Source organism: Pontivivens nitratireducens (assembly GCF_014235845.1).
In the GTDB taxonomy this organism is placed as follows: Bacteria; Pseudomonadota; Alphaproteobacteria; order Rhodobacterales; family Rhodobacteraceae; genus Pontivivens; species Pontivivens nitratireducens.
The window spans coordinates 56,523-147,132 of sequence record NZ_JACJUQ010000010.1 but is presented as its reverse complement, the minus strand read 5'-3'; the positions used below and the strand labels follow the sequence as shown (position 1 = coordinate 147,132).

Annotated in this window: 95 protein-coding genes (1 of these 95 running past the window's edge); 45 read left to right on the top strand and 50 right to left on the bottom strand. The window is 61.7% G+C overall.

Going from position 1 to position 90,610, the window contains the following annotated elements; all coding sequences use genetic code 11:
• Window positions 1–286 precede the first annotated feature (286 nt).
• The 7 genes from H1S03_RS12335 (at window position 287) to H1S03_RS12305 (ending at window position 6,259) form a co-directional block, all read left to right on the top strand.
• Window positions 287–1,180 carry a hypothetical protein gene (locus H1S03_RS12335; protein ID WP_185804719.1) on the top strand — a complete coding sequence of 298 codons (894 nt, stop codon included), beginning with the start codon at window positions 287–289 and terminating at the stop codon, window positions 1,178–1,180.
• Between the two features lie 49 nt (window positions 1,181–1,229).
• Window positions 1,230–1,595 carry a hypothetical protein gene (locus tag H1S03_RS12330; RefSeq protein WP_185804718.1) on the top strand — a complete coding sequence of 122 codons (366 nt, stop codon included), beginning with the start codon at window positions 1,230–1,232 and terminating at the stop codon, window positions 1,593–1,595.
• A 368-nt stretch (window positions 1,596–1,963) separates the two neighbouring features.
• Entirely contained in the window at window positions 1,964–3,175 is a 1,212-nt protein-coding gene (locus H1S03_RS12325; RefSeq protein ID WP_185804717.1) for a hypothetical protein, read from the top strand.
• A gap of 81 nt (window positions 3,176–3,256) precedes the next feature.
• The gene (locus H1S03_RS12320; protein WP_221892691.1) at window positions 3,257–3,790 is read left to right on the top strand and encodes a hypothetical protein; all 534 of its coding nucleotides are present in this window, start codon (window positions 3,257–3,259) and stop codon (window positions 3,788–3,790) included.
• 112 nt (window positions 3,791–3,902) lie between these two features.
• On the top strand, window positions 3,903–5,240 hold the full coding sequence (locus tag H1S03_RS12315; RefSeq protein ID WP_185804715.1) for a hypothetical protein: 1,338 nt from the start codon (window positions 3,903–3,905) through the stop codon (window positions 5,238–5,240).
• 211 nt (window positions 5,241–5,451) lie between these two features.
• The gene (locus tag H1S03_RS12310; RefSeq protein ID WP_185804714.1) at window positions 5,452–5,844 is read left to right on the top strand and encodes a hypothetical protein; all 393 of its coding nucleotides are present in this window, start codon (window positions 5,452–5,454) and stop codon (window positions 5,842–5,844) included.
• A gap of 106 nt (window positions 5,845–5,950) precedes the next feature.
• The gene (locus H1S03_RS12305; protein ID WP_185804713.1) at window positions 5,951–6,259 is read left to right on the top strand and encodes a hypothetical protein; all 309 of its coding nucleotides are present in this window, start codon (window positions 5,951–5,953) and stop codon (window positions 6,257–6,259) included.
• Window positions 6,260–6,301: 42 nt separating this feature from the next.
• Here H1S03_RS12305 and H1S03_RS17490 read toward each other — a convergent pair whose 3' ends face one another.
• Complete coding sequence (locus H1S03_RS17490; RefSeq protein ID WP_185804712.1) at window positions 6,302–7,474, bottom strand: tyrosine-type recombinase/integrase; 1,173 nt, start codon at window positions 7,472–7,474, stop codon at window positions 6,302–6,304.
• A 250-nt stretch (window positions 7,475–7,724) separates the two neighbouring features.
• Here H1S03_RS17490 and dusA point away from each other — a divergent pair, with 250 nt between their 5' ends.
• A complete protein-coding gene (gene dusA, locus H1S03_RS12295) occupies window positions 7,725–8,711 on the top strand; it encodes a tRNA dihydrouridine(20/20a) synthase DusA (protein WP_249777901.1) in 987 nt (328 codons plus the stop codon).
• Window positions 8,712–8,736: 25 nt separating this feature from the next.
• Here dusA and purQ read toward each other — a convergent pair whose 3' ends face one another.
• The 4 genes from purQ to purC are packed head-to-tail and all read right to left on the bottom strand — an operon-like array spanning window position 8,737 to window position 10,655.
• On the bottom strand, window positions 8,737–9,402 hold the full coding sequence (gene purQ, locus H1S03_RS12290) for a phosphoribosylformylglycinamidine synthase subunit PurQ (protein WP_185804710.1): 666 nt from the start codon (window positions 9,400–9,402) through the stop codon (window positions 8,737–8,739).
• A gap of 58 nt (window positions 9,403–9,460) precedes the next feature.
• The gene (purS, locus tag H1S03_RS12285; RefSeq protein WP_166191296.1) at window positions 9,461–9,700 is read right to left on the bottom strand and encodes a phosphoribosylformylglycinamidine synthase subunit PurS; all 240 of its coding nucleotides are present in this window, start codon (window positions 9,698–9,700) and stop codon (window positions 9,461–9,463) included.
• Entirely contained in the window at window positions 9,697–9,894 is a 198-nt protein-coding gene (locus H1S03_RS12280) for a hypothetical protein (protein WP_166191298.1), read from the bottom strand. Before H1S03_RS12280 ends, purS begins: the two co-directional genes overlap by 4 nt.
• Window positions 9,894–10,655 carry a phosphoribosylaminoimidazolesuccinocarboxamide synthase gene (purC, locus tag H1S03_RS12275; RefSeq protein ID WP_166191300.1) on the bottom strand — a complete coding sequence of 254 codons (762 nt, stop codon included), beginning with the start codon at window positions 10,653–10,655 and terminating at the stop codon, window positions 9,894–9,896. Before purC ends, H1S03_RS12280 begins: the two co-directional genes overlap by 1 nt.
• A gap of 158 nt (window positions 10,656–10,813) precedes the next feature.
• Here purC and H1S03_RS12270 point away from each other — a divergent pair, with 158 nt between their 5' ends.
• Entirely contained in the window at window positions 10,814–11,128 is a 315-nt protein-coding gene (locus H1S03_RS12270; protein WP_185804709.1) for a DUF1476 domain-containing protein, read from the top strand.
• Window positions 11,129–11,179: 51 nt separating this feature from the next.
• Here H1S03_RS12270 and H1S03_RS12265 read toward each other — a convergent pair whose 3' ends face one another.
• Together H1S03_RS12265 and purB are read right to left on the bottom strand one after the other, a co-directional pair.
• The gene (locus tag H1S03_RS12265) at window positions 11,180–11,476 is read right to left on the bottom strand and encodes a DUF3100 domain-containing protein (RefSeq protein WP_185804708.1); all 297 of its coding nucleotides are present in this window, start codon (window positions 11,474–11,476) and stop codon (window positions 11,180–11,182) included.
• A gap of 183 nt (window positions 11,477–11,659) precedes the next feature.
• Window positions 11,660–12,967 (bottom strand): adenylosuccinate lyase, encoded by a 1,308-nt coding sequence (gene purB, locus H1S03_RS12260; protein ID WP_185804707.1) that lies wholly within the window; start codon window positions 12,965–12,967, stop codon window positions 11,660–11,662.
• A gap of 82 nt (window positions 12,968–13,049) precedes the next feature.
• Here purB and H1S03_RS12255 point away from each other — a divergent pair, with 82 nt between their 5' ends.
• Window positions 13,050–13,463, top strand: a complete 414-nt coding sequence (locus H1S03_RS12255; protein WP_185804725.1) for a DUF6314 family protein — start codon at window positions 13,050–13,052, stop codon at window positions 13,461–13,463.
• Window positions 13,464–13,527: 64 nt separating this feature from the next.
• Here H1S03_RS12255 and eno read toward each other — a convergent pair whose 3' ends face one another.
• Window positions 13,528–14,805 carry a phosphopyruvate hydratase gene (gene eno, locus H1S03_RS12250; protein WP_185804706.1) on the bottom strand — a complete coding sequence of 426 codons (1,278 nt, stop codon included), beginning with the start codon at window positions 14,803–14,805 and terminating at the stop codon, window positions 13,528–13,530.
• Window positions 14,806–14,967: 162 nt separating this feature from the next.
• Between eno and H1S03_RS12245 the strand changes: the two genes are divergently transcribed.
• Entirely contained in the window at window positions 14,968–15,210 is a 243-nt protein-coding gene (locus H1S03_RS12245) for a hypothetical protein (protein ID WP_185804705.1), read from the top strand.
• A 457-nt stretch (window positions 15,211–15,667) separates the two neighbouring features.
• Here H1S03_RS12245 and mazG read toward each other — a convergent pair whose 3' ends face one another.
• Window positions 15,668–16,513, bottom strand: a complete 846-nt coding sequence (mazG, locus tag H1S03_RS12240) for a nucleoside triphosphate pyrophosphohydrolase (RefSeq protein ID WP_185804724.1) — start codon at window positions 16,511–16,513, stop codon at window positions 15,668–15,670.
• A 97-nt stretch (window positions 16,514–16,610) separates the two neighbouring features.
• Here mazG and H1S03_RS12235 point away from each other — a divergent pair, with 97 nt between their 5' ends.
• The gene (locus tag H1S03_RS12235) at window positions 16,611–17,777 is read left to right on the top strand and encodes a M20 aminoacylase family protein (protein ID WP_185804704.1); all 1,167 of its coding nucleotides are present in this window, start codon (window positions 16,611–16,613) and stop codon (window positions 17,775–17,777) included.
• A 49-nt stretch (window positions 17,778–17,826) separates the two neighbouring features.
• Window positions 17,827–18,846 (top strand): sensor histidine kinase, encoded by a 1,020-nt coding sequence (locus H1S03_RS12230; RefSeq protein ID WP_185804703.1) that lies wholly within the window; start codon window positions 17,827–17,829, stop codon window positions 18,844–18,846.
• A 53-nt stretch (window positions 18,847–18,899) separates the two neighbouring features.
• On the opposite strand, the gene H1S03_RS12225 is transcribed toward H1S03_RS12230, so the two are convergent.
• Window positions 18,900–19,553 carry an alpha/beta hydrolase gene (locus H1S03_RS12225; RefSeq protein ID WP_166191336.1) on the bottom strand — a complete coding sequence of 218 codons (654 nt, stop codon included), beginning with the start codon at window positions 19,551–19,553 and terminating at the stop codon, window positions 18,900–18,902.
• Window positions 19,554–19,734: 181 nt separating this feature from the next.
• Between H1S03_RS12225 and H1S03_RS12220 the strand changes: the two genes are divergently transcribed.
• From H1S03_RS12220 to H1S03_RS12175, 10 genes are all read left to right on the top strand, one after another.
• A complete protein-coding gene (locus H1S03_RS12220; protein WP_185804702.1) occupies window positions 19,735–20,193 on the top strand; it encodes an Rrf2 family transcriptional regulator in 459 nt (152 codons plus the stop codon).
• Window positions 20,190–21,233: a cysteine desulfurase family protein gene (locus tag H1S03_RS12215; RefSeq protein WP_185804701.1), complete on the top strand. Its 1,044-nt coding sequence runs from the start codon at window positions 20,190–20,192 to the stop codon at window positions 21,231–21,233. The genes H1S03_RS12220 and H1S03_RS12215 overlap by 4 nt, the downstream gene beginning before the upstream one ends.
• Before the next feature lie 64 nt (window positions 21,234–21,297).
• Entirely contained in the window at window positions 21,298–22,824 is a 1,527-nt protein-coding gene (sufB, locus tag H1S03_RS12210) for a Fe-S cluster assembly protein SufB (protein ID WP_185804700.1), read from the top strand.
• A gap of 21 nt (window positions 22,825–22,845) precedes the next feature.
• Window positions 22,846–23,103 carry a hypothetical protein gene (locus tag H1S03_RS12205; RefSeq protein ID WP_166191344.1) on the top strand — a complete coding sequence of 86 codons (258 nt, stop codon included), beginning with the start codon at window positions 22,846–22,848 and terminating at the stop codon, window positions 23,101–23,103.
• Entirely contained in the window at window positions 23,096–23,851 is a 756-nt protein-coding gene (gene sufC / locus H1S03_RS12200) for a Fe-S cluster assembly ATPase SufC (protein ID WP_185804699.1), read from the top strand. The genes H1S03_RS12205 and sufC overlap by 8 nt, the downstream gene beginning before the upstream one ends.
• A complete protein-coding gene (locus H1S03_RS12195) occupies window positions 23,851–25,146 on the top strand; it encodes a SufB/SufD family protein (protein WP_430700910.1) in 1,296 nt (431 codons plus the stop codon). The genes sufC and H1S03_RS12195 overlap by 1 nt, the downstream gene beginning before the upstream one ends.
• 6 nt (window positions 25,147–25,152) lie before the next feature.
• Window positions 25,153–25,752, top strand: coding sequence for a YIP1 family protein (locus tag H1S03_RS12190; protein WP_185804698.1), 600 nt, complete (start codon window positions 25,153–25,155; stop codon window positions 25,750–25,752).
• Window positions 25,753–25,821: 69 nt separating this feature from the next.
• Window positions 25,822–26,460 carry a hypothetical protein gene (locus tag H1S03_RS12185; protein ID WP_185804697.1) on the top strand — a complete coding sequence of 213 codons (639 nt, stop codon included), beginning with the start codon at window positions 25,822–25,824 and terminating at the stop codon, window positions 26,458–26,460.
• A gap of 72 nt (window positions 26,461–26,532) precedes the next feature.
• Window positions 26,533–27,753, top strand: a complete 1,221-nt coding sequence (locus tag H1S03_RS12180; protein ID WP_185804696.1) for a cysteine desulfurase — start codon at window positions 26,533–26,535, stop codon at window positions 27,751–27,753.
• A gap of 72 nt (window positions 27,754–27,825) precedes the next feature.
• Complete coding sequence (locus H1S03_RS12175; RefSeq protein WP_166191354.1) at window positions 27,826–28,401, top strand: ATP-dependent Clp protease proteolytic subunit; 576 nt, start codon at window positions 27,826–27,828, stop codon at window positions 28,399–28,401.
• Between the two features lie 57 nt (window positions 28,402–28,458).
• On the opposite strand, the gene H1S03_RS12170 is transcribed toward H1S03_RS12175, so the two are convergent.
• Window positions 28,459–30,921: a penicillin acylase family protein gene (locus H1S03_RS12170; RefSeq protein ID WP_185804695.1), complete on the bottom strand. Its 2,463-nt coding sequence runs from the start codon at window positions 30,919–30,921 to the stop codon at window positions 28,459–28,461.
• 114 nt (window positions 30,922–31,035) lie between these two features.
• Between H1S03_RS12170 and H1S03_RS12165 the strand changes: the two genes are divergently transcribed.
• The 3 genes from H1S03_RS12165 to H1S03_RS12155 all read left to right on the top strand — a co-directional run bounded on the left by H1S03_RS12165 (window position 31,036) and on the right by H1S03_RS12155 (window position 33,060).
• Window positions 31,036–31,914, top strand: a complete 879-nt coding sequence (locus tag H1S03_RS12165) for an NAD(P)-dependent oxidoreductase (protein WP_185804694.1) — start codon at window positions 31,036–31,038, stop codon at window positions 31,912–31,914.
• Window positions 31,915–31,987: 73 nt separating this feature from the next.
• Window positions 31,988–32,689 (top strand): ribulose-phosphate 3-epimerase, encoded by a 702-nt coding sequence (gene rpe / locus H1S03_RS12160; RefSeq protein ID WP_185804693.1) that lies wholly within the window; start codon window positions 31,988–31,990, stop codon window positions 32,687–32,689.
• Window positions 32,689–33,060, top strand: coding sequence for a DUF2237 family protein (locus H1S03_RS12155; RefSeq protein WP_185804692.1), 372 nt, complete (start codon window positions 32,689–32,691; stop codon window positions 33,058–33,060). The genes rpe and H1S03_RS12155 overlap by 1 nt, the downstream gene beginning before the upstream one ends.
• Before the next feature lie 20 nt (window positions 33,061–33,080).
• Here H1S03_RS12155 and hemB read toward each other — a convergent pair whose 3' ends face one another.
• On the bottom strand, window positions 33,081–34,088 hold the full coding sequence (gene hemB, locus H1S03_RS12150) for a porphobilinogen synthase (protein WP_185804691.1): 1,008 nt from the start codon (window positions 34,086–34,088) through the stop codon (window positions 33,081–33,083).
• A 148-nt stretch (window positions 34,089–34,236) separates the two neighbouring features.
• Between hemB and H1S03_RS12145 the strand changes: the two genes are divergently transcribed.
• From H1S03_RS12145 to H1S03_RS12135, 3 genes are all read left to right on the top strand, one after another.
• Window positions 34,237–34,761, top strand: a complete 525-nt coding sequence (locus tag H1S03_RS12145; RefSeq protein WP_185804690.1) for a hypothetical protein — start codon at window positions 34,237–34,239, stop codon at window positions 34,759–34,761.
• 45 nt (window positions 34,762–34,806) lie between these two features.
• Window positions 34,807–38,259 (top strand): transcription-repair coupling factor, encoded by a 3,453-nt coding sequence (gene mfd / locus H1S03_RS12140; RefSeq protein WP_185804689.1) that lies wholly within the window; start codon window positions 34,807–34,809, stop codon window positions 38,257–38,259.
• 84 nt (window positions 38,260–38,343) lie between these two features.
• Window positions 38,344–38,580 (top strand): hypothetical protein, encoded by a 237-nt coding sequence (locus H1S03_RS12135; RefSeq protein WP_185804688.1) that lies wholly within the window; start codon window positions 38,344–38,346, stop codon window positions 38,578–38,580.
• A gap of 51 nt (window positions 38,581–38,631) precedes the next feature.
• Here the strand turns inward: H1S03_RS12135 and H1S03_RS12130 are convergent, their stop codons facing one another.
• The 4 genes from H1S03_RS12130 to H1S03_RS12115 all read right to left on the bottom strand — a co-directional run bounded on the left by H1S03_RS12130 (window position 38,632) and on the right by H1S03_RS12115 (window position 42,738).
• On the bottom strand, window positions 38,632–39,273 hold the full coding sequence (locus H1S03_RS12130) for a DsbA family oxidoreductase (RefSeq protein ID WP_185804687.1): 642 nt from the start codon (window positions 39,271–39,273) through the stop codon (window positions 38,632–38,634).
• Window positions 39,270–40,772 (bottom strand): class I adenylate-forming enzyme family protein, encoded by a 1,503-nt coding sequence (locus H1S03_RS12125; protein WP_185804686.1) that lies wholly within the window; start codon window positions 40,770–40,772, stop codon window positions 39,270–39,272. Before H1S03_RS12125 ends, H1S03_RS12130 begins: the two co-directional genes overlap by 4 nt.
• Before the next feature lie 88 nt (window positions 40,773–40,860).
• Window positions 40,861–41,883 (bottom strand): patatin-like phospholipase family protein, encoded by a 1,023-nt coding sequence (locus H1S03_RS12120; protein WP_185804685.1) that lies wholly within the window; start codon window positions 41,881–41,883, stop codon window positions 40,861–40,863.
• Window positions 41,884–41,952: 69 nt separating this feature from the next.
• Complete coding sequence (locus H1S03_RS12115; protein WP_185804684.1) at window positions 41,953–42,738, bottom strand: 3-hydroxybutyrate dehydrogenase; 786 nt, start codon at window positions 42,736–42,738, stop codon at window positions 41,953–41,955.
• 399 nt (window positions 42,739–43,137) lie between these two features.
• Between H1S03_RS12115 and H1S03_RS12110 the strand changes: the two genes are divergently transcribed.
• On the top strand, window positions 43,138–44,871 hold the full coding sequence (locus tag H1S03_RS12110) for an extracellular solute-binding protein (protein WP_249777900.1): 1,734 nt from the start codon (window positions 43,138–43,140) through the stop codon (window positions 44,869–44,871).
• Window positions 44,872–44,889: 18 nt separating this feature from the next.
• Here H1S03_RS12110 and H1S03_RS12105 read toward each other — a convergent pair whose 3' ends face one another.
• The gene (locus H1S03_RS12105) at window positions 44,890–45,618 is read right to left on the bottom strand and encodes a DUF502 domain-containing protein (protein ID WP_430700909.1); all 729 of its coding nucleotides are present in this window, start codon (window positions 45,616–45,618) and stop codon (window positions 44,890–44,892) included.
• Between the two features lie 121 nt (window positions 45,619–45,739).
• Between H1S03_RS12105 and H1S03_RS12100 the strand changes: the two genes are divergently transcribed.
• Complete coding sequence (locus H1S03_RS12100; RefSeq protein WP_185804682.1) at window positions 45,740–46,747, top strand: App1 family protein phosphatidate phosphatase; 1,008 nt, start codon at window positions 45,740–45,742, stop codon at window positions 46,745–46,747.
• A gap of 87 nt (window positions 46,748–46,834) precedes the next feature.
• Here H1S03_RS12100 and hflX read toward each other — a convergent pair whose 3' ends face one another.
• From hflX to dusB, 9 genes are all read right to left on the bottom strand, one after another.
• Window positions 46,835–48,121 carry a GTPase HflX gene (gene hflX / locus H1S03_RS12095; RefSeq protein WP_185804681.1) on the bottom strand — a complete coding sequence of 429 codons (1,287 nt, stop codon included), beginning with the start codon at window positions 48,119–48,121 and terminating at the stop codon, window positions 46,835–46,837.
• A gap of 3 nt (window positions 48,122–48,124) precedes the next feature.
• The gene (gene hfq / locus H1S03_RS12090; RefSeq protein WP_166191392.1) at window positions 48,125–48,361 is read right to left on the bottom strand and encodes an RNA chaperone Hfq; all 237 of its coding nucleotides are present in this window, start codon (window positions 48,359–48,361) and stop codon (window positions 48,125–48,127) included.
• A gap of 139 nt (window positions 48,362–48,500) precedes the next feature.
• Window positions 48,501–50,012 carry a potassium transporter TrkG gene (locus tag H1S03_RS12085; RefSeq protein WP_185804680.1) on the bottom strand — a complete coding sequence of 504 codons (1,512 nt, stop codon included), beginning with the start codon at window positions 50,010–50,012 and terminating at the stop codon, window positions 48,501–48,503.
• A gap of 12 nt (window positions 50,013–50,024) precedes the next feature.
• Window positions 50,025–51,404: a Trk system potassium transporter TrkA gene (trkA, locus tag H1S03_RS12080; RefSeq protein ID WP_185804679.1), complete on the bottom strand. Its 1,380-nt coding sequence runs from the start codon at window positions 51,402–51,404 to the stop codon at window positions 50,025–50,027.
• A 78-nt stretch (window positions 51,405–51,482) separates the two neighbouring features.
• Complete coding sequence (ntrX, locus tag H1S03_RS12075; protein ID WP_185804678.1) at window positions 51,483–52,904, bottom strand: nitrogen assimilation response regulator NtrX; 1,422 nt, start codon at window positions 52,902–52,904, stop codon at window positions 51,483–51,485.
• Window positions 52,897–55,137 (bottom strand): sensor histidine kinase NtrY-like, encoded by a 2,241-nt coding sequence (locus H1S03_RS12070; protein ID WP_185804677.1) that lies wholly within the window; start codon window positions 55,135–55,137, stop codon window positions 52,897–52,899. Before H1S03_RS12070 ends, ntrX begins: the two co-directional genes overlap by 8 nt.
• A gap of 87 nt (window positions 55,138–55,224) precedes the next feature.
• A complete protein-coding gene (gene ntrC / locus H1S03_RS12065) occupies window positions 55,225–56,673 on the bottom strand; it encodes a nitrogen regulation protein NR(I) (protein ID WP_185804676.1) in 1,449 nt (482 codons plus the stop codon).
• Window positions 56,673–57,740: a two-component system sensor histidine kinase NtrB gene (locus H1S03_RS12060; protein WP_185804675.1), complete on the bottom strand. Its 1,068-nt coding sequence runs from the start codon at window positions 57,738–57,740 to the stop codon at window positions 56,673–56,675. The genes ntrC and H1S03_RS12060 overlap by 1 nt, the downstream gene beginning before the upstream one ends.
• The gene (gene dusB, locus H1S03_RS12055) at window positions 57,737–58,720 is read right to left on the bottom strand and encodes a tRNA dihydrouridine synthase DusB (RefSeq protein ID WP_185804674.1); all 984 of its coding nucleotides are present in this window, start codon (window positions 58,718–58,720) and stop codon (window positions 57,737–57,739) included. Before dusB ends, H1S03_RS12060 begins: the two co-directional genes overlap by 4 nt.
• 123 nt (window positions 58,721–58,843) lie before the next feature.
• On the opposite strand from dusB, the gene H1S03_RS12050 reads away from it, so the two are divergent.
• Genes H1S03_RS12050 through H1S03_RS12040 form a run of 3 tightly spaced genes read left to right on the top strand, consistent with a single transcriptional unit; the run spans window position 58,844 to window position 60,929 of the window.
• Entirely contained in the window at window positions 58,844–59,965 is a 1,122-nt protein-coding gene (locus H1S03_RS12050) for a bifunctional 2-C-methyl-D-erythritol 4-phosphate cytidylyltransferase/2-C-methyl-D-erythritol 2,4-cyclodiphosphate synthase (RefSeq protein ID WP_185804673.1), read from the top strand.
• Window positions 59,962–60,456 (top strand): phosphatidylglycerophosphatase A family protein, encoded by a 495-nt coding sequence (locus H1S03_RS12045; RefSeq protein WP_185804672.1) that lies wholly within the window; start codon window positions 59,962–59,964, stop codon window positions 60,454–60,456. The genes H1S03_RS12050 and H1S03_RS12045 overlap by 4 nt, the downstream gene beginning before the upstream one ends.
• Window positions 60,453–60,929, top strand: coding sequence for a CinA family protein (locus H1S03_RS12040; protein WP_185804671.1), 477 nt, complete (start codon window positions 60,453–60,455; stop codon window positions 60,927–60,929). Before H1S03_RS12045 ends, H1S03_RS12040 begins: the two co-directional genes overlap by 4 nt.
• On the opposite strand, the gene H1S03_RS12035 is transcribed toward H1S03_RS12040, so the two are convergent.
• The gene (locus H1S03_RS12035; RefSeq protein ID WP_185804670.1) at window positions 60,907–61,893 is read right to left on the bottom strand and encodes a DNA topoisomerase IB; all 987 of its coding nucleotides are present in this window, start codon (window positions 61,891–61,893) and stop codon (window positions 60,907–60,909) included. The two genes, H1S03_RS12040 and H1S03_RS12035, sit on opposite strands and share 23 nt — an antisense overlap.
• 208 nt (window positions 61,894–62,101) lie before the next feature.
• Window positions 62,102–62,524 (bottom strand): nucleoside-diphosphate kinase, encoded by a 423-nt coding sequence (gene ndk, locus H1S03_RS12030; protein ID WP_166191421.1) that lies wholly within the window; start codon window positions 62,522–62,524, stop codon window positions 62,102–62,104.
• Window positions 62,525–62,704: 180 nt separating this feature from the next.
• On the opposite strand from ndk, the gene H1S03_RS12025 reads away from it, so the two are divergent.
• Genes H1S03_RS12025 through H1S03_RS12015 form a run of 3 tightly spaced genes read left to right on the top strand, consistent with a single transcriptional unit; the run spans window position 62,705 to window position 65,759 of the window.
• Window positions 62,705–64,555 (top strand): ABC-F family ATP-binding cassette domain-containing protein, encoded by a 1,851-nt coding sequence (locus H1S03_RS12025; protein ID WP_185804669.1) that lies wholly within the window; start codon window positions 62,705–62,707, stop codon window positions 64,553–64,555.
• Window positions 64,552–65,175 carry a MarC family protein gene (locus tag H1S03_RS12020; protein WP_166191427.1) on the top strand — a complete coding sequence of 208 codons (624 nt, stop codon included), beginning with the start codon at window positions 64,552–64,554 and terminating at the stop codon, window positions 65,173–65,175. Before H1S03_RS12025 ends, H1S03_RS12020 begins: the two co-directional genes overlap by 4 nt.
• Before the next feature lie 2 nt (window positions 65,176–65,177).
• Window positions 65,178–65,759 carry a retropepsin-like aspartic protease family protein gene (locus H1S03_RS12015; RefSeq protein WP_185804668.1) on the top strand — a complete coding sequence of 194 codons (582 nt, stop codon included), beginning with the start codon at window positions 65,178–65,180 and terminating at the stop codon, window positions 65,757–65,759.
• Here the strand turns inward: H1S03_RS12015 and H1S03_RS12010 are convergent.
• Both H1S03_RS12010 and H1S03_RS12005 read right to left on the bottom strand, forming a co-directional pair.
• Window positions 65,756–66,214: a DNA polymerase III subunit chi gene (locus H1S03_RS12010; RefSeq protein WP_185804667.1), complete on the bottom strand. Its 459-nt coding sequence runs from the start codon at window positions 66,212–66,214 to the stop codon at window positions 65,756–65,758. The two genes, H1S03_RS12015 and H1S03_RS12010, sit on opposite strands and share 4 nt — an antisense overlap.
• On the bottom strand, window positions 66,215–67,723 hold the full coding sequence (locus H1S03_RS12005; RefSeq protein WP_185804666.1) for a leucyl aminopeptidase: 1,509 nt from the start codon (window positions 67,721–67,723) through the stop codon (window positions 66,215–66,217).
• 177 nt (window positions 67,724–67,900) lie between these two features.
• On the opposite strand from H1S03_RS12005, the gene lptF reads away from it, so the two are divergent.
• Genes lptF through rsmA form a run of 6 tightly spaced genes read left to right on the top strand, consistent with a single transcriptional unit; the run spans window position 67,901 to window position 75,238 of the window.
• Window positions 67,901–69,016 carry an LPS export ABC transporter permease LptF gene (lptF, locus tag H1S03_RS12000; protein WP_185804665.1) on the top strand — a complete coding sequence of 372 codons (1,116 nt, stop codon included), beginning with the start codon at window positions 67,901–67,903 and terminating at the stop codon, window positions 69,014–69,016.
• The gene (gene lptG / locus H1S03_RS11995; protein ID WP_185804664.1) at window positions 69,013–70,119 is read left to right on the top strand and encodes an LPS export ABC transporter permease LptG; all 1,107 of its coding nucleotides are present in this window, start codon (window positions 69,013–69,015) and stop codon (window positions 70,117–70,119) included. The genes lptF and lptG overlap by 4 nt, the downstream gene beginning before the upstream one ends.
• On the top strand, window positions 70,112–72,238 hold the full coding sequence (locus tag H1S03_RS11990) for an LPS-assembly protein LptD (protein WP_185804663.1): 2,127 nt from the start codon (window positions 70,112–70,114) through the stop codon (window positions 72,236–72,238). The genes lptG and H1S03_RS11990 overlap by 8 nt, the downstream gene beginning before the upstream one ends.
• A gap of 14 nt (window positions 72,239–72,252) precedes the next feature.
• Window positions 72,253–73,455, top strand: coding sequence for a peptidylprolyl isomerase (locus tag H1S03_RS11985; RefSeq protein ID WP_185804662.1), 1,203 nt, complete (start codon window positions 72,253–72,255; stop codon window positions 73,453–73,455).
• Window positions 73,455–74,405 carry a 4-hydroxythreonine-4-phosphate dehydrogenase PdxA gene (gene pdxA / locus H1S03_RS11980; protein ID WP_185804661.1) on the top strand — a complete coding sequence of 317 codons (951 nt, stop codon included), beginning with the start codon at window positions 73,455–73,457 and terminating at the stop codon, window positions 74,403–74,405. The genes H1S03_RS11985 and pdxA overlap by 1 nt, the downstream gene beginning before the upstream one ends.
• Window positions 74,402–75,238, top strand: coding sequence for a 16S rRNA (adenine(1518)-N(6)/adenine(1519)-N(6))-dimethyltransferase RsmA (rsmA, locus tag H1S03_RS11975; RefSeq protein WP_185804660.1), 837 nt, complete (start codon window positions 74,402–74,404; stop codon window positions 75,236–75,238). The genes pdxA and rsmA overlap by 4 nt, the downstream gene beginning before the upstream one ends.
• Here rsmA and H1S03_RS11970 read toward each other — a convergent pair.
• The 10 genes from H1S03_RS11970 to H1S03_RS11925 all read right to left on the bottom strand — a co-directional run bounded on the left by H1S03_RS11970 (window position 75,235) and on the right by H1S03_RS11925 (window position 83,362).
• Window positions 75,235–75,789: a DUF4167 domain-containing protein gene (locus tag H1S03_RS11970; RefSeq protein WP_185804659.1), complete on the bottom strand. Its 555-nt coding sequence runs from the start codon at window positions 75,787–75,789 to the stop codon at window positions 75,235–75,237. The two genes, rsmA and H1S03_RS11970, sit on opposite strands and share 4 nt — an antisense overlap.
• Before the next feature lie 229 nt (window positions 75,790–76,018).
• Window positions 76,019–76,831: a peptide chain release factor N(5)-glutamine methyltransferase gene (prmC, locus tag H1S03_RS11965; RefSeq protein WP_185804658.1), complete on the bottom strand. Its 813-nt coding sequence runs from the start codon at window positions 76,829–76,831 to the stop codon at window positions 76,019–76,021.
• Window positions 76,824–77,885, bottom strand: coding sequence for a peptide chain release factor 1 (gene prfA / locus H1S03_RS11960; protein WP_185804657.1), 1,062 nt, complete (start codon window positions 77,883–77,885; stop codon window positions 76,824–76,826). The genes prmC and prfA overlap by 8 nt, the downstream gene beginning before the upstream one ends.
• Window positions 77,886–77,923: 38 nt before the next feature.
• Entirely contained in the window at window positions 77,924–78,433 is a 510-nt protein-coding gene (locus H1S03_RS11955; protein ID WP_185804656.1) for a DUF1499 domain-containing protein, read from the bottom strand.
• Window positions 78,430–79,560, bottom strand: a complete 1,131-nt coding sequence (gene ispG, locus H1S03_RS11950; RefSeq protein WP_185804655.1) for a flavodoxin-dependent (E)-4-hydroxy-3-methylbut-2-enyl-diphosphate synthase — start codon at window positions 79,558–79,560, stop codon at window positions 78,430–78,432. Before ispG ends, H1S03_RS11955 begins: the two co-directional genes overlap by 4 nt.
• Window positions 79,561–79,636: 76 nt before the next feature.
• Window positions 79,637–80,902 (bottom strand): helix-turn-helix domain-containing protein, encoded by a 1,266-nt coding sequence (locus tag H1S03_RS11945; protein WP_185804654.1) that lies wholly within the window; start codon window positions 80,900–80,902, stop codon window positions 79,637–79,639.
• 219 nt (window positions 80,903–81,121) lie between these two features.
• Window positions 81,122–81,631: a MarR family winged helix-turn-helix transcriptional regulator gene (locus H1S03_RS11940; protein ID WP_185804653.1), complete on the bottom strand. Its 510-nt coding sequence runs from the start codon at window positions 81,629–81,631 to the stop codon at window positions 81,122–81,124.
• 66 nt (window positions 81,632–81,697) lie between these two features.
• Window positions 81,698–81,958 carry a succinate dehydrogenase assembly factor 2 gene (locus H1S03_RS11935; RefSeq protein ID WP_185804652.1) on the bottom strand — a complete coding sequence of 87 codons (261 nt, stop codon included), beginning with the start codon at window positions 81,956–81,958 and terminating at the stop codon, window positions 81,698–81,700.
• Window positions 81,955–82,875, bottom strand: a complete 921-nt coding sequence (locus tag H1S03_RS11930) for an ROK family protein (RefSeq protein ID WP_185804651.1) — start codon at window positions 82,873–82,875, stop codon at window positions 81,955–81,957. The genes H1S03_RS11935 and H1S03_RS11930 overlap by 4 nt, the downstream gene beginning before the upstream one ends.
• An 88-nt stretch (window positions 82,876–82,963) precedes the next feature.
• Complete coding sequence (locus tag H1S03_RS11925; protein ID WP_185804650.1) at window positions 82,964–83,362, bottom strand: helix-turn-helix domain-containing protein; 399 nt, start codon at window positions 83,360–83,362, stop codon at window positions 82,964–82,966.
• 173 nt (window positions 83,363–83,535) lie between these two features.
• Between H1S03_RS11925 and H1S03_RS11920 the strand changes: the two genes are divergently transcribed.
• Both H1S03_RS11920 and H1S03_RS11915 read left to right on the top strand, forming a co-directional pair.
• The gene (locus tag H1S03_RS11920; protein ID WP_185804649.1) at window positions 83,536–84,738 is read left to right on the top strand and encodes a pyridoxal phosphate-dependent aminotransferase; all 1,203 of its coding nucleotides are present in this window, start codon (window positions 83,536–83,538) and stop codon (window positions 84,736–84,738) included.
• Entirely contained in the window at window positions 84,735–85,130 is a 396-nt protein-coding gene (locus H1S03_RS11915) for a hypothetical protein (protein WP_166191488.1), read from the top strand. Before H1S03_RS11920 ends, H1S03_RS11915 begins: the two co-directional genes overlap by 4 nt.
• Window positions 85,131–85,171: 41 nt before the next feature.
• Here the strand turns inward: H1S03_RS11915 and ureG are convergent, their stop codons facing one another.
• The 10 genes from ureG to H1S03_RS11865 form a co-directional block, all read right to left on the bottom strand.
• The gene (gene ureG, locus H1S03_RS11910; RefSeq protein ID WP_166191491.1) at window positions 85,172–85,783 is read right to left on the bottom strand and encodes an urease accessory protein UreG; all 612 of its coding nucleotides are present in this window, start codon (window positions 85,781–85,783) and stop codon (window positions 85,172–85,174) included.
• Window positions 85,784–85,836: 53 nt separating this feature from the next.
• Window positions 85,837–86,469 carry an urease accessory protein UreF gene (locus H1S03_RS11905; RefSeq protein ID WP_185804721.1) on the bottom strand — a complete coding sequence of 211 codons (633 nt, stop codon included), beginning with the start codon at window positions 86,467–86,469 and terminating at the stop codon, window positions 85,837–85,839.
• Complete coding sequence (locus H1S03_RS11900) at window positions 86,469–86,702, bottom strand: YrhK family protein (RefSeq protein WP_249777899.1); 234 nt, start codon at window positions 86,700–86,702, stop codon at window positions 86,469–86,471. Before H1S03_RS11900 ends, H1S03_RS11905 begins: the two co-directional genes overlap by 1 nt.
• 52 nt (window positions 86,703–86,754) lie before the next feature.
• A complete protein-coding gene (locus H1S03_RS11895; RefSeq protein WP_221892690.1) occupies window positions 86,755–87,198 on the bottom strand; it encodes an urease accessory protein UreE in 444 nt (147 codons plus the stop codon).
• 11 nt (window positions 87,199–87,209) lie between these two features.
• Window positions 87,210–87,806: a trypco2 family protein gene (locus tag H1S03_RS11890; RefSeq protein WP_185804647.1), complete on the bottom strand. Its 597-nt coding sequence runs from the start codon at window positions 87,804–87,806 to the stop codon at window positions 87,210–87,212.
• A 32-nt stretch (window positions 87,807–87,838) separates the two neighbouring features.
• Window positions 87,839–89,539: an urease subunit alpha gene (gene ureC, locus H1S03_RS11885; protein ID WP_185804646.1), complete on the bottom strand. Its 1,701-nt coding sequence runs from the start codon at window positions 89,537–89,539 to the stop codon at window positions 87,839–87,841.
• A gap of 170 nt (window positions 89,540–89,709) precedes the next feature.
• Window positions 89,710–90,015, bottom strand: coding sequence for an urease subunit beta (locus tag H1S03_RS11880; RefSeq protein ID WP_185804645.1), 306 nt, complete (start codon window positions 90,013–90,015; stop codon window positions 89,710–89,712).
• Window positions 90,012–90,167 carry a hypothetical protein gene (locus tag H1S03_RS11875; protein WP_185804644.1) on the bottom strand — a complete coding sequence of 52 codons (156 nt, stop codon included), beginning with the start codon at window positions 90,165–90,167 and terminating at the stop codon, window positions 90,012–90,014. The genes H1S03_RS11880 and H1S03_RS11875 overlap by 4 nt, the downstream gene beginning before the upstream one ends.
• A 45-nt stretch (window positions 90,168–90,212) precedes the next feature.
• Window positions 90,213–90,515, bottom strand: a complete 303-nt coding sequence (locus H1S03_RS11870) for an urease subunit gamma (protein ID WP_166191515.1) — start codon at window positions 90,513–90,515, stop codon at window positions 90,213–90,215.
• Window positions 90,516–90,522: 7 nt separating this feature from the next.
• On the bottom strand, window positions 90,523–90,610 hold the final stretch of the coding sequence (locus H1S03_RS11865) for an urease accessory protein UreD (RefSeq protein ID WP_185804643.1). Its footprint extends 752 nt past the window's final position; the window shows 88 of its 840 coding nt (coding positions 753–840); its start codon lies off the right edge, out of view; its stop codon occupies window positions 90,523–90,525.

The following is a 90,610-nucleotide window of genomic DNA, read 5'->3' as shown; positions in this document are numbered from 1 at the left end:
TTGCTCCTCCTGCGCCAATCGGCGTATCAACCCAAAGGGCTCTGGTTCCGGGTGGATGAAGGTTCAGTGGCAGGTCAGTCTCAGTTCGAAAGATTCTGCGGACCTGCCGCAGAATCTGCGGCGTGGGTGCCAGGGGCTGCGGAGCAAGCCTCGGAGGCGCGGGACTCCTGTAAAATCAGCAGAGGCACCCTGACGGGTAGCGGACTTGGCTACCCATCCACTCGAACTGCTTCTGCATCTCCTTATTCGGTCCGAGATACTGACTGGACCAACACGGAGACCCACGATGACTGCCTCGTTACAGAACAACCGAACCGCCCAAGAGAGCCGCGATCCTCTGGCCCAAGAGACCGGAATAGTTGCAGATGACATGTATAGGATGTCCGGCCTCTTCATGAATGATCTGGCTTGGATATCACTGCCAACAGACGCCCATCGGTTGCTGCACGGACTTCTTCACGCGACGTGCCGAAAATTGCCAAAATGGTCTCCCGATGTGGACCAGCCTGAAGAAGGATATCGTGCGCGCTCGGTGGTCCTGCGGAGCACCGTTGGCCTCCGAGCGCGGAATTGTAATTCAAATCTGCGAGAGGGCATCGCCTGGTTGGCATCAGCGGAAATATTCGATTGGTTGGACTTCAAACACGGCAACGAATTCGTCTGCTGGCGCTTTAAGGACAACGTCCCTTCTGCAATTCTTGACCAGCCAAGCTACGGCCTCTTGGATGCGAGCTGTCTCCCCAGTCTGAAGAACGTCACCGACTATCAGATTTATGGCCTTACCTCCTTGGTGCGGCGGATGAGGAAACCGGAGTTCACTTTTACGGTGGCCCACGCAGCGATCTGGGCGGATCATGAGATCCCTGCGTGGTCTGCGGTCAGTTCGAAGGTGGTGACGGCGATCCGACGCTCATGCGAGCACTATGGCCTCACTGCATTTCTGTTCCAGGAACGCCACGGTGACCTTCGTGGGATTGATGCAGTCACGGTTCGCTTCTGGCGTCCGGGTTGTCTTTGGAAAACGGCCGCTCTCGCTCGTGTGACAGGGCCGACGGTGAAGTGCACCGCTATTGACCATTCTGACGACGTCACAGTTCTCCCAGAAGCGTTTCCGGCTCTTCTGAAACGCCTCCCTGCGGCTCAATGGCGGATCAGAAACCTCGAAAATTCGAAATTTTGAAATGACCGAATTCTTCCCTTTCTCCTGAGCAATCAGCAGGGAGAACAGTATGGAAGAGGCCGGCAGCGCCCGGGTGTCAAGGATCGCAGATCACTGGAACGTCTGCGAGAACACCGCGCGGGAAATCATCGACGAAGGAAATCTTCGTCCAACCAAGGAAAGCGGATGGAAGCGCTATCTTTGGCAAGACATTTGGAGGCTCGAGGGAGAGGTTTTCGTTACACGCAGATACTGGCGCGACTACCGTGAACCTCTTCTCAAGCCCTCGGAGCTTCACAGGGAAGATCCGGAAAAGCGGTCTGCCCGGACGTTTCGACGCTATGTCGAGCGCGGGGCAATTCCAAGCATCGACCTTTCGCCGACCGTCAGGCGCGTGCGTCGATGCGTCTTCGACATCGTTATTCACCATGTTTGAGTTGCAACTTCGCCCTCGGCCGGAATTTACCCGGTTTGGCCGGAAATGATCCGATTTTCCCTCCCATTTACCCAACCGTATGGCGATAGACATCGCCTGTCGTCTGCCGACCAGATGGGTGAATTGACCACAAAAAAGGTGAGATGGCCGCAGGTCCATCAATTGGCGGTCGAGTCCGGGTCAATCGCGATCAGGCGCCTGGCCCCTCTTTTCTGAAGGGGCCAGGCGCCGAGCGCGCTTTGAAAAGTGCAGGCATCGTAGGATGCCCTATCAAAGACGGGGACCTCCCAAAAAAAATAGTTGAAGTCCGGGCGGATTGTAGAGCGAGGCCCCAGCTCCCTCAAGGTCACAGAAGAAAGGAACAGACCATGAACATCAAAACAATGAAAGACCTGCTCGAGAACCTCGAAGGCTTGGGATATTCGAAAAGCACCATCAATCAGATCCGCCCTCGGATCAAGGAGTGCCCCAAATTCTACGGCAACGCGCCGCTCGATCGAATTCCCGCAGATTTGGCGGATTTCGAGAGACGTTGGGGGCGCGGCCGGATCGCTGCAATTGCAGAGGGGTTCAAATCCCATGATCACTTTGTGGAATGGCGAAAGCGCGTGCGCGGGGCACTGGGAAAAGCCGCGGGACCGAAGGCCTCGGCAGCGGTTCTACCGGACTGGACGATACTTGCGGACTATACCGCCGCAATCGGTGGCGTTGGCCAACCAATCGGTCCTCATCGGGCGAGCGGTATTTTAGCAGTCGCAGAAGTCGCATCAGCAGACGGGGTCGGACCGCCGGATGTCGTCCCCGGATGGGTCACCCCCGCTGCCAGCAAACTGAGCGGCAAAAGGCGGCGAACCTTCAAGGGGGGCATCACCACGATGAACGATCTCATTGCAATCCGTGCGGACCACCCCGAGATTGATCACCTGCTGCCGCATATGCCGCTCCCACAACCGGACCGAGGCAAAAGCCCGCCAAGTCCTTGGCGCCGCGGCCACCGTCCGCAGGCATCTGCGCTGTGGTTCGAGTTCGATGAGTTCGTGCTTGCGAAGCGTGGAACTGACGGACTCGGACGGCCCATCCCTGCTGAGAAGAGCGATTTCAGCACGCGCACCGAAGAAACCTACGAGAACGCGCTGAACCTGGCAACGGCTATGCTCGAACGAGGCGGTGACCTGGATGCGTCGATGACGCCCAGCTTGGCAGACGTCTGTAATCCACAGGTCATCGCTCGCGCCGCGAACGTTTGGCGCGCCCGTGAAATTGACGGCGAAGTCAGGGCGGATAGCACCACCCGAAAAAACATGGTCGCGCGCCTGTCACATATCGCCGAATTTCACGTCGGCCTGAAAAAGAAGCAAAAGAAGGAACTTGCAAAGATCAAGAAACAGGTCCGAAAGACGTCCCCCAGGAGCGACGCGATGTCTCCGCCTCGCCTTGAATGGATCAAGGCGTTTTCAAAGTGTCCCGCCCAGCAGCGCGCCGTTCACGCGCAACCGGAAAAGCTCATGGCAGATGCTAACCGGATCATTGCCCGTTGGGACGATCTCAAGCGCCGTAAGCGCCACAAGGAGCGCATGTGAGCTCTCAGCTTTGGTATTGCCGCAGTTCAAAGCGCCATCTTGTTTCGCGGATCGTCAGTCCGGGCGTCGAACCTCCGAGGGTTGCCATTCCGAGGGGATGACGCCCAGCTGTTCCTGTCCAACGATAGTGAAGATGTCGAGATTTCCATCCCGGCTCATCTGGTCAAGAACCGCGTTGCCGTCGAAGCCGAGTTCGATCCCGACGCCCGACCTGTCATCGAATGGTATCTGAAGGAAATTCGCCCCCGGCTGATCAACGATCACCCGTATGGATGCAAGCTTGTCGACTCCGATTTCCTCTTCCCCTCGATGCGGGAAGATCGTCCGATGGAGGAAACGACATTCGCTGGCCACTACGCCGTCGGGGCGGAGGCTGTCGGTCTCGACATGACCCTTCACCAGGCGCGGCAAGTGACCGGCTATTTCATTCTCTCGGTCGACCCGTCCGCGCTCGGACTGGTCGCGGCGGTGCTCTGCAACTCCATCGAGGTTGCCGAAGCCCACTATGCTTGGATGGACGGCGTCAAAGCCAACCGCGAGGCCCGCAAACTGCTGCGCAAGGCCAGGATGGATGCTCGGAAGACCCGGGAAGGCGCGTATGCGGAGGCCGCATGAGCCACGGGCTTCGCTGACGGCACCATCATCCCCCGAGGAACGGCACTCGGCGACCTCGTGTCGCCGAGTGCTCCCCGAAAGACACCGTGCGACATCAAAAGGAACCAGAAAAATGTCAGACAATCTTATAAGGCCAACTGAATCCGACCTGCGCCGGCTGCGCAAATGGCAAGCCCACCTTGAGACCCGTGGAACGGGCGTCCCGGATGAAGAGGACTTCCAGTCCTTTGGGTGCCTTTCGACCCTCGAGCGGCTGCGCGACGTCTTGAGCGTTGAAGCACCGCATCACTGCGCGCCACTTGCGCGTGTGATCTCCCAGCTCAAGCGAGAGAAAAGGCAGCGGGAAAAGCCGCGCCAAACGACGACTTCTCGACCCAGCAAGGGCTCTGATCTTTCGGTCGGGACCGACGAACTGCCGGATGATTGGAAGGTCACGCTGAAAGAGATGCGCCGCCGCCGAAACGACCTGGATGGCGGAATGATCGATCTTGGCGATACATCGCCTCCCGCCCAATCGCAGATCAGGGCGGCCGAATACGTTCTTCGCTGCATCGTGCAAGTCTGCATCGATGCAGATCGGTCCGCCGATCTCGACACCGAAAGTGTTCGACTCTGGCTTGAACGCCAAGAGGCACGTGGACAGGGGGAAATTGGACTCGCGATGCAACTCAGGAAGCTCGCAGAGTTTCTCGTATATCGTGACGAAAAGAGTAAGCTCCGGAAGGCCATCCGTGGTGAAGCTTCCCGATATGCCCGGATCGGGCGTCTCAAGCGCAAACGGAAGCATGCCTGGCTCCTCGCCAACCCGACTGACATCGGCAAGGTATGGTCCCTTGCCGAGGAGCTGCTGGCCGAGAGCCGTGCGACAAAGGCCGGCACTTCGCGTCGATATCTTCTTGCACTTCATGCATCAGCATTGGCACTGGCGGTAGCAGCCCCGCTGAGGATCAGCGATTTATACCGCTTTCGGATCGACGAAGAGATTCGTCGGGATGCAACCGGCTGGTCGATTTCGATAAAGACTCAGAAAACTGGCGGTGACTATGAGCGTTCCGAACTCTGGCCTGAGCTGACCGAATTTCTCGATGAGTTGTTGGTATTGGACGCCCCTGGAGGAGATCTGTGGCTTGGCTACGATCGCCGATCGGGAACCCCTTTGTTCTCCCGCGACGGCGGTGTGACGGCGCTGACGGCCGATTGGATCTCTGACGTCTGGTATGAACACGTGGGAACCGGAGAGCACATCGTGCGCACGCTCTGGCATCAGTTGGCCTACGACAGCGATGTCGATCGGACATGGATGGCGCTTTCACTCTGCGGGCAGCGGGGTGGCGGCCGGACTGCTTCTCAATACCACGACAGGAACCAGCGCGCGCGTGCTGTCAGAGCGGGCCGGCGTTCTCTTTCAGAGCTCCGGCAAGCCGCCATGAATGGTCAGCAGCAATCCTGAAGCCTGGTGACGAATTCAGGACGGTCGGCACCAAGCCTCGAAATTTATAAGTAGGGATCGAGCCCATTCGTTCGCGGCCGCCTCGGTGAGGCCGCGAACGACAGGGTCGATTTGAATAAGGGAGAATAGGGAAGAAGTCTAACGAGTCGAATGCATCCGGATCGACGAACCCTTGAACCGCGCACGACGCGGAAACCATCTGGAGATCATCATGGGACTCGAATCGAAAACCGCATTCCCCCGCAACATAGCGCAAAAGATACCTGCCGATCCGATACTGTCCTTTGTGTCGGAGCACCGTGAGGGCCTCTGGCACGCGGCCCGCCTCCTGGGGGGCTACGAATCCGCCCGCCTTGTCGACCGATGCGTGGAACTCCTCGCGAACGATGGCCGTCTTACGCCGCGCACGTGGACCATGCTTGGCCAGATCTTGGCTCTGCTATCGTTGGATTACGTCGACGACCCGGACCTGCCATACATTGGATACTTCGCCTCCATCGACCCTCGCGATCGGGTGGTTGAAGAAATCTGTCTTCTGACAGATGGCCTGCGCCGCGCGCTCGAAAACGTAGATGTGGGGGCACATTTTCGGTCAGTGGCTTAATCGCAAAGATGAAGCGAACACCGGCGGCAGCTTCTGCCGGCGGTGCTTGACGGCACAGGGTGCAAGTCCGGCCAGACGGCCGGCCCCTCGTGCCAGGAGAACTACAATGAACGAGACGCTTTATGGCGGCGCCGCGCTGCTCAGCGCGCTGGACACCAAGGATTTCCTGCGCCGCAACGGCGATAGTCTTTCGGAGGTGCTGCAACAGGTCGCCGGCGATCGAGGCCTCGACCTCTTCCTCGAGGCAGATCGTCTACTGGACGGGCTCAGTCCCGACCCGGCGCGCGTCGGAAAGGCACTGCGGAAGATTTGCGATCTTCTGTCGGAAGCGGATGTCCCCGAGGATCGGTATGCTGCTGCTCTGCGGTGGCATGGCGCGCGGCTGACTGAGCTCGCAGCCCGTCTGCCGCGGTAACGCAAAGGGCCCCGATCTTGGATCGGGGCCGATAATGAAAATCTATTTCCTGGTAGATTTTTTTGTTTTTGTCGCCTTTGCCGCCTGTTGCGCTTTCCGCCCTGCGACCCTCTTTTTCAGCGCATCAACCCGCTCTGGAGTTTCTGGCTGAAATACAACATCCCACCATTTCCAACCTTCAAGTCGGTCTCCAATTTTCTCGAGATTGGTGTAAATCTCGAGGGATGACCACGAGCGATGACCAGACATCATTCGGACTTTTGCCGCTGACCAGCCCATCTCGAAGGCTCGAGATATCGCTTCGTGGCGAAGATCATGAAAGTGGAGATCTTCAATGTTCTCGAAGAGTTCAACGAGACGAGTAAATGCGGTTGACAGGCTATCAGATGCATAGGGGAAGATTCTGCTGTCGACTTTCGGCATTGACAAGATGATCTGGAGCGCTTCGTCGCTGAGCAGAACCCAAACGTCGTTACCTTTCTTCTGACCCGGATGCTTCATATCGCGAACGAGGACTTTCTTGTCTGCATAGTTCAGGTCATCCCATCGAATTCGCGTGATTTCCGATAGTCGACGTGAAGATGCGATGGCGAAGGCAATGATCTTGTGCAAGGGGGCGGCATTGCTTCGCGCAGATCGAGCAAAAGCCTCCTCCATCAGCTCGTTCAGTTCTTCGAGCTTTGGACGTCTGTCGCGCTTGTTGGCCTTGCTGACGATTTTGAGCTTTCGCAATGTTCTCATTGCGCTTTGCATATCCTCGTATTTCAACGGGATTTTGTAAGCCGTTTCTGCTACGGTGAAGAGGCCATATAGATGCTGCATGTAGTTGTTTACTGTCGCGGCGCACCGGCCCTCTTTTTTCAATGCGCGTGCCAGATCAATGAGAAAAGTTGGATTAACCTCGTGGCAGCCAACGCTTGTTTCATCCATTCCCTCAAGGGTCCGGAGGCACTGAATCATCGTCTTTCCGACTTCTTGCTCGATGTCCATCCGGTAGCGCTTGATCAGCTCGGAAAAGGAGCCGGTTGGAGTGACGAGTGACAACGTCCCGTCGTGCCACGCTTTCTCAGTGCGGATGGCCCACTTTTCCGCCAGCTTACGTTGCGTGAAGGTTTCCGACTTCGAGAAGATCACCTTCCCGCTCCTCTTAATGCGCACCTGGGCTGTGAAGCTCGGTTTGCCGTTCGTTTTGTTTCGTGTCGTGATGGTTGCCATTTTCAGCCCTTTCCTTGTGGGAAGGACGATGGGTTCGACCGATTTTGCTCGGAAATTGGGGAGCGAGAAAATCTTGGTAGCGTCTCCGTCGGTGGGTGCGTGACCTCTGTAAGCACCGGTGCTACAAGACGCCTTCCGAGTGCTACGTTTGTAGCACCGGCTGCGGAAATCGTCGCGAATAGTGGCGAAAGATCGCAAATCGTAGCCGCCATCGACGGAGGGCCAGCCAATGAAACAAGGGATTCGCAGCATGACTGATGCTTCCCGTCTGTCCGTTGCGCCGATGATGGAGTGGACGGATCGTCATTGTCGGCTGTTCCATCGCCAGTTCAGCTCCCGCGCCCTGTTGTACACCGAAATGGTCACCGCCCGCGCGCTAACACATGGCGATCCCGAGCGGTTGATCGGCAAGTCCGAGGCTGAGGGCCACGTCGCGTTGCAATTGGGCGGATCCGAGCCGGAGGTGCTGGCGAAGGCCGTGAAGATTGCGGAGCCGTTCGGCTATTCGGAAATCAATCTGAACTGCGGCTGCCCGTCTGACCGGGTGCAGTCTGGTGCCTTCGGCGCGTGCCTGATGCGCGATCCGGGGCTGGTTGCGGATTGCGTTTCTGCCATGAAGGACGCGGCGCAGTCGGCTGAAATCACGGTTAAATGCCGGATCGGCGTTGATGAACAGGAACCGCGCGAGATTCTGCCGGACTTTCTGTCGCGCGTCTCGGCTGCCGGGGTCGATCACTTCATCATTCATGCTCGCAAGGCGTGGTTGCAGGGGCTCAGCCCCAAGGAAAATCGCGATATTCCGCCGCTGGATCACACTCTGGTGGTCGAAATGAAGGGGCTGTTCCCCGCCTTGGAAATCGTCGTGAACGGCGGGATCATGTCTTTGGAGGAAGCGTTGCCACATCTCGACGCGGGACTGGATGGAGTGATGATCGGACGGGCGGCCTATCACGATCCTTGCGCCGTACTGGCCGATGCGGATGCGAGGGTTTTCGGCATGGACAGTCCACGCACGGATCCGTCAGACGCCGTGCGGGCGATGTATCCGCATATCGAGGCGGAACTGACCCGTGGCACCCGCCTGAATCAGATCACCCGGCATATGCTGGGTGCCTTCACCGGGCAGCCCGGTGCGCGGGCGTGGCGTCGCGTGCTCAGCGAGGGGGCGCACCTGCCGGCTGCCGGTCCCGACCTGATCGAGCAGGCGTTGAGCCATGTGGAGCGCCGCGCCGCCTGACCGAACCCTCACGTTCGAAGGAAGATCAGGCGGTTTCCAGCGAGCTGACCAGTCCGGCGAAGAACGCCGCGCCATCCGTGCCGCCCAATGCGGGATCGTTCAGACGCTCGGGATGCGGCATCATGCCCAGAACACGGCGGTTCTCGCTCAAAATTCCGGCAATATCGTTGAGCGATCCGTTGGGATTTCCCTCATAGGTGAACGCAACGCGATCCTCGCCGGTCAGGCGGTCCAGCGTTTGCGCATCGGCGATGAAGTTGCCGTCGTGGTGGGCGATTGTATAGGTCGCGGTTTCTCCCAAAGCCGCGGTAAAGGCGCTGTCATGGGTTGCGACCCGCAGGGCCTGCGGCTTGCAGATATATTTCAGCCCGGAATTGCGCATCAGCGCCCCTGGCAGCAGGCCCGCCTCGATCAGGATTTGGAAGCCGTTGCACACGCCCAGCACCAGCCCACCGCGCAGCGCGAAATCCACGACCGCGTTCATCACCGGTGCCCGTGCCGCAATGGCCCCACAGCGCAGGTAATCCCCGAAGGAGAAGCCGCCCGGCACGACGACTAGGTCCAGTCCGTCGGGCAGGGTGGTGTCCTTGTGCCAAACGCCGAGTGGTGCCTGACCCGTCGCCCGCTCCAGCGCCACGTGCATGTCACGGTCGCAATTCGATCCGGGAAAGGTGATGACAGCGGCTTTCATGGCAGTTCCTCAACTCGTGAAATCGGTGATGACGGTAGCGGACGTGGCAGTGCGCATCTCAGATCACCGTGACGGTAAAGTTTTCGATGACCTGATTGGACAGCAGCTTCTCCGCCATCTGGGCGGCCTGAGTTTTCGCCAGATCGGCATCTTCAGTGGCCAGATCCAGCTCAATCACCTTGCCCTGCCGCACACCCTGAACTCCGTCGAAGCCCAGAGCACCCAGCGCGTGCCGAACCGCCTCACCCTGAGGGTCCAGAACGCCGGGTTTCAGCGTGATGTCTACGCGAACTTTCATGTGTTTTCAGCCCTGTCCAAGAGTTTCTTGCCCGTTACGATCACGATGCCACCGCCGATCCACAGCAGCGATCCGATCACGACCGGCGCCGGCATCATGCCAAAGAACGTCCAGGCGAAGCTGATGCACATCAGGTACAGCCCGGCCAGAAGGGCCGTTGCCGGATGTGACAGGATCGCCAGGACGCGCGCCATCAATGCACCAATTTCGGCCCCGAGGAGGACCCGTTCTGGCGTGGCATCACGCCCAGACGTTTGGCGACCTCGGTATAGGCTTCGCTCAGATCGCCCAGACCCCGGCGGAACACGTCCTTGTCCAGTTTCTGCCCGGATTCCACATCCCACAGGCGGCACGAATCCGGGCTGATCTCATCAGCGACGATCAGCCGCTGGAAATCCCCCTCGAACACGCGGCCGATCTCGATCTTGAAATCCACCAGCTTGATCCCGACGCCCATCATCATGCCGGACATGAAATCGTTGACCCGCAGGCCCAGCGAAACCATGTCGTCCAGATCCTGTTGCGTGGCCCAGCCGAAGGCGATGATATGTTCCTCTGACACGATCGGATCGTTCAGCTCGTCGTTCTTGAGGTAGAACTCGATGATCGGGCGAGGCAGCTGCGTGCCCTCCTCGATGCCGAGGCGCTTGCTCATGGAGCCTGCGGCGACGTTGCGTACAACGACCTCCAGCGGGATCATTTCGACCGCGCGGACCAGTTGTTCGCGCATGTTCAGCCGCTTGATGAAGTGGGTCGGCACGCCGATGCTCGCCAGACCCGTCATGAAGTGTTCGGACAGGCGGTTGTTCAACACGCCCTTGCCTTCGATCAATTCATGCTTTTCACCGTTTCCGGCAGTTGTATCGTCCTTGAAGAACTGGATCAGGGTCCCCGGCTCCGGTCCTTCGTAGAGGATCTTAGCCTTGCCTTCGTAAATCATTCTGCGGCGCGCCATAACACTCTCCGAACCAGTTTCGAGGCGGTGATCCGCCTATGTCGGCGGGTCTTAGCGCCGTTGGGCGCAATGGGCAAGGATTCGAGCCGAAACCCTTGCCGGATAACCAGCCGATCGCCACCTATCGTGCATACGCAACACATCCCGGAGTCACGAAGATGACAAGTTTCGAAGAGCGCCGCGCCACGTTCGAGGCCAAGTTCGCCCATGACAGCGAAATGAAGTTCAAGGCCGAGATGCGCCGCAATCGTCTGTTGGCTGAGTGGGCCGGGCAAAAGCTGGGCTATGATGCGGAACGAACCGCCGCCTATGTGAAGGAGGTCATCAAAGCCGATTTCACCGAAGCCGGTCATGATGATGTCTATCGCAAGCTGCACGCCGATCTGGGCGACCGCGTCAGTGAGGCGGAGCTACGCGCCCGCATGGTACAGGCGGATGCCGAGGCAAAGGTCCAGTTGCTGGACGAGGCCTGATTCACCGCCGACGAATGAGGGCGTCAGACGGCGATTACCGCCATGGCGCCCTCAGCGGGAGAGGCGTTTCGCATTTGCACTGGTCTTGGCCGCGACGGGTTTCAGGGCGGCCTCCATCATGGCGGAGGGGCCGTGGCCCCGCGCCATTGCCACGGCCGCTTCCTGAAGCCCCGTAACCATCGCGACGGGCTTTTCCATGATCATGGCGGTCGCTTCGACCTGCGTCAGATTTCCCTGCATGAACAAGGCCATGCGGCTTGCGATTGTCTGCGCGGCGGATATGCCGATCTTGTGCTGAAGGTGTGCAAGTCGTGCGTAGCCCCAAGGGTCGAAGGCAGGGGTTCTCATGATCGTAATCCTTATGTTGCAGTGCATGATATATGCTGAGCGTGCAAAGAGTCGATCTTATTGTGCTTCCGGGATCCTGCCCTGGGCGGCGAAAAGCGGATAAGTTGAATCGCCAAATGATCTGATTCCGAGGCGCAAAGTTCGCAGGACAGCCCGGTGGCCGCCCCGCGATGTTGCTAAAGGTTATTCGTCGCCGAAGACGCGCGCGAAGATCGTATCGACATGTTTCGTATGATAGCCGATATCGAATTTCTCTTCGATTTCCTCAGCGCTCAACGCGGCCAGAACGTCCGGGTCGCCCAGCAATTCGGTTTTGAAATCAGCGCCTTGCTCCCAGACTTTCATCGCGTTGCGCTGAACCAGCTTATAGGAATCCTCACGGCTGACCCCGGCCTGCGTCAGGGCCAGCAGCACACGCTGGCTCATCACCAGACCACGGAACTGGTTCATGTTGCGCAGCATATTTTCAGGATATACGACAAGCTTATCAATAACTTGCGTCAAGCGGGCAAGGGCGAAGTCCAGCGTCACCGTGGTGTCTGGCCCGATGTTGCGCTCGACGGAGGAGTGGGAAATATCCCGCTCATGCCACAGGGCGACATTCTCCATCGCGGGGACCACAGCCATGCGAACCAGGCGCGCCAGACCGGTCAGGTTTTCCGTCAGTACCGGATTGCGCTTGTGCGGCATCGCGGAGGAGCCCTTTTGACCGGGGGAGAAATATTCCTCCACCTCAAGCACTTCGGTTCGCTGCAAGTGCCGGATTTCCGTCGCGATCCGCTCGATTGAGGACGCCACAACGCCCAGCGCGGCAAAGAACGCAGCATGACGGTCGCGCGGGATGACCTGCGTCGAAACCGGCTCAGGCCGCAATCCCAGCTTTTCGGTAACGAATTCTTCAACATATGGATCAATATTGGCGAAGGTTCCGACAGCGCCCGAAATAGCGCCGGTCGCGATCTCATCACGGGCCGTCAACAGTCGAATGCGGTTGCGGTCCATTTCCGCATAGGCCTGCGCCATTTTCAGGCCGAAGGTCACAGGCTCGGCATGAATGCCGTGGCTGCGACCGATGCAGACTGTCATCTTGTGCTCCAGCGCCCGGCGCTTGAGCGCTTCGAGCAGTTTTTCCGTTTGCGCGATCAGCAGATCCGCCGCGCGCACCAGTTGCACGTTGAAGCAGGTGTCCAACACGTCCGAGGACGTCATGCCCTGATGCACGAAACGCGCCTGGTCAGCGCCCACATGCTCCGCCAGATGGGTCAGGAACGCGATGACGTCGTGCTTGGTAACGGCCTCGATCTCATCAATGCGGGCAACGTCGAACTCGACGTCCTTCGCCTTCCAGACCGCGTCCGCGTTCTCCTGCGGGATCACGCCCAATTGCGCTTGCGCGTCGCAGGCATAGGCCTCGATCTCGTACCAGATGCGGAATTTTGTCTCCGCAGACCAGATGGCGACCATTTCGGGGCGGGAATAGCGAGAGATCATGCGGCGGGACCCTTGTTTGAAGACGTTGCGCGGGTGATAGACCCATGACGCCCCGCAAACAAGGGAGAGGCCCGTGACCGACATGCCCGATCCGCTCGAACCCTTCATCGGGCGCTGGACGATCCGCCGCGACATCTTCGATCTGGACAGCAACTGGACCGGCAGGTTCGAGGGCGTCGGCCTGTTCGAGCCGCGCGGCACTGGCCTGTCCTATATCGAGGAGGGTGAGTTGCGCTTCGCCGGTCTGCCATCCTTCAAGGCGACCCGCGCCTATCACTGGTACGCCGACGAACCTTACATCATCGTCGAGTTCGAGGACGGCCGGTTCTTTCACCGCTTCGACCCGCGACAAACCACCACGCAAGCCTCGCATTTTTGCGATCCGGATACCTATGACGTCCGCTATGTGTTCGATCTGCCGGAAAGCTGGCGCGCGGAATGGCGGGTCGAGGGGCCGCGCAAGGATTACCGGATGGTCACGAATTACACACGATAAAGGCGCGAGCCGTTTCCGGGTCGCGCCTTCCTGGTCGTTCACATCTGCTCACCAGTGGTGAAGGTCAGCGCTTCAGGATCGCCCGACCGGCATAGCGCGCGGTCGTTCCCAGTTCCTGCTCGATGCGGATCAGCTGGTTGTATTTCGCCAGCCGGTCCGAGCGGGACAGCGAACCGGTCTTGATCTGGCCACAGTTCAGCGCCACGGCGAGGTCCGCGATGGTCGCGTCCTCCGTCTCTCCCGAACGGTGCGACATGACCGAGGTCATGCGCGCCCGGTGCGCCATATCCACCGCGTCGATGGTTTCGCTCAGCGAGCCGATCTGGTTCACCTTGACCAGGATGGAATTGCCGGCCTTGTCCGCGATCCCGCGGCTCAGACGCTTGGAGTTGGTGACGAACAGGTCGTCGCCGACCAGTTGCACCCTGTCACCGATCAGAGCGGTCAGAGCGGTCCAGCCCTCCCAATCATCCTCAGCCATGCCATCCTCGATCGAGATGATCGGATAGGCGTCCGCCAGATCGGACAGGTACTGGGCGTTTTCCTGCGATGTCAGTGATTTGCCTTCGCCCTTCATCTCGTACTTGCCGCCCTCGTAATACTCGGTCGAGGCGCAGTCGAGCGCGAGATAAACATCCTCGCCCGCCTTGTAACCGGCCTTGTCGATGGAGGTCATGATGAAGTCCAGCGCCTCGCGGGTGGATGACAGGGCAGGGGCAAAGCCGCCCTCATCCCCGATACCAGTGTTGTGACCCGCGGCACTCAACTCCTTCTTGAGTGTATGGAAGATCTCGGACCCGATCCGCACGGCATCGGCCAGATTTTCCGCACCCACCGGCATGATCATGAATTCCTGAATGTCGATCGGGTTGTCCGCATGTTCACCGCCATTGATGATATTCATCATCGGCACGGGCAGAACGCGGGCCGAGGTGCCGCCAACATAACGGTAGAGCGGCAGGCCGACGCTTTCCGCCGCCGCCTTGGCCACGGCCAGCGAAACGCCCAGGATCGCGTTTGCACCGATGCGCGATTTGTTTTCGGTCCCATCCAGTTGGCACAGCATGTCGTCGATCATCACCTGCTCGGTCGCGTCCACGCCCAGCAGTTCCTGACAGATCTCGGTGTTCACGGCCTCCACAGCCTTGCGCACGCCCTTGCCCATATAGCGGGCCTTGTCGCCATCGCGCAGTTCGACGGCCTCATGCGCGCCGGTAGATGCGCCCGAGGGAACAGCCGCGCGCCCCATCGCGCCGTCTTCCAGATAGACATCGACCTCGACGGTCGGATTTCCACGACTGTCGAGGATCTCGCGTGCGGTAATGTCGATGATGATGCTCATTTAAGCTCTCCTGAAGGAATTGGCCCGGTTGCGCTCTCCTACAACACGTCGCGCCTTGCGCAAAGCCTGTAAAGTCGTGGCTGAATTCACGCCCTATACACGTAAAGGTTGCATTGTGAAGGCTTGGACGTATCATCGGATGTATTGAGGGAGGCTTTCACGATGGATCCGACCACTTTTGCACTGGCGTTCGCCACCCGACACCTTGATGCCGTGAGCACCTATTTCGGCCTGTCCGATGCCGATGTTCGTTTCGTTGCACTTACCATCGGAGCCCTGAGCCTGTGCGTCGCTTTCCTGCGTCTGCTTCTGGCGCGTCATAAGCGGCAGGAAACGATTGCGGACCCATCAGCAAACGAGTCCTTGCGAAGCTTCAGGCGCCAGAGAATGCCGCGCGATATATAGTATTCTCCTGAGCATTACTTTTCTCTTTTAAGTAGAGGCCATGAAAGAATTTAGGTAAATCCCGAATGCGTGCTAAGATAGCGCCCCATAGCGTTCTCGGAGGACGAAATGGCGGGTCGCGACGATATCGAAACAGTTCGGATCAAGATCCCCACCACCGGCGACAGGAGCGGAACGGAAGTGTTCGGTTTCTCGCAGGACATGCATGGCGTCAGCTTTCTCGCGCCACTACAAGACCTCGACATAACAGCTTCGGTTCTTCTTTTGTCTTCTCTCTTGGCGATACTTGCAGTCGTCTTGCTTTCCTTGCACATGCGTGCGCGAAAGGCTGGAACGCAAAAGGTCTTCACGACTTTTCAGGCGACTGGGCGCCGCAAAGTGGTCCGCAAGAGGGACAGAGCGCAGACGGACTTCCGTGCCCTGCGCAAGAGAAGATGTGAGGTTTGCCGCCCCGATGCTACGAAGGAGATTTACGTTCCTCAGCCTTCGCCAGGTTCCACAACGCATCCATCCGGGCCAGATCCGACTGGTTTACATGACTCCCCTCAGCCGCCAGAGCGTCCTCTATCCATCTGAAACGCCGCTCGAATTTCGCGTTCGCGCCGCGCAATGCTGCTTCGGGGTCGATCTTGAGGTGGCGGGCCAGATTGGCCATGACGAACATCAGGTCTCCGAACTCCTCAACCTGATCGTCATGGGTCAGGGTGTCACGCGCCTCTACCAGTTCGGCGCTTTCCTCTTGCAGTTTGTCGAGGACGTCACCGACCTCGGGCCAGTCGAACCCGACGCGCGCGGCCCGGTTTTGCAATTTCACCGCGCGGGTCAGGGCGGGCAGTCCCAGCGCCACGCCGTCCAGCGTGCGACGCTCCCCCTTGTCCGAGGCGGCGCGCTCCTCGGCCTTGATCCGCTCCCAATCCACGGTCTGTTCGGTGGCATCGCGGCCCGGCGCGTCGGCAAAGACATGCGGGTGTCGCCGGACCATCTTGTCACAAATCGCGCGGATCACGTCGGGCAGGGCGAAGTGACCTGATTCGTCTGCCATCTGCGCGTGGTAGACAACCTGAAGGAGAAGGTCCCCCAGTTCATCCCGCAAATCCGGCATATCGTTTCGCGCAATGGCATCGGCCACCTCGGCGGCTTCCTCCATCGTGTAGGGGGCGATCGAGGCGAAATCCTGTTCCCGGTCCCACGGGCAGCCATCGGGCGCTCGTAGCCGGGCCATGATCTCGGTCAGACGCTCCATCCGGGCGTCGCCGTTCAGGACCAGAGTGTCGGAGGCGGTTCTGTCGTCGAGTGGTTTCATGGGTCGAGGGTCGCGCGCCGAGGCGGCCAGTGCAAGGCGCATCTTGACCCTGCCGCCACCCGCGGCGAACGTACACGACAGCAAAAGGAGTCTCATCATGGCTGTCATCAATCGTATCGCGGAATTCCACGAGGACATGAAGGAATGGCGCCAGCACATCCACGCCAACCCCGAGCTTGGCTATGACTGCCATGAAACCGCCGCCTACGTTGTCGATAAACTCAAGAGCTTCGGCATCGAGCAGATCGAGACCGGCATCGCGCAGAGCGGCGTCGTTGCCCTGATCCACGGTCAGGGGGGCGACGGCCCGACCATCGGTTTGCGCGCAGACATGGACGCCCTGCCGATAGAGGAAGTGCGCGATCTGCCCTACAAATCCACGAGGCAGGGAAAGATGCACGCCTGCGGTCATGACGGCCACACCACGATGCTGCTGGGCGCGGCCCGCTATCTGGCGGAAACCCGGAATTTCAAGGGCACCGTCGCGCTGATCTTCCAACCGGCGGAGGAAGGCGGCGGTGGCGGTCTGGCCATGTGTGAGGAAGGGGTGATGGACACCTACGACATCGCCCAGGTCTATGGCTTGCATAACCAACCGAGCGAAGCCTTCGGCACGTTTCTGACCCGTCCCGGCCCCCTGATGGCCGCGGCGGATACGTTCAGCATCGACGTGGTGGGCGTAGGTGCCCATGCCGCCATGCCGCATCAGGGCATCGACAGCGTGCAGATCGCCTGCCAGATCGCGCAGGGGCTTCAGATGATCGCCGCGCGCAACACGGATCCGTTGAAAAGCTGTGTGCTGTCGATCACGACAATCCATGCAGGCTCCGCCGATAATGTTCTGCCTGCGACGGCGCAGATGGGCGGCACGGTCCGCACGCTGGACGAGGACGTGCGCGAGATGGTGATCGCGCGTATGCAGCAGGTGGCCGTCAATATCGCTGCCGCACATGGCGGGACCGCCACCGTCACCTACAATCGCGGCTATCCCGTGACGGTCAACCACCCCGCACAAACGGAGCTGGCCGCAAGTGTCGCCCGGGCGGTCATGGGGGACGACAAGGTTACCACGGAAATGATCCCGATGATGGGCGCCGAGGACTTTTCCTACATGCTGGAACACCGCCCCGGTGCCTATCTTTTCCTTGGAAGTAACGGAGGTGCGGGGCTTCATCATCCTGAATTTGATTTTAACGATGAGATCAGCCCGATCGGGGCATCCTGGTTCGTTAAGATGGTGGAAACCGCTCAACCCGCAGGGTAGGAAACAACCTCACGCGATTTGCGTGGATACCTTGTGAAAGTTCAATAAAATGGCGGAATGGGAACTCCTTTCCACGCTTCAGGCCGAGGCGTGGAACCAGCTTGGTGAGGGCATGATCATCACCGATCCCCAGGGGGTGATCCGGTTCGTCAATCGTGCGGCGTCCGAAATGCACGGTGTCACCGAGTTGGGGGTTGAGACGGAAGGTTATTCCGAGGTCTATAACCTGCTGCGCGTCGATGGCTCGCAATATCCGTCCTGCGAACTGCCTCTGGCCCGTGCCGTGCGCGATGGTGAGGTGGTCGAAAACGAAATGTGGCTGATCGACCGCCCCGACGGCACCCGCGTCTATGCCGAGGGGTCGGCACGTCGGGTCCATGACGAGCAGGGGAAGGTTCTGGGCGCGGTTCTGACATTGCGCGACAGGACAGTCCGCGAAAACGATATCATGCAGTTGCGACAGGCGCTGGAAACCCAGCGGATGTTGCTGGATGAGGTCAATCACCGTGTCGCGAACAATCTGGGCCTGCTGATTTCCCTCGTTCGGTATCAACGGCGGCAGACCACCTCGGACGAGGCGTTGGCCGTGCTGGACAAGGTTCAGGTCCGCTTGCAGGTCATGGCCTCGATCCACAGCGCGCTCTACCGCTCGGATGAGGCCGCTTCGGTCGATGTGGGCAGCTATTTCGTACAGATGATGCAGGACGTCGCGCAGGCTCTGGGCGGCGAAACGCCGGTGTCGGTGGAGTGCATGGCGCCCGAGGAAATGGTCCTGCCGGTCAATCAGGTGATTCCTCTGGCGCTGGCGATCAACGAGTTGATGACCAATTCCCTGAAATATGCGTTTACCGGCCGCGATAGCGGTGAGATCAGCCTGTTGATAGAAAGGGTCGATACCAAGCGGATCTTGACCTATCGCGACAATGGCGTCGGCTTGCCTGCCGGTTTCGATCTGGATGCGGCTGGCGGGTTGGGGATGACGATCATTCAGACCCTCGCCCGGCAATTGGCGGCTGAGATCAAGATCGTGCGCGATGCGCCGGGCACCTGCTTCGTGATTTCATTCTAGCGCGCACGCGTTCGCAGGCAGGGGCCGTACAGGCCGCCCGCCTTTTTTACCGCTTAACGAATACCCGGTTCACCCTGACGGCGGGTGACGTAGGATTTCACGTTGCCGATCATCTCATCCATACCGCTCTCGAAAAAGTGACCCGCGCCGGGAACGGTCTGGTGGGTGACCGTGATGCCCTTTTGCTGTTGCAGCTTTTCTGCCAGCGAAGTCACGTCGGCGGGGGGCACCACGCGGTCCGCGTCGCCGTTTATGATCAGGCCCGAGGACGGGCAGGGCGCGAGGAACGTGAAGTCGTACATGTTCGCCGGTGGTGCAACGCTGATAAAGCCTGCGACCTCGGGCCGGCGCATCAGCAGCTGCATTCCGATCCACGCCCCGAATGAAAAGCCCGCGACCCAGCACTGGCGCGAATTGGGTGCCTGCGCTTGCAGGTAATCCAGCGCCGATGCTGCGTCGGACAGCTCCCCGATACCTTGATCGTATTCGCCCTGCGAACGGCCCACGCCGCGGAAATTGAACCGCAGGACGGTGAAGCCCATTTCGTGAAAGGCATAATGCAGATTGTAGGTAACCTTGTTGTTCATCGTGCCGCCGAACTTGGGGTGCGGGTGCAGGATGATCGCGATGGGGGCGTCCTTGGCCTTCTGTGGGTGATAGCGTCCTTCCAAACGTCCCTCGGGACCGGGGAAAATCACCTCTGGCATATGCCGTAACCTCTTCGTATATCTGGCCGACGGGAAAGCTTGACTAACCCGGTCGGAAAACCTAGAACTATTCTAAATCGGTCTGCGAATGCAGCCCGTTGACTTGTCGCAGGTAAAGCCTGCTCGTGCGTGCGTCAATAGCCGGGTCCATGTCGGATGATCGGCGGCTGGGAGATAGTGTATGAAACTCAGCACCAAGGGGCGCTATGCCATGATCGCTTTGGCCGATCTGGCCGCCCAACCTGCCGATGATCTGATTACGCTGTCCGAGATTTCGGTGCGTCAGGATATCAGCCTCGCCTATCTGGAGCAGCTGTTCGTTAAGCTGCGCCGTGCCGGTCTGGTTGAAAGCGTGCGTGGGCCGGGCGGCGGTTATCGCCTCGCCCTGGATGCGGAGAAGATCCGCGTCAGCGAGATTCTGGCCGCCGTTGATGAAACGATGAGCGCTCTGTCGCGCGGCGCGGGTGTTTCCGGCGCATCCGGCGACACACAGGCGCAAATCCTGACCGACAAGTTGTGGGAGCAGCTGTCCGCTTACGTCTATGTCTTCCTGCATCAGACCAGGTTGAGCGATATTACCTCCGACCAGATGGCACCGTGCCCCGCGGTGCCTGCCATTCTGCAACTGGTGGACGAATGAGCCGCGCCTATCTGGACTGGAACGCCACGGCCCCCCTGCGGCCCGAGGCTCGCGCCGCGATGATCGCGGCGATGGATGCGGTGGGCAATCCGTCCTCCGTCCATGCGGAGGGGCGCGCGGCGAAGATGATCGTGGAAACCGCGCGCGCTCAGGTGGCGGCTGCTGTGGGTGCGATGGATGCCGACATCGTGTTCACCTCCGGCGCAACGGAGGCTGCGGCCCTGGCCCTGGCCGGGCGCGATCTGTCCGGCGCAGCGGTGGAGCATGATTGCGTCGGCGCTTGGACACGCGGCGATCTGCCGGTGGACGCCGAGGGTCGTGTTACCACTCCCGATCCCGCAAACAGTGCGATTCAGACGGCGAATTCCGAAACTGGCGTGATACAATCGCTGCCGGACGGGCTTGCCTTTACCGATGCGGTTCAGGCGGTCGGCAAGGTGCCATTCGCCTTTTCGTGGAGCGGGGCGCAAATGGCCGCGATCTCCGGTCACAAGTTCGGCGGACCCAAGGGCGTGGGCGCGCTGATCCTGCGGCAAGGCCTCGATCTGCCCGCGCAGATGCGTGGCGGCGGACAGGAAATGGGCCGCAGGGCAGGAACCGAGAATGTCATAGCCATCGCCGGGATGGGCGCGGCCATTGCCGCCGCTCAGGCCGATCTGGATACAGGCGCGATGGACCGTGTTTCCGAGCTTAGAAATATCCTGGAAGGTGAGTTGAGGGCGGCGTGCCCCGACCTTATCTTGATGGGTAAGGGTGCCCCCCGCCTGCCCAACACAATGTGTATCGCGGTTCCGGGATGGCGCGGCGAAACGCAGGTGATGCAGATGGATCTGGCCGGCTACGCGATTTCCGCCGGGTCCGCATGTTCCAGCGGCAAGGTAAAGGCGTCGAAGGTGATCGGGGCCATGGGCCATGATGACCAGACCGCCTCCAGCACGATCCGCGTCTCGCTTGGGGCCGCCACCACCGAAGCTGAGATCATGGGCTTCGCCGCTGCATGGTCCCGCCAATATGAGAAATTTCGCGCCCGCGCGGCGTGACCCGAAACCACCGGCCCGGCATCGAGAGTGCTGGCCGATAGTACCGAGAATGAGGAAGACCGACATGACCGCATTGGATGAAGTCCAGCTGACCGCGAAAGAAGGCGTCGAGGAAGAGACCGTCGCCGCTGTCCAGTCCCTCGCCGGTAAGTACAAGTACGGCTGGGAAACCGATATCGAGATGGAATACGCCCCCAAGGGCCTGACCGAGGATATCGTCCGCCTGATCTCGGAAAAGAACAATGAGCCGGAGTGGATGCTGGAATGGCGTCTGGATGCCTATCGCCGCTGGATCAAGCTGGAGGAGCCGGAATGGGCGATGGTCGATTACCCCAAGATCGACTTTCAGGACCAGTATTACTACGCCCGCCCCAAGAGCATGGCCGAAAAGCCCAAAAGCCTGGATGAGGTGGACCCAAAGCTGCTGGAAACCTACAAGAAGCTGGGCATCCCGCTGAAGGAACAGATGATCCTCGCCGGTGTCGAAGGGGCGGAGAACATGGACACCGACCGTAAGGTCGCGGTGGACGCCGTGTTCGATTCCGTGTCCGTCGGCACGACCTTCAAGGATGAACTGGCCAAGGCCGGCGTGATCTTCTGCTCGATCTCCGAGGCTATTCAGGACCATCCCGAATTGGTGAAGAAATACCTCGGCTCGGTCATTCCGGCCTCGGACAACTACTACGCCACACTGAACGCCGCCGTGTTTTCCGACGGATCGTTCGTCTACGTGCCCGAGGGGACCAAGTGCCCGATGGAGCTGTCCACATACTTCCGCATCAACGCGGAAAACACCGGCCAGTTCGAGCGGACGCTGATCATTGCGGAGAAGGGCAGCTACGTCTCCTACCTCGAAGGCTGCACCGCGCCGCAGCGCGACATCGCGCAGCTGCACGCGGCCTGCGTCGAGCTGGTGCTGCTTGAGGACGCGGAGATCAAGTATTCCACCGTTCAGAACTGGTTCCCCGGGGATGAGGACGGCAAGGGCGGCATCTACAACTTCGTGACCAAGCGCGCCGATTGCCGGGGTGATCGGTCCAAGGTGATGTGGACCCAGGTCGAAACCGGCTCCGCCGTGACGTGGAAATACCCGTCCTGCATCCTGCGCGGCGACGATAGCCAGGGTGAGTTCTACTCCATCGCCATCGCCAACAACTACCAGCAGGCCGATACCGGCACCAAGATGGTGCATCTGGGCAAGCGCACCAAGTCGCGCATCGTCTCCAAGGGCATCTCAGCCGGTCAGGCGCAGAACACCTATCGCGGGCTGGTTTCGATGCACCCTCGCGCCAAGGAATCGCGCAACTATACACAGTGTGACAGCCTGCTGATCGGCGACAAGTGCGGCGCCCACACGGTGCCCTATATCGAGGTGAAGAACAATTCGAGCCGGGTGGAGCATGAGGCAACCACCTCCAAGGTGGACGACGACCAACTGTTCTACTGCCGCCAGCGCGGCATGGATGAGGAGGAGGCCGTGGCCCTCGTGGTCAATGGCTTCTGCAAAGAAGTGCTGCAGGCACTGCCAATGGAATTCGCGATGGAAGCACAGGCGCTTGTCGCGATCTCGCTTGAGGGGTCGGTGGGCTAACACCTCCGAAAGGGTTCGAACATGAAACATTACATCCCCGCCACCATCATCGCGGCGCTCGTTTATTTCTGCATGAGCTTCTTCTCGGACCTGTGGTTCGAGGAGACGATGCGCACGACGCTGGCGCTGGTCCTCTGGTCGCTGCTCAAGACGGCGATCTTCGCGGGCCTTTTCCACGTCATTCACGGCTTTCTGGGCAAGCTGTTCGGGTTCTACGATTACGATCCGGAGCTGGACGCCCCACGCAATACGACTTCTGAGGATAAGAATAATGCTTGAGATCAAGAACCTGCACGTCAAACTTGAAGAAGAGGACAAGGTAATCCTCAAGGGCGTGGACCTGACCGTTGAGGCGGGCAAGGTGCATGCGATCATGGGCCCCAATGGCTCAGGCAAATCGACGCTCAGCTACGTTCTGGCAGGCCGCGACGGCTATGAAGTCACGGACGGATCGGCCAGCCTGCTGGGGGCGGATATCCTCGACATGGAGCCGGAGGAGCGCGCGGCCGAGGGGCTGTTCCTCGCGTTTCAATACCCGGTCGAAATCCCCGGTGTGGGCAACATGACCTTCCTGCGCACCGCCGTAAACGCACAGCGCAAGGCGCGGGGCGAGGCGGAGCTGACCGCCGGTGAGTTCCTCAAGGTCGTGCGCGAGAAGGCGAAATCCCTCAAGATCGACGCCGAAATGCTCAAGCGTCCTGTCAATGTCGGCTTCTCGGGTGGTGAGAAGAAACGCAACGAGATCCTGCAAATGGCGATGCTGGAACCGAAAATGTGCATCCTGGATGAGACGGATTCCGGTCTCGACGTGGACGCGATGAAACTGGTTTCCGACGGCGTGAACGCCCTGCGCGACGAGGGGCGGGCCTTCCTCGTCATCACGCACTACCAGCGTCTGCTCGATCACATCAAACCCGACGTGGTGCACATCATGGCCGATGGTCGCATCGTAAAGACCGGCGGCCCGGAACTGGCGATGGAAGTCGAGCAGAACGGCTACGCGGATATCCTGGCCGAGGTGGCGTAATGGTTTCGGTCAAGGCAAAGAAGCTCGCCCCGACCGACGGAATGCTGTCGCGTCATCCGGCGGCACCCGCGGCGTCCGGCTGGGCCGACGCAGCCCGTGCCTCGGCGCGTGACCGGCTGGCGGCGGTCGGTGCGCCGCAGCGGCGCGACGAATACTGGTCGTTCACCAATCCCGCGCGTCTGGTCAGCGATCAGCCGATGGCGGCGAAGCCACTGGCGGCGCAGGATACACCTGTCTTCGGGGAAACCGATGCGCTGGTCCTGACTTTTGTCGACGGTGTTTTCGACCCGGCGCAATCGGACGATCTGGCGGGGGAGGGGCTGGAAATTCAAACTCTCTCCGACGCGCTCGGCACCGATATCCACTGGGCGAAGGACCTGTTCGGCGTGCTGGAGGAAAAGGGCCAGACCCCTGTTCCGCGCGAACTGGCGATGCTCAACACTGCCACGGCCACGCAGGGATTCGTGGTGCGCGCGACGCAGCCTGTCACCCGCCCGGTCCGCTTCGATTATATCCAGACCTCCGATACCTCCGACGCGGTGATCCGCTCGCTGGTCAAGGTCGATGCCGGTGCCACGCTGACCCTGCTGGAAAGCGGCACGGTCGCCGCCCGGTGCAACACGGTGATGGAGGTCGACATTGCCGATGGGGGTGAGCTGCATCACGTCCGCGTGCAGGGCCGCGCCCATGATCGTCAGGTCTTTACCGCCATGTTCGCGCGGCTGGGCCGGGAAAGCGTCTATAAATCCTTCACGCTGGCGATGAACGGCGTGCTGTCGCGCAACGAGCAGGTGGTGGAATTCACCGGCGACGACGCGACCGCGCATGTGGCCGGAACTTGCGTGGGGCAGGGCGATTTTCACCACGACGACACGGTTTTCGTGACCCATGACGCGGTGAATTGTGAGAGCCGTCAGGTGTTCAAGAAGGTCCTGAAATCCGGCGCGACCGGTGTGTTTCAGGGCAAGATTCTCGTCAAGAAGGGCGCGCAGAAAACCGACGGCTATCAGATTTCGCAAGGTCTGCTGCTGGACGATGAGGTCAACTTCCTCGCGAAGCCTGAGTTGGAGATCTATGCCGATGACGTGATCTGCTCGCATGGCTCGACCAGCGGCGGTCTGGACGCGACGGGCCTGTTCTATCTGCTCAGCCGGGGCGTTCCGCGTGAAGCGGCGACCAACATGCTGGTCATTGCCTTCATGGATGAGGCCGTTCAGGAAATCGCGGATGAGAAGCTGGCGGATGAGATGCGCACGCATATCGCGGGCTGGCTCGACCGGCACAGCGCGGGCTGAGGGCGGATGAGCACGACCGGCAAGATTTTCGCCGCGTGGGGCAATCCGCGCGGCGTAATGCGCGATCAGATGAATGCGGGCGACATCGACGGTCGCGCGCTGACCTTCATCCTGATCGCGGGTATCCTGCTGTCCATCGCAAACCTTCCCAATGCGATGTTGCAGGGGGGGCTGACGGATGATGCTGCCAGCGAACCTGCGGCCGCCCTGATCGCGGCGCGCTTCTTTCAGGTCGCGATCGGTGCGTTGGCGCTTGCCCTTGTCGGGCTGCTGGTGGCGCCGCTTAGTCATCTTGTCGCCCGCGCCTTTGGCGGTGTGGGCAGTTGGGCAACCACGCGGCTGGCGCTTTCCTGGTCGCTGATGACGCTGGTGCCGCTGGCATTGCTCTCGGGCGTTCTGCTGGCGGTCGGCGTCGCCAGCGATACCACCTGGCTGGTTGAGGCGAGCTTTCTGGCCGGTCTGGCGGGGCAGTTGGTCCTGCTCTACGTCTGGTCCGGATCGCTGGCCGAGGCGGAAGGATTTTCCAGAACATGGCCCACGATGCTCATCATGGCGGCGATCTTCATCGCGCTTTACGGGATTCTTACGTTGCGGATATTGGCGTGACAGTCGCGTTGCCTGATTTTCACCCCATTTCGGGTTTAGCGTGCGGCAAGACGATCAGGAGCAGCGCAATTGGCCCAGGAATTCGACATCACGCACGGTCATTTCGAGGAACGTCACGCCGGTATGGCATGGCGTATCGCGGATGCATGGCTTCACATGGGGGCCTCGACCCGGCGATTGATCCGCGAGCATCCGTCCGAGGGGCGTTTGCTGTTCTACGTTCTGATGGCCGATATCGTGGTGTTCCTGTCCTGGACACTGAAAACGGTCGTGGTGCCGCACCCCGATGCGCCCATTCCATTGCGGGTCAGCCTGTGGCTGGTGCTGATGCTGATGGGGCGCACTGCGATCATGTACGGGTTCGCGGCAGTTGCGGGGGCGGTGCTGAAATTGCTCGGCGGGCGCGGCAGCTGGCGCGACACCCGCGCGGGCGTGTTCTGGGGCGGGTTCGTCGCAGCGCCGTTCAGCCTGTTCGCGGCGCTGGTGACGGTTGCTCTGGCAGCTTCGTATGGGCCGGGTTCGGGTACGGGCAGCTGGTATGTCATCCCGCTTTACTGGGTCAGCCTGATTCCGTTCATCTGGTACATTGCCGGTGGATTGGCGGAGGCACAGCGGATGCGGTTCGCGCCGATCTTTCTGGGCTTGTCGGTCCTGACCGTTTGCGCGCTATTCGCCGCATTGGTCGCCAGCGCCCGCGGCATTATCTGAACCTGATAGATTTACCGGCCTTCCAAGGTCGACGTGACGTGCACATGAAGTCGCGCGTCGAGAGGGATTCCAATGTATGATGTTTCCAAGATCCGGTCCGATTTTCCGATCCTTTCGCGTAAGGTGAACGGTAAGCCTCTGGTCTATCTCGATAACGGGGCCAGCGCGCAGAAACCGCAGGTTGTGATCGACGCGATCAGCCGCGCCTACGGTCAGGAATATGCCAATGTCCACCGGGGCCTGCACACGCTGTCCACCATCGCCACGGAAAACTACGAGGCCGTGCGCGGCAAGGTTGCCCGTTTCCTGGGCGACGTGCCGGAGGAGGAGATCATCTTCACCACGGGCGCGACCGAGGGGTTCAACCTGATCGCCTATGGCTGGGCAATGCAGAACCTGACCGCCGGGGATGAGATCGTGCTGAGCGTCATGGAGCATCACGCCAATATCGTACCGTGGCATTTTCTGCGCGAACGCATGGGGGTGAAACTGGTCTGGGTCGAACCTGAGGCCGACGGCTCCTTCGATCCCGCCCGCGTGGCGGAGGTTCTGACGGACCGCACAAAACTGGTGACGCTGACGCATATGTCCAACGTGCTGGGCACCGTGGTGGATATCGCGGCTGTGGCGGATATCCTGCGCCCGCGCGGTATTCCGCTGGCGGTCGATGGTTCGCAGGCGGCGGTGCACATGCCGGTCGATCTGACGGCGCTGGGTGCCGATTTCTACTGCATCACGGGGCACAAGCTCTATGGTCCCTCCGCATCGGGTGCCGTCTGGATCAAGACGGAGCGGATGGCCCAGATGCGGCCCTTCATGGGCGGCGGTGACATGATCCGCACCGTGACGCGCGACGACATCACCTATAACGACCCTCCGCATAAGTTCGAGGCCGGCACGCCGGGTATCGTGCAGACAATCGGGCTGGGCGCGGCGCTGGACTACATGACCGCCGCCGGGATCGAGAACATCGCCGCGCATGAGGCGGACCTGCGCGACTACGCTCAGGATCGGTTCCGGTCGCTCAACTGGCTACATTTGCAGGGGACTGCGGCGGGCAAGGGGGCGATCTTCTCGTTCACCATGGATGGCGGTGCGCATCCGCATGATATCTCCACCATTGTCGATCAGAAGGGCGTGGCCGTTCGCGCGGGGCATCATTGCTGCCAGCCACTGATGCAGCACATGGGCGTCAATGCCACTTGCCGCGCCAGCTTCGGCATGTACAACACCCGCGACGAAGTGGACACGTTGATTGACGCGCTGGAAACCTGCCACCGGTTGCTGGGCTGAAATCCACCCCCGGCCCCTTGCCATTCCGGCCGGGCTGCGCACCTATGAGCCACATCATTTCAGGAGGCCGCGATGAGCGAAGAGAACAAAGACGAAAAACCGACCGTTGACCCAATGAACGAACGCCTCCTCAAATCCCGTCAGATCATTATCTGCGAAGGGATCGACCAGAAACTGGCGATGCGTGTCAGCGCGCAATTGCTGGCCATGGCGGCGGAGAATGACGAGCCGATCACCCTGTTCATCAACAGCCAGGGCGGCCATGTCGAGGCGGGCGATACCATCCACGACATGATCCGCTTCGTGAAGCCGAAGGTGCGGATCGTCGGAACCGGCTGGGTGGCCAGCGCGGGCACGACGATTTTCCTGGCCGCGGACAAGGAGGATCGCTTCTGCCTGCCCAATACGCGTTTCCTGATCCACCAACCCTCGGGCGGGGTCGGCGGACAGGTGACGGACATCACCATTCAGGCCGCGCAGATCGAGCGGATGCGCGAGCGTCTGGCCCACATGATCGCGGACGCGACGGGGCAGAGCTTCGAACAGGTGATGAAGGATATCGACCGTGACCGTTGGATGACCACGTCCGAGGCGGCGGAATACGGTATTCTGGGCACCGTCATCTCCTCCCAATCCGAACTGGACTGACGGTAACTCGTTCCCGCCGGTGGCGATGCCTCCGGCGGGAATATTTGAACGACCAAGCTACTGCCCGCGCGGCACCAGCCTCGTCACTCCGATCGCATCGGCACGGGCGCGATCCTCGCTCAGGCTCATCGGAATGTATTCCCCGCGTCGCCACAGTACGGCCAGATCGTCGTAGTGGCGTGACAGGACATGACCGGATTGACCGGTCGAGATGATGTAGCGCGAGTTTTCCGGGTCTCCGAAATCCACGACGAACCGCAGGCCGGATGCGTGCACGTTCGCATATGGGTTGGGTTGCGCGCCTGACAGCTGCCCCCGCATCAGCGTATCGTCGCCGCCACCCGTCGGTTGCACGATGGAGGCGATCAGCGCGATGCCCGGAATGCGGCCCAGCACTTCATGCTCCTGCATTGCCAGGTGCGCGTCGCCCCAGCGCCAGGCCTCAACCCGGTTGCCATAGGTGTCGCGCAATTCGGCCAGCGCATCGTTCAATGCCCGGACCGCCATGTCGCCGCAGGTCTCCTCCACCTGGGAGGTGGAGATGTTGCACCACTCGGACGCGCCGTCCACATCGCGGAACACCCGCTCGATAAACAGCGGTTGCAGCCGGGTCATGCGGTCGGCCATCGCGCCGCCAAGCTCGTCTCGCACCAGATGCCGTTGCAGATTGCGCACCCAGGCGGCGTAGATCAGCGGCTCGGGGCCGTGCTCGCTCATCTCACCGTTCCATTCTGCCAGACGTTCCAGCGCCACCTGCCGCAGCGGTGCGAGGGCGTCATCCTCCACCGGCGAGCCGGTCCACCACAGATCGCGGCCGATCAGGGGCAGCAGGATGCGGGCGGTCTGGCTGACGATATCCGTTTGCGCCTCGACGAAGCTGTCCACGGTATGAAACTCCCGCTCCGCCAATAGCCTGCGCGCGCGCTGTATGCGCTGGGTGTCGCCCCACACATGGCTGAGGTGATAGGGAAACGCCCGGTTGGTGGTCCGGTTGTTGGTGTTGAGGACGAGGCCTGAGCGCGGGTCGATATCGGCCGGCATCTGATCGCGTGTAACGTAGCCCTGCCAATCGTTTTGCGCGACCCAGCCGGGCACCGGAATGCGCCCCATGCCCTGATGCGAGTCCTGTCGCAACGGCGCAAGTCCGCCGACCACCATCGCGACGGTGTTTGCGTCGGCCATGGTGAAATTCTGGCTGGGCGCGATCATGCCGCGCAGGGCGCGACGCCCCTCGTCGATATTCCGCGCATGTTGCATCTCGATCAGCGTGTCCATCGAGCGGTCTGTCGGGTCCAGCGCTGTCCAGGCCAGCGCCGCGACATGGCCGGGCGGGGTGATCCTGTTCGCACCGAAGGCATCCCCCGGCAGCACCGGCCCATGACGGGTTCGGCGCAGGGTGACGGTCCGCGCGGGCGCGTCACCCACACCGATCAGAACCTCGCGAGAGGTCAGCGCAGCGTAGCCGTCGGGCGTCAGGTATTCGCCCGGATTGTCGGGGTTCAGCTTCTCGATATACAGGTCCTGATCGTCGGTATAGGCCGTGGTCAGTCCCCAGGCGAAGCTCTCATTGCGCCCGGCGATGATGCCCGGCATTCCGGGGATCGTGCCGCCGATGGCCCCGCCGCCGGGGAATTCCAGCCGGGCCAGCATCCAGATGGAGGGCGCGCTCAGCCCCAGATGCGGATCGTTCGCCAGCAAGCTGCTGTCAGAGGCCGACCGGCTCGCATCCACCGCCCACGCGTTCGACGCACCCGCCATGCCGAACTCCGCCACCGGGTCCAACGCTTGTCGCAGGGGCAGGGGGGTGTTCGCGGGCTGCATGTCAAACAGATCGGCGAATTCAGGTTGTGCGAGGGATGACAGGCGCGGGGCCTCGGGCATGATGTCCAGCAGTCGGTCCGGCGGCAACAGCAGGGACAATTCGGCGCGCCGCACCTCCGACACCGCATGGCCGGACAGCTGCAACGCCATGAGGCGGTTCACCGCGACCGAATCCGCCGGGGTCCAGGGCGAGATTTCACGCGAAAACAGGAAGAATTCCGGTGAGCCGCGGCCCAGAGCCTCCTCCCGCACTTGCGTCAGACGCGCGTTCACTCCGGCGGAATAGGCACGCAACGCGGCCTGGGTGTCGGGGCTTTGATGCTCCACCATCTGCCGGGCGACGCCATATATGTCCAATGTGCGCAACAGAACGTCGGTGTCGAAGGTCGCCTCACCGAAAATTTCGCTCAGCCGACCTTGCGCGGTGCGTCGCAAGACGGTCATCTGCCACAGGCGGTCCTGTGCGTGGGTATAGCCCAGACCGAAATACACGTCCTCATCCGTTTCGGCGAAAATATGCGGAACCGCGTTGTGATCGCGCACGATCTCGACTGTGCTGCCCAGACCCGTCACCTCGACCCGGTTGTCGTATTGCGGCAGCGATCCGGAGGCCAGATACCAGACCAGCGCCAGAACCAGCAATCCCAGCACGATCAGCCCGACGAAGGCACGGACCAGCCATTTGAAGAGTGTCGCCACGTGGATGCTCCGTTCCGGTTGGGGGCAGTTGCAGGCCAAAGCAGTAGCAGCGGCCTTGACTTGGTTCAATGCGGGCCGGAAACCTGTGCGCGCACATCATCGGGAGGATAAGCCATGGCACGTTGCGCATTTATCGGATTGGGGGTCATGGGCTATCCCATGGCGGGGCATCTGCGCGCGGCGGGGCATGACGTTACCGTCTACAACCGCACAGCGACAAAGGCGCAGGCTTGGGTGCAGCAGCATGGCGGGCAATCCGCCCCAACCCCGGCGCAGGCCGCGCAGGATGCGGAGTTCGTGTTTTGCTGTGTCGGCAACGATGCCGATCTGCGATCCGTCACGACGGGGCCGCAGGGCGCCTTTGGCACGATGTCGCCCGATGCGGTCTTTGTCGATCATACGACCGCCTCCGCCGATGTGGCGCGCGAACTCGCGGCGGCTGCTGGGGAGGCCGGGTTTCACTTTATCGACGCGCCGGTCAGTGGCGGTCAGGCCGGGGCCGAAAACGGCGTGCTGACGGTGATGTGCGGCGGTGAGGAGGCTGCATATCAGCGCGCCGAACCGATCATCGCGGCCTTCGCCAAATCGTGCCGCCTGATGGGGGATGCCGGCGCGGGTCAGATCACCAAGATGGTCAACCAGATCTGCATCGCGGGGTTGGTGCAGGCATTGAGCGAGGGGATCAACTTCGCACAGAAGGCGGGCCTCAACGGTCACGCGGTCGTCGATGTGATCTCCAAGGGCGCGGCGGGCAGCTGGCAGATGGAAAACCGGGGCGGCACCATGCTGGACGGCACCTTCGATTTCGGTTTCGCCGTGGACTGGATGCGAAAGGATCTGGGCATCGTTCTGGACGAGGCCCGCAATATCGGTGCCTCCGTTCCCGTCACGGCCACGGTCGATCAGTTCTATCAGGACGTTCAGAACATGGGCGGCGGGCGCTGGGATACCTCCAGCCTCATCACCCGGTTGCGCCGGATGGATGGCGAATAGCGCGGGGCGTTCGAAAAGCACCGTTGAACCGGGGCGGGCGGCTCGCTAGGTACGGGGCAGCAGGAGGATATTCATGACTTTCGACCGTTCCATCAAGATTGCACCGTCGATCCTCGCCGCCGACTTCGCCAATTTCGGGGCGGAGTGCGCCGCGGTGGAAAAGCAGGGGGCCGACTGGGTCCATGTGGATGTGATGGACGGGCATTTCGTGCCGAACATCACTTTCGGCCCCGCCACCTGCGCCGCGATCAGACCGCATATCGCGGGCGTTATGGATGTGCATCTGATGATCGCCCCCGCCGATCCGTATCTGGAGGGGTTTGCCAAGGCCGGAGCCGACATTCTGACCGTTCATGCCGAGGCTGGTCCCCACTTGCACCGCTCGCTGCAGATGGTGCGCAATCTGGGGTGCCGCGCCGGTGTGGCCCTGAACCCCGCCACGCCTGCCAGCGCCGTGGAATACGTGCTCGACCGGATCGACCTGATTTGCGTCATGACCGTGAACCCCGGCTTCGGTGGGCAGAGCTTCATCGACAGTCAGATCGAGAAGGTCCGCCAATTGCGCGCCATGATCGGCGACCGGCCCATTCATATCGAAATCGACGGCGGCATGACGCCCGACACCGCGCCGTTGATGGCGGCGGCCGGGGCAGATGTGCTCGTCGCGGGCTCCGCCGTGTTCAAGGGCGGCTCGGTCACGAACCCCGCCCCCTATGGCGAAAATATTCGCGCCATCCGCGACGCCGCTGAAAAAGCGACCGGAGTTCTCGTTTGATGGATGAGAGCCTGAACGTCTTCGGCCAACGGCTGTTGGCGTGTGGCGGGGGTGACCACGTCACGGGCTGGTTTCGCAACGGGGCCTGTGACACCTGCGCAGAGGATACCGGCTCCCACACGGTTTGCGCGATCATGGATGATGAGTTTCTGGCCTTTTCGAAATATGTCGGCAACGATCTCAGCACGGACCGCCCGGAATACGGCTTCGCCGGATTGAAGGCGGGCGATGCGTGGTGCCTGTGCGCCTCACGCTGGGCGCAGGCTGCGGATGAGGGCTGCGCCCCGAAGGTCGTGCTGCAAGCCACGCATCAAAAGGCCCTAGCGGTCTGCGATTTCGAGACGCTCAAACGTCACGCCGTCGATCTGTAGGCGGAAAGCCTACGCTGGAGTCAGAGGCCTTCCTCAGCGATCAGCGTCGCCACATCCTTCGCGAAATAGGTCAGGATGCCGTCGCAACCGGCACGCTTGAAGGCGGAAAGGCTCTCCAACATTGCGGCCCGTCCGTCGATCCAGCCGTTCTGGGCGGCGGCCTGTATCATCGCGTATTCGCCGGACACCTGATAGGCATAGGTCGGCACGCTGAATTCCCGCTTTACCCGGGTGCAGATGTCCAGATAGGGCATTCCGGGTTTGACCATCACCATGTCGGCACCCTCGCTGAGGTCGATGGCGACCTCGCGCAGGGCCTCGTCGGAATTGCCGGGGTCCATCTGATAGGTCTTCTTGTCGCCCTTCAAGGCGCCGGTGGCGCCCACCGCATCGCGGAACGGGCCGTAGAAGGCGCTGGCATATTTCGCGGCATAGCTCAGGATCGTCACGTCGGGAAAGTCGTTCTTCTCCAACGCTTGCCGGATGATCGCGATGCGCCCGTCCATCATGTCGGACGGGCCGAGGATATCCGCCCCCGCCTCCGCATGGGCCAGCGCCTGCTGTTGCAGGGCCATCAGGCTCTCGTCATTCACGACCACGCCGTCGCGCACGATGCCGTCATGCCCGTCCGAATTGTAGGGGTCCAGCGCCACGTCCAGCATGACGCCGATATCGGGAACCTGCTTCTTGATCTCGCGCGTGGCGCGGTTCACCAGGTTTTCGGGGTTCCACGCTTCCTCCGCGCCCGGGGTCTTCACGTCCGGATCGGTATAGGGAAACAGCGCGATGCACGGGATGCCCAGACCGGCGGCCTCATTCGCCTTTTCCGCCACCAGATCGACGCTGACACGTTCCACCCCCGGCATGGAGGCGACAGGCTGACGCTGATCCACGCCATCCGTCACGAAGATCGGCCAGATCAGGTCGTCCACGCCCAGCGTGGTTTCGCGGACCAGACGGCGCATCCAGTCGGCCTGACGCAGGCGGCGCGGGCGGGTCATGGGAAAGGGGGCGGCGGGATGTGGCATGGGGTTCTCCTGTCTCGAAGGTTGTTTCGCACGGGGCCGCGACATGGCTCAAGCGAAAAGCCGCTTGTCGTCACCTGCGCGCGGGCTATGCTCCGGTTTCCCCACACGAAGGCCACGCTTCACCGGCCCCGACAGGAAAGACTGCCTCTTGCTCTCGCTCATCAGCGAATTTCTGGATTTCTCGACGTTCTTTTCGATCTGGTACTGGGTCTTCCTTGCGCTTGCGTGGTCGTCACGGACCCACTGGACGCTGGGCGCGCCGTTCGATGCTGTCGTCCGGGCGGAAAAACGCGGGGGCAGGTGGGAGGACGACCTGGATGCAATCGTGCACGCCATGGCGGCCCGTTTTGCCATGTTCATGCAGCATGGTGGGCCGTGGGTCGTGGGCATCGCGATGTTCCTGCTGGCAGGTCTGGTCACAGCCAGCGTCGTCACGCAGAACGAGATGGTGCGCGGAATCACCGCATTCGCCGTACCAATGATGATCGCGGAGTTCGGGGACATACGGCTGGCACTTCGGATCGAGCGGACGGGGCTGCGCGGCTACGATCTGCGCCGCGCCCTGGTCTGGCGGCGGTTTCTCAATCAGGTGACGGGTCTGTTCTCGCTGATCCTCGCCGCCACGCTGGCGGTGATCACGCTGGTGCAGACGCAGCAGTTGGTGCCGTGGTGATCCGCCCTCTTGCAGTACTGCGGTTCGCAGGCTAGTTCGCCTGTGATGAAGGATGGCGGACCCCTCAAGAGCGGGGCCGTGCTGGTCGGTGGCGCCCCCGAGGGCCACGACGCGCGGCTGATCGCGGATTACGTGCGACGCGAGGGTGGCCCCCTCATCCATGTCGCGCGCGACGATGTGCGTATGGCGGCGGTGCAGGCCTCACTGAAATTCGTCGCACCCAATGTGCCGGTGCTTGGCTTTCCGGCATGGGATTGCCTGCCTTACGACCGGATCTCACCGGCTGCCGAGATCTCGGCCAGGCGTATGGCGACGCTGGCCACGCTGGCGGACGGGTTCACCCGACCTGCCATTATCGTAACCACGCTGAATGCCGCAACGCAGCGGGTGCCCGCACGTTCGCTGGTCGCGGATGCCTCGTTCACCGCGACGACCGGATCGCGACTGGATGAGGCGAAGCTGCGCGCCTGGCTGGTGCGCATGGGCTTTTCGCAAGCCTCTACGGTGACGGAGCCGGGAGACTACGCCATTCGCGGCGGCCTGATCGACATCTATCCGCCGGGTCCGATGGGGCCGGTGCGGCTGGATCTGTTCGGGGACGTGCTCGATTCCGTGCGCCGGTTCCGCGCTGACACCCAGCGCACGACGGAAACGATCGACCGGATCGAGCTTGCGCCGGTGTCCGAGGTTGTCCTCGACACGCCTGCAATTGAGCGGTTCCGCAAGAGCTATCGTGAGACATTCGGCCAGCCTGGGCCGGAGGATGCGCTCTATGAAAGCGTCAGCGCCGGGCGAAAGCATCAGGGCTATGAACATTGGGCGCCGCTGTTTCATGAGACGATGCAGACCCTGTTCGACTATCTGCCCGATGCACCCGTCACGCTGGACGATCAGGTCGATGCCGCCCGCAGCGCGCGCTGGGACACCATCGAGGATCATTACCGCGCCCGACGCGAGGTGTTGGGGGAGAAGAAGGGCCGGCGTGATGCCGCCTACAAGCCCCTGCCGCCCAAGGCGCTGTACCTGGACGATGCCGACTGGGACGCGGCGATGCATGCGCGCGCGGTGCGCAAATTCTCCCCCAATCCCACCCCCTCCGGCCCCGGCGTCATCGACGCGGGCGCGCGCACCGGGCGCAGCTTCGCGCCGGAGCGTCAGGCCGAAAACCTCAGCCTGTTCGGCGCCTTGGCCAAGCATGTGGCCGAGCGGCGCAAATCCTCGGGCGTGGTCATCGCGTCCTATTCCGTCGGCGCGCGTGAGCGGATGGGCACGCTGCTGGCCGATTCCGGGATCGGGGACGCCACCTTTATCGACCGGCTGACCGATGCGGGCGGCAAGGGCAGCCTGAGCCTGGCCGTCTGGGGGCTGGATTCCGGGTTCGAGGCACCGGACCTGACCGTCATAGCCGAGCAGGACGTGCTGGGCGACCGTTTGGTCCGCCGGGGCAGGCGCAAGCGGCGGGCCGAGAATTTCCTGACCGAGGCGACATCCCTGACCCCCGGCGATCTGGTGGTGCATGTCGAACACGGCGTGGGCCGCTATCACGGGTTGGAGACGATCACCGTCACCGGCGCGCCGCACGAATGCTTGGCGCTGGAATATGCCGACAACGCGCGCCTGTATCTACCTGTCGAAAATATCGAGCTGCTGACCAGATTTGGCCATGAGGAAGGCCTGCTCGACAAGCTGGGCGGCGGCGCATGGCAGGCCAAGAAGGCCCGGTTGAAGGAGCGGATCAAGCTCGCCGCCGAACGCCTGATCGCTGTGGCCGCCGAACGCGCGCTGCGCACCGCGCCGGTCCTTACGCCGCCGGATGGGTTGTGGGACGAGTTTTGCGCCCGCTTCCCCTATCAGGAAACCGACGATCAGCTGTCCGCCATCGACGACGTGCTGGACGATATGTCCTCGGGCAAGCCGATGGACCGTTTGATCTGCGGCGATGTCGGCTTCGGCAAGACGGAGGTCGCGCTGCGCGCCGCTTTTGTCGCCGCCATGTCCGGCACGCAGGTCGCGGTGATCGCGCCGACGACCCTGCTTGCCCGCCAGCACTACAAGGCATTTGCCGAGCGGTTTCGCGGCCTGCCGGTCAAGGTTCGCCAGATGTCGCGCTTCGTCTCAACCAAGGAGATGGCCGCGACGCGCGACGGTCTGGCCCGGAATGAGATCGAGATTGTCGTCGGCACACATGCCGTGCTGGCCAAGAACATGAAGTTCGCCAATCTGGGCCTGCTGATCATTGATGAGGAGCAGCATTTCGGCGTGCAGCACAAGGAACGGCTCAAGGAACTGCGCTCCGACATTCACGTCCTGACCATGACCGCCACGCCGATCCCGCGCACCTTGCAGCTCAGCCTGTCGGGGGTGCGTGAGCTGAGCATCATCGGCACGCCGCCGGTCGATCGTCTGGCGATCCGCACCTATATCTCCGACTTCGACGCGCTGACCGTGCGCGAGGCGTTGCTGCGTGAGAAATATCGCGGCGGGCAGGCGTTCTACGTGGTGCCCCGCGTCACTGATCTGAAGGAGATCGAAGATTTCCTGCGTGAGGAGGTGCCGGAGGTATCCTTCATCACCGCGCACGGGCAGCTTGCCGCGGGCGATCTGGATGACCGGATGAATGCGTTTTACGACGGGCAATACGACGTGCTGCTGGCCACGACCATTGTGGAATCCGGCATCGACATCCCGGCGGCGAACACGTTGATCGTGCACCGGGCCGATATGTTCGGCCTATCGCAACTCTACCAGATCCGGGGCCGCGTCGGGCGCTCGAAAATCCGTGCCTACGCATACCTGACCACCAAGAAGCGCAAGAAGCTGACCCCCGCCGCGCAAAAGCGCCTGCGTGTGCTCGGGTCACTCGACAGTCTGGGGGCGGGTTTCGCGCTGGCCTCACAGGATCTGGACATTCGCGGAGCGGGCAACCTGCTGGGTGAGGAACAGTCGGGGCAGATCAGGGAAGTCGGCTACGCTCTGTACCAGGACATGCTGGAGGAGGCGATCAACAAGCTGCGCTCCGGCAAGGGGGAGGGGCTGACCCCCGACGGCCAGTGGTCGCCTCAGATCAATCTGGGCGTGCCCGTGCTGATCCCCGAGGCTTACGTGCCCGACCTCGATGTACGGCTCGGCCTTTACCGCCGCCTGTCGTCGCTGGATCGCAAGGTGGAACTGGAAGGTTTCGCCGCCGAACTGATCGACCGTTTCGGCACGCTGCCGCCCGAGGTGGACACCTTGCTGAAGGTCGTGCGGATCAAGGCGATGTGCCGCAAGGCCAATATCGGCCGGCTCGACAGCGGCCCCAAGGGCGCGACCGTGCAGTTCCATGAAAACCGCTACGCCAGACCCGAGGGGTTGATCCAGTTCATTCAGGATCAGAACGGCCGGGCCAAGATCAAGGACAACAAGGTCGTCGTCGCTCGCAACTGGCCGGACGAGGCAACGCGCATCAACGGCTCGTTCGCGATTGCCCGCGATCTGGCACGGCTGGCAAAAAAATAATTCCGGTAAATCCGTGGGAACCAATTCCGCCTCGTGGTGTTGGTCGGGCACGCAACACACGAATTTAACGGACGGAGCAATATCATGAAAGTCGCGATCGGAATTATCGTCGCCGTACTTGTTGTACTGGGCTTGTTCTTCTTCTTTGATATGGATCAGACTCAGGATGGTGAGCTTCCCAACGTCGAAGTAACGGGCGGCGAAATGCCTGAATACGACGTCGAGGCGGGCGATGTCGATGTTGGCACGACTGAGCGGACTGTCACCGTTCCTACCGTCGACATCGAGTCGCCTGAGGAAGAAGCCGTCGAAGGTCAGTGATAGGTTTTATCCTATAGATGGAGGGCGTCCCTTGCGGGCGCCCTTTTTCGTTTATCCGCCCATCTGGGCGGCGGCGGCAGTCAGATCCGCAATGATCTTCTCCCACGTGGCGGTGTCCTGCGCGCCCTGAACCACATATGTGCCGCCGATCAGGAATGTCGGTACACCGCTGACGCCCATTTCGCGCGCCTCACGATCCTCACGCAGGACCTCCTCACGGTCCGCGTCGCCCTCAAGCAAGCGTCCCACGACGTCGCCATCCATGCCAACCTGACGCGCCGCGTCCACCAATACGGCGTGATCGGAAATGTCCTCGCCCAATTTGAAGTACCGCTCAAACAGAGCAGAAACCAGATCGCCCTGATGGTCCGACGTCTTGGCCCAACGGATCACCCGGTGCGCGTCCACCGTACTAGGCGTGCGTTTCATCCGGCTGAAATCGACCTCCAGCCCGGCATTCGTGGCTGCCTTCTCGATCTGTGCATAGACATCCGTCGCACGATCCTTGCCGAACTTGCTTTCCAGATAGGTGCGGCGATCCATGCCTTCGGGCGGCATGTCGGGGTTCAACTGGAATGGTCGCCATGCGATGTCGAAGGGGTTTCCGGCGCTGGCCAGCGCCTTTTCCAGCTTGGATTTCCCGATATAGCACCAGGGCCAGATCGGATCTGAGATGATTTCGAGACGGGTCATGAACGCTCCTCGGCGATGTAGAGGTCGGGCAGGGCGGATCTCTTGACCTTGCCCGTGGGGCCGCGCGGCAGGTCGGGAATAGGCTGGATATGTTTCGGCATCTTGTACGTTGCAAGTGATCCGGCCAATTCGGCCATCACCTCTGCCGGGTTGGCGTCCCCGGTATAGAAGGCCGCAATGATCCGCACCCCCGGCTTGGGAGAGACTTCGCAAACGCCGACCTCACGCACGCCGGTGCAGGTGAGCATTGCGGCCTCCACCTCCAACGGTGAGACACGATAGCCGTTCGCCGTCATCAGATCGTCGAGCCGACCCAGATACCGCACAGCGCCGGACTCCTCCATCACCACTTGATCGCCGGTGCGAAACCATTCTGGCAGAGGCTCCCCGTTCAGATAGCCCAGCATCAGGCCGGGTTCACTGCGATGCACCGACAATTCCCCCGGCGTGCCGCGCGGCACGGGCTGATCCGCACCCAAAACCGCGACCTGCCGGCCGTCCTGCACCCAACCTATCGTGCCCACCGGCGCGGGGTGAGAGGGAGAGGACGAGATAAAGGTCGAGATCTCCGACATTCCGAACGCCTCGTGAAGCTCCGTCCCCGTGCGGTCCCGCCACTCCGCTCGCAGGGACGCGGGCAATGTCTCACCGGCGCACAGGGCATGACGCAGGCCCTGAAAGGCTGACTTCAGATCGGCATCCGATTTCAGAATGCGACGGAAGATGCCCGGAACGGCGGCAAAGAGTGTGGGCCGGTGTGCGGCGATCAGCGCGCGATGCGTGTCCGAACCGGCCTCTCCGACATGGATCAGGGCCTGTGCACCGGCTGCCCACGGATCCGTCAATCCGGTGCCGAGGGTAAATGTCCAGTTGAATGCGCCGGCGTGCAGCACCCTGTCCATGGCCTCCAACTCATACCAACCGGGCCACATCATCCGCCGGGCATGTGCCGCACGATGTGCATGAACCACAGCCTTCGCCGTGCCGGAGGAGCCGGAGGTAAACACGATATAGGCGGGATCGTCCGCTGCCGTATCGAACAGGGGGGCGGGCGCGTGATCGCGCAATGCCGCCAGATCCTCCACCACCACCGCATCCGTCTGCGGCAGGTCCAGTGCGGGATCGCGAACGATCATGTCGGGGCGGGTCAGGGCGAGCAGAGGCCCCAGTTCCTTCACGCCAAGCTGCGAGGAGATCGCGATCGGAACCGCTCCCAACCGCTGCGCCCCGAAGAAGACCAGCGGGAAATCCATCGTATTGCCCAGCCGCAGCCCGACCCGCTGCCCCGGTTGCAACCCCTGTGCGGCCAGCCCTCCCGCAACGGCGGCGATGGTCGCATCGAGTTGCGCGAAGCTCCACCGTTCCAGCACCTCAACGGGGGAACCGATCACCTCCAGTGCGGTGCGCTGCGGGGTGGAGCGACCTGCCTGCATGACGTATTCAGCCATGTTGAACCGGTCGGGGCAGGGGGGCGGGGTGTCTTGGTGGATCGAGAGCATGTCACCTCATCCCATGTCACGCCCGGCCCGTCCATCGCCTTTCGTGCCAAGCCCCGGCGATGGCACGGCACGCCTACGGCTCACCCGATCATTCGAACATGGCGCGCAGATCGACACTGGACCGTTCGCCCAGATTACCCCAGTTTTCCTGAAGGAACGTATCCGCAGCGGCATAACCCTTGTCGTGCAGATTTTGCAGCACACGCATACTGGGTTGCAGCTTCGACGCGATGCCCATGTCGGACATGGTGTCGTCATCGCGGATCGAATGGATCAGAAGGTCCTTGTACCGCGTTCCTGTCAGGGTTCCGCCCTCGATCAACCTCTTGATCAACTCGATATTGCGCAGTTCCCGCAGCAACGAGGAATTGAACGAGATCTCGTTGATCCGGTTCAGAATGTCGGAGGCCCGCACCGGCACCTCCTCTCGCTCGATCGGGTTGATATGAACGATGACGATATCGCGCGAATTCGTCTCGTAAAACAGCGGGAACAGCGCCGGATTGCCAGTATAACCGCCGTCCCAATAGGCCTCACCGTCGATTTCGATCGCCTGAAACAACGTTGGCAGACAGGCGGAGGCGAGGATGGCATCGGTCGTGATCTCCTCCCTCTCAAACACCTTGATCTTGCCGCTGCGCACATTCGTGGCGCAGATGAACAGCTTGGGCCCCACCGGTTCATCCATCGTGGCGAAGTCCAGATCCCCTATCAGATCGCGCAAGGGGTGGTAGTTCAGTGGGTTGAAATCATACGGGGAAAAGATCCGGGTCATCGTCTCACCGGCGAAATATCCGGGCCCGGATTCGAATGCGGTCAACGCCATACCCAGAGCCGGGTTCACGACCTGCAACCACTTGTTTATGGGGTGGGAGGACGGGCTGCGCTTCGCAACCGCATTCCAGAACGTCGACAGATGCTTGCGCGCGCCATCGCGTCCATCCTCGACCCAGCCGCATTTCAGCGCGGCCGCGTTCATCGCACCGGCGGAGGTGGCGGTGATGCCCTCGATCTCCAACCGCTCTTCTTCGAGCAGGCGGTCCAGAACGCCCCATGTCAGCGCGCCGTGTGCCCCGCCACCCTGCAAGGCCATGTTGATTGTCTTGACCATCGCGGCCCGCTTTCTTCTGTCTTCAAATATCCCCGCCGGAGGCCGCTGCCCCCGGCGATGCCTCAGCGATCAGAGCGCAGTCCAGCCACCATCGACGCTGATCGTGGTGCCGGTGATCTGCTCCGCCGCGTCCGAGCACAGGAACGCGACCGTCCCGCCGATCTGGCCGACGGTGGCGAACTCCTTGGACGGCTGGCGGTCCAGCAGGACCTCCTTGATCGCGGTATCGCGGTCCATGCCGTATTTCTCCATTGTCTCGGGGATTTGCTTTTCGACCAGCGGCGTCATGACATAGCCGGGACAAATGGCATTCGCGGTGATCGGCTCCTGCGCGGTTTCCAGCGCCGTCACCTTGGTCAAGCCGACGACACCGTGCTTTGCCGCCACATATGCAGACTTGTAGGGCGAAGCGGTCAGACCGTGCGCGGATGCGATATTGACCACGCGGCCCCATCCCTGCTTGCGCATCAATGGCAATGCAGTCGCGGTCGTGTGGAACGAGCTGGACAGGTTGATGGCAATGATCGCATCCCATTTTGCCACGGGAAATTCGTCGATGCCCGCGACGTGCTGAATGCCGGCATTGTTGATCAGGATGTCCACATGACCGAAATGCTCGGCGGCTTTCTCAACCAGATTGCGGCAGGCTTCACCATCCGACATATCGGCGGAAATGTAGATCACGTCGGTGCCGTGCTCCGCACCGATCCTCTCGGCCAGGGCGTGATCTTCTTCACTGTCGGTAAAGGAGTTGAGGACAACACGCGCGCCCAGACGGGCCAGTTCCTCCGCTATGCCCAATCCAATGCCGGAATTGGAGCCGGTGACGATAGCGACTTTGTCTTTGACGGACATGGGCTGGTTCCTCTGAAATGAATGCTGGTTCTTTATGTATATGCTGCAAACGCGAAGACCACCTTGCGACGGTAATTTTGCGCTTGGGACTGCGGGCACGCCCGCTGCCAAATCGAACGCGAATGTGGGAATAAGCTGTCCCGGACCGCCGGACCAAAAAAAACCCCCTCGCAAGCGAGGGGGCAAGTGTTGAGGCAGGTTTCATACAGGCAAGAAACCTATCGAGCAGTGCCCTTAATATAGGGATCCCGATCGCCCGTGACAAAGATAATTTTTTGTGGGGTGGTATCTGGCCGGGTAGGATGATCTGAATTAACCCATAAGAAACAGGTAAATGGTGCAGATATGTCACGTTTAAGTTCAGTTGTCGCAGGGGTCCTTTTGACCGCGAGCACAGCCATGGCCGAGCCTCAACACGGCATCGCTATGTACGGTGAGCCTGCTTTGCCACCAGATTTTGCGCATTTGCCCTATGTGAACCCCGAAGCACCGCATGGCGGAATCATCGTCGAGGGGGCCAGGGGATCCTTCGACAGCCTCAACCCCTTCATTCAGAAAGGCAGCGCGCCTTATGGGGCCCGCGCCCACGTGGCGGAATCGCTTTTGGGTAGAAGTTATGATGAACCGTTCACCCTGTACGGGTTGCTGGCCGAATCGGTTGAGGTAGCGGAGGACCGCACATGGGTCGAATTCCACCTCAATCCCGCAGCCCGATTCTCGGACGGAACGCCGGTCACGGTCGAGGATGTCCTGTGGTCGTTCGAGGTCATGGGCGAGCAGGGGCATGCCCGCTACCGCGCGGCCTGGGACGGCGTGGTTAGCTCCGAACAAACCGGCGAACGCTCCGTCCGGTTCAACCTGACCGGGGAAAGCCGCGAGCTGCCCCTGATCCTGGGCCTGCGTCCCGTGCTGAAGAAGGCGGATTGGGATGGGTTGGATTTCACCGAAAGCTCCCTGCGTCCGTTCATCGGGTCCGGTCCCTACACGATCGGCGAATTCGACACCGGCCGCTTCATCCAGTTTGACCGGGACCCCGATTATTGGGGCGCCGATCTGGGGTTTAACGTGGGGCGCCATAATCTGGACGCGATCCGCTATGAGTTCTTCGGCGATGAGGAGGCCGTCTGGCAGGCATTCACCTCTGGCGAAACCTCGTATTATGTCGAATATGATGAGGCGAAGTGGGTCGAACAATACGATTTCCCGGCGGTGGAGCGGGGCGAGATCGTGCAATCCGAGGTCACCCACGAACGCCCCGCAGGCATGTCCGGTCTGGTCTTCAACACCCGGTCGCCTTTCTTTTCGGACATCCGCGTGCGCGATGCCTTGCTGCACGCGTTCAATTTCGAGTTCATCAACCAGCGTCTGAACGCGGGTGTGCCGGGGCGTATCCAAAGCTATTTCGACAATTCCCTTCTGGGGTTCGAGGGGGAGGCCGGCCCGCGCGAAGTCGCGCTTCTGACGCCGTTCCTCGACGACTTGCCCCCGGATGTGCTGAGCGATTACAGCCTGCCCGTGGGGACAGACGATCTGCGCAACCGGCGCAATCTGCGGACCGCGCAAAACTTGCTTGAGCAGGCCGGCTGGATGCTGCAGGACGGCATTCTGCGCAATGCGGAGGGTCAGCCCTTCGTGTTTGAGATGCTGCTATCCTCCTCCGCCAACGAGGCTGTTACCGGCATCTTTGCCGAGGCTTTGCAGCGTCTGGGCATCACGATGGAACTGTCGCTGGTGGATTCCGCACAATATACAGAGCGACTGAACACCTACGACTATGACATGATCGCGCATACTTGGGGTCTGTCCCTGTCGCCGGGAACCGAGCAGTTCAATTACTGGGGCTCGGATGGACTGCGCGAGGAGGGCACGCGGAACTATGCCGGAATCGACAGCCCAGCCGTGGACGCGATGATCGACGCGATCCTGGCATCCGACGGGCGTGAGGATTTCGTATCCGCAGTGCGGGCGCTCGACCGGGTGCTGACAACGGGGCGCTACGCGATCCCGTTCTGGTATTCGCCGCTGGTGCGCGTCGCCCACAAGGCGGAGCTGCACTATCCTGCGGACAACCTGCCGATCTATGGCTACTGGATCGGCTTCATGCCGGATGTCTGGTGGTCCGAGGCGGAGTGACGCCCGACGATATTCCGGTCAGGCCATCCGCCTGGCCGGTTCACCCCTGCGATTGGCGACCCGCACGCCAGCTGCCTTTTCCGCTGCGGTAGGTGGCGTGACCAACCCGGCGGAGATGATCAGCTTCGCCGCATCCTCGACATCCATATCCAACACCACCATTTCCTTGCGGGGCACGAACAACAGGAAACCGCTGGTCGGATTCGGTGTGGTGGGCAGAAAGACCGAGATCAACGCTTCGTCGGGCAGGCGTTCCATGACCTCGCCCTTGGTCTCGGTCGAGACGAAGGCCACGGCCCAGATCCCCTTGCGCGGATATTCGATCAGACAGGCTTGCTTGAATGAGTTGCCAGACTGGCTCAGGATCGTCTCCGCGATTTGCTTGATACCATTGTAGATGCCGCCGACGACGGGCATCCGCTCCACCAGATTTTCCCCCCAACGCAGCACGGATCGCCCGACCAGCCCCTTGGTCAGATAGCCGATGACTGCGGTGAACAGCAAAAAGATGATGACACCGAAACCCGGCACGTCGTTGCCCAGATACGTCGCGGGGTTGTACATCCCCGGCACCAGCGGCACGACCTTCGCGTCGATGAAAGTGATGACCGTCCAGATCAGCCAGATCGTCAAGGCCATCGGCGCCACGACCACCAGACCGGTCAGGAAGTTGCCGCGCCAGCGTTGAGCGAAGCTGGGACGGGGCCGTGTACGGCGACGGGGGCGGGGCGCTCTTGCCATCTTCATGAACCAGTTCTGGAATGTTGCATTGCAATCTAGGACAGTATCGCCGCCAAAGTAAGAGCAATGCTGGAAAACACACCATCACTGTGATGACGAAATAATCCGAAACGAACGGAGGCGAAATTTGAAACGCGCGCTGCACCGTCTGGCCATCTGGGCGGAAAAGATCACACATCCCCTTACGTCCACATCGCAAAAACCGCCGGTGATCGAGCCTTACCTTGGCTTCGCCACCTCGACGGGGGTCGTGGTGCGCGGACGGGTTCTGACGGGGCTGCGGCGCACGACGCCTGATCCCCGGCACGGACGGTTCACCAATTTTCGCCAGATGGTCGGATTGTTCCTGACCGATGAGGTCGCGGGCGTCCGGGTGCGTGCCATTTCCGAGGATCGCAGCGTCCGCACGGATGAGGAGGGGTACTTCCGCCTCGATCTGCCACGCGCTGCGTTGAAGCCGGGATGGCATACCATCGCGCTCGACATTCCGGGGCAAGCGGACAGCGCGGTGATGGCGGACACGATGTTTACCGATCCTGATGCCCGTTACGGAGTGATCTCCGATATCGACGACACCCTGATGCAAACCGGAGCCTATTCCGTGCTGCGCAATCTGTGGACCTCACTGACCGGATCGGCGCTGACAAGGCAGGTCTTTACTGATGCGGTCGATCTGATCGACCGTCTGCACGATGGACGCAATCCGGTTTACTACGTCTCGTCCAGCCCATGGAACCTGCACGCGTTTCTGGACAATGTGCTGTTCACACGGGCAGGGCTGGTGCGCGGACCGCTTTTTCTGCGTGATCTGGGTATCTCACCCACGCAATTCGTCAGCAGCACACATGGCGAACATAAGGGCGCGCAGATCGACATCCTGTTCGAGGCGCACCCGCATCTGCGCTTCGTTCTAATCGGAGACAGCGGTCAGCACGATGCCGAAGTCTACCGCGACGCGGCGAGCAGATGGCCGGGCCGCATCGCTCAGGTTGTTCTGCGCAAGGCGAACCCGCGCCCCGACGCCGCCGTCGATCTGGCACTGGAGGATTTGCGCGCGATGGGAATACCCGTCTGGACAGGTGAGGATTACACCACCGTCGAACTCTCAAATATGCAAGGCGCGTCGAAGGCCTGAATGGTGTGCCTGATCGCGTCAGATGAGGCGCGCGTATGGGAAAGTGCAAATCGCATGAATTATACGCATAATTTGAATTATGTTAAATTAACCCGTTCGCTCAAGTGCAGCCCTGTGCAATTTGAAGAACTGCTCTTTCTGCTTATGCGTCCACTCAACACTAAGATGATTTCGCAAATCCTTGATATCGCTGGATATGACGAGCTTTCGAGCATACAGCCACGCCGTTGCCTCACCCGCGCTTATCGGCAGGTTGAGCGTCTCATGCAGGATCGGATCGCGAACGGTTTCGTCGATCAGTTCACACAGCTTATCCAGATTCCGACCCGTGGTTGCGGAGATCACAAGATGTCGGGCATGACGCCCGGCCACACGCTCGGCCGCAGAAACAGCCTCATCGTCCAGCAGATCGACCTTGTTCCACAGCTCGATCATATCGTCGCGTTGTGCCTGTGAAACGCCGAGGCTCTCCAGAATGTCGCGAACGTCCTGCGCCTGCGCCTCACTCTCGGGATGAGAGATGTCGCGAACGTGCAGGATCAGATCGGCATCCAGCACTTCCTCCAGCGTGGCGCGAAACGCCGCGACCAATTGCGGCGGCAAATCCGAGATGAACCCCACGGTGTCCGACAGGATAATCTGCTGGCCCGACGGCAACTCGATGGAGCGCATGGTCGGGTCCAGCGTCGCGAACAGCATGTCCTTTGCCATCACGTCCGCGCCACTCAACGTATTAAAGAGCGTGGATTTTCCGGCATTGGTATATCCGACCAAAGCGACGATGGGATACGGAACCTTGGCGCGTGCCTTGCGGTGCAGACCTCGGGTTTTGACCACCTTCTCCAGCGCGCGCCGGATCTGGTTGATGCGTTCGTCCAGGGCCCGGCGATCCGCCTCGATCTGGGTTTCACCCGGTCCGCCAACAAAGCCCAGGCCACCGCGCTGACGCTCAAGGTGGGTCCAGGATCGCACAAGCCGCGTGCGTTGATAACCGAGCGCGGCCAGATCGACCTGCAAGACACCCTCACGGGTTTGCGCCCGATCCGCGAAGATTTCGAGGATCAGGCCAGTGCGGTCCAACAGCTTGCACTTGAACGCCTTTTCAAGATTGCGCTGCTGCACGGGCGTCACAGGTCCGTCGATCACGACCAACTCGATCTCCTCCGCCGCGATCCACTGGGCCAGCTCCTCCGTCTTGCCCGAACCGAACAGGAAACCGGCGCGTGGTTTGGGCACCGGAACGACCTTGCCCTCGACCACTTCGAGGCCAGCAAGTGCGTTGGCAAGCGATACGGCCTCGGCCAGCGCGTTTTCCGGCGCACGACGTTCGGCCCCCTTACGCAGGTCGGGGTGCAGTACAGCGGTACGTGTCATGGATCAGTCGGTTTCCGGCTCATAAAGGTTGACCGGCTGCGAGGGCATGATGGTCGAGATAGCATGTTTATAGACCAGTTGGCTCTGCCCATCACGGCGCAGCAAGACGCAGAAATTGTCGAACCAGGTGATGACGCCCTGCAACTTCACACCATTGACGAGGAAGATCGTCACCGGGATTTTTGACTTGCGTACATTGTTGAGGAAGGCATCTTGCAGGTTCTGCTTGTCATTGGCCATGGTCACACACTCCAAGTTGGCCGGGAAATTACGATATCCCGGCAGTTCGTTTTTTGTTTCACCTGTGGATATTGGTCCGCTTCGGGATCGTTTTCCAGTGCCGCAGCGAAATAATCACCAGACATTGCTTATCTGCGGCTTATTTGCGCCAGAAATTCGGATTGAACAACGCAACGAGTGCCAGCGTTTCCAGCCGCCCGATCACCATCGCGGCGGTCAGGGTCATGTGCACGGCCGGCCCGAAATCGGCATAACGTCGCGGGGTCTCATGCAGCACGAGGTAACCCGGGCCGGTATTGGTCAGCGCCGCGATTCCGGCGCGCAGGGCTTCCTCGAACGGCAGGCCCAGACCGGTCAGAACCAGCAGGATCACCGACAGCGCCATCAAAAACAGCATCAGGAAAATCCAGGCGATGAACGCACCTTGTGTCCGAATGCGGCGGGCGGTCTGACCGGAACCACCCACGGAATGCGGCAGGGAAAGGCGGCGAAGCTCACGCGTGCCATGCTTGTACAGCGCGTAGATGCGCAGCAGCTTTACGCCGCCGGTCGTGGTCGCCACGCCGCCGCCCAGCATCGCCAAACCCATCAGCAACAGGCCCGGGGTCGGCAATCCCGACCAGCCCTGCGCATCGTCCCAATAGGCGCTTTCGAGGCCAAAGGTCGTCACGAAGGACAAAACCGTAAAGAACGCCCCCCACAGGGCATGCAGCGCGAGGGTAAAGCCGCCCTGCCCTCCGTCCAGTTCCAGCGCGCCGATCCAGTGTCGCAAAAACAATGCGCCGGGCAGGCCGACACAGATCACGACGAGGAGCCGCAATTCGGGATCCTTGCCGATCAGACGCATGTCGCGCCTTCTTTGCGGATCGTACACCATCGCCGTCGCACTGAGAATGAGGAAAACCGCAACGACCACCTCGGACAACAGACCACCGCCCGCAGCCGACAGGCTGGTCGTCGGCAGAATGCCAGAGGTTGAGACAGTCGCCATCGCGGTAATCACGGCAGTGACCAAGGGTTGCCCGGTCAACAACAGCAGCGCGACCAGCGCCGCGGTCAACGAAATGTAGACAGGCAAGATAACCTCGGCACACCGGATCAGGCGGGACGATGCCTCCGCCGCGGCGATTGGGGTTCCGCTGCCGTGACGGGTGCCCAGCACGACGGATCTGATCTCGAACCCGCCGATATTCATCGGTGCCATGATGCCCATGGCCGCTAGCAGGATCAGAAATCCGCCGGACCACGCGACCAGCGCGCGATAGAAATGCACGGTCAGGCTGATCTTTTCAGGCAGATCGAACACCGTCGCCCCGGTCGTTGTAAGCGCCGAAACCATCTCGAAATAGCCGACCACCGGCGTCAGTGTCGGAACGACGGCGATCAGCGGCACCGACAGCCAGACCGGCAACAGGATATAGGTGCCCATCAGCGTCAGCAGGTGCGAGCGGGCCGTTATTCGGGGCCTGCGGTTCATCAGCGCCAATGCGAACAGGGTCGCCATCAGCATGGTCATCACGAAGCTGTAGAAGAATGGACGTGCGACATCATGGTTGTCGCGCAGATAGGCAAACAGGCTGGACGCCAGCATCAGGATTCCCGACGCGCCGAGGAAGTAGACAAACAGGGGCAGCCGCCGCCATGGCATCATGGGCCAGTCATCCTAGAAGAAATCGACCGAAACGCGGAACAGCCGCTCCACCTGCGGCACCTGTTCCGCCATGGAGAATATCGTGACGCTGTCCCCTTCGGAAATCACGGTCTCGGCGCGGGGTATGACAAGCTCCCGCCCCTTCTGGATTGCCCCGATGATCGCCCCCTCGGGCAGGTGCGTGTCGCGGACCCGCTTGCCCGCAATGGCGGAGGTGCCCAGAACCTGCGCCTCGATCACCTCCGCCTCGGCATCGCCGACGGAATAGACGGCGCGAATCCGGCCATGGCGTACGTGCCGCAGGATCGAACTGACCGTGGTGCCACGTGGGTTGATATAGGCGTCAATGCCCAGCGGGCGCATCAGCGGCGCCAGCGACGGATCGTTGATAAGACAAACCGTCAGCTTCGCGCCCAGCGATTTCGCGCGGGCGCAGGACAGCAGGTTCGTCTTGTCATCATCTGTCACGGCGAGGAAGCTGCCGACCGCGTCGATGCCGGCTTCCTCCAGAATATCCTTGTTCAAACCGTCCCCGTGCAGAACGATCGTCCGCTCCAGACTGTCGGCGGCAAATTCCGCGCGGGCGCGGTCACGTTCGATCACCTTGAGCCGCGTCCGCTTGCCCTGGGATTCCAGAACCTTGGCAACGGCGAGCCCGACATTGCCCGCCCCCAGGATCAAGGCCCGGTTGCCAGCGGAGGCCTGCTTGCCAAAGATTTGCAGCGTCCTGTCCACATCCTCCTTCGCCGCGAACAGATAGATCTGATCGCCTGCAAACAGTTGATCGTCGCTGTCCGCGATGCGCAGTTTCTGGTTTTCGCTGCGAATGGCCACGACATAGGCGCGCAGGGTCGAGAACAGTTCGGTCAACTGGCGCAGGGGTGTGTTCAAAACCGGGCAATCCGCGCCCAGCGTCAGGCCCAGCAATTGCACGCTGTCATCCAGAAAGCCGTTGATCTCGAATGCGGCGGGCGCGGACAGGCGGCGCAAGGCTGCCTCCGCGACCTCTTTCTCGGGCGAGATTATCACGTCGATCGGCATGTGATCCTGCCGGTAGATGTCGGACCATTCCGGGTCGAGATAGCTTTGCGCCCGAACCCGCGCGATCTTTCGCGGAACGGTGAAGACGGAATGCGCGACCTGGCAGGCGATCATATTCACCTCATCCGAAAACGTCGCGGCGATGATCATGTCCGCGTCCCGCGCGCCTGCACGTTCCAGCACATCGGGATGGGAGGCAAAGCCCGTGATCCCCCCGACATCCAGCGAATCCGTGATGCGCCGCACCAGCGCGGCGTTGTTGTCCACGACGGTCACGTCATTGTTTTCCGAGGCCAGATGGCGTGCAATCTGCCACCCCACCTGACCGGCACCGCATACGATGACCTTCATGGGCGATATCCTCGCGTCGTGATCGGTTTGCGAAGGCGCGTTTGGGAAACGCCATGTCGCATGAAGGGGATATGCGGATCAGTCATCCTCAACCTCATCAATCGAGGCCATGCGCGTACCGCCGCGCGACGTGGTGACGATGTTCAGCGACTTGAGCTTGCGGTGCAGCGCCGAACGCTCCATCCCCACGAAATTCGCGGTGCGAGAGATATTGCCTGAGAACCGGTTGATCTGGGCGATCAGATATTCACGCTCAAAGACTTCCCGCGCCTCGCGCAGCGGCAACCCGGCCAGTGCGGCGCTGAGCGCGTCGCGTCCCTCCGCCTCCCCACCATCGGTGTCCTGCGGCAATTCGGCGGACGTGATGTCGCCGTGGTCGGGGCCGAGGATCAGGATGCGTTCGATCAGATTGCGCAACTGGCGGACATGGCCGGGCCAGGACAGCGTTTGCAGCATTGCCGCCGCGTCGTCGGACAGTTTTCGCAGCGGCAGTCCCTGTTCGATGTTCAGTTGCGAGACGAAATGCTCCACCAGCACCGGAATGTCCTCGCGCCGACTGTCGAGTCCGGGGACCTCCAGCGGTACGACGTTCAGGCGGTGGAACAGATCCTGCCGGAACCGACCATGCTCGATCTCCACCGAAAGATTCTTGTTGGTGGCGGACAGGACGCGCACATCCACGCGCACGGTTTCGGAGCCGTTGATCCGCGTGAACGCCTGTTCGACCAGCACCCGCAGGATCTTGGATTGCGTGCCCAGCGGCATGTCGGCCACCTCGTCGAAGAACAGCGTGCCCCCATGCGCCCGCTCAAACAGACCCGGATCGTGCGCCCTGCCCTCATGCTGCACGCCGAACAGAACCTCCTCCATCCGATCCGGTTCTATCGTGGCGGAGGATACGGTCACGAAGGGCCGGTCCGCCCGTTCGGATTGCGCGTGCAGATAGCGTGCGGCCACGTCCTTGCCCGATCCCGGAGGGCCGGAGAGCAGCACGCGTCCGTTCGAACGGGCCACCCGGTCGAGCTGTTGTTTCAGCGTGCGGATGGCAGTCCCGCAGCCGAGCAGTTCCGACGCCTGAACGCCCTGCCCGCGCAGCTTGGCATTTTCGCGGCGCAGTCGAGAGGTCTCCAACGCCCGGTTCACGGTCATCAGCAGTTTGTCGATATTGAACGGCTTCTCGATGAAGTCATAAGCGCCCTGCTTGACGGCAGCGACCGCGATTTCGACGTTGCCATGGCCCGAGATGATGATGACCGGCACACCGGGATTGTCGCGCTTGACCGTCTTGAGGATCTCGATCCCGTCCATCCGACTGTCCTTGAGCCAGATATCCAGGATCATCAGATCGGGCGCTTTGGTGTTCATATGCTCCATTGCACTGTCGGCATCGTGGCCGGTGCGGGTGCCGTGCCCCTCATCCTCCAGAATGTCGGCGATCAGCTCACGAATATCCGCCTCGTCATCTACGATCAGAATATCGGATTTTGCACTCTCAGACATATTCACTCTCATTGGATTGGTCAGGCTCAGTCGGTTGATCGGGCGAGGTTGCATCCACCTCACGCAGCGGAAGGGTCATGACAGCGCGTGCGCCCTGTTGGGGTTCTGGCGCGGTATCGTTCGCGCGGTGCAGGGTCAACATGCCGCCATGCTCCTCGATGATCTTCTTGACGATCGGCAGGCCCAGACCCGTGCCCTTGTCCCGATGCGTCACATATGGCTCGAAAAGGCGGTCCGTCTTGCCCTCGGGCAAGCCGTTGCCGTTGTCCTCGATCGTCAGGGTGGCTGTCGTGGGGGACTTGTCAAGGGTGACGCGCAGCAGACCGGGGCCGGTGTAGCCGGTGATTTCTCGTCTGGTATCAATAGCTTCGACAGCGTTCTTCAGAAGGTTGTTGAGCGCCTGCCCGATCAGGGTTTCATCCGCGAACACGACAACCGGCTCCTGCGGGGCGATGACCTCGATTTCGACATGCGAGGCATCGCTGCGGCGCAGCAGCACGGCATCGTGCATCAGCTTGCTCAGATCACACGGCGCGCGGCGCGGCTCGGGCATTCTGGCGAATTGGCTGAATTCATCCACGATCCGGCGCAGGTCGCCGGTCTGGCGGATAATGACATCGGAATACTGGGCCAACCCGTCCGCGTCCTCCGCATCCAGCTTCTTGCTGTATTTACGCTTCATCCGTTCAGCGGCCAACTGGATCGGCGTGAGGGGGTTCTTGATCTCATGCGCGATCCGGCGGGCAACATCGCCCCAGGCGGCCATGCGCTGGGCACTCAGCAGATCGGTGATGGCGTCGAAGGTGACGACGAAACCGTCCTGATCGTCCTCGATCCTGTGGCGCGCGATACGGACGAGCAGCTCCTCCTCACGCTTGGGTGTTTGCAGATGCAGTTGCGTCTGCACGCTTTCGCGCTCCTCACGAAACAGCTTGTCGAGGGGGCGCGCGAATTCCGGCACCAGATCGGAGAGCATCTTGCCCCGCATGGTTTGGGCGTCGATGCCCAGAATCTCGCTGGCGGCGGTGTTGACGACCTCGATCCGGCCAGATGGGTCCAGACCCATGACGCCGGCGCTGACACCCGACAGCACCGTCTCGAACAAGCGCCGCGCCTGCTCGCTCTCAGCTCCGGCTTCCAGCAGGGCGTCGCGCTGGCGTTTGACCTGTGCGGTCATGCGGTTGAAGGCGCGACCGAGCATGGCAATCTCATCCTCGCCCGGCTCCTCCTTGACACGCATGTCGAAATTACCGGACCCGACCTGAGCCGCCGCCCCTGCCAGTCGGGCCACCGGGCGCGACAGCCGATCCGCAAACCAGAAGGCCAGCCAGACAGCAGCCAGCACCACGATCAGGGCGAATCCCACATAGATCAGCGCGAATTCAAACAGCAATTCACCCCGATCCTGCTCCAACTGACGATAGAGCATCACGGTGGATTGCGTCTCGTCCAGCAGTTCCAGAATCTGGCCGTCCACGCTGCGGGTGACGTAGAGATAGCGATCCGCAAAGGCCGGAAGATGTACGAGCGCCCGAAACTCGGAGGCTTCCCAATCCTCGACGATGACAGGCTCCCCGGTTGTCCGCGCCCGATCTATCAGGACGGGCGACGGGGGTTCATAGCCGAAGAGGTAGGACAGGTTTCCACGTGCCTGCAACTTCGCCGCACCGTCGATCACGTAGGCTTCACTCAGCTCCCGCTGCATCTGCGCCTGCCCCGCGGACAGCAATTCACGCAATTCCGATGGCGTTATCAGCGGATAGCGCGCCTTGTTGCGGTTGAGGTAGGACGCCAGCAATTCCGCATCGGCGGCAAGATTGCTGCGATGCTCTGTCTCATAGGCTTGAGCGGCGGCAAAGCTGTTGCCGACGACCCGCTGAACCCGCTCGGAAAACCAGCCCTCCAGCCCGAAATTCACCGTGATCGCGGCGAAGATCGCCACCAGGATCGTCGGGCCCAGGGCCACGATGGAAAACACGGTGGTCAGGCGTGAATGCAGCTGCGAGCCCGCCGATTTAGCCCGCCGTGCGGCAACCATCCGGGCGATGCGCTGCGCCACCAGACCGGCCACCACGATGACGTAAATCAGATCGAGCGTCAGAACGAACCGCAGCAGATCGGAGGTGTTGGAACCGATACCACCGAACGCGGCCCAGGTCGCAAAGGCCAGGATCGGTCCGATCAGAACGATTGCAAAGGTCACGCCACCGCGCCACGCCCGGTTGCGTGTCATCGCGTCGAGACGCGCAATCCCCTTGAGCAATAAGCGACGGTTACCTGTATTCAAAACCCCGGTGCCAAGTGGCCCCCTGTTGCAAAACTACACCAACTTCTTTCCCCGTGTGACCGGGATGTCAAGCTCACGTATCTTCTTGCGCAGGGTGTTGCGGTTTATGCCCAGCAGTTCCGCAGTGCGGACCTGATTTCCGCGCGTCGCGGACAGGGCCAGCGCGATCAGAGGCATCTCCACTTCACGCAGGATCCGGTCGTAGAGGCCGGCTGGGGGCAGATCTTCGCCATGCAGGGCGAAATACCGTTCCAGATGGTTTTCGACCGCCTGCCCCAGACGTTCCCCATCTCCACCTGAGTGGGAATGGGCGGAGCTGGGCCGGGCCGTCAGTTCCTCATGCACCGCCGCTTCGGAGATAACCTCATCCGGGCACAGAACCGCCAGCCGCCGCATCAGGTTTTCCAGTTCGCGGACATTGCCTGTCCAGCTTTGCTGCTTGAGCGCATCCAGCGCGGTGGAAGAGATGGACTTGCGCGGCAGGCCCTCCGCCTCCGCCCGTTTCAGGAAAGCGCGTGCCAGGTCGGGAATATCCTCCAGCCGCTCACGCAGCGGTGGCAGGCGTACCGGCACCACGTTGAGGCGATAGAACAGGTCCTCGCGAAAACGGCCCTCGTTGATCAGCGCGCGCAGATCCTGATGGGTGGCAGCGATGATACGGACGTTGGCGGGGATAATCTCACGCCCGCCGATGCGGGTAAACTCTCCTTCCTGCAACACGCGCAGCAGGCGGGTTTGCGCGTCGGATGGCATGTCTCCGATCTCATCCAGAAACAGCGTTCCGCCCGCGGCCGCCTCAAACCGCCCCGTGTGACGCTCCGCCGCGCCGGTAAAGGCCCCCTTTTCGTGACCGAACAGCTCGCTCTCAATCAGTTCACGCGGGATTGCGGCCATGTTCAGCGCCACGAACGGGCCGCTTTTCCTGGCCCCGAAATTGTGCAGGGCGCGCGCCACCAGTTCCTTGCCGGTGCCGCTTTCCCCGTTGATCATGACGCTGAGGTTGGTGTTCATCAGCCGCGCCATGATGCGGTACACCTCCTGCATCGCGGGACTGCGCCCGATCAGCGGCAGGTTGTCCTGCACGGGATCGCCTGCGGCGGGGCGTTCCGCGGGGCGGTCGCGCTGGCCCAATCCCTTGCGCACCTGTTCCAGCACTTCCTTGAGGTCGAAGGGTTTGGGCAGATATTCATAGGCCCCCGCCTCCGCCGCGCGAATGGCGGTCATGACGGTGTTTTGCGCGCTCATCACGATGACGGGCAGATCGGGGCGTTTGCGCCGGATGGCAGGCAGCAGGTCCAGACCGTCGCCGTCGGGCATCATCACGTCGGTGACGACAACGTCGCCCTCGCCTTCCTCGATCCAGCGCCACAGCGTATTGACGGAGCCGGTGGCCCGCACACGACACCCCGCACGGGTCAGCGCCTGACTGAGGACCGTACGGATTGCGCGGTCATCATCTGCAAGCAGGATCGTTCCGTCCATCAGCGCGTCTCCTTCCACACCGGCAATAGCAGACGGAAGGCCGTCCAACCGGGTTCACTCTCACATTCCACGACACCGCCATGCTGGTCCACGATCTTGGACACCAGTGCAAGGCCGAGACCGGAGCCAGCCGCCTTCGTGCTGACAAAGGGCTCGAAAAGGTGGTTCTTGATGTCGATCGGAACGCCGCTGCCATTGTCGATGATGCTGATTTCCAGTGGCAGGCTCTGCCGCCCGCCGCCGGGCAGCGACAGCATGACGCCCGCGCGATAGGCGGTGCGCAGGGTTATCATTCCGCCGATCCGGGGAACGGCCTCGGCCGCATTCTTGATCAGATTCAGCGCCACTTGCATCAGTTGATCGGCATCGCCGGGCGTCGGCGGCAGCGAGGGGTCGTAATCTTCGACGAAGCGGACCTTCTGGGCGAAACCGGACTGGGCCGACAGCTTCGCCCGGTTCAGGATGTCGTGGATGTTGACCGGATCGCGTGAGACGGGGCGCAGATCGCCGAACTGTTCGACACGGCTCAACAGCTTGCCGATCCGCTCCACCTCCTCACGGATCAGCGAGGTCAGCTCCTGATCCTCATCCGTCAGGTTCATCGCCAGCAATTGCGCCGCACCCGAAATCCCGGCGAGCGGGTTCTTGATCTCGTGCGCCAGCATTGCGGCCATTCCCGTAACCGACCGCGCGGCGGAGCGGGAGGACAGCGAACGGTCCATCTTCTCCGCTATGCTGCGGGGCTGCAATTGCAGCAGCACCAGTTGCCCATCGACCGGCGCGACCTGAATGTTGGCCATTCTCGGCTTCTGATCCGCCCAAGACAGCTCGATATCGTGTTGTGCGTAGGAGACGCCGTGCTGCCGCACCTGCTGAACCATCGAGCCGACCAGCGCCCCCTCGCCCGTGAAGCGCGCCAGATCGCAACCGCTCATCTGACGTTCCGACAGGCCCAGATAAACCTCGGCGGCGGAATTTGCGCGGGCAATCCTGTCCTGCGCGTCAATCATCAGAGTGGGATGCGGCTGCGCGTTCCAGGCGGACTCGTATATCGCTGTGGCGCTCATGCTGCGGCCCTTCTGTGGGGGGTGTTCGCGTCCTCGATCAGGTCGTGGATCTGCGCCGGATCGCGACTGGTCAGAAGGGCGCGACGCAGGTCCGCCCCGACATTCAGATCATCCAGATACCAGCCCAGATGCTTGCGCGCGCATTTCAGACCCATCTCCTGCCCATAAAAATCGAGCATTTCGGTGTGATGCCGGATCATAAGCGCCGCCCGTGCGGGGCCAAAGGGGATCGCCGGACCCGACCCGCCGGTCAGGCCTGCGTGAACATGCGCCAACTGCCACGGGCGCCCCTGTGCGCCGCGCCCGATCATCACTCCGGCAGCCCCCGAACGATCCAACGCGGTGCGGGCCGTCGCTGGGTCCACGATATCGCCGTTCGCGATGACCGGAATATCCACCGCATCCACAACCTTGCGAATGGCCCGCCAGTCGGCGCTGCCCTTGTAGAACTGGCAGCGTGTGCGCCCGTGAATGGTGATCATCTGAACGCCGGCATCCTGTGCCGCGCGGGCAATCTGTGGTGCGTTGTGACTGTCATCGTCCCAGCCCAGCCGCATTTTCAGCGTGACAGGCACGTCAACCGCCGCGACGACCGCCTCGATCAGCGACAGCGCATGATCGGGCTGGCGCATCAGGGCCGACCCGGAATAGCCGTTCGTCACCTTCTTGGCCGGACAGCCCATGTTGATATCGACGATCTGCGCCCCGCGATCCGCGACCATGCGGGCGCATTCGGCCATCCAGTGGCCCTCGCGTCCCGCAATCTGAACCGAGGCGATGCCCAGATCGCCGTGCACCTCCGCCCGGGCGCGGGCCGAGGGGCGGGCCTGAACCATTTCCTGCGAAGCGACCATCTCGGACACGACCAGACCCGCACCGAAGCTGCGCACCAACCGCCGAAACGGCAGGTCGGTGATCCCCGCGAGCGGTGCGAGCAGAACGTTGCTGTCCAGTATATGCGGTCCGATCTGTAGCGTCATTGCTGCATCCTTGTGCAAACCCCGGCGATAGCGCAAAAACCGGGCAGGATCAATCTGCACCCGCTGCATTGCCCCTGTCCGGTTTTTGCCACATGGTCTGCCCGCATCATGCAGGAGAACCCCATGACAATCGTCGCACTTATCGTCGCTGCCGGTCGCGGGACACGTCTGGGCGGTGAGGTCGCGAAGCAATATCTCAAATTGCAGGGCGAGGCTATTCTGACTCACACCGTGCGCGCGATTCTGCCTCATGTCGATGCGGTTCGCGTCGTGATCCGGCCGCAGGACATGGCCCTCTACCGCGCGGCGACTTGTGCTTTCGACCTAGGCGATCCGATTATGGGGGGGGATACCCGCAGCGCCAGCGTGCGCGCCGGGTTGGAGGCGGTGGAGCCGCTTGCCCCCACGCATGTGTTGATCCACGACGCCGCCCGCCCGTTCGTCACGCCGGAAATCATTGGCGGTGTAATCGCCGGGTTGCAGACATCGACTGGCGCGTGCCCCTGTTTGCCGGTTGTGGACGCGCTTTGGAGCGACGGTTTCTCAGGATCCGTGCCTCGGGAGGGACTTTTGCGCGCCCAGACGCCCCAGGGCTTCTCGTTCCCGGCCATCCTCAGGGCACACCGGAAAAACACCGCCGATCTGGCCGATGATGTGGCCGTGGCCCGTGCCGCAGGGCTGGATGTGCTTGCCACGCAGGGCGATGAGGATAACTTCAAGATCACGACACCCGCCGATCTGGCGCGTGCTGAAGGGAAAACAGGTATGGACCCGCGCAACGGAACCGGCTTCGACGTTCACAGATTGGTTGAGGGGGATCACGTAACCCTTTGTGGAATCGACATTCCGCATGACAAAGGCTTGTCCGGCCATTCCGATGCGGATGTGGCGATGCACGCATTGACCGATGCGATTTTCGGCGCCTTGGCCGAGGGCGATATCGGCCAGTGGTTCCCCCCCTCGGATGACCGGTGGAAGGGTGCCGCGAGCCACATATTCCTAGAAAAAGCAGTGGAGCGCGTTGCCGCGCGAGGAGGCAGGATGACCCATCTGGACTGCACGATCATTTGCGAGATGCCCAAGGTCGGACCGCACGCGCAAGCAATGCGCGCCAGAATCGCGGAGATTTGTGACCTCGACATCGGTCGGGTCAGCATCAAGGCGACCACATCGGAACGGCTCGGCTTTCCGGGGCGTGGTGAGGGCATTGCCGCCATGGCCTCCGCCACGGTGATGCTGCCATGATCGCGCGTCACATCGCCTCCGTCGCCGGTATCGGGTTCCTGCCCAAGGCTCCGGGCACATGGGGCAGTCTGATCGCCCTGCCCGCGTTCTATGTCCTGCACGGTGTGGGCCAGTTTCCGCTGGTTCTGATCGCCACCGTCGCGGTCTTCCTTCTGGGCTGGTGGGCGACACGAGAGGTCACGGCGGCGCAGGCCGATCACGATCCCGGCTGGATCGTGGTGGATGAAGTCGTGGGCCAGTGGATCGCGCTGTTCTCACTCTCGTTCGGTCTGTGGTGGATGGGCTTTGACAGCTGGGGCTTTCCATGGCCGGGCTACGTGCTGGGCTTCGCTCTGTTCCGGCTTTTCGACATCACGAAACCCTGGCTGGTGGGCTGGGCGGACCGGCGGGGCGATCCGCTGGGGGTCATGCTGGATGACGTGTTTGCGGGCATCATGGCGGGTCTGACCGTCGCCTTTCTGGGGGCACTGGCCCATGTGGTGTTCGTATGAGCGATCTGGCAAAACAGGTGCTGGACGCAGCGCAGGCATGTGGATGGCAAATCGCGACGGCGGAAAGCTGTACCGGCGGGCTGGTCGCGGCTGCACTGACCGACATTCCCGGGTCCTCCGCCGTGGTCGATCGCGGCTTCGTGACGTATTCCTATCCGTCCAAGGTGGCGATGCTGGGGGTTTCGCAGGCCAGTCTGGACGCGCATGGCGCGGTCTCGGATGTCGTGGCACGGGAAATGGCTCGGGGTGCGCTGCGCATGTCCAGGGCCGATATTGCGGTCGCCATCACCGGTGTCGCTGGGCCCGGCGGATCAGAGGAGAAGCCCGAAGGACTGGTGCATTTCGCAGTAGCGACCCACGGTTCGGAAATGGCGCATCATATCGAGTTCGGCCCCCTCGGGCGTGCGCAGGTTCGCGCGGCGAGTGTGGAGCATGCGCTGGAAATGTTGCTTAGCGCGATTGCGCATCGTTGAGCAATTTGACCACGGCCCGTTCCGTCCTGCTCAATCGCGCCCGACCGATCGGATCGCGCGACAGGTGGCGACGACCGGGCCAGCGTCCTTCCTCGTATGCGGTGATGATCTCGGGGTGGATATAGCTACGACGCGCCACGGCACGGGTGTTGCCCAAGGCCGCCGCCGTCGCGTCCACGGCCTCGATCACGGCTTTCTCACCCTCCAGATCGCTCCTCGCCAATGCGTCGGCGCAGATCATCGTGCCGGCCCAGGTTCGGAATATCTTGGCTGTCCATTCCGATCCGGTCGTCTGGCGCAACCAATCGTTGACGTGATCGGAACGGACCTCGTGCAAGCCGTCCTCGTCCTGCCACTGAAACAGCATCTGACCGGGCAGGTCAGACAGCTTTCTCACCGTGGTCGCCACGTATCTGTCACGCAGGCTCAACCGGCGACGTTTGGAGGATTTGCCGATGAAGTCGAATTGCAGTCGCTCACCGCTGATCTCGACATGCTCATCGCGCAGGGTGGTTAATCCGACAGTGCCGTTATCATCCGTATAGGCGCGATTGCCGATGCGGATATGGCTCTTGTCCAACAGATGAACAACCGTTGCCAGAACGCGATCACGGCCCAAGGTCCGCTTGCGCATGTCACTGCCTACCCGGCTGCGCAAATTCGGCAGGTCCTTGGCGAAATCGGTCAGATCCGCGAATTTGTCCGCGTCGCGTGCCGTGGTCCAGTCGGGATGGTACCGGTATTGCTTGCGCGCACGGGCATCGCGCCCGGTGGCCTGAAGATGGCCGTTTTCCCACCGACAGATCCACACGTCGTCATATGCTGGCGGAATGGCCAGGGCGGCAAACCGCTGCTTTTCGACACGGTCGCGGATCAGCTGCCCACCATCATAATACGCAAAGCCCCTGCCCGCGCGTTTGCGCGTAATTCCCGGTTCCCGATCAGATACATATCGCAGTTCCATGTGGGATAGACGCGCCGGACATCCGGTGCGTTCCCGGCAGGACTTGCGGCAGATTGTCCGGGAAGTGCTGTCGGTGAACCCTGCCCCCCCGAACCGCGTGTCGGACGTTTCCACGTGAGAACTGGCACCCGCGAAAATGGCGTAGGGCTGGATGAGAAAAGGCCGGGGCGAACACCGGCCTTTCCATGATGGCGATATCCCGAAAGGATCAGCCGACCAGTTCGAGGCCGGAGAAGAAATACGCGATCTCCTGCGCGGCGGTTTCCGGCGCGTCGGAACCGTGGACCGAGTTCTCACCGATGGACAGGGCGAATTCCTTGCGGATCGTGCCTTCGTCAGCGTCGGCGGGGTTGGTCGCGCCCATGACTTCGCGGTTCTTCAGAACGGCATCCTCGCCCTCCAGAACCTGAACGACGATCGGGGCGGAGGACATGAACTCACACAGTTCATCATAGAACGGACGCTCGGCGTGCACACCGTAGAAGACGCCAGCCTGCGCCTTGGTCAGATGAATGCGCTTTTGCGCGACGATGCGCAGGCCGGCGGCCTCCAGCTTGGCATTGATCGCGCCGGTCAGGTTGCGGTTGGTTGCGTCGGGTTTGATGATCGAGAAAGTGCGTTGCACGGCCATGGGAGCCTCCTGGGCGTTATGATTGCGCGGCCTCTAGCACGGCGATAGCGGCGGATAAAGGGGGCGTACACCGCTTCGTAACGTAGCATCGCATCACAATTCGCGGGCGTCGCACCGTTCGACGGGCAATTCACACGCCCTGCATTGACATGGCGCGGGCACTGGTCCATCGCTCCGCCCATGCTGACGATCAAAGATATAACCTTCACGCTGGAAGGCCGCCGTCTGTTCGACGGGGCCACCGCAACGATTCCCGCCGGTCACAAGGTGGGCGTCGTCGGGCGAAACGGCACCGGCAAGACGACCCTGTTCCGGTTGATCCGGGGCGAATGGGCGCTGGACGGAGGGGAGATCGAGATCCCCCGGCAGGCCCGCATCGGCGGCGTCGCGCAGGAGGCACCGGCCTCGGACGCCACGCTGCTCGATACCGTTCTGGCCGCCGACACCGAACGCGCCGCCCTGCTGGCGGAGGCGGAGACGGCAACCGATGCCACCCGCATCGCGGATATCCACACCCGTCTGGCCGATATCGAATCCCATTCTGCCGAGGCGCGCGCCGCCTCGATCCTGACGGGTCTGGGCTTCGACGCGGAGGCGCAGCAGCGCCCCTGCAAGGATTTCTCGGGCGGATGGCGGATGCGCGTGGCGCTGGCCGCCGTTCTGTTCAGCCAGCCTGACGTGCTGCTGCTCGATGAACCTACCAACTATCTGGATCTGGAGGGGACGGTCTGGCTGGAAACGTTCCTTGCCCGCTATCCCCATACGGCGCTGGTGATTTCGCACGACCGGGGGCTGCTCAACCGCTCCGTCGGGGGCATCCTGCATCTGGATGCGCAGAAGCTGACCTTTTATCAGGGCAATTACGATCAGTTCGACCGGATGCGTCGCGCGAATCTGGAACAGCAGATGTCCGCGAAAAAGAAGCAGGATGCGCAGCGTGCCCACCTGCAAAGCTTCGTCGATCGGTTCAAGGCCAAGGCGTCCAAGGCCAAGCAGGCGCAGAGCCGCGTCAAGATGCTGGAGAAGATGCAACCCATCGCGGGCGTCGTTGAAACCAGCGTTGCCGCGTTTTCGTTCCCCGCGCCCGAGGAACTGTCGCCGCCTATCGTCAATATGCGTGACGCCTCCGTCGGTTATGGCGGGCCGTTGATCCTGCGCAAGCTGGACCTGCGCATCGATCAGGACGACCGCATCGCGTTGCTCGGCTCGAACGGTCAGGGCAAATCCACGCTGTCAAAGCTGATCGCCGGGCGTTTGCAATCCACGGATGGCGATGTCGTCACCTCGAACAAACTGCGCATCGGCTATTTCGCGCAACACCAGCTCGATGAATTGTTCCCGAACGAAACCCCGCTGGAGCATGTGCGCAGCCTGCGCCCGGATGAGGGCGCAGCCAAGCAACGCGCGCGTCTGGCGGCAGGCGGCATCGGTGCCGATATCGCGGATGTGGAGGTCAAGCGCCTGTCCGGTGGGCAAAAGGCGCGGCTGGCCATGCTGCTGTGTACCATCGACGCACCGCATCTGCTGATCCTGGATGAGCCGACCAACCACCTCGACATCGAAAGCCGTGAGGCGTTGGTGATGGCCCTGACGGAATATGAGGGCGCGGTGATCCTCGTCAGTCACGACCCGCATCTGGTGGAGGCCGTGGCCGATCGGCTGTGGCTGGTCAAGGATGGCGGGGTTCACGCCTTCGACGGGGACATGGACGAATATCGGCGCATGTTGCTAAGCGAACGCGGCGGCAAACCCGCGAAGGAGAAGGCCGAGAAGCCGAAGGCGAAACCGGCCGCCCGCGCCGCCACCTCCCCCTTGCGGGCCGAACTGGTCAAGGCCGAGGGGCGCGTGGCCAAGCTGGAGGAGATGCGCGACAAGATCGACGAGGGCCTCGCCGATCCGCGCCTGTATGAGCGCGGCGATACCGAGCGCCAAAATATGCTGCGAAAGAAGCGTGCCGAAGTTATGAAGGGTCTGGAGCGGGCGGAATCCATCTGGCTCGACATATCCTCCAAGCTGGAAAACGCCGGATGACCGAAATCGCGATCACTGCCTTCGTCACCCTCTTCGTGATCATCGACCCGATCGGGCTGACCCCGATCTTCGTCGCACTGACCCCGAACATGGGCAGGGTCGAGCGCAGCAAGATCGCGGTACAGGCTGTGGTGATCGCCTTTCTGATCCTGTGCTCCTTCGCCTTTTTCGGAGAAGCCCTGCTGGATGCCATCGGTATCGGAATGCCGGCCTTCAGGATTTCCGGCGGCGTGCTGCTGTTCCTGATCGCGGTCGAAATGCTGTTTGAAAAGCGCAACCCGCGCAGGTCGAGCCAGGCCAACGATCCTGAGCCGGAGCGTGACCCCTCGGTCTTCCCCCTCGCCCTGCCGCTGCTGGCCGGTCCGGGTGCGATGGCGACGATGGTCCTGCTGATGGGACAGGCCGAGGACAGCCTGACCGCCCAGTTCATGCTGGTCGGGGTGATGGCGGGGGTTCTGCTGATCGCGCTCGTTCTGTTCCTGATTTCGGGCTTCATGGAGCGTCTGATGGGGCGCACAGGCGTCAACGTCATCACGCGGATCCTCGGTGTGCTGCTGTCGGCGTTGTCGGTCCAGTTTATCCTGGACGGTTTGCGGGCGAGCGGTCTGATCGGCGTCTGATCTTGACCAGCGACAACATCTTCCAGCTTTTCTATTTCGTGATCCTGTTGCTGGCGATAGGCGGGTCCGTGGTCACGCTGTATCGCGGTCAGTTCGGGCGGATGGTTCGGCAGTTCCTGGCCTGGGTCGCGATCTGTGCGGCGCTGGTCATCGGGTATGAGAACAAACACATGTTCGAGGGCTGGCTGATCCCAGCGCAACAAAGCGTGGACCCTGCGGGCAACGTCACCCTGTTACGCGATACCAACGGTTATTTCCGGGTCAGTGCGATGGTCAATGACGTGCCCATGGATTTCCTGGTGGACACGGGTGCCAGCCTGATCGTTCTGAGCCAGGCCGATGCCCGTCGCGCCGGCATCGCGGTGGACGATCTTCGGTATGACGGTGTTGCCAGCACTGCGAACGGCGAGGTTCGGTTCGCGCAGGTTCTGCTGGACAGTTTCGCCATCGGGGATGCGGTGGAGCGGGGCGTCGTCGCCAGCGTGAACGCCGGCGTTCTGGACACGTCCCTGCTGGGGCTGTCCTATCTGAACCGATTCAGCCGCATCGTGATCGAGGAAGACCGGATGATTCTGGAGCGTTAGGAACTGCGCGCCTTCTCGATCCAGCGTCCGCCCTCCTCGGCCCAGAAAACGGCGGTATGGTCCGTCTGCATGACCTGTCGCCAATCGTCCCGGGCCAGAGCCGTCGCCTCCTCATCGCTGCCGTCGAAGATCAGGGCCACCCGTTCGAACCGAGGCATTTCCGAGGGATCGAACCGTGCGCCATCCACCAACAGCAGCGTTTTCGCCGCGTTGGGCGTTTCGGTGGAGGTGGTCAGCAGGACCGGCTGATCGGCATCGTGGTCGCTGCCCGCCTGCGCATGGGGCAGGAAGGCATCGTCACGATAGGTCCACAGATGCGCGTCCAGCATATCCAGACGGGCGGCGCCGGTGCCGCGCACGACAACCCTGCCCCCCCTCGCCAAGGTCCGCTCGGCGAAGGTGGTGACGGTCGCCTCCAGCGTCGATCCGTCCAGCCTGTAGAACAGGATATCCATCTATCCCGCGTCAGGAGTTGCGGGCTCCACCGGCTCGGGCTTCTGCTCGTATTCACTGCGGATCAGCCGGTCGAGCGCGCGCACCCCCCATCCCGTTGCACCGGCTGGCGCGAAGGTGGTCGCCGATTTGGTCGAGGCGGTGCCCGCGATATCCAGATGAATCCACGGCATGTCGTCCTTGACGAACCGCTTGAGGAACTGCGCCGCCGTGATGGAGCCGCCCTCACGCCCGCCGCCGACATTGCGGATATCCGCGACGCGCGACTTCAGCTTCTTGTCGTAGGCATCGCCCATGGGCAGTTGCCATGCGCCCTCGTCCTCATCCCGCGCGGCCTTCAGGAACCGGCTTGCGAACGCATCGTCGTTCGAGAAGACGCCCGCGTTCTCATGCCCCAGGGCCACAATGATGGCCCCCGTCAGGGTGGCAAGGTCGATCACGGCCGAGGGCGCGAAGCGTTCCTGCGCGTACCACAGCACATCGGCCAGAACCAATCGGCCCTCGGCATCGGTGTTGATGACCTCCACCGTATCGCCCTTCATGGATTTGACCACATCGCCGGGGCGTTGCGCCCGCGCCGAGGGCATGTTTTCGACCAGACCGACCAGTCCGACGACATTCGCCTTCGCATTGCGCAGGGCGAGCGCACGCATGACGCCCGCAACGGTGCCGGCACCGCCCATGTCCATCGTCATGTCCTCCATCCCGCCGGCAGGCTTGAGGCTGATGCCGCCGGTGTCGAAGGTCACGCCCTTGCCCACCAGGGCCAGCGGCTGTTCGTCACCGCCGCCGCGCCAGTTCATCACGACCACTTTCGACGGCATGTCTGAGCCCATGCCGACCGCCAGCAAGGTGCGCATGCCCAGCTTTTTCAGCTCGTCCTCCTCCAGGATCTCGACCTCCAGCCCCAATTCGCCCATTGCGGCCAGGCGCGCGGCGAAATCCTCGGTGGTCAGCACGTTCGCGGGCTCGTTGATCAGATCGCGGGTGAAGAACACCCCCTCGACCAACGCGGCCATGTCGCGGCTTTCGGCGGAGACCTTCTCAGGCTTCGTGACGATCAGAGCGACCTTGGCGGGGGTGGTGTCATCCTTAGTCTTGTGCGCGGTGAAATCATACGCGCTGAGCGCGAGGCCATATCCGATTTCCGCCGCCTTGGCGTAGGAGGCCAGCAGCACATGCAGATCGCCGCTGCCGCGCTGGCCGTTGATGGCCGCGCCCGCCTTTCGCGCCAGGGTCGGGGTGGCCTGACGATCCAGCTTCAGCACCACGACCGCCTCCGCCGCCATGCCGCCCGGCATGGGGATCGTGAGAGCGGTTGCAGTTTCCATCTTCTCCCAGCGTTCGCTTTGGGAAAGACGCTCCAACACACCGCGCGTCAGACGGTTTACGCGGCGGGCCAGCTTGTCCATCTTGCCATCCGTCCCGACCAGAACGACGACACGCCCCTGCATCGTGGCGATCGCGTCGATATCGGGTTCGGCAAAGCTGATTTCGAGTGGAGCGGTCATGTGGCAATCCCTTCGTAAAACTGTCGGGACAAGACGTATCAGCCCCCGCCGGTCAAGAGCAAGGCGGCGAACCCGATCACGTTTGCGCCAGTGTGCCGTGCTTGACCCGCGACCCGGCGTTGCCTAGTCAGGCGGATACGAGAAGCCCGCGTGGCCTGAGAAGGATGTCCGCCCCGAATGCGTCAGATCGACCGATATATTCTGGGTCAGCTCCTCGCACCGATGGGGTTCTTCGCCCTGGTCTTCACCGGCGTGATCTGGCTGACGCAAAGTTTGCGTATCGTCGATACCGTGGTGAACAACAATCAGTCGGCGGCGGTGTTTCTGGAACTGTCCACATTGCTGCTTCCCAGTGTGATGATGATGGTGCTGCCGATCGCGGCCTTGTCCGCGACGTTGTTCACGATCAACCGGCTTTATACCGAATCCGAACTCACCGTACTGATGGCCGCGGGGCAAAGCTCGGCTGCCCTCTTGCGCCCCGCAATCTATCTGGGCCTGTTCGCGACGGCGCTGACGGCGGCGCTGACGATCTATCTGGTGCCGCGCGCCGCGACAGAATTGAGCACACGCACCTCCGAAATGCGGGCCGAGTTTGCGAACTCCCTGCTGCGCGAAGGCCAGTTCAACCACCCCCTTCCCGGCGTCACCGTCTATTTGCGGCAGGCCAATTCCGAAGGTCAGATGCTGGATATCTTCATCCACGACGCGCGCAGCGGTGGACAGTCGATCACGTATACAGCCTCCCAGGCGCGTCTGGTCAAGTCAGAGGACAGGTTGCAACTGGTTCTGTTCGACGGGGCCGCACAGCAATTCGAGGACGCGGGCAATTCGTTGAGCATTCTGGATTTCGACAGGTTCGCCTACGATCTGGGCCCGATGGTGGCGGCGGATGTGCAGCGCAATCGCAAACCGGCGGAATACGGCATTGGCGAGTTGCTGAACCCGCCCGCGGCCCTGTGGAATGAAGACGAGGCGTTGCGTGCGCGCCTGATGGCTGAGGGGCATGACAAGCTGTCATCGCCGCTTTACGCGCTGGCATTCCCCATGCTCGCTTTGGCGGCCATCGTTGGCGGCGCATTCAGGCGTGGCGGTGCCGGTGTGCGGATCGCGGTTGCGGTCGGTCTCGCCGTTGTGGTGCGTTCGGGCGGGATCGCGGCCAAATCCGCGGTTGAGGGAAATGTGCAGCTCTGGCCGGTGCTCTATCTTCTCCCCGTATTGCTGATGATCGGTTCGTATCTGTACGTTACGCGCGGCGCACGTCCCTTGCGTCGCAGACAGGTGGCGGCATGATCCGGGTGCTGAACTTCTATATCCTGCGACGCCACATTGCCGGTCTGCTGATGGCACTCAGCGCGGCCTTGATACTGGTGCTCGTCAGTGATCTGGTGGATCTGTCGGGGCGGATCGCTGACGGGGTGCAGTCGGCGCCACCGGTCTTGGTCATGGCCATGCTTCATGCACCGTCGATCCTGTCGGAGACATTGCCCTTCATCGTCCTGCTGGGATCGCTCGCCGCGTTTCTGCGGCTGGCGCGCACGTCCGAACTGGTCGTGATCCGCGCGGCCGGGTTATCCGTGTGGCGAATCCTTCAGATGCCAGTGCTGGGCGCGCTGGTGCTGGGCTGTCTGGCCTTCGCTGTCTGGAACCCCATCGCCGCGACCACCTTGTCGCGTTACGAAGTTCTTAAAAGCCGCCATTTCGACGGACAGGAAAGCCAGCTTTCGATCTCCGCCGAGGGGCTGTGGCTGCGGCAAGCCGATGCGGACGGGCAGACGGTCATCAATGCGAGCCGTGCGTCACCCTTTGGGGATGAGCTGATCGGCGTGCTGATTTTTGAATTCGACACGGACGGCGTGCTGGACCGTCGGATGTCTGCCCGCCGGGCCGTCCTGACACCGGGCGCGTGGCAGGTCGAACAGGCCCGTATCTGGCAGATGGACAGCGCCGGGACGTTCGCGATGGTGCATGGTGTCGATCGCGAGACGGTCATTGTTCCCACCGACCTGACCTCCAGCCGGATTCTGGAGAGTTTTGCCGATCCGCAGGAGCTCAGCTTCTGGAACTTGCAGGAGTTCATCGGGACGCTGGAATCGTCCGGCTTCTCCTCCACCCGCCATCGGCTTTATATGCAGACAGAGCTGGCGCAACCGTTGATGTTCGTCGCGATGGTGTTGATCGCTGCCGGATTTTCGATGCGTCACGTGCGGTTCGGTTCCGTCGGCGTGCGGATTCTGCTCTGCGTCATCGCCGGTTTCGGTATCTTCTTCCTGTCGGATTTCACGCAAGCTCTCGGCTCCGCCGGAACCATACCCGTCATCGTCGCCGCGTGGGTTCCCCCCATCGCGGCACTGTTGCTCGCGACGAGCCTTCTGCTACACCTTGAGGATGGATAGCCTGCCCCTACTTTTTCGAACCCTTGCGCTCGCCCTGGCGATCGCCCTGCCCGCCGCCGCGCCAGCCCTCGCGCAGCAGAACGACCGTGTCGCACTGGTGGCCGATCGGATCAGCATCGATTCCAATACCGGCGCCCTGATCGCAGAGGGTGACGTGACGATCATCCGCGGCGACACCGTGCTGCAAACGGACCGTCTGATCTATAATGAGACTGATGGTGCGGTCAGCGTTCCCGGCACGCTTACCATACAGCAGGCCGACGGCGCTGTGCTTCATGCAGATTATGCGGACCTGGATGGTGGATTGCAGTCCGGCATCATCGCGGGGGCGCGGGCGCTGATCGACAACCAGTTGCAGATCGCCGCCACCTCCGCGCAGCAGATCGACGGGCGGCTGACCCTGCTCAACCGTGTGGTCGCGTCCAGCTGTACGATATGTGAGGAAAACCCCGTTCCGATCTGGTCAATCCGGGCGGAGCGGGTCGTGCGCGATGCGGACGCGCTTCAGTTTCACTATGAAAACGCGGTGTTCGAGCTGTTCGGGGTTCCCGTGCTCTACCTGCCGTATTTTCGGCATCCCGAACCCTCCGTTGATCGCGCCAGCGGGTTTCTCAGCCCCGAAATCATCAGTTCAGGCAATTTCGGGTTCGCGTTCAAACTGCCCTATTTCTATGTCATCGACGAAAGCCGCGATGCGACCATCACGCCCTTCCTGACATCCGAGAACGGTCTGCTGGTCGAGGCTGAATATCGGCAGCGATTCGAGCGGGGTGCGCTGGAGCTTAGCGGTGTCACCACTCTGGACTCGGACCTTTCCAGCGATCAGCGCGGCTATCTCAGCGCCCTTGGGTATTACGATCTGGGCAATGACGTCATCGCGCGGATCGATGCGACGGCCCTGTCGGACGATGCCTTCCTCGACGAATTCAACTATTCCGACACGGATCTGGTGACCTCGGAATTGTCATTGGAGAAATTCGAGAAAAGCGGGTTCTGGACCCTTTCGACGATCTATTTCGAAACATTGCGTACCAATCAGACCCAGGACACCGTGCCGTTCATCCTGCCCGCGGCCGAATACCGCCGCTCATTCGATCTGGGCGGAACGCGGGCGGAGGTGAACGCCGATGTCCTGTCCTTCACGCGTGAGGTGGGCCGCGACATGTCTCGCGTCACCGTTGGCGCGGGTCTGGACCGTACGATCGTCACGTCCCCCGGCCTGGTGCTGCGCGGCTTCGCGGACATATCCGGCGATCTGTATTCGGTGCGTAACGATCCGATCAGGGGCGATGTGGACGAGGTGCGCACGCGCTCCACCGCCGGGCTGGAGTTTCGGATGCCTTTTGTGCGCCGCACGCCGGAACTGACCCAGATCATCGAGCCGATCCTGCAACTGGTCCACGGTGCCCAAAGCGGCAATATCGGCGATATCCCCAACGAGGACAGCGTACTGGTGGAATTCGATGAGACCAGCCTGTTCTCCACCAACCGGTTCCCGGGTGAGGATCGTTTCGAGACCGACTTCTACGCAAATCTGGGCCTGCGATATGAAAGCATCACACCCTCGGGCCGCAACATCACTGCCACCGCGGGGCGGGTGTTCCGTTCGGAGCCGCTGGACAGTTTTCCCACTGGCAGCGGGCTTGAGGGCAAGAAATCCGACTACGTTCTTGCGGCGGGCTATGACGTGACCGATCGGCTGTCTATCTCCGCCAGCGCGCTGGCGGACAACGATTTTAGCCTGACCCGGACCGAGCTGGAGGTCGATTATGCCGATGATGATCTGAGTCTGGCGACCACTTATGTCTTTCTCGAAGCGGACACCACCACCCCTGTTGATCGGGCCGAACTGCTGGTCGATGTCGGATATCGCATCGACGACAACTGGTTTGGAGAGATCGGCTTTCGCCGCGACCTGAGGAACGACGACTTCATTTCCGCCGACGCTGCACTGAGTTGGGGGAACGAATGCGCGACATTCGAGTTTTCCGTCTCGCGCAGTTTCACGACGTCCAATAATGTGGACCCATCGACCGAGTTCGGCCTGACCTTGCGGTTGGCCGGCCTCGGCACGCAGGGCGACGCGGCACAACGCCGCTTGCGGTCCTGCGGTATATGAGTTGGAGATTCAATGTGACCCGATTTTTGAGCTTGCTTATCGCTGTCGTGCTGATCGCGATGCCCCTCAGTGCACAGAACACGCCCTTCGCGCCAGCGATCATCGTGAATGAAGACATGATCACCTACTACGATCTGGCACAGCGCCGCGCTCTGTATCAGGCCTATGGGTTGAGTGGAGACGCGCTTGAGGATCGGGTCGTCGAGGATCTGACCCAGGAGGCCCTGATGCGGCAGGAGGCCCGCCGTGCCGGGATTCAGGTCCCGCGTGAGGCTGTGGATAGCGCATTTGCCAGCTACGCCGCCGCGCGCAATTCCAATCCCGATGCCTTCGTCACTGCCTTGCAGCGCAGCGGCATTGATCCGTCCACTGTGATCAACCAGATCGAGGCTCAACTGGGGTGGCAAAACGCCATGCAGGCCCGGTTCCGCAACCGGGCGATCCCCGATCAGGACGATCTGGAGGAAGCGGTGCTGCTCAACGCCACCGGCACAACGCGGGAGGTTCTGCTGGCCGAGATCGCAATCCCCTTCGCAGAACGGGGCGAGGCCCGCACCAGCGAGCTGATCCTGCAACTGGCGCGCGACCTTCAGGACGGTGGTGATTTTGGAGCCGCCGCTCGCCAGTACAGCCGCGCCGCGACCCGCAATAATGGTGGTGAGATCGGCTGGATCGCCGTGACCGACCTGCCCCCCGCCATGCGGGCCGAGGTCGATCTGATCGACGTCGGTGACGTAAGCCGCCCTATTCCTATCACGCGTGGCGTTTCCCTGCTGACCGTGAAAGGGGAGCGTCAGACCGCGGTGCAGGACAACGGCGCGGTGTCCCTGACCTATGGTCGCGCCACCTTCCCCCTCTCGCAGGGCGAGGACGCGGCCCGAAACGCGGCGCTTGCCGCGCGTGAAAATATCGACACCTGCGCAGATATCCGCGACGGATCTTTCGGCGCGGGCAGCGGCGTCTTTGGTCCTGCTCCCCTGTCCAGCGTTGAGCCTGCGCTGTTCTCGGTCATCGCGACGGCTCAGACGGGTAGTGTCAGCCAACCCGTGCGCACCGGCGACAGCCTCTCGATCATCGTGCTGTGTTCGCGTGAGGTGAACCTCGACGAGGAAACGCGCCGGCAGGTGGAGGACAGCATCTTCTCCGACCGCATCGGGGCCTATGCCGACGGATACATGCAGGAACTGCTGCGCGATGCCGTGATCGAGATCCGCTGATGCTGGCATTGACGCTGGGCGATCCCGCCGGGATCGGGCCGGAGATTGCCGCCGCCGCACATGCTCGCGGCGGCGCGCCTTTCGTGGCGATCGGCAGTGCGACGGTGCTGCGCAACTTCGCCGACGTGGCGGTGGTGGAGACAGTCGCTCAAGCGCGTGAGGTCACCGGCCCCATTCCCGTGTTGGACATTCCGACCAGCGTCGAAGTGATCTTCGGCACCCCCGATCCGCGAAATGCTGCGGGGGTGATCCGTTCCATAGAATTGGGCGCGGAGCTGGCTCGGAACGGTCAGGTTTCCGCCCTCGTCACGGCCCCCATATCCAAGAAGGTCCTGAAGGATGGCGGCGGGTTCGCCCATCCCGGACATACGGAATTCCTTGCGCATCTATCCGGTACGGCGCGCCCGGTCATGATGCTGGCCGGTCCCGATTTGCGCGTGGTGCCGGTGACGATCCATATCCCACTGGCCGACGTTCCGGCAGCACTGACGCCTGCTTTGCTGGAGCAGACCATTCGCGTCACCCATGCCGGTTTGATCCGCGATTTTGCCATTCCCTCCCCCCGGATTGCCATCGCGGGCCTGAATCCCCACGCGGGCGAAGGCGGCGTGATGGGCCGGCAGGAGATCGAGGTGATCATGCCGGTTCTGAACCACTTGCGCGCGGAGGGCCTAACCCTGACCGATCCCCTGCCCGCCGACACCATGTTTCATGCCGCCGCCCGCGCGCATTATGACGTGGCCATCTGCATGTATCATGATCAAGCTCTGATCCCGTTGAAAACGTTGAGCTTCGACGACGGCGTGAACGTCACTCTGGGCCTGCCCTTCGTGCGGACGTCACCGGACCATGGCACGGCGTTCGATATCGCGGGAAAGGGTGTCGCGCGGCCGGACAGCCTGCTTGCCGCGATCGCGATGGCTACCGATATGGTGGAGCGGCGTCAATGAGCCTTGCCGACCTGCCCCCCCTTCGCGATGTCATCGACACCCACAATCTGAGGGCCAAAAAGGCGCTGGGTCAGAACTTCCTGCTGGACTTGAATCTGACCGGGAAAATCGCGCGTCAGGCGGGCGATCTGACGCAATGCGACGTGCTGGAAATCGGTCCCGGCCCCGGTGGCCTGACCCGTGCGCTGCTGACCGAAGGCGCGCGCAAGGTCGTTGCGATCGAACGCGATCCACGATGTTTGCCCGCATTGGCCGAGATTTCCGCCGCTGCCCCCGGTCGTCTGACCGTCTTGCAGGGGGACGCGCTGGCCATCAATCCCGCGCAACATCTGACCGCACCGATCCGGATCGTTGCCAATCTGCCCTATAATGTCGGCACGGAATTGCTCGTGCGGTGGCTGACACCGCAGGACTGGCCCCCCTTCTGGCAGAGCCTGACGTTGATGTTTCAAAAGGAAGTTGCGGAGCGGATCGTCGCAAAACCGGGTAGCAAGGCCTATGGCCGGCTTGCCATTCTGGCGCAATGGCGCTGCGACGCGCGGATCGCAATGCACTTGCCACCGCAGGCCTTCACGCCCGCGCCCAAGGTTTCTTCTGCTGTTGTGCATCTGACACGGCTGGAGCAGCCTCGCTATCCCGCCGAGGCGCGCGTGCTCAGCGATATCGTCGCCCGCGCGTTCAATCAGCGGCGCAAGATGTTGCGGGCCAGCCTGCGGGGGCTAACGCCTGATCTGGAGGATGTGCTGACATCCGTCGGAATCTCCCCCACCCAGCGGGCGGAGGAGATCGGTCTCGAACAGTTCTGCGCCCTGACGCGAGCGGTCAGAGGTTAAGCCTCGGCTGCGGTGGTGTCTGGCGTGCTATCGGGCTGCGCCTCATCCCCGCCACCGGATCGGTTCGAGCGACGCGACCGCGTGCGCCGCGGTTTGGGGGCGTCTTCCTCGGGTGTGTTCACCAGATTGCTATCCTCACCCTTTGTCGGGGCTTCGGGTTCGCTCTCGGGCTGATCCGCCTCACGTTTCTGACGCTCGGCTTGCTCGGCCGCCGCGCGTTCCGCCTGTTCCGCCTCACGCTGCTGGCGTTCGGCCTGTTCGGCCTCCCGCTTGGCGTTCTGGGCGTCGATCTGGCGCTGTGCTTCGGCCATCAATCGGGCGTAGTGTTCGGAATGTTGCAGGAAGTTTTCCGCATTCACCCGATCGCCAGACAATTGCGCGTCGCGCGCCAATGTCTGATATTTCTCGACGATCTGGGCCGGGGTGCCACGCACCTTACCCTCGGGGCCGGAACTGTCGAACACACGGTTCGTCATGTTGCCCACGTTCTTGTTGTTATTGTTGTTGCCACGGTTGTTCTTGCGCGAGCGGTTTTTGTTCGGTTGTCTCATCTTGTCCGATTTCTGCCGCTTGAGGTCTGGCCTGTCGCGGTCTTTCTGATGCTTCCGTCCGGGCGGCTTGCCCGTCTTGCATAAGCGGCTAACGCTGATCGAAGCTACGTACCCAATCTCGCAGGAAAAATACTCACCACGATGGAACACCTCTTATTATCGAACCTTCACACCGCAATTCAAGGGGCAAAGCTGCCTATTGTACAAATTTTGACCATATTTCCGGTTATCAGGGCCGTACGCGCAAGACTCGGGCCTTTCCATTCAGGTCACGGAACAGATCGACCCTGGCTGGGCTGAACAGTTCAGCCGCGCTTTCCCCCTGATCGAAGCCGATCTCGAAAAGGACCACACCACCCTGAGCCAAATGATCGCGATAGGTCCGGGCCAAAGCCCGATAAGCGTCAAGCCCGTCACCGCCCGGTGTCAGCGCGACGTGCGGTTCATGTCCCGCGACTTCGGGCGCCAGATCGGCCATGGCGGCGGCGGTGATGTATGGCGGGTTGCACACGATCAGATCGAACAGCCCCGATACCTGCGCGAACCAGTCGGATTGGACGGCCTGCCAGCGTCCCGGAGCATGGACCGTAAGGTTCCGGCGTGCGACGTCCAGCGCCGCAGCAGATATGTCAGTCGCGGTGCCCGTCGCCTCGGGAAACTCGGCCAGCAAGGTTGCGAGGATCGCACCACTGCCGGTCCCAAGGTCGAGGATGCGATGCGGAGGCGCGCCCTGCAATGCCACCTCGATCAGCGTTTCGGTATCCGGGCGCGGGTCGAGCACATCGCGTGTAACGACGAATTTGCGGCCCCAGAATTCCCGGTAGCCCAGAATATGCGACACCGGCTCACGTGCTTCGCGCCGCGAAATATCCCGGTCGAACTGCTCCGCTACCGTTGTGGAAACCTCGTCGCGCATCATTCCGGCCAGCGCCCCGACGACATGCCGTGACAGCAATCGCCGCGCATCGCCTGCGGGATCGTCGATCCCTGCACGACGCAAACGCTCGACCGCGCTGCGAAGGAGCGTAGCGATGTCAGGCACGTTCGCTCATCGCCGCCAGGCGTTCCGCCTCATCCGCTGCGGTCAAGGCGTCGATAACCTCCGTCAAGTCACCCTGCATGACCTGATCCAGCTTGTAGAGAGTCAGATTGATCCTGTGATCCGTCAAACGCCCCTGCGGGAAGTTGTAGGTGCGAATTCGCTCCGACCGATCACCGGACCCGACCTGCCCCCGGCGGTCGGCCGCCCGCTCCGCATCCACAGCCGCACGTTGCTGATCGTAAAGGCGTGTGCGCAGCACCTGCATCGCCTTGGCGCGGTTGGTATGCTGCGATTTCTCGGACGAGGTGACGACGATCCCCGACGGGATATGCGTGATACGCACGGCGCTGTCCGTCGTGTTGACGTGCTGCCCGCCGGAGCCGCTGGCCCGCATGGTGTCGATCCGGATATCCTCCGCCCGAATCTCGACATCCACATCCTGCGCCTCCGGCAGAACGGCAACGGTCGCTGCGGAGGTATGTATGCGGCCACCGCTCTCGGTGCTTGGCACCCGTTGAACCCGATGCACGCCGCTCTCGAACTTCAGGCGCGCAAAGACATTGGTGCCAGTGATGTTGGCGACGATTTCCTTATACCCGCCCAGCTCCGTCGGGGCCTGTTCGACCACATCGACCTTCCAGCCGTTATCCTCACAATATCGTTGGTACATTCGGAACAGATCGGCGGCGAACAGCGCGGCCTCGTCACCGCCTGTACCCGCACGGATTTCCAGAATTGCAGGGCGAGCGTCGGCGGCGTCCTTCGGCAACAATGCACGCTGCACACGAGCCTCGACCTCGGGCAAGGCTGCCTGCAAAGTGCCGAGCTCCTCCTCAGCAAGGGCACGCATTTCCGGATCGTCGCGCATATCCTGCGCGGCGGCGATATCATCGAGCAATGCGCGATAGCTGCGCGCCTGCTCTACCACTGGGCGCAATTCGGCATATTCCTGCGCGGTGGCCACCATATCGGCGCCGCTCAACCCGCTGGACATCTTTGCTTCGAGATAGTCGAAGCGGCCCAGAATGTCGTCGATCTTGTCAGAAGGTATCATGCCGCGATCTGCCCCCGCCCACGGTCCGGGGTCAAGCCCTACTCCACCTCGAATGAGGACAATGACGACAGCCAACGCTCCACCCGGTTCGCATTCACGCCCAGATCGGAATGGCCGTAGCGTGAGCGGGAGAAGATGGCGGCTGTCGATTGCCCGTTTCCAAGGTCGAGGAACAAGACCGAAATGTAGTCGGGGAACCGCATGACCTCCGATTGCTGAACATAGGTCATCCAGCCGGTTTCAGGCGTACCGGCGATCCGTTCCGTCCGGGGCTGGCGCAGAACGAACTCATCGAACGCTTGCGAGATCAGGGCGGGATTGGCGTCGTAGATCGGGGATTCGCGGTCGATACGCTCCTGCGTGACCGGTTCGTAGCCTTCGATCACAGGAACCATGCGATAGGAATTCGGCGTGTCGGGCGTGGGGGCGGTCAGCGGATCAACATGCCACACGGCCGGATCGTGCGACACGTTGCGAATCATGTAGACGCCACCCACCCCAATGACGACAACGCCGACTGCGATCCAGAATATCACTTTGCCGATCACTCTGCGGCCTCGCGCGCGGCGTCGCGTTCAGCCTCGATCTGGACTGCACGCTTTTCCACCAGCTCAACGATATGGTCGATCATCCCGGCGTTCCCCTGCTTGTGATCCTGCTTGCCAGCCATGTAGACCATACCCGCACCATTCCCACCGCCGGTAAATCCGACATCGGTCATCAGCGCCTCACCCGGGCCGTTCACAACACAGCCGATGATGCTCAGGCTCATAGGCGTTTTGACATGCTCCAACCGTTGCTCCAATTCCGCGACGGTGGCGATCACGTCAAAGCCCTGCCGCGCGCAGGAGGGGCAAGAAATGATGTTCACACCCCGATGCCGCAGCCCCAGGGATTTGAGGATCTCGAAGCCCGCCTTGATTTCCTCGACCGGATCGGCCGAAAGGCTGACACGGATTGTGTCACCGATCCCGGCCCAGAGCAGATTTCCCATGCCGATCGCGGATTTCACGGTGCCCGCGTAATGCGAGCCTGCCTCGGTAATGCCCAGATGCAACGGCGCGTCTGTCGCTTCGGCAATGGCCATGTAAGCGGCGGAGGCGAGGAAGACGTCGGAGGCCTTCACACTGATCTTGAATTCGTGAAAATCGTTGTCCTGCAACAGCTTGATGTGATCCAGCCCGCTCTCGACCATGGCATCCGGGCACGGCTCACCGTATTTTTCCAGCAAGTGCCGTTCCAGACTGCCGGCGTTGACGCCGATGCGCATGGAGCACCCGTGGTCCTTCGCGGCCTTGATCACTTCGCGCACCCGTTCGGGAGAGCCGATATTACCGGGATTGATCCGCAGACAGGCCGCTCCGGCCTCTGCCGCTTCGATGGCGCGTTTGTAATGAAAATGAATGTCCGCGACGATGGGAACCGGACTTTCCCGCACGATTTCTTGCAGGGCGGCCGTGCTGGCCTCGTCCGGGCAGGAGACCCGCACGATATCGGCACCGGCCTCCGCACAGGCCAGAACCTGCGCGATGGTCGCCTTGGCGTCATGGGTCAGCGTGTTGGTCATGGTCTGGACGCTGATCGGCGCATCGCCGCCGACAGGCACGGATCCAACATGGATTTTGCGGCTGACACGCCGGTCGATATTGCGCCATGGGCGGATATGATTTTGCATCTGATGGGCCCTGATCAGCTTTGGTTCGATCTGAACATAAGTATGTCGGGTGCACATGTCACCCGCAGCAGCGGCGCTAGTCGGTGGCGCGGGCCGTACGCTCCGCCGTGCTGATCAACGCACCTTGCAATGCGGCGCTTTGCTCTGCCGTTGGTTCCGCGAGAGACCACACCTGCGGAATGTCCTCGGCCAGCAGGGAAACCTGCTTGGCGACACGCGGGCCATTCCCCAAAGGCCCGAACAGCTGATCCCCGACGGAGAGGAAAACCGAACCGGAGTTGCCGGCACGCAGCTCCGGCGAGTCTACACCCTCGGGCACGACGTAACTCTCCCCCGCGGCCAGAATGGTTTCGAACAAGGTCGCGCCGTCCGCCTGACTGACGCGGATCCACGCCGCCTGCGATGCGATCACCGAAACGACCGGCGGCACCGGGGGCATTTCGACTGAGGCCAGCAGTTCCGCAGCATTCGGCGGCAGTGCGTCCATATTCGCGGCCACGAGGGTTTCCTGCTCGGGAACGAGGTCGTTGGTGATGCGGTTGGCGAAGCTTCCGACCTGCTCCGGATCGATGGAGGCGATGGGTCCGTCGCGTGGCGCCATTACCGGAACCAGCGGTTCGGGTCGGTACAAACGCTCCAACGCTGCATCCCGCTCCACCGTGGAGGTCGCGGCACGTGTTGTGATGTCGCTTTCATCTGGGGCTACGGTCGCTAGGGTCACCCCCTCATCCGCAACGACCGGGGTTTGCGAGACGGGGGCCAGTTCGACCCGCTGAACCTCCTGCAGGACCCGCCAACCGCCATAGCCGACCCCGCCCAGCAGCCCCGCCATCACGAACAGCGACAGCATGCCGCCCAGCAGAGCGCGCAGGTCGAAGCCGGATTCAGCGACGGGGCCGGACAGTTTGCCACGCGACAGCGGATCGTTCTTCAGATCGATCTTGTGCGAGACAACTCTAGATTGTGCAGTCGCGCCAGCCCGCCCCTGGACATGGCGCCCCTGGATATCGGCATTCACACCGTTGAAGCCGGAATGAAAACAAAACCGCTGATAGATTTCCTCAGGCGCCAGGCCCAGATAACGGGCATAGCTGCGAACATACCCCGCGACAAATCCGCGATTTGGGAATACCTCCAGATCGCAATTCTCGATCGCCGCGATATAGGCAGCCTTTATCCTCAGATCTCGCTGTACATCCAGAAGCGACTTTCCCTTCGTCGCGCGTTCACCGCGCAACTGATCGCCCAGAGTTACCTCATAGGAGTCGAAACCTGAAAGAGTGCCGTCCGTGTCCCACGCCACATCTATGCCCAATCTGCCCTGGCCCGCATTGGTGTGCAAACCTGTCCCATATCCCAACGCTTTGCGCGCTTTGGTTGTACAATTACGTTAGCAGAATGACACGTTGTGCAGAACCGCTTTTATGCAGGAATTGAGGCATGACAAGGATAAAACGCCTCCAAACCTTCGGATTTCACCGCGCGACCGTCTGATATGAGCGATATATCGCCTAAAAGGAGGTTGGCGGGGCGTGACGGGCGCCAGGCCAGTCAATGCGACTCAATAAATGTAGCGAATCTGCTCGGTCCAATATGCCTCGACCCCGCGCAAGTCGGAATTGATATCGTCGATCCGGCCCTCGGGCAGTACACCCCGGCGCACGATACCCTCCGCATGACGCTCAAACAGGCTGGAGACGAGGTTGCGCACTTCGATCCCCCGGTCGGTCAGGCGTACCCGGACGGCGCGACGATCCGCGATACAACGTTCGTGATGCATGTAGCCTGCATCCACCAGCTTCTTGAGGTTGTACGAGACGTTCGAGCCCTGATAGTAGCCCCTGCTCTTCAACTCACCAGCGGTCAGCACGTTTGCCCCCACATTGAACAACAGCAGCGCCTGTACCGAGTTGATGTCGATGACCTGCAAACGCTCGAACTCATCCTTGATGACATCCAGAAGCAGCCGGTGCAGACGCTCGACCATCGACAGGGTTTCGAGATATGACGCCAGAAAATCGTCGAGTTTCCGTTCGTCGGGGTTGGGCAGAGACTCCGCCAGATTGCTCATCACCATTTCTTGACTACCTTATCGTACTGCTCGCACTAAAGTAGCCCGCCATTCGTTACGAAGGTTTTAACGGAACTGGCGTCCCTCCATTATGATGGAGATCATCTCCACATGCCGGGGGGGTGTGTCCTCGCGCCCCGAAAACCACGAATACAGGTCGTGATCGCTTTCCTCGAGCAGGTCCTCGTAATCGTCGATGCGTGCAACAGGCAGCGTGGCCAGATCGGCGTCGGCATAGGGGCCGAGGATCAGGTCCATTTCCTTGGTTCCGCGACGCCACGATCTGATCCGCAGTCGCTTCAGTCTGTTTTCATGTGTTTCGGTCATAGAAAAGCCTCTCCTCTGGCGATGCGTGCGGCGCCCCGCACACCGGAACTGTCGCCAAAGATCGCGCGGCGCACGACGACGTTCGTATGTGTAGAATAGACGTGCGGGCGCATCAGCTCGGGCAGCTCCTCCGCCAGTCCGGGAAGGTTCGAGACCCCGCCGCCCAGCACGATCACGTCCGGGTCCAGCACATTGACCACGCCGGCCAGGGCGCGGGCAAGTCTGCGACGGTGGCGCAAAAGAGCCGACTCGGCCTGTGCCTCCCCCTCCTGCGCAAGGGCGAGGATTTCCTGCACGCGCGGGCCCGTACCGACCGGGATTGCGCAATCGTGCGCATAATCCGCCTCCAGCCCCGGTCCAGACAGCCACTGTTCCACACATCCGCGCCGACCACAGAAACATTCAGGGCCGGGAAATTCCTCGACATCGCCAATAGGCAGCGGCGAATGGCCCCACTCGCCCGCCATGCCGGATGCCCCTTCGACCATGTTTCCGTCGATCACCAGCCCGCCCCCGACGCCGGTTCCCAGAATCGCGCCGAAGACGATCTTCGCTCCGCGCCCGGCCCCGTCGATCGCCTCGGACAGAACAAAACAGTTCGCATCGTTCGCGACCCGCACGACGCAACCCATCAGCCCTTGCAAGTCGGACGCAAGCTCCCGTCCGATCAGCCATGTGGAATTGCCGTTGAACACCTTGCCATCCGCGCCGACGGCACCCGGAATGCCGATGCCCACAGGCTCCGCGTGCAGACCCGACAGCTCCTTCACCTCAGCCACGATCCGGGCGATGGCGGTGAGGGAGCCGGCATAGTCGTGCCGCGGCGTGGCGATACGCCTGCGGGACAGTTCCTGCCCGTCGGGCGCGATGGCGATCGCCTCGATCTTCGTTCCGCCGTAATCCACACCGATGGGCATGAGAGTCCCCAATCCTGTTAAAGCGCTTTGAGTGGCTATATCACAAAGCCACTCGGCACTGGCAAGCGCCGATCATTGCCCAAAGCCTTCACCCCAGGATCGCGCGCAAGCGTTTTTCCACCACGCCGAGCTGGTCTGCCAGCCTGGCCTGCTGACCGCGAATGCGGCGCATTTCAGCCATCAGCGCCAGTGCATCCGCCGTATCGGAATCCTCGTCAGTGACGATGCTGGGGCCGTCGCCCTGCCCGCTCAACAACCATTTGATGCTGACCCCCAGAAGCCCGGCAAGCGTGGTGACGCGGTTCGCGCGCGGCTCCGAGCGGTCATCCTCCCAATTGGCGATGGTGCTGGCCTTCACGCCCAGCTTTCGGGCCAGTTGCGCCTGCTCCAACCCCAGATTTTCGCGCGCAGCGGCCAGTCGGTCACCGAAGGTTGCCATGTCTTCGTGAAAATAGTTGTCCGTTCCGCCCAACTCTTGATCGTGCATGTCTGTTTCCTCTCGTCCGGTCTTGCCGCAGCTTAGAGCGCCCGAACCATTTGTCGCCCCCCGAATTCAGCTTGGGTTTAAGTGGCTTCGGTTTCGCGGCCGAGGATGCGATCCTTGATCTGTGTGGCGCAATACGTCAGGTGTTTGACGTATTGAATTCAAAGGAGCAGAGAATGCCATTCCTCGCCGACAGCCTGTCCCGTGTGAAGCCTTCTCCCACGATCGCGGTGACGACCCGCGCGGCCGAGTTGAAGGCTGAGGGTCGTGATGTCATCGGCCTCAGCGCCGGGGAGCCGGACTTCGACACCCCCGAAAACATCCGCGATGCCGCCAAGGCCGCGATAGACGCGGGCAAGACACGCTATACCGCGCCCGACGGCATCCCTGAGTTGAAACAGGCGATTTGTGACAAGTTTCGCCGCGAAAACGGCCTGAGCTATCAGCCGAACCAGATCAGCGTCGGCGCAGGGGGCAAGCAGACGCTCTATAACGCGCTGGTCGCCACGCTGAACGAAGGCGATGAGGTGCTGATTCCCGCGCCCTACTGGGTCAGCTATCCCGACATGGTGCTGCTCGCCGGGGGCAACCCGGTGATCGTCGAAGGCTCCGCCGATCAGGGGTTTCGCATCACGCCCGAACAGCTGGAGGCCGCGATCACCCCCCGGACGAAGTGGTTCATCTTCAACTCCCCCTCGAACCCGTCGGGCGCGGGGTATAGCCGCGAACAGCTAAAGGCGCTGACGGATGTGCTGCTGCGCCATCCGCATGTCTGGATCATGTCCGATGACATGTACGAGCATATCGCCTTTGACGGTTTCGAATTCTGCACGCCCGCCGAGGTGGAACCGAAACTCTATGACCGGACGTTGACCTGCAATGGCGTGTCCAAGGCCTACGCTATGACCGGCTGGCGCATCGGCTATGCAGCCGGCGCTGTCGAATTGATCGCGGCAATGCGCAAAATTCAGAGTCAATCGACCTCGAACCCCTGTTCGATCAGCCAGTGGGCCGCGGTGGAGGCGTTGAACGGCCCGCAGGATTACATCGCGATGAGTCGCGACGCATTCCAACGCCGCCGCGATCTGGTGGTGCGGATGCTGAATGCGTGCGACGGAATCCACTGCCCGACCCCCGATGGGGCCTTCTACGTCTATCCGACCATAGACGGGTGCATCGGCAAGACCGCGCCGTCAGGCAAGGTTCTGGAAACAGACGAGGATTTCGCGACAGAGCTGCTCGACAGCGAGGGCGTGGCCGTGGTCTTCGGTGGGGCGTTCGGCCTGTCGCCCGCCTTTCGCGTCAGCTATGCGGCGGCCGATGATACACTTGTCGAGGCCTGCACTCGTATCGCGCGGTTCTGCGAGGCCCTGAAATGAGCAACTCAGACCTGCATTTTCGCACCCGGGACAACGGCGCGGCGGTCTTCCGCGTTGACACCGAAAACCGGCAGCGGCGGCTCGACCTGCGGCAGCTTGCCGTCATCAACATCCGGTCCGGTGAGATCAAGCCGCACGGCCAGCAGATCCCCAGTGACGCGGAAATTGAGCAGATGAATGCGTGGATCGAAGCGCGCCGCGCCGATCTGCTCTCGCGTGAGCGTGACGACATCGAGCGTCTGATCGACCAGATGAATTTCGCCGCGCAATGGTTCCAGTCCCGCGCGGAACCCGCCGATGTCGAGGCCGTCGCCAACCGCTTGCTGCTGGCGATGCACGATCTGCGCTCCACCCTCGTCAAGAAGCAGATGGACGGCGAGGAGAAGGACTGAGGCATCCCGGCGCACAAAGCTCCGTGAAGAAGGCCCCGGCGCTATAGCCCGCCGGTGGTTTCGATGAACCTGACGATATCCGCCACGCCATCGCCGGATTTCACATTGGTGAAAACGGTCGGGCGGGTGCCGCGCTGGATTTCGGCATCGCGGGCCATCACTTCCAGTGACGCGCCCACATGCGGGGCCAGGTCGATCTTGTTGATGACCAGCAGATCCGCCCGCGTGATGCCCGGCCCGCCCTTGCGTGGGATCTTGTCCCCGGCGCAGACGTCGATGACATAGATCGTGATGTCGGCCAGCTCGGGTGAGAATGTAGCCGACAGGTTGTCGCCGCCGCTTTCGATCAGCACCAGATCGAGGTCGGGAAACTTGCCCACCATCGTGTCGATGGCGTTGAGATTGATCGAACAATCCTCGCGAATGGCGGTGTGTGGGCAGCCCCCGGTCTCCACCCCCAGGATGCGTTCCAACGGCAGCGCCTGTGCGCGCATCAGGAATTCGGCGTCCTCACGTGTGTAGATGTCGTTGGTGATCGCCGCGACGGAATAGGTGCCTGCCATCGCCTTGCATAGCTGCTCCATCAACGCGGTCTTGCCGGCCCCGACAGGACCGCCCAGTCCCACGCGTAGCGGTCCGTTCTTCGATTTCATGTTATTGCTCCTCGTGAATTATGTGTCTTAATGAATTGTTTTATAATGATTTCTCAGGATCGAAACATCCGCGAATATTGCGTCTCGTGGTGGATCGAGGCCATGTCAGCCCGGATCATCGCGCCCCCGATATCATCCAGATCGGCCGTGCACGCGGCTTCGGCAATTTCGCGGCAAAGACCGGCGAACGAAGATATCACGCGTTGTCCATCGGTTTGCCCCAGCGGCACGGCGCGAACTGCCGCGCTGACCAGATTGGCGATGAAGGCCTGAAGGTATAGCGTCAGCGTCAGGTCCAGCGCCACACCTTCTCTCGCCGCCGCAAGGCCCAGAGCGACGGGATAGGCGTAGGGAACATCGCCGCCGCCCAGAACCGCTGCATTCACCCGCGCGAAGGCCTTACCCTGATCCATCGTCTCCGCGTAGCGTTCGCGCGACGGGGCTAAAGCCGCAGCCAATTCCGCGACCTCATCGGCGCGCTCGGGGTGATTGTAGGCGTTGGCCAGCAGCACCGCGTCGCTCCAGCCGGAGCCATTGCGAAGGACGCCGGACAGCCAGGCCTCAAGCCCTGCCGCATCCAGAATCTCCCCATCGTCGATCAGCCGGTCCAAGCCGTGCGACCAAGCGAACGCGCCGGACGGATAGCCGGGAGACAACCATTGATGCAGCAGCTGGACGTCGCGCATCATTCCCTCTCGAACCGCTTGGCCAGATCACCGACATCACCCATGCTGGCAAGCTTGATCTCACGCATCACCTTGATCGACGGGCTGACGAAAAACATGATGGAGCCGAGCAGGAAGAACCACGTGCCCACGGTTTGCGTCGAATCAGAAAAGAACAGGATCGAGCCGATCACAAAGGATATCGCCGCCAGAAAATCAGCAATCGTGATTGCGATTTCATAGAGCGCATGCATTCGCCTGTGATCAGCCGAGGCGTTACGGCGGTTCTTTTCAAATATCATCTCGTCAATGCTCGTGGCTATGGGTGCGGCCCTGACCGTAGGCGCCGCCTTCAGGGGTAAAGGGCCCGTCGCGGAACGTGACCGTGCAGCCCAGATGTTCGAGCATGTGTCCGATCACCTTGTCCGCCCGCAATACCAGCCGATCGTCGAGGATCTGGCACGTCAGATGCCGGTTGCCCACATGCCAGGCCACACGCGGCAGGTTCGTCGGGTCGGCCGGAACCGCCTCCATCAATGGCTCATCGGCGGCGACGATGCGAATTGTCCGCCCATCGTCGAGCACGAGGCTGTCACCGGGCCGCATGTCCTGCGCCTCCGCCAGATCCAGCAGGAAGGACAGGCCATTGTCCGAACACATCGCCATCCGCCGCCGATACCGGTCGTCATAGGCGAGGGTCAGCGTGTCGGCAGGTGTGTCGTGCGAGTGGGTGAGGTGGGTGGCTTTCAAAGCTCTTGAACCTATTCGTTCATTTCAACCCCCATCGTACCATTGCCAAGTCCTTCAATTAAGTCTTCGATTGTCATATCTTCAATATTCAGTTTGCTACCCCCAATACTATCTTGAGGTACAAAAACAAATGAACCATCGGGCACCTCAATTGTGGATGTTCCGCTAGGTAATTGCCACGCAACACCGTTTTGCGGCACCCCAACTGCCATCATTTCAGTGTCAAAACTAAGTGTCGGCTCTAGGGCAGCGAAGGTTGGAAGTCCAATATTTTCACTTCCCATCAGACTACCATACTGCAGCAATTCGTTATTGTTGTTTGGGTAAACTGTGAAACTAAGAGACTGGGTATTCATCGAAGAAATATCCGCGCTAGCCTGAAACACCCAGAAACTTGCTCCCCCGCTTGCACCAGCCTCAAAGCCCACTGTCAATTCAACATCTACAGGAGATAAGAATATTGGATACTCAGTTTCACCGGCCTGACTGATCGACTGCAACTCGCTCCTGAGGTTTTCTAAATACTCTCGTAGCGCAATGCGATCACTCGATTGAGCGAAAGTAACCTGTGGTAACAAGATTGACAAAAGTACGATAATTTTCCTCATCGAGCAGATTCCCTTTTTGGTTGACTACCACTTTAGTACATGAAGTACCGCTGTGCCATCGGCAGAACCTCGGCGGGTTCGCAGGTGAGCAGTTCTCCATCCGCGCGGACCTCGTATGTTTCCGGGTGGACCTCGATATCAGGGCAATAATCGTTCAGGACCATCGCCGCCTTACCGATGCCACCGCGTGCGTTCTCAACCGCCACGGTGCCCTTGCGCAATCCCAGATGGTCCAGCTCCGCCGCCGCGCTGACGAAATGAACCGAGGCTGCCTCCTGCGCGCGCCCCAGTGCCCCGAACATCGGGCGGGAATAGACGGGCTGCGGCGTCGGGATCGAGGCGTTCGGATCGCCCATCTGCGCCATTGCAATGGTGCCGCCGATCAGCACCATTTCGGGCTTCACGCCAAAGAAGGCGGGGGACCACAGCACCAGGTCGGCGCGCTTGCCCTCCTCGACCGAGCCGATCTCGCGACTGATGCCGTGGGCGATTGCGGGGTTGATGGTGTATTTCGCGATATAGCGACGGACACGCATGTTGTCATTCTCGCCCGTCTCCTCAGGCAAGCGACCGCGCTGTTTGCGCATCTTGTCCGCCGTCTGCCAAGTGCGGATGGCGACCTCACCCACCCGGCCCATGGCCTGCGAATCCGATGCGATGATCGAGAACGCGCCCATGTCGTGCAGGATATCCTCCGCCGCGATGGTTTCGCGCCTGATGCGGCTTTCGGCGAAGGCGACGTCCTCGGGAATGCTCTTGTCCAGGTGATGGCAGACCATCAGCATGTCCAGATGTTCCTCCAAGGTGTTTACCGTATAGGGCCGCGTCGGATTGGTGGAGGACGGGATGACGTTCGCATGGCCGCAGACCTTGATGATGTCAGGCGCATGGCCGCCGCCGGCGCCCTCGGTATGAAAGGCATGGATCGTGCGGCCCTTGATGGCGGCGAGGGTATTCTCGACAAAGCCGCTCTCGTTCAGGGTGTCGGTGTGGATCATCACCTGCACATCCATGTCGTCGGCCACGCTCAGACAGGTGTCGATGGCCTGCGGGGTGGTGCCCCAATCCTCGTGCAGCTTCAGGGCGCAGGCCCCGGCCCTGACCATTTCGACCAGCGCATCAGGGCGGGCGGCATTGCCCTTGCCCGACAGGCCGAAGTTCATTGGCAACCCGTCGAGCGCCTGCAACATCCGCCCGATATGCCACGGGCCCGGGGTGCAGGTGGTGGCAAGCGTCCCGTGCGCGGGCCCGGTGCCGCCGCCCAGCATCGTCGTGATCCCGGAATGCAGCGCATCCTCGACCTGCTGCGGGCAGATGAAGTGGATATGGCTGTCGAAACCGCCCGCGGTCAGGATGCGCCCCTCACCGGCGATAATCTCCGTTCCCGGCCCGATGACGATGTCCACACCGTCCTGCGTATCGGGGTTTCCCGCCTTGCCGATCCGGGAAATACGTCCGTCGCGCAGGCCGACATCCGCCTTGTAGATACCGGTATGATCGACGATCAGCGCATTGGTAATGACCGTGTCGGCAGACCCCTCGGCCCGGGTTGCCTGCGACTGCCCCATGCCGTCGCGGATCACCTTACCGCCGCCGAATTTCACTTCCTCACCGTAGGTTGTCAGGTCTTTCTCAACCTCGATGATAAGGTCGGTATCGGCCAGTCGCACCCTGTCGCCAGTGGTGGGACCGTACATGTCGGCATAGGCGGCGCGGGAAATACGGTTGGGCATGGGAATATCCTCTCAGATAGCCGGACTTGCAACAGTCCCAGCGGCTAGGGGCGGGCGTTGGCGGTACAAGTGCCGGACAGGCAGCGTGGCACTACGCCGAAGATCGCGGGGCAAGATACCGCCGGCCTGCGCAGCGTGCGGCGAGCTTGCACAATCGAGAGCCCATGCCATTACAGCGCCCCCATGACTTTTCCATTGAAACCAAAGACCTTGCGCGCCCCGCCATAGGGCACCAGCGCCACATCGCGCGATTGCCCCGGCTCGAAGCGGACGGCCGTGCCCGCAGCGATGTCCAGCCGCAGGCCGCGCGCCGCGTCCCGGTCGAATTCCAGCGCGGCGTTGGTCTCGGCGAAATGGTAATGGCTGCCGACCTGCACGGGCCTGTCGCCGGTATTGGCGACGGTCAGGGTGACGACTGCGCGCGCCGCGTTCAACTCGATCTCACCAGACGCAGGGAGGATTTCCCCCGGGATCATCGCCGGATCCAGGCGACGCCGGCGGCAATCGCGATGACGGCCAGACCCGCGATCAGCCCCTCCGCCCCGTGCGGATGCGCATGAACGATGGAACCCCCATGCGCCAAAGCGGCACCGGGGAGGCTCGCGAGTATCAGGACGATGGATTTCATTGGGGTCTCCTTCACTTTCTCAAAATATCCTCGCCGAAGGCGGCGCTACCGGATGGGCTGGTGCACGGTCACCAGCTTGGTGCCGTCAGGGAATGTCGCCTCGACCTGAACGTCATGGATCATCTCGGCGATGCCCTCCATGCACATATCACGGGTAACGACGCTGGCGCCTGCCTCCATCAGATCCGCGACCGAGCGGCCGTCCCGCGCCCCCTCGACCACGAAATCGGTGATCAGGGCGATGGCCTCAGGGTGGTTGAGCTTCACGCCCCGTTCCAATCGACCGCGCGCGACCATCGCGGCCAGGCTGATCAGCAGCTTGTCTTTCTCTCGGGGGGTCAGGTTCATTTCGTCCTCACATATTCCAGACCCTTGGCAGGGGCGCGCCCCGCAGCCAGGTCAAAATCTCGATCAGGGCGGCCTTTAGCGGGCGGTGGTCCGCC

Excerpts from the sequence above, each read along its gene's own strand:
- H1S03_RS12035 (WP_185804670.1), bottom strand. The coding sequence starts at position 61,893 with ATGGAACTGCGATATGTATCTGATCGGGAACCGGGAATTACGCGCAAA.
- H1S03_RS11940 (WP_185804653.1), bottom strand. The coding sequence starts at position 81,631 with ATGAGCAATCTGGCGGAGTCTCTGCCCAACCCCGACGAACGGAAACTC.
- ndk (WP_166191421.1), bottom strand. The coding sequence starts at position 62,524 with ATGGCCGTGCAACGCACTTTCTCGATCATCAAACCCGACGCAACCAAC.
- lptG (WP_185804664.1), top strand. The coding sequence starts at position 69,013 with ATGATCCGGGTGCTGAACTTCTATATCCTGCGACGCCACATTGCCGGT.
- H1S03_RS17490 (WP_185804712.1), bottom strand. The coding sequence starts at position 7,474 with ATGGCAACCATCACGACACGAAACAAAACGAACGGCAAACCGAGCTTC.
- mfd (WP_185804689.1), top strand. The coding sequence starts at position 34,807 with ATGAAGGATGGCGGACCCCTCAAGAGCGGGGCCGTGCTGGTCGGTGGC.
- H1S03_RS12070 (WP_185804677.1), bottom strand. The coding sequence starts at position 55,137 with ATGACACGCAACCGGGCGTGGCGCGGTGGCGTGACCTTTGCAATCGTT.
- dusB (WP_185804674.1), bottom strand. The coding sequence starts at position 58,720 with ATGACGCTACAGATCGGACCGCATATACTGGACAGCAACGTTCTGCTC.
- trkA (WP_185804679.1), bottom strand. The coding sequence starts at position 51,404 with ATGAAGGTCATCGTATGCGGTGCCGGTCAGGTGGGGTGGCAGATTGCA.
- H1S03_RS11920 (WP_185804649.1), top strand. The coding sequence starts at position 83,536 with ATGCCATTCCTCGCCGACAGCCTGTCCCGTGTGAAGCCTTCTCCCACG.
- lptF (WP_185804665.1), top strand. The coding sequence starts at position 67,901 with ATGCGTCAGATCGACCGATATATTCTGGGTCAGCTCCTCGCACCGATG.
- H1S03_RS11875 (WP_185804644.1), bottom strand. The coding sequence starts at position 90,167 with ATGAAATCCATCGTCCTGATACTCGCGAGCCTCCCCGGTGCCGCTTTG.
- H1S03_RS12130 (WP_185804687.1), bottom strand. The coding sequence starts at position 39,273 with ATGACCCGTCTCGAAATCATCTCAGATCCGATCTGGCCCTGGTGCTAT.
- H1S03_RS11915 (WP_166191488.1), top strand. The coding sequence starts at position 84,735 with ATGAGCAACTCAGACCTGCATTTTCGCACCCGGGACAACGGCGCGGCG.
- sufB (WP_185804700.1), top strand. The coding sequence starts at position 21,298 with ATGACCGCATTGGATGAAGTCCAGCTGACCGCGAAAGAAGGCGTCGAG.
- H1S03_RS11890 (WP_185804647.1), bottom strand. The coding sequence starts at position 87,806 with ATGAGGAAAATTATCGTACTTTTGTCAATCTTGTTACCACAGGTTACT.
- purS (WP_166191296.1), bottom strand. The coding sequence starts at position 9,700 with ATGAAAGTTCGCGTAGACATCACGCTGAAACCCGGCGTTCTGGACCCT.
- H1S03_RS12025 (WP_185804669.1), top strand. The coding sequence starts at position 62,705 with ATGCTGACGATCAAAGATATAACCTTCACGCTGGAAGGCCGCCGTCTG.
- H1S03_RS12315 (WP_185804715.1), top strand. The coding sequence starts at position 3,903 with ATGTCAGACAATCTTATAAGGCCAACTGAATCCGACCTGCGCCGGCTG.
- H1S03_RS12115 (WP_185804684.1), bottom strand. The coding sequence starts at position 42,738 with ATGTCCGTCAAAGACAAAGTCGCTATCGTCACCGGCTCCAATTCCGGC.
- H1S03_RS12220 (WP_185804702.1), top strand. The coding sequence starts at position 19,735 with ATGAAACTCAGCACCAAGGGGCGCTATGCCATGATCGCTTTGGCCGAT.
- H1S03_RS11935 (WP_185804652.1), bottom strand. The coding sequence starts at position 81,958 with ATGACCGAAACACATGAAAACAGACTGAAGCGACTGCGGATCAGATCG.
- H1S03_RS12215 (WP_185804701.1), top strand. The coding sequence starts at position 20,190 with ATGAGCCGCGCCTATCTGGACTGGAACGCCACGGCCCCCCTGCGGCCC.
- H1S03_RS11880 (WP_185804645.1), bottom strand. The coding sequence starts at position 90,015 with ATGATCCCGGGGGAAATCCTCCCTGCGTCTGGTGAGATCGAGTTGAAC.
- H1S03_RS12335 (WP_185804719.1), top strand. The coding sequence starts at position 287 with ATGACTGCCTCGTTACAGAACAACCGAACCGCCCAAGAGAGCCGCGAT.
- H1S03_RS12310 (WP_185804714.1), top strand. The coding sequence starts at position 5,452 with ATGGGACTCGAATCGAAAACCGCATTCCCCCGCAACATAGCGCAAAAG.
- H1S03_RS12135 (WP_185804688.1), top strand. The coding sequence starts at position 38,344 with ATGAAAGTCGCGATCGGAATTATCGTCGCCGTACTTGTTGTACTGGGC.
- H1S03_RS12180 (WP_185804696.1), top strand. The coding sequence starts at position 26,533 with ATGTATGATGTTTCCAAGATCCGGTCCGATTTTCCGATCCTTTCGCGT.
- H1S03_RS11870 (WP_166191515.1), bottom strand. The coding sequence starts at position 90,515 with ATGAACCTGACCCCCCGAGAGAAAGACAAGCTGCTGATCAGCCTGGCC.
- hflX (WP_185804681.1), bottom strand. The coding sequence starts at position 48,121 with ATGACACGTACCGCTGTACTGCACCCCGACCTGCGTAAGGGGGCCGAA.
- H1S03_RS12255 (WP_185804725.1), top strand. The coding sequence starts at position 13,050 with ATGCCCGATCCGCTCGAACCCTTCATCGGGCGCTGGACGATCCGCCGC.
- H1S03_RS11990 (WP_185804663.1), top strand. The coding sequence starts at position 70,112 with ATGGATAGCCTGCCCCTACTTTTTCGAACCCTTGCGCTCGCCCTGGCG.
- rsmA (WP_185804660.1), top strand. The coding sequence starts at position 74,402 with ATGAGCCTTGCCGACCTGCCCCCCCTTCGCGATGTCATCGACACCCAC.
- H1S03_RS12330 (WP_185804718.1), top strand. The coding sequence starts at position 1,230 with ATGGAAGAGGCCGGCAGCGCCCGGGTGTCAAGGATCGCAGATCACTGG.
- H1S03_RS12325 (WP_185804717.1), top strand. The coding sequence starts at position 1,964 with ATGAACATCAAAACAATGAAAGACCTGCTCGAGAACCTCGAAGGCTTG.
- H1S03_RS12235 (WP_185804704.1), top strand. The coding sequence starts at position 16,611 with ATGGCTGTCATCAATCGTATCGCGGAATTCCACGAGGACATGAAGGAA.
- H1S03_RS11930 (WP_185804651.1), bottom strand. The coding sequence starts at position 82,875 with ATGCCCATCGGTGTGGATTACGGCGGAACGAAGATCGAGGCGATCGCC.
- hemB (WP_185804691.1), bottom strand. The coding sequence starts at position 34,088 with ATGCCACATCCCGCCGCCCCCTTTCCCATGACCCGCCCGCGCCGCCTG.
- H1S03_RS12120 (WP_185804685.1), bottom strand. The coding sequence starts at position 41,883 with ATGGTCAAGACAATCAACATGGCCTTGCAGGGTGGCGGGGCACACGGC.
- H1S03_RS12225 (WP_166191336.1), bottom strand. The coding sequence starts at position 19,553 with ATGCCAGAGGTGATTTTCCCCGGTCCCGAGGGACGTTTGGAAGGACGC.
- H1S03_RS11905 (WP_185804721.1), bottom strand. The coding sequence starts at position 86,469 with ATGCGCGACGTCCAGCTGCTGCATCAATGGTTGTCTCCCGGCTATCCG.
- H1S03_RS12280 (WP_166191298.1), bottom strand. The coding sequence starts at position 9,894 with ATGGCGCGCGTCCTGGCGATCCTGTCACATCCGGCAACGGCCCTTCTG.
- H1S03_RS12305 (WP_185804713.1), top strand. The coding sequence starts at position 5,951 with ATGAACGAGACGCTTTATGGCGGCGCCGCGCTGCTCAGCGCGCTGGAC.
- H1S03_RS12020 (WP_166191427.1), top strand. The coding sequence starts at position 64,552 with ATGACCGAAATCGCGATCACTGCCTTCGTCACCCTCTTCGTGATCATC.
- eno (WP_185804706.1), bottom strand. The coding sequence starts at position 14,805 with ATGAGCATCATCATCGACATTACCGCACGCGAGATCCTCGACAGTCGT.
- sufC (WP_185804699.1), top strand. The coding sequence starts at position 23,096 with ATGCTTGAGATCAAGAACCTGCACGTCAAACTTGAAGAAGAGGACAAG.
- H1S03_RS12190 (WP_185804698.1), top strand. The coding sequence starts at position 25,153 with ATGAGCACGACCGGCAAGATTTTCGCCGCGTGGGGCAATCCGCGCGGC.
- H1S03_RS11900 (WP_249777899.1), bottom strand. The coding sequence starts at position 86,702 with ATGCATGCGCTCTATGAAATCGCAATCACGATTGCTGATTTTCTGGCG.
- H1S03_RS12245 (WP_185804705.1), top strand. The coding sequence starts at position 14,968 with ATGGATCCGACCACTTTTGCACTGGCGTTCGCCACCCGACACCTTGAT.
- H1S03_RS11970 (WP_185804659.1), bottom strand. The coding sequence starts at position 75,789 with ATGAGACAACCGAACAAAAACCGCTCGCGCAAGAACAACCGTGGCAAC.
- H1S03_RS12265 (WP_185804708.1), bottom strand. The coding sequence starts at position 11,476 with ATGAGAACCCCTGCCTTCGACCCTTGGGGCTACGCACGACTTGCACAC.
- pdxA (WP_185804661.1), top strand. The coding sequence starts at position 73,455 with ATGCTGGCATTGACGCTGGGCGATCCCGCCGGGATCGGGCCGGAGATT.
- prfA (WP_185804657.1), bottom strand. The coding sequence starts at position 77,885 with ATGATACCTTCTGACAAGATCGACGACATTCTGGGCCGCTTCGACTAT.
- H1S03_RS12060 (WP_185804675.1), bottom strand. The coding sequence starts at position 57,740 with ATGAGCGCCACAGCGATATACGAGTCCGCCTGGAACGCGCAGCCGCAT.
- dusA (WP_249777901.1), top strand. The coding sequence starts at position 7,725 with ATGACTGATGCTTCCCGTCTGTCCGTTGCGCCGATGATGGAGTGGACG.
- purB (WP_185804707.1), bottom strand. The coding sequence starts at position 12,967 with ATGATCTCTCGCTATTCCCGCCCCGAAATGGTCGCCATCTGGTCTGCG.
- ispG (WP_185804655.1), bottom strand. The coding sequence starts at position 79,560 with ATGCAAAATCATATCCGCCCATGGCGCAATATCGACCGGCGTGTCAGC.
- H1S03_RS12155 (WP_185804692.1), top strand. The coding sequence starts at position 32,689 with ATGGATGAGAGCCTGAACGTCTTCGGCCAACGGCTGTTGGCGTGTGGC.
- ureG (WP_166191491.1), bottom strand. The coding sequence starts at position 85,783 with ATGAAATCGAAGAACGGACCGCTACGCGTGGGACTGGGCGGTCCTGTC.
- hfq (WP_166191392.1), bottom strand. The coding sequence starts at position 48,361 with ATGGCCAATGACAAGCAGAACCTGCAAGATGCCTTCCTCAACAATGTA.
- H1S03_RS12230 (WP_185804703.1), top strand. The coding sequence starts at position 17,827 with ATGGCGGAATGGGAACTCCTTTCCACGCTTCAGGCCGAGGCGTGGAAC.
- H1S03_RS12270 (WP_185804709.1), top strand. The coding sequence starts at position 10,814 with ATGACAAGTTTCGAAGAGCGCCGCGCCACGTTCGAGGCCAAGTTCGCC.
- H1S03_RS12195 (WP_430700910.1), top strand. The coding sequence starts at position 23,851 with ATGGTTTCGGTCAAGGCAAAGAAGCTCGCCCCGACCGACGGAATGCTG.
- H1S03_RS12050 (WP_185804673.1), top strand. The coding sequence starts at position 58,844 with ATGACAATCGTCGCACTTATCGTCGCTGCCGGTCGCGGGACACGTCTG.
- purQ (WP_185804710.1), bottom strand. The coding sequence starts at position 9,402 with ATGAAAGCCGCTGTCATCACCTTTCCCGGATCGAATTGCGACCGTGAC.
- H1S03_RS12205 (WP_166191344.1), top strand. The coding sequence starts at position 22,846 with ATGAAACATTACATCCCCGCCACCATCATCGCGGCGCTCGTTTATTTC.
- rpe (WP_185804693.1), top strand. The coding sequence starts at position 31,988 with ATGACTTTCGACCGTTCCATCAAGATTGCACCGTCGATCCTCGCCGCC.
- H1S03_RS12085 (WP_185804680.1), bottom strand. The coding sequence starts at position 50,012 with ATGATGCCATGGCGGCGGCTGCCCCTGTTTGTCTACTTCCTCGGCGCG.
- H1S03_RS12165 (WP_185804694.1), top strand. The coding sequence starts at position 31,036 with ATGGCACGTTGCGCATTTATCGGATTGGGGGTCATGGGCTATCCCATG.
- ntrX (WP_185804678.1), bottom strand. The coding sequence starts at position 52,904 with ATGTCTGAGAGTGCAAAATCCGATATTCTGATCGTAGATGACGAGGCG.
- H1S03_RS12110 (WP_249777900.1), top strand. The coding sequence starts at position 43,138 with ATGGCCGAGCCTCAACACGGCATCGCTATGTACGGTGAGCCTGCTTTG.
- H1S03_RS12005 (WP_185804666.1), bottom strand. The coding sequence starts at position 67,723 with ATGACCGCTCCACTCGAAATCAGCTTTGCCGAACCCGATATCGACGCG.
- purC (WP_166191300.1), bottom strand. The coding sequence starts at position 10,655 with ATGGCGCGCCGCAGAATGATTTACGAAGGCAAGGCTAAGATCCTCTAC.
- H1S03_RS12040 (WP_185804671.1), top strand. The coding sequence starts at position 60,453 with ATGAGCGATCTGGCAAAACAGGTGCTGGACGCAGCGCAGGCATGTGGA.
- H1S03_RS12010 (WP_185804667.1), bottom strand. The coding sequence starts at position 66,214 with ATGGATATCCTGTTCTACAGGCTGGACGGATCGACGCTGGAGGCGACC.
- ureC (WP_185804646.1), bottom strand. The coding sequence starts at position 89,539 with ATGCCCAACCGTATTTCCCGCGCCGCCTATGCCGACATGTACGGTCCC.
- mazG (WP_185804724.1), bottom strand. The coding sequence starts at position 16,513 with ATGAAACCACTCGACGACAGAACCGCCTCCGACACTCTGGTCCTGAAC.
- H1S03_RS12125 (WP_185804686.1), bottom strand. The coding sequence starts at position 40,772 with ATGCTCTCGATCCACCAAGACACCCCGCCCCCCTGCCCCGACCGGTTC.
- H1S03_RS12175 (WP_166191354.1), top strand. The coding sequence starts at position 27,826 with ATGAGCGAAGAGAACAAAGACGAAAAACCGACCGTTGACCCAATGAAC.
- H1S03_RS12105 (WP_430700909.1), bottom strand. The coding sequence starts at position 45,618 with ATGAAGATGGCAAGAGCGCCCCGCCCCCGTCGCCGTACACGGCCCCGT.
- ntrC (WP_185804676.1), bottom strand. The coding sequence starts at position 56,673 with ATGGACGGAACGATCCTGCTTGCAGATGATGACCGCGCAATCCGTACG.
- H1S03_RS11925 (WP_185804650.1), bottom strand. The coding sequence starts at position 83,362 with ATGCACGATCAAGAGTTGGGCGGAACGGACAACTATTTTCACGAAGAC.
- H1S03_RS12045 (WP_185804672.1), top strand. The coding sequence starts at position 59,962 with ATGATCGCGCGTCACATCGCCTCCGTCGCCGGTATCGGGTTCCTGCCC.